The sequence below is a fragment of the Pseudomonas sp. C6002 genome (assembly GCF_013385805.1).
GTDB lineage: Bacteria > Pseudomonadota > Gammaproteobacteria > Pseudomonadales > Pseudomonadaceae > Aquipseudomonas.
The window spans coordinates 563,284-678,626 of record NZ_JACAPH010000030.1 but is presented as its reverse complement, the minus strand read 5'-3'; the positions used below and the strand labels follow the sequence as shown (position 1 = coordinate 678,626).

Annotated in this window: 101 protein-coding genes, 1 pseudogene and 1 riboswitch (1 of these 103 running past the window's edge); of the genes and pseudogenes, 57 read left to right on the top strand and 45 right to left on the bottom strand. The window is 61.5% G+C overall.

Going from position 1 to position 115,343, the window contains the following annotated elements; all coding sequences use genetic code 11:
• From HX817_RS22860 to rarD, 3 genes are all read left to right on the top strand, one after another.
• Window positions 1-1,135, top strand: partial view of a PhoX family phosphatase gene (locus HX817_RS22860; protein WP_177041266.1) — the 3' portion only. Its footprint begins 764 nt before the window's first position; the window shows 1,135 of its 1,899 coding nt (coding positions 765-1,899); the start codon falls outside the window, past its left edge; the stop codon is at window positions 1,133-1,135.
• Window positions 1,136-1,328: 193 nt separating this feature from the next.
• A complete protein-coding gene (locus tag HX817_RS22855; RefSeq protein WP_003211077.1) occupies window positions 1,329-2,303 on the top strand; it encodes a serine/threonine protein kinase in 975 nt (324 codons plus the stop codon).
• Window positions 2,304-2,481: 178 nt separating this feature from the next.
• Window positions 2,482-3,366, top strand: a complete 885-nt coding sequence (gene rarD / locus HX817_RS22850; protein ID WP_177041264.1) for an EamA family transporter RarD — start codon at window positions 2,482-2,484, stop codon at window positions 3,364-3,366.
• A gap of 222 nt (window positions 3,367-3,588) precedes the next feature.
• Here the strand turns inward: rarD and HX817_RS22845 are convergent, their stop codons facing one another.
• Window positions 3,589-4,107 (bottom strand): glycine cleavage system protein R, encoded by a 519-nt coding sequence (locus tag HX817_RS22845; protein WP_003211081.1) that lies wholly within the window; start codon window positions 4,105-4,107, stop codon window positions 3,589-3,591.
• A gap of 420 nt (window positions 4,108-4,527) precedes the next feature.
• Between HX817_RS22845 and HX817_RS22840 the strand changes: the two genes are divergently transcribed.
• Window positions 4,528-6,705, top strand: coding sequence for a malate synthase G (locus HX817_RS22840; RefSeq protein WP_087694745.1), 2,178 nt, complete (start codon window positions 4,528-4,530; stop codon window positions 6,703-6,705).
• A 59-nt stretch (window positions 6,706-6,764) separates the two neighbouring features.
• Here the strand turns inward: HX817_RS22840 and HX817_RS22835 are convergent, their stop codons facing one another.
• Together HX817_RS22835 and HX817_RS22830 are read right to left on the bottom strand one after the other, a co-directional pair.
• Window positions 6,765-7,190 (bottom strand): hypothetical protein, encoded by a 426-nt coding sequence (locus HX817_RS22835; RefSeq protein ID WP_177041262.1) that lies wholly within the window; start codon window positions 7,188-7,190, stop codon window positions 6,765-6,767.
• Between the two features lie 135 nt (window positions 7,191-7,325).
• Window positions 7,326-7,772: a response regulator gene (locus HX817_RS22830; RefSeq protein WP_003211086.1), complete on the bottom strand. Its 447-nt coding sequence runs from the start codon at window positions 7,770-7,772 to the stop codon at window positions 7,326-7,328.
• A 246-nt stretch (window positions 7,773-8,018) separates the two neighbouring features.
• Between HX817_RS22830 and HX817_RS22825 the strand changes: the two genes are divergently transcribed.
• From HX817_RS22825 to HX817_RS22790, 8 genes are all read left to right on the top strand, one after another.
• Entirely contained in the window at window positions 8,019-9,941 is a 1,923-nt protein-coding gene (locus HX817_RS22825; RefSeq protein WP_003211088.1) for a putative nucleotidyltransferase substrate binding domain-containing protein, read from the top strand.
• Complete coding sequence (locus tag HX817_RS22820; protein ID WP_177022302.1) at window positions 9,938-10,645, top strand: 3'-5' exonuclease; 708 nt, start codon at window positions 9,938-9,940, stop codon at window positions 10,643-10,645. The genes HX817_RS22825 and HX817_RS22820 overlap by 4 nt, the downstream gene beginning before the upstream one ends.
• 260 nt (window positions 10,646-10,905) lie before the next feature.
• Window positions 10,906-11,424, top strand: a complete 519-nt coding sequence (locus tag HX817_RS22815) for an RNA polymerase sigma factor (RefSeq protein WP_010167452.1) — start codon at window positions 10,906-10,908, stop codon at window positions 11,422-11,424.
• Window positions 11,421-12,389 carry a FecR family protein gene (locus tag HX817_RS22810; RefSeq protein WP_177041261.1) on the top strand — a complete coding sequence of 323 codons (969 nt, stop codon included), beginning with the start codon at window positions 11,421-11,423 and terminating at the stop codon, window positions 12,387-12,389. The genes HX817_RS22815 and HX817_RS22810 overlap by 4 nt, the downstream gene beginning before the upstream one ends.
• Before the next feature lie 210 nt (window positions 12,390-12,599).
• Window positions 12,600-15,029: a TonB-dependent siderophore receptor gene (locus HX817_RS22805; RefSeq protein WP_177041259.1), complete on the top strand. Its 2,430-nt coding sequence runs from the start codon at window positions 12,600-12,602 to the stop codon at window positions 15,027-15,029.
• 62 nt (window positions 15,030-15,091) lie between these two features.
• Window positions 15,092-16,195, top strand: a complete 1,104-nt coding sequence (locus HX817_RS22800; RefSeq protein ID WP_003209218.1) for a PepSY domain-containing protein — start codon at window positions 15,092-15,094, stop codon at window positions 16,193-16,195.
• Complete coding sequence (locus HX817_RS22795) at window positions 16,192-16,368, top strand: hypothetical protein (protein WP_003209216.1); 177 nt, start codon at window positions 16,192-16,194, stop codon at window positions 16,366-16,368. Before HX817_RS22800 ends, HX817_RS22795 begins: the two co-directional genes overlap by 4 nt.
• A gap of 35 nt (window positions 16,369-16,403) precedes the next feature.
• Window positions 16,404-17,033, top strand: coding sequence for a glutathione S-transferase (locus HX817_RS22790; RefSeq protein WP_008434349.1), 630 nt, complete (start codon window positions 16,404-16,406; stop codon window positions 17,031-17,033).
• Window positions 17,034-17,234: 201 nt separating this feature from the next.
• Here the strand turns inward: HX817_RS22790 and creD are convergent, their stop codons facing one another.
• The 4 genes from creD to HX817_RS22770 are packed head-to-tail and all read right to left on the bottom strand — an operon-like array spanning window position 17,235 to window position 21,254.
• Complete coding sequence (gene creD / locus HX817_RS22785) at window positions 17,235-18,584, bottom strand: cell envelope integrity protein CreD (protein WP_177041257.1); 1,350 nt, start codon at window positions 18,582-18,584, stop codon at window positions 17,235-17,237.
• A 52-nt stretch (window positions 18,585-18,636) separates the two neighbouring features.
• Window positions 18,637-20,076, bottom strand: a complete 1,440-nt coding sequence (creC, locus tag HX817_RS22780; RefSeq protein WP_177041255.1) for a two-component system sensor histidine kinase CreC — start codon at window positions 20,074-20,076, stop codon at window positions 18,637-18,639.
• The gene (gene creB, locus HX817_RS22775; protein ID WP_003209207.1) at window positions 20,076-20,744 is read right to left on the bottom strand and encodes a two-component system response regulator CreB; all 669 of its coding nucleotides are present in this window, start codon (window positions 20,742-20,744) and stop codon (window positions 20,076-20,078) included. Before creB ends, creC begins: the two co-directional genes overlap by 1 nt.
• A 9-nt stretch (window positions 20,745-20,753) precedes the next feature.
• On the bottom strand, window positions 20,754-21,254 hold the full coding sequence (locus HX817_RS22770) for an ATP-dependent zinc protease (RefSeq protein WP_003209205.1): 501 nt from the start codon (window positions 21,252-21,254) through the stop codon (window positions 20,754-20,756).
• Between the two features lie 173 nt (window positions 21,255-21,427).
• Between HX817_RS22770 and HX817_RS22765 the strand changes: the two genes are divergently transcribed.
• On the top strand, window positions 21,428-22,315 hold the full coding sequence (locus HX817_RS22765; RefSeq protein ID WP_003209204.1) for an acyltransferase: 888 nt from the start codon (window positions 21,428-21,430) through the stop codon (window positions 22,313-22,315).
• Here HX817_RS22765 and HX817_RS22760 read toward each other — a convergent pair.
• A complete protein-coding gene (locus HX817_RS22760) occupies window positions 22,312-22,881 on the bottom strand; it encodes a DUF2780 domain-containing protein (RefSeq protein WP_003209203.1) in 570 nt (189 codons plus the stop codon). The two genes, HX817_RS22765 and HX817_RS22760, sit on opposite strands and share 4 nt — an antisense overlap.
• A 153-nt stretch (window positions 22,882-23,034) precedes the next feature.
• Here HX817_RS22760 and HX817_RS22755 point away from each other — a divergent pair, with 153 nt between their 5' ends.
• The 3 genes from HX817_RS22755 (at window position 23,035) to HX817_RS22745 (ending at window position 24,887) form a co-directional block, all read left to right on the top strand.
• Entirely contained in the window at window positions 23,035-23,670 is a 636-nt protein-coding gene (locus HX817_RS22755) for a sigma-70 family RNA polymerase sigma factor (protein WP_173882993.1), read from the top strand.
• Window positions 23,667-24,344: an anti-sigma factor domain-containing protein gene (locus HX817_RS22750; RefSeq protein WP_087694755.1), complete on the top strand. Its 678-nt coding sequence runs from the start codon at window positions 23,667-23,669 to the stop codon at window positions 24,342-24,344. Before HX817_RS22755 ends, HX817_RS22750 begins: the two co-directional genes overlap by 4 nt.
• Before the next feature lie 84 nt (window positions 24,345-24,428).
• Window positions 24,429-24,887 carry an anti-sigma factor domain-containing protein gene (locus HX817_RS22745; protein WP_177041253.1) on the top strand — a complete coding sequence of 153 codons (459 nt, stop codon included), beginning with the start codon at window positions 24,429-24,431 and terminating at the stop codon, window positions 24,885-24,887.
• Between the two features lie 65 nt (window positions 24,888-24,952).
• On the opposite strand, the gene fdhA is transcribed toward HX817_RS22745, so the two are convergent.
• From fdhA to HX817_RS22705, 9 genes and pseudogenes are all read right to left on the bottom strand, one after another.
• Window positions 24,953-26,152, bottom strand: coding sequence for a formaldehyde dehydrogenase, glutathione-independent (gene fdhA / locus HX817_RS22740; protein ID WP_003209194.1), 1,200 nt, complete (start codon window positions 26,150-26,152; stop codon window positions 24,953-24,955).
• A 194-nt stretch (window positions 26,153-26,346) separates the two neighbouring features.
• Entirely contained in the window at window positions 26,347-27,204 is an 858-nt protein-coding gene (gene purU / locus HX817_RS22735; protein WP_003209192.1) for a formyltetrahydrofolate deformylase, read from the bottom strand.
• 120 nt (window positions 27,205-27,324) lie between these two features.
• On the bottom strand, window positions 27,325-27,957 hold the full coding sequence (locus HX817_RS22730; protein ID WP_008434339.1) for a sarcosine oxidase subunit gamma: 633 nt from the start codon (window positions 27,955-27,957) through the stop codon (window positions 27,325-27,327).
• Window positions 27,958-28,089: 132 nt separating this feature from the next.
• Window positions 28,090-31,107, bottom strand: a complete 3,018-nt coding sequence (locus tag HX817_RS22725) for a sarcosine oxidase subunit alpha (RefSeq protein WP_177041251.1) — start codon at window positions 31,105-31,107, stop codon at window positions 28,090-28,092.
• Window positions 31,104-31,406, bottom strand: coding sequence for a sarcosine oxidase subunit delta (locus HX817_RS22720; RefSeq protein ID WP_003209187.1), 303 nt, complete (start codon window positions 31,404-31,406; stop codon window positions 31,104-31,106). The genes HX817_RS22725 and HX817_RS22720 overlap by 4 nt, the downstream gene beginning before the upstream one ends.
• A gap of 15 nt (window positions 31,407-31,421) precedes the next feature.
• Window positions 31,422-32,672: a sarcosine oxidase subunit beta gene (locus HX817_RS22715; protein WP_003209185.1), complete on the bottom strand. Its 1,251-nt coding sequence runs from the start codon at window positions 32,670-32,672 to the stop codon at window positions 31,422-31,424.
• Window positions 32,673-32,694: 22 nt separating this feature from the next.
• Window positions 32,695-33,948 carry a serine hydroxymethyltransferase gene (gene glyA, locus HX817_RS22710; RefSeq protein ID WP_177041250.1) on the bottom strand — a complete coding sequence of 418 codons (1,254 nt, stop codon included), beginning with the start codon at window positions 33,946-33,948 and terminating at the stop codon, window positions 32,695-32,697.
• Window positions 33,949-34,102: 154 nt separating this feature from the next.
• A pseudogene (locus HX817_RS31425) lies at window positions 34,103-34,189 on the bottom strand (outer membrane lipoprotein carrier protein LolA); the annotation flags it as partial.
• A gap of 18 nt (window positions 34,190-34,207) precedes the next feature.
• A complete protein-coding gene (locus tag HX817_RS22705) occupies window positions 34,208-34,936 on the bottom strand; it encodes a TraX family protein (protein WP_177041248.1) in 729 nt (242 codons plus the stop codon).
• Between the two features lie 90 nt (window positions 34,937-35,026).
• Between HX817_RS22705 and HX817_RS22700 the strand changes: the two genes are divergently transcribed.
• Both HX817_RS22700 and HX817_RS22695 read left to right on the top strand, forming a co-directional pair.
• Window positions 35,027-36,067: a low specificity L-threonine aldolase gene (locus HX817_RS22700; protein ID WP_010167499.1), complete on the top strand. Its 1,041-nt coding sequence runs from the start codon at window positions 35,027-35,029 to the stop codon at window positions 36,065-36,067.
• Between the two features lie 182 nt (window positions 36,068-36,249).
• On the top strand, window positions 36,250-36,450 hold the full coding sequence (locus HX817_RS22695) for a hypothetical protein (RefSeq protein ID WP_003209176.1): 201 nt from the start codon (window positions 36,250-36,252) through the stop codon (window positions 36,448-36,450).
• A 122-nt stretch (window positions 36,451-36,572) separates the two neighbouring features.
• Here the strand turns inward: HX817_RS22695 and gbcB are convergent, their stop codons facing one another.
• Window positions 36,573-37,673, bottom strand: a complete 1,101-nt coding sequence (gene gbcB, locus HX817_RS22690; RefSeq protein WP_003216947.1) for a glycine-betaine demethylase subunit GbcB — start codon at window positions 37,671-37,673, stop codon at window positions 36,573-36,575.
• A gap of 280 nt (window positions 37,674-37,953) precedes the next feature.
• Between gbcB and gbcA the strand changes: the two genes are divergently transcribed.
• Window positions 37,954-39,249 (top strand): glycine-betaine demethylase subunit GbcA, encoded by a 1,296-nt coding sequence (gene gbcA, locus HX817_RS22685; protein ID WP_003216945.1) that lies wholly within the window; start codon window positions 37,954-37,956, stop codon window positions 39,247-39,249.
• Window positions 39,250-40,050: 801 nt separating this feature from the next.
• Here gbcA and HX817_RS22680 read toward each other — a convergent pair.
• The 6 genes from HX817_RS22680 to HX817_RS22655 form a co-directional block, all read right to left on the bottom strand.
• On the bottom strand, window positions 40,051-40,821 hold the full coding sequence (locus HX817_RS22680; protein WP_102370063.1) for an electron transfer flavoprotein subunit beta: 771 nt from the start codon (window positions 40,819-40,821) through the stop codon (window positions 40,051-40,053).
• Between the two features lie 10 nt (window positions 40,822-40,831).
• On the bottom strand, window positions 40,832-42,052 hold the full coding sequence (locus HX817_RS22675; RefSeq protein ID WP_177041245.1) for an electron transfer flavoprotein subunit alpha/FixB family protein: 1,221 nt from the start codon (window positions 42,050-42,052) through the stop codon (window positions 40,832-40,834).
• Window positions 42,052-43,992, bottom strand: a complete 1,941-nt coding sequence (gene dgcB, locus HX817_RS22670) for a dimethylglycine demethylation protein DgcB (RefSeq protein ID WP_177020215.1) — start codon at window positions 43,990-43,992, stop codon at window positions 42,052-42,054. The genes HX817_RS22675 and dgcB overlap by 1 nt, the downstream gene beginning before the upstream one ends.
• Window positions 43,993-44,150: 158 nt before the next feature.
• The gene (gene dgcA / locus HX817_RS22665; protein ID WP_087694764.1) at window positions 44,151-46,211 is read right to left on the bottom strand and encodes a dimethylglycine demethylation protein DgcA; all 2,061 of its coding nucleotides are present in this window, start codon (window positions 46,209-46,211) and stop codon (window positions 44,151-44,153) included.
• A gap of 15 nt (window positions 46,212-46,226) precedes the next feature.
• Complete coding sequence (locus HX817_RS22660; protein WP_177041243.1) at window positions 46,227-46,757, bottom strand: DUF5943 domain-containing protein; 531 nt, start codon at window positions 46,755-46,757, stop codon at window positions 46,227-46,229.
• A 76-nt stretch (window positions 46,758-46,833) separates the two neighbouring features.
• Window positions 46,834-47,811: a dipeptidase gene (locus HX817_RS22655; RefSeq protein WP_003216932.1), complete on the bottom strand. Its 978-nt coding sequence runs from the start codon at window positions 47,809-47,811 to the stop codon at window positions 46,834-46,836.
• A 219-nt stretch (window positions 47,812-48,030) separates the two neighbouring features.
• On the opposite strand from HX817_RS22655, the gene HX817_RS22650 reads away from it, so the two are divergent.
• Window positions 48,031-48,432 carry a lysozyme inhibitor LprI family protein gene (locus tag HX817_RS22650; RefSeq protein WP_087694766.1) on the top strand — a complete coding sequence of 134 codons (402 nt, stop codon included), beginning with the start codon at window positions 48,031-48,033 and terminating at the stop codon, window positions 48,430-48,432.
• A gap of 42 nt (window positions 48,433-48,474) precedes the next feature.
• Window positions 48,475-48,891 carry a DUF3010 family protein gene (locus HX817_RS22645; protein ID WP_102370066.1) on the top strand — a complete coding sequence of 139 codons (417 nt, stop codon included), beginning with the start codon at window positions 48,475-48,477 and terminating at the stop codon, window positions 48,889-48,891.
• 138 nt (window positions 48,892-49,029) lie between these two features.
• Here the strand turns inward: HX817_RS22645 and HX817_RS22640 are convergent, their stop codons facing one another.
• Window positions 49,030-49,974 (bottom strand): GlxA family transcriptional regulator, encoded by a 945-nt coding sequence (locus HX817_RS22640; protein WP_003216927.1) that lies wholly within the window; start codon window positions 49,972-49,974, stop codon window positions 49,030-49,032.
• 193 nt (window positions 49,975-50,167) lie between these two features.
• Here HX817_RS22640 and HX817_RS22635 point away from each other — a divergent pair, with 193 nt between their 5' ends.
• From HX817_RS22635 to HX817_RS22610, 6 genes are all read left to right on the top strand, one after another.
• Window positions 50,168-51,112, top strand: a complete 945-nt coding sequence (locus HX817_RS22635; RefSeq protein WP_017476439.1) for a choline ABC transporter substrate-binding protein — start codon at window positions 50,168-50,170, stop codon at window positions 51,110-51,112.
• An 87-nt stretch (window positions 51,113-51,199) separates the two neighbouring features.
• Window positions 51,200-52,087, top strand: a complete 888-nt coding sequence (locus HX817_RS22630) for a 3-keto-5-aminohexanoate cleavage protein (RefSeq protein ID WP_003216924.1) — start codon at window positions 51,200-51,202, stop codon at window positions 52,085-52,087.
• A gap of 157 nt (window positions 52,088-52,244) precedes the next feature.
• Window positions 52,245-53,210 (top strand): L-carnitine dehydrogenase, encoded by a 966-nt coding sequence (locus tag HX817_RS22625; RefSeq protein ID WP_017476440.1) that lies wholly within the window; start codon window positions 52,245-52,247, stop codon window positions 53,208-53,210.
• Window positions 53,211-53,350: 140 nt separating this feature from the next.
• A complete protein-coding gene (locus tag HX817_RS22620; RefSeq protein WP_177035272.1) occupies window positions 53,351-53,827 on the top strand; it encodes a thioesterase family protein in 477 nt (158 codons plus the stop codon).
• A gap of 9 nt (window positions 53,828-53,836) precedes the next feature.
• On the top strand, window positions 53,837-54,997 hold the full coding sequence (locus HX817_RS22615) for a gamma-butyrobetaine dioxygenase (protein WP_008430627.1): 1,161 nt from the start codon (window positions 53,837-53,839) through the stop codon (window positions 54,995-54,997).
• Between the two features lie 378 nt (window positions 54,998-55,375).
• A complete protein-coding gene (locus tag HX817_RS22610; RefSeq protein WP_003216918.1) occupies window positions 55,376-55,639 on the top strand; it encodes a hypothetical protein in 264 nt (87 codons plus the stop codon).
• A gap of 107 nt (window positions 55,640-55,746) precedes the next feature.
• Here the strand turns inward: HX817_RS22610 and HX817_RS22605 are convergent, their stop codons facing one another.
• Both HX817_RS22605 and HX817_RS22600 read right to left on the bottom strand, forming a co-directional pair.
• Window positions 55,747-56,850: a GlxA family transcriptional regulator gene (locus HX817_RS22605; protein ID WP_003216915.1), complete on the bottom strand. Its 1,104-nt coding sequence runs from the start codon at window positions 56,848-56,850 to the stop codon at window positions 55,747-55,749.
• 540 nt (window positions 56,851-57,390) lie between these two features.
• Window positions 57,391-58,767: an L-serine ammonia-lyase gene (locus tag HX817_RS22600; protein ID WP_008434038.1), complete on the bottom strand. Its 1,377-nt coding sequence runs from the start codon at window positions 58,765-58,767 to the stop codon at window positions 57,391-57,393.
• 436 nt (window positions 58,768-59,203) lie between these two features.
• Here HX817_RS22600 and HX817_RS22595 point away from each other — a divergent pair, with 436 nt between their 5' ends.
• From HX817_RS22595 to choV, 3 genes are all read left to right on the top strand, one after another.
• A complete protein-coding gene (locus HX817_RS22595; protein ID WP_003216912.1) occupies window positions 59,204-60,151 on the top strand; it encodes a choline ABC transporter substrate-binding protein in 948 nt (315 codons plus the stop codon).
• A gap of 68 nt (window positions 60,152-60,219) precedes the next feature.
• On the top strand, window positions 60,220-61,065 hold the full coding sequence (choW, locus tag HX817_RS22590; protein ID WP_003216909.1) for a choline ABC transporter permease subunit: 846 nt from the start codon (window positions 60,220-60,222) through the stop codon (window positions 61,063-61,065).
• Complete coding sequence (gene choV, locus HX817_RS22585) at window positions 61,062-62,240, top strand: choline ABC transporter ATP-binding protein (RefSeq protein ID WP_177027999.1); 1,179 nt, start codon at window positions 61,062-61,064, stop codon at window positions 62,238-62,240. The genes choW and choV overlap by 4 nt, the downstream gene beginning before the upstream one ends.
• A 154-nt stretch (window positions 62,241-62,394) precedes the next feature.
• On the opposite strand, the gene HX817_RS22580 is transcribed toward choV, so the two are convergent.
• A complete protein-coding gene (locus HX817_RS22580) occupies window positions 62,395-64,329 on the bottom strand; it encodes a BCCT family transporter (RefSeq protein WP_371135988.1) in 1,935 nt (644 codons plus the stop codon).
• Between the two features lie 376 nt (window positions 64,330-64,705).
• On the opposite strand from HX817_RS22580, the gene betI reads away from it, so the two are divergent.
• From betI to yccS, 10 genes are all read left to right on the top strand, one after another.
• Window positions 64,706-65,299, top strand: coding sequence for a transcriptional regulator BetI (betI, locus tag HX817_RS22575; protein ID WP_003216902.1), 594 nt, complete (start codon window positions 64,706-64,708; stop codon window positions 65,297-65,299).
• Between the two features lie 61 nt (window positions 65,300-65,360).
• On the top strand, window positions 65,361-66,833 hold the full coding sequence (gene betB, locus HX817_RS22570) for a betaine-aldehyde dehydrogenase (protein ID WP_177041241.1): 1,473 nt from the start codon (window positions 65,361-65,363) through the stop codon (window positions 66,831-66,833).
• Between the two features lie 196 nt (window positions 66,834-67,029).
• Window positions 67,030-68,733 carry a choline dehydrogenase gene (gene betA, locus HX817_RS22565; protein ID WP_003216899.1) on the top strand — a complete coding sequence of 568 codons (1,704 nt, stop codon included), beginning with the start codon at window positions 67,030-67,032 and terminating at the stop codon, window positions 68,731-68,733.
• 211 nt (window positions 68,734-68,944) lie between these two features.
• The gene (locus HX817_RS22560) at window positions 68,945-70,387 is read left to right on the top strand and encodes a TldD/PmbA family protein (RefSeq protein WP_177041239.1); all 1,443 of its coding nucleotides are present in this window, start codon (window positions 68,945-68,947) and stop codon (window positions 70,385-70,387) included.
• Entirely contained in the window at window positions 70,387-71,703 is a 1,317-nt protein-coding gene (locus HX817_RS22555; protein WP_177041237.1) for a TldD/PmbA family protein, read from the top strand. Before HX817_RS22560 ends, HX817_RS22555 begins: the two co-directional genes overlap by 1 nt.
• A gap of 329 nt (window positions 71,704-72,032) precedes the next feature.
• Window positions 72,033-72,923 carry an alpha/beta fold hydrolase gene (locus tag HX817_RS22550; RefSeq protein WP_177041235.1) on the top strand — a complete coding sequence of 297 codons (891 nt, stop codon included), beginning with the start codon at window positions 72,033-72,035 and terminating at the stop codon, window positions 72,921-72,923.
• Window positions 72,924-72,959: 36 nt separating this feature from the next.
• Window positions 72,960-74,387, top strand: a complete 1,428-nt coding sequence (mdtD, locus tag HX817_RS22545) for a multidrug transporter subunit MdtD (RefSeq protein ID WP_003216894.1) — start codon at window positions 72,960-72,962, stop codon at window positions 74,385-74,387.
• 130 nt (window positions 74,388-74,517) lie between these two features.
• Window positions 74,518-75,855 (top strand): ATP-dependent RNA helicase DbpA, encoded by a 1,338-nt coding sequence (gene dbpA, locus HX817_RS22540; RefSeq protein ID WP_236260841.1) that lies wholly within the window; start codon window positions 74,518-74,520, stop codon window positions 75,853-75,855.
• 160 nt (window positions 75,856-76,015) lie between these two features.
• Window positions 76,016-77,194 carry an NAD(P)/FAD-dependent oxidoreductase gene (locus tag HX817_RS22535; protein ID WP_003216890.1) on the top strand — a complete coding sequence of 393 codons (1,179 nt, stop codon included), beginning with the start codon at window positions 76,016-76,018 and terminating at the stop codon, window positions 77,192-77,194.
• Between the two features lie 233 nt (window positions 77,195-77,427).
• On the top strand, window positions 77,428-79,611 hold the full coding sequence (gene yccS / locus HX817_RS22530) for a YccS family putative transporter (protein ID WP_177041233.1): 2,184 nt from the start codon (window positions 77,428-77,430) through the stop codon (window positions 79,609-79,611).
• 104 nt (window positions 79,612-79,715) lie between these two features.
• On the opposite strand, the gene HX817_RS22525 is transcribed toward yccS, so the two are convergent.
• On the bottom strand, window positions 79,716-80,453 hold the full coding sequence (locus HX817_RS22525; RefSeq protein WP_177041231.1) for an ABC transporter substrate-binding protein: 738 nt from the start codon (window positions 80,451-80,453) through the stop codon (window positions 79,716-79,718).
• Between the two features lie 220 nt (window positions 80,454-80,673).
• Here HX817_RS22525 and HX817_RS22520 point away from each other — a divergent pair, with 220 nt between their 5' ends.
• Entirely contained in the window at window positions 80,674-81,126 is a 453-nt protein-coding gene (locus HX817_RS22520) for a GNAT family N-acetyltransferase (RefSeq protein ID WP_008434061.1), read from the top strand.
• 115 nt (window positions 81,127-81,241) lie between these two features.
• Here the strand turns inward: HX817_RS22520 and HX817_RS22515 are convergent, their stop codons facing one another.
• Genes HX817_RS22515 through HX817_RS22505 form a run of 3 tightly spaced genes read right to left on the bottom strand, consistent with a single transcriptional unit; the run spans window position 81,242 to window position 84,213 of the window.
• Entirely contained in the window at window positions 81,242-81,538 is a 297-nt protein-coding gene (locus HX817_RS22515; RefSeq protein WP_003216883.1) for a helix-turn-helix domain-containing protein, read from the bottom strand.
• A gap of 19 nt (window positions 81,539-81,557) precedes the next feature.
• Window positions 81,558-82,058: a M48 family metallopeptidase gene (locus tag HX817_RS22510; protein WP_003216881.1), complete on the bottom strand. Its 501-nt coding sequence runs from the start codon at window positions 82,056-82,058 to the stop codon at window positions 81,558-81,560.
• A gap of 43 nt (window positions 82,059-82,101) precedes the next feature.
• On the bottom strand, window positions 82,102-84,213 hold the full coding sequence (locus tag HX817_RS22505; RefSeq protein WP_087693222.1) for a bifunctional diguanylate cyclase/phosphodiesterase: 2,112 nt from the start codon (window positions 84,211-84,213) through the stop codon (window positions 82,102-82,104).
• A gap of 308 nt (window positions 84,214-84,521) precedes the next feature.
• Here HX817_RS22505 and HX817_RS22500 point away from each other — a divergent pair, with 308 nt between their 5' ends.
• The 3 genes from HX817_RS22500 to HX817_RS22490 all read left to right on the top strand — a co-directional run bounded on the left by HX817_RS22500 (window position 84,522) and on the right by HX817_RS22490 (window position 87,337).
• Window positions 84,522-85,187 (top strand): polysaccharide lyase family 7 protein, encoded by a 666-nt coding sequence (locus tag HX817_RS22500; RefSeq protein ID WP_177041230.1) that lies wholly within the window; start codon window positions 84,522-84,524, stop codon window positions 85,185-85,187.
• Between the two features lie 141 nt (window positions 85,188-85,328).
• Entirely contained in the window at window positions 85,329-86,558 is a 1,230-nt protein-coding gene (gene alr, locus HX817_RS22495) for an alanine racemase (protein WP_134327449.1), read from the top strand.
• 485 nt (window positions 86,559-87,043) lie between these two features.
• Window positions 87,044-87,337 carry a hypothetical protein gene (locus HX817_RS22490; RefSeq protein ID WP_008434070.1) on the top strand — a complete coding sequence of 98 codons (294 nt, stop codon included), beginning with the start codon at window positions 87,044-87,046 and terminating at the stop codon, window positions 87,335-87,337.
• A 59-nt stretch (window positions 87,338-87,396) separates the two neighbouring features.
• Here the strand turns inward: HX817_RS22490 and fba are convergent, their stop codons facing one another.
• The 6 genes from fba to tkt form a co-directional block, all read right to left on the bottom strand.
• Window positions 87,397-88,461, bottom strand: coding sequence for a class II fructose-bisphosphate aldolase (fba, locus tag HX817_RS22485; protein ID WP_003177554.1), 1,065 nt, complete (start codon window positions 88,459-88,461; stop codon window positions 87,397-87,399).
• A 125-nt stretch (window positions 88,462-88,586) separates the two neighbouring features.
• Window positions 88,587-88,922, bottom strand: coding sequence for an MliC family protein (locus HX817_RS22480; RefSeq protein ID WP_003216869.1), 336 nt, complete (start codon window positions 88,920-88,922; stop codon window positions 88,587-88,589).
• 60 nt (window positions 88,923-88,982) lie between these two features.
• Window positions 88,983-89,210: a hypothetical protein gene (locus tag HX817_RS22475; protein WP_008434073.1), complete on the bottom strand. Its 228-nt coding sequence runs from the start codon at window positions 89,208-89,210 to the stop codon at window positions 88,983-88,985.
• A gap of 29 nt (window positions 89,211-89,239) precedes the next feature.
• A complete protein-coding gene (locus HX817_RS22470; protein ID WP_003216867.1) occupies window positions 89,240-90,403 on the bottom strand; it encodes a phosphoglycerate kinase in 1,164 nt (387 codons plus the stop codon).
• 19 nt (window positions 90,404-90,422) lie between these two features.
• Complete coding sequence (gene epd / locus HX817_RS22465; RefSeq protein ID WP_008434077.1) at window positions 90,423-91,472, bottom strand: erythrose-4-phosphate dehydrogenase; 1,050 nt, start codon at window positions 91,470-91,472, stop codon at window positions 90,423-90,425.
• A gap of 209 nt (window positions 91,473-91,681) precedes the next feature.
• Entirely contained in the window at window positions 91,682-93,679 is a 1,998-nt protein-coding gene (gene tkt, locus HX817_RS22460) for a transketolase (RefSeq protein WP_177041228.1), read from the bottom strand.
• Window positions 93,680-93,928: 249 nt separating this feature from the next.
• Between tkt and HX817_RS22455 the strand changes: the two genes are divergently transcribed.
• The 4 genes from HX817_RS22455 (at window position 93,929) to HX817_RS22440 (ending at window position 98,439) form a co-directional block, all read left to right on the top strand.
• Window positions 93,929-94,924: a metalloregulator ArsR/SmtB family transcription factor gene (locus tag HX817_RS22455; protein ID WP_003216864.1), complete on the top strand. Its 996-nt coding sequence runs from the start codon at window positions 93,929-93,931 to the stop codon at window positions 94,922-94,924.
• A gap of 19 nt (window positions 94,925-94,943) precedes the next feature.
• Window positions 94,944-96,134 carry a methionine adenosyltransferase gene (gene metK, locus HX817_RS22450; protein ID WP_003216863.1) on the top strand — a complete coding sequence of 397 codons (1,191 nt, stop codon included), beginning with the start codon at window positions 94,944-94,946 and terminating at the stop codon, window positions 96,132-96,134.
• Window positions 96,135-96,276: 142 nt separating this feature from the next.
• Window positions 96,277-97,962, top strand: coding sequence for an NAD-dependent DNA ligase LigB (ligB, locus tag HX817_RS22445; RefSeq protein ID WP_256348810.1), 1,686 nt, complete (start codon window positions 96,277-96,279; stop codon window positions 97,960-97,962).
• Between the two features lie 81 nt (window positions 97,963-98,043).
• Window positions 98,044-98,439 (top strand): DUF1090 domain-containing protein, encoded by a 396-nt coding sequence (locus HX817_RS22440; RefSeq protein WP_177020228.1) that lies wholly within the window; start codon window positions 98,044-98,046, stop codon window positions 98,437-98,439.
• Window positions 98,440-98,446: 7 nt separating this feature from the next.
• Here HX817_RS22440 and HX817_RS22435 read toward each other — a convergent pair whose 3' ends face one another.
• Window positions 98,447-98,896 (bottom strand): cytochrome c, encoded by a 450-nt coding sequence (locus HX817_RS22435; protein ID WP_177041226.1) that lies wholly within the window; start codon window positions 98,894-98,896, stop codon window positions 98,447-98,449.
• Window positions 98,897-99,024: 128 nt separating this feature from the next.
• Here HX817_RS22435 and HX817_RS22430 point away from each other — a divergent pair, with 128 nt between their 5' ends.
• The gene (locus tag HX817_RS22430; RefSeq protein WP_177041224.1) at window positions 99,025-100,194 is read left to right on the top strand and encodes a murein transglycosylase A; all 1,170 of its coding nucleotides are present in this window, start codon (window positions 99,025-99,027) and stop codon (window positions 100,192-100,194) included.
• Window positions 100,195-100,335: 141 nt separating this feature from the next.
• Here the strand turns inward: HX817_RS22430 and HX817_RS22425 are convergent, their stop codons facing one another.
• Window positions 100,336-100,722, bottom strand: a complete 387-nt coding sequence (locus HX817_RS22425; protein WP_003216858.1) for an MAPEG family protein — start codon at window positions 100,720-100,722, stop codon at window positions 100,336-100,338.
• Between the two features lie 31 nt (window positions 100,723-100,753).
• Complete coding sequence (locus HX817_RS22420) at window positions 100,754-101,587, bottom strand: EamA family transporter (protein WP_063026578.1); 834 nt, start codon at window positions 101,585-101,587, stop codon at window positions 100,754-100,756.
• Between the two features lie 454 nt (window positions 101,588-102,041).
• Between HX817_RS22420 and HX817_RS22415 the strand changes: the two genes are divergently transcribed.
• Window positions 102,042-103,307, top strand: coding sequence for a sodium:proton antiporter (locus tag HX817_RS22415; protein ID WP_008434094.1), 1,266 nt, complete (start codon window positions 102,042-102,044; stop codon window positions 103,305-103,307).
• Here the strand turns inward: HX817_RS22415 and HX817_RS22410 are convergent.
• Window positions 103,301-104,188, bottom strand: coding sequence for a formate/nitrite transporter family protein (locus tag HX817_RS22410; protein WP_008434095.1), 888 nt, complete (start codon window positions 104,186-104,188; stop codon window positions 103,301-103,303). The genes HX817_RS22415 and HX817_RS22410 overlap by 7 nt on opposite strands.
• A 77-nt stretch (window positions 104,189-104,265) precedes the next feature.
• Window positions 104,266-104,670 carry an acyl-CoA thioesterase gene (locus HX817_RS22405; RefSeq protein ID WP_003216852.1) on the bottom strand — a complete coding sequence of 135 codons (405 nt, stop codon included), beginning with the start codon at window positions 104,668-104,670 and terminating at the stop codon, window positions 104,266-104,268.
• A 198-nt stretch (window positions 104,671-104,868) separates the two neighbouring features.
• Window positions 104,869-104,974, top strand: a riboswitch (S-adenosyl-L-homocysteine riboswitch).
• A 21-nt stretch (window positions 104,975-104,995) separates the two neighbouring features.
• Between HX817_RS22405 and ahcY the strand changes: the two genes are divergently transcribed.
• From ahcY to HX817_RS22380, 5 genes are all read left to right on the top strand, one after another.
• Window positions 104,996-106,405 carry an adenosylhomocysteinase gene (gene ahcY, locus HX817_RS22400; protein ID WP_003216850.1) on the top strand — a complete coding sequence of 470 codons (1,410 nt, stop codon included), beginning with the start codon at window positions 104,996-104,998 and terminating at the stop codon, window positions 106,403-106,405.
• 175 nt (window positions 106,406-106,580) lie between these two features.
• The gene (metF, locus tag HX817_RS22395; protein ID WP_008434100.1) at window positions 106,581-107,426 is read left to right on the top strand and encodes a methylenetetrahydrofolate reductase [NAD(P)H]; all 846 of its coding nucleotides are present in this window, start codon (window positions 106,581-106,583) and stop codon (window positions 107,424-107,426) included.
• Between the two features lie 75 nt (window positions 107,427-107,501).
• Entirely contained in the window at window positions 107,502-108,584 is a 1,083-nt protein-coding gene (locus HX817_RS22390) for a hypothetical protein (protein ID WP_102604135.1), read from the top strand.
• 70 nt (window positions 108,585-108,654) lie between these two features.
• A complete protein-coding gene (locus tag HX817_RS22385) occupies window positions 108,655-109,458 on the top strand; it encodes an ABC transporter substrate-binding protein (protein WP_177041222.1) in 804 nt (267 codons plus the stop codon).
• A gap of 222 nt (window positions 109,459-109,680) precedes the next feature.
• Window positions 109,681-111,564, top strand: a complete 1,884-nt coding sequence (locus tag HX817_RS22380) for a DEAD/DEAH box helicase (protein ID WP_003216846.1) — start codon at window positions 109,681-109,683, stop codon at window positions 111,562-111,564.
• A 69-nt stretch (window positions 111,565-111,633) separates the two neighbouring features.
• Here the strand turns inward: HX817_RS22380 and HX817_RS22375 are convergent, their stop codons facing one another.
• Both HX817_RS22375 and HX817_RS22370 read right to left on the bottom strand, forming a co-directional pair.
• Window positions 111,634-112,230, bottom strand: a complete 597-nt coding sequence (locus HX817_RS22375; RefSeq protein WP_003216844.1) for a YceI family protein — start codon at window positions 112,228-112,230, stop codon at window positions 111,634-111,636.
• A gap of 32 nt (window positions 112,231-112,262) precedes the next feature.
• Window positions 112,263-112,814 (bottom strand): cytochrome b, encoded by a 552-nt coding sequence (locus tag HX817_RS22370; RefSeq protein ID WP_003216842.1) that lies wholly within the window; start codon window positions 112,812-112,814, stop codon window positions 112,263-112,265.
• A 280-nt stretch (window positions 112,815-113,094) separates the two neighbouring features.
• Between HX817_RS22370 and HX817_RS22365 the strand changes: the two genes are divergently transcribed.
• The gene (locus HX817_RS22365; protein WP_177041220.1) at window positions 113,095-114,501 is read left to right on the top strand and encodes an adenosylmethionine--8-amino-7-oxononanoate transaminase; all 1,407 of its coding nucleotides are present in this window, start codon (window positions 113,095-113,097) and stop codon (window positions 114,499-114,501) included.
• Between the two features lie 86 nt (window positions 114,502-114,587).
• Window positions 114,588-115,307: a 16S rRNA (uracil(1498)-N(3))-methyltransferase gene (locus tag HX817_RS22360; RefSeq protein ID WP_087693231.1), complete on the top strand. Its 720-nt coding sequence runs from the start codon at window positions 114,588-114,590 to the stop codon at window positions 115,305-115,307.
• The last annotated feature ends 36 nt before the right edge of the window (window positions 115,308-115,343 follow it).

The window sequence follows — 115,343 nt, the reverse complement described above, 5'->3', positions numbered from 1 at the left end:
CGACGCCGGGCAGAAACGCTATGGCGTGGTCGCCGCCAGCAAAGACATCAACTGGCACCCCCACGACCCGCGCTTCGACATGGCCAAGAATCCCAACGAACTCAACCGCCATGGCTGGGTAGTGGAAATCGACCCGTTCGACCCGCAATCCACACCGGTCAAACGCACCGCCCTCGGCCGCTTCAAGCATGAAAATGCTGCGCTGGCGGAAACCCGCGACGGCCGCGCCGTGGTGTACATGGGCGACGACGAGCGCGGCGAGTTCATCTACAAGTTCATCAGCCGCGACAAGATCAATCACAAGAACCCCAAGGCCAACAAGGACCTGCTGGACCACGGCACCTTGTATGTGGCGATTTTCGACGCGGGCGACGGCAATGCCGACCATCCCAAGGGCCAGGGCCAATGGGTCGAACTGACCTACGGCAAGAACGGCATCGACGCCAACAGCGGTTTTGCCAGCCAGGCCGAAGTGCTGATCCACGCGCGCCTGGCCGCCAGCGTGGTGAAAGCCACCCGCATGGACCGCCCGGAATGGATCGTGGTCAGCCCCACCGACGGCCAGGTGTATTGCACCCTGACCAACAACGCCAAGCGCGGCGAAGACGGCCAGCCGGTGGGCGGCCCGAACCCGCGGGAGAAAAACGTCTACGGGCAGATCCTGCGCTGGAAGGCCAACGCCAACGACCATGGCGCGCCGGACTTCAGCTGGGATTTGTTCGTGGTGGCCGGCAACCCGACCGTGCATGCCGGCACGCCAAAAGGCGGCTCGTCCAACATCAACCCGCAGAACATGTTCAACAGTCCCGACGGCCTGGGCTTCGACAAGGCCGGGCGGTTGTGGATCCTCACCGATGGCGACTACAGCAACGGCGGCGACTTTGCCGGGATGGGTAATAACCAGATGCTGTGTGCCGACCCGTCGACCGGTGAAATTCGGCGGTTCATGGTGGGGCCGGTGGCCTGTGAAGTGACCGGGATCAGCTTCTCGCCGGACCAGAAAACCCTGTTTGTGGGGATTCAGCATCCGGGGGAAACCGGTGGCTCCACCTGGCCGGAGCATCTGCCGAATGGCAAGCCACGGTCCTCGGTGATGGCGATTCGTCGGGATGATGGCGGGATCGTCGGCGCCTGATAAGGCCTCTTCGCGAGCAAGCCCGCTCCCACACTTGACCGCATTCCTAAGGTGGAACTCGGTCAAATGTGGGAGCGGCGGTGCGACGATTCGACTTGCTCGCGAAGGCGTCAGAACAGTCACCACCTATCTCGACCCCGGTGCGTTACCATACCCGGCCGGACGCGGCGCCCTGCTGCGCGCAGGAGTTCGCATGGCACACCCGTTTGAAACACTGACCCCTGACCTGGTGCTCGACGCAGTCGAAAGCATCGGTTTCCTCAGCGACGCCCGCATCCTCGCGCTCAACAGCTACGAAAACCGTGTCTACCAGGTCGGCATCGAAGACTCCGAGCCCTTGATCGCCAAGTTCTATCGGCCGCAACGCTGGACCAACGAAGCGATCCTCGAAGAACACAGCTTCACCTTCGAACTGGCCGAGTGCGAAGTGCCGGTGGTGGCGCCGATGATTCACAACGGTGAAAGCCTGTTCGAGCACGCGGGTTTCCGCTTCACCCTGTTCCCGCGCCGTGGCGGACGCGCACCGGAGCCGGGCAACCTCGACCAGTTGTATCGCCTCGGCCAATTGCTCGGCCGCCTGCATGCGGTCGGTTCCACCCGCCCCTTCGAACACCGCGAAGCCCTGGGCGTGAAGAATTTCGGTCACGATTCCCTGAACACCCTGCTGGAAGGCAACTTCATTCCTCGCAGCCTGCTGCCAGCCTACGAGTCCGTGGCCCGCGACCTGCTCAAGCGTGTGGAGGAGGTCTACAAGGCCACGCCCCACAAGAACATCCGCATGCACGGCGATTGCCACCCCGGCAACATGATGTGCCGCGACGAGATGTTCCATATCGTCGACCTCGATGACTGCCGCATGGGCCCCGCCGTTCAGGACCTGTGGATGATGCTCGCCGGTGATCGTCAGGAATGCCTGGGGCAACTGTCGGAATTGATGGACGGCTACCAGGAATTCCACGACTTCGACCCGCGCGAACTGGCCCTGATCGAACCCCTGCGTGCCCTGCGCCTGATGCACTACAGCGCCTGGCTTGCACGGCGCTGGGACGACCCGGCGTTCCCCCACAGCTTTCCCTGGTTTGGCAGCGAACGTTACTGGGGCGACCAGGTTCTGGCGTTGCGCGAGCAGTTGTCGGCGCTCAATGAAGAACCCTTGAAACTGTTCTAACGCACACCACAATCCCCTGTAGGAGCTGGCTTGCCGGCGATGCAAGCGCCTCGGTGTATCAGTGGAACCGAGGTGAAGCCATCGCCGGCAAGCCAGCGCCGACAGAAAAGCACATCCCACTGACTGACAAATATCCTTACAATCGCGGCTTTGTTAGCTGCCTAAGCAAGGATTCTGCATGCAAGCCGCCAACCCCCGTCGCGGGTACATATTGGGCCTGAGCGCCTACGTCATCTGGGGCCTGTTCCCGATCTACTTCAAGGCCATCGCCAGCGTTCCCGCCGCAGAAATCATCGTCAACCGCGTGCTGTGGTCGGCGCTGTTCGGCAGTCTGCTGTTGATGGTCTGGAAACACCCCGGCTGGCTCCGAGAACTGCGGGACAACCCCAGGCGCCTGGCGATCCTGGCCCTGAGCGGCACCTTGATCGCAGCCAACTGGCTGACCTATGTGTGGTCGGTGAACAGTGGCCGCATGCTGGAGGCCAGCCTGGGTTACTACATCAACCCGCTGGTGAACGTGCTGCTGGGCATGGTGATCCTCGGCGAGCGCCTGCGCCGCCTGCAATGGGTGGCCGTGGGCCTGGCAGCGGTAGGTGTGGCGCAACAGGTATGGCAAGTCGGCAGCCTGCCGTGGGTATCCCTGGTCCTGGCGGCGACCTTTGGTTTCTACGGGTTGATCCGCAAGCAGGCGCCGGTCAAGGCATTGCCCGGGCTGGTGGTGGAAACCTGGATGCTGGTGCCGATTGCCATCGCATGGTTGCTGTTCAACCCCTCGGCCCACAGCGCACAGATGGAATTCTGGAGCACCTCCGAAGCGTGGTGGCTGGTGGCCGCAGGTCCGGTGACGCTGATCCCGCTGGTGTGTTTCAACGCCGCCGCACGGCATTTGCCCTACACCGCCCTGGGCTTCCTGCAATACGTGGCGCCCACCCTGGTGCTGCTGGAAGCCGTGCTGTTGTTCAACGAACACCTGGCACCCGCCACGCTGATCGCCTTCTGCTTTATCTGGGCCGGCCTGGTGGTTTACAGCATCGACGCCTGGATGACTGTGCGGAAAAACTGATCAAATAACGTACAAACCTCTGCAAGCCACAGCCGGTGTGGCTTGCAGGCATTCACCCCAAGGTTATCCACAGCCTGGTCACCGGCGTTTGTGCACAAGCCCTTGAAACTGTTCGTTTTTTAGCCAGCCGGCGAAGAGCCACGGCCCGCCTGGGCCGGACGCGGGTCTCTACAGGTTATCCACAGGCCCATGCAAGATTTCCATGCATAACCTTGTGGGCAACTATTCCTCGCTGCGTAGTTCCAGTTCCACCATCAAGTCGTCGGCCAGGGTTTCCAGCGCCGCCTGCAAGGTTTCCAGCGGCAGCGTCAACGGCACCGCCAGCAGGGCTTCGGCGTGGAACAGCAGGTCGCTGCTCATGGGCGCCGGGCGCACGTCGGTGATCAAGCGCTCCAGGTTGACGCCCTGCTTGCTGAGCAGCGCGGTGATGTCGCGAACAATCCCCGGCCGGTCGTTACCGACCAGTTCCATCGCGATGGGTTGCGACTCGCTGGGGGCGAGCGAACTGCTTTCGCCCAGCAGCACGCGAATGCCGTGGGTGGACAAGTCTTCCAGCGCGCCAATCAAGTCCAGCCGATTTTCCGCCGGCACGCTCACCCGCAAAATCCCGGCAAACTGCCCGGCCATGTGCGCCATGCGGCTTTCCAGCCAGTTGCCGCCATGGGCGGCGATGCATTGGGCGATGCGTTCGACCACACCGGGTTTGTCCGGGGCGATGACAGTCAGTACGAGATGGTCCATGGTGTCGTCCTCTTCTTATGAAAATCAGGTAGGAACCAGGCGTTCCCCTCGTACCTACCAAGGTGGACTCAGGTAGCCACGAAAACAAATCGTGTACCATTTTTATATTTATATGGAACAATCCAATAGTTTTTTGAGAACATCCCGTACCCCACTGTGACCGTACGACCAAAGTGGGTCGCTAAACGACGTATTTAGTCTAATTTTCACAACCGCAACTCATCATGTAGTATGCCCAATCGCGCACTACATAACGTTAGGTCGATGTCTGCCAAGGCAACCACGCACCGCGACGCAGCCCGCCCAGCCGCCTTCTACGGCATGTACTGGTGCAGCGTGTTCACGGTTTACATGGCCAGAGGCTTCATTGGTAAATTGAAAAGCTGAAAAGCGCATAAGCTCCGCAGAGTGAGGCAAGCAATGACTGAACACGTTCAAGTCGGTGGCCTGCAGGTCGCCAAAGTCCTGTTCGACTTCGTGAACAACGAAGCCATTCCTGGTACCGGCATTACCGCCGACCAGTTCTGGGCCGGTGCCGACAAGGTCATCCACGACCTGGCGCCGAAGAACAAAGCCCTACTCGCCAAACGCGACGATTTTCAAGTGCGGATCGACACCTGGCACCAGGCACACGCCGGCCAGGCACACGACGCCGTGGCCTACAAAGCCTTCCTTCAAGATATCGGATACCTGCTGCCAGAAGCCGCGGATTTCCAGGCCTCGACCCAAAACGTCGATGAAGAAATTGCCCACATGGCCGGCCCGCAGCTGGTAGTGCCGGTGATGAACGCCCGTTTCGCCCTCAACGCTTCGAATGCGCGCTGGGGCTCACTGTATGACGCGCTGTATGGCACCGACGCCATCAGCGAAGCCGACGGCGCCGAAAAGGGCAAAGGCTACAACAAGGTGCGTGGCGACAAAGTCATCGCCTTCGCCCGCGCCTTCCTTGACGAAGCCGCGCCATTGGCTGCCGGCAGCCACGTGGACTCCACTGGCTACAAGATCGTCGACGGCAAGCTCGTGGTCAGCCTCAAGGGCGGCAGCAACAGCGGCCTGCGCAGCGATGCCCAGTTGATCGGCTACCAGGGCGACGCAGCCAAGCCGACTGCCATACTGCTGAAGCACAACGGCCTGCACTTCGAAATCCAGGTCGACGCCAGCACCCCGGTCGGCCAGACCGACGCCGCCGGCGTGAAAGACGTGCTGATGGAAGCCGCCCTGACCACCATCATGGACTGCGAAGACTCCGTCGCCGCCGTCGATGCCGATGACAAGGTGGTGATCTACCGCAACTGGCTCGGCCTGATGAAGGGCGACCTGTCGGAAGAAGTCGCCAAGGGTGGCAAGACCTTTACCCGCACCATGAACGCCGACCGCGTCTACACCGGTGCCGACGGCAAGGAAGTGACCCTGCACGGTCGTTCGCTGCTGTTCGTGCGTAACGTTGGCCACTTGATGACCATCGACGCGATCCTCGACAAGGATGGCAACGAAGTGCCGGAAGGCATTCTCGACGGCCTGCTCACCAGCCTGTCGGCGATCCACAGCCTTAACGGCAACACCCGCCGCAAGAACAGCCGCACCGGTTCGGTGTACATCGTTAAACCGAAAATGCACGGCCCGGAAGAAGCCGCGTTCACCAACGAGCTGTTCGGTCGCATCGAAGATGTGCTGAAGCTGCCGCGCAATACGCTCAAAGTCGGGATCATGGACGAGGAGCGCCGTACCACGGTCAACCTCAAGGCCTGCATCAAGGCCGCCAGCGAGCGCGTGGTGTTTATCAACACCGGCTTCCTCGACCGTACCGGCGACGAGATCCACACCTCCATGGAAGCCGGCGCGATGGTGCGCAAGGCCGCCATGAAGGCTGAGAAGTGGATCGGCGCCTACGAAAACTGGAACGTGGACATCGGCTTGAGCACCGGCCTGCAAGGCCGCGCACAAATCGGTAAAGGCATGTGGGCGATGCCCGACCTGATGGCCGCCATGCTGGAGCAGAAGATTGCTCACCCGCTGGCCGGCGCCAACACGGCGTGGGTTCCTTCGCCGACGGCGGCTGCGCTGCATGCGCTGCACTACCACAAGGTTGACGTGTTCGCCCGCCAGGCCGAACTGGCCAAGCGCGAACGTGCTTCGGTAGACGATATCCTGACCATTCCCCTGGCCCAGAATACCGATTGGTCCGACGAAGAAATCCGCAACGAGCTGGACAACAACGCCCAGGGCATCCTCGGTTACGTGGTGCGCTGGATCGACCAGGGCGTGGGTTGCTCGAAAGTCCCGGACATCAACGACGTCGGGCTGATGGAAGACCGCGCCACCCTGCGTATCTCCAGCCAGCACATTGCCAATTGGTTACGCCACGGCATCGTCAATGAAGCCCAGGTGATGGAAAGCCTCAAGCGCATGGCGCCGGTGGTGGACCGTCAGAACGCCGGGGATGCGCTGTACCGCCCGCTGGCTCCGGATTTCGACAGCAACATCGCGTTCCAGGCAGCGGTGGAGTTGGTGATTGAAGGGACCAAGCAACCGAACGGCTATACCGAGCCGGTGTTGCACCGTCGGCGTCGGGAGTTCAAGGCCAAGAATGGTCTGTGAGTAAGCGCTAGAAACGAAAAAGCCCTGACCTATCGATCAGGGCTTTTTTGTTTGGGATGTCAATCGGACTCAACGGTGTAGTTCCCATTAAGCGTGACCGTTCCTCCGTCCGATTCAAACGTTACGTTTGTAAGTTTCCCGATGTGCTTGAAGGTAGTACCGGACTCCGGACGATCGACCAGCACATTGAGGTCACCCAGCACAGGCTGATGGTATGAATGGCCGTCGGCATCGCGGTAGGTGACATTAAGAAGTGGAGCTTGCCGATGATGCGGCCCGGCTTTCAAGTCGCTTCCGTAGTAGATACGAACACTCTCAACTGCACCGTCCAAAGCGCTCCAGGAGAGATAGCCAAAGACGTCTGTAGGCACAAATACATGACTCAAGGTGCCATCTCGCGAAACTTCAATACGAGCATCACCACTGCTTAAAGTCTTGGCCTTGTGCAGTTCTTTCTCATCGATATTGAATTTTTCAGTACTCATGATGAACTCCTGTCCACAAATTGATTAGGTGCAGGCCTGCGACCCACCCCCTCCTAATCAGTAAACATGCGAAGTTCGATACTTTCCTACTGTCAGAATTGACAGTTCTTCGCGAAATCAGACCAATGGCACCGTCTAGGACGCCATCCCCAACTCCCGCTTCACCATTTTCGCCAGCTTCACGCTATCAATCGGCTTGAGCAAAAAGTCCACCACGCTCAAATGCATCGCATCAATCACATCCGGCGCTTCGGCGTCACCCGACATGATGATGATCGGCAGCGCCGCCCGGGTGGATTCGCGCACCTGGCGAATCAATTGCAGCCCGTTGCTCGGCGTCATGCGCAGGTCGGTGATCAGCAAGCCGATGGAGCTGCTGGAACTCAACAAGTCCCATGCAGCCTCGCCGCTGTCGGCGGTCATGCAACGAATGCCGTCCAGGCCAAGAATTTCTGCCAACAGTTCGCGCGCGTCCTTGTCGTCATCCACGATCAAAACCCGTTGTGGCGGCAAATCCGGCTCCTGCATAACAGCACTCAGGGCCTCGCGCTCGGCATCACTCAAAATATCGTGGTCGGACATACGTTTCTCGGCAGTTCTATTCAATCTCCCAGCACAGAAGTCAGACATCGCCGGAAGGGCGAACAATGTGCACTTCGTCGGAAAGTTTGCCTAGTGGGCGTTCTACGGGGTTTGGACGATATTCATGTAAGGTTTTTCCCTAGTCGTGGAAGGCATAACGCTACCTAGACTTACGTCCAATGGGCACCCGCAGCGCAGGAGTCGACCATGGGGCACGATAACGACAAAAAAACTGCGGTCATAGGTATGAGTAAAGCTGATGCTTTCACACAAGCGGGGAAAACCGCTGTGTTGCAGAACATCCACGGCACCCTGCAATTCCTGCAACGCTTCCCGCCGTTCAACCAAATGGAAAACGCCCACCTGGGATTTCTGGTAGAGCAGTGTCAATTGCGCTTCTACGGCCCCGGCGAGAGCATCCTCAAGCCCTCGGGCGGGCCGGTGGAACACTTCTATATCGTCAAGCAGGGGCGCGTAGTCGGCGAGCGGCCGGACTCGACAGAAACCACCTTTGAAATCACCACCGGTGAATGTTTTCCGCTGGCGGCGCTGCTGGGGGAGCGGGCCACCCGTACCGAGCACAAAGCCGCCGAAGACACCTTCTGCCTGCAACTGAACAAGCCGGCCTTTATCAAGCTGTTCGCCCTTTCCAGCGCGTTTCGCGACTTTGCCTTGCGCGGCGTGAGCAGCTTGCTGGACCAGGTCAACCAGCAAGTCCAGCAAAAGGCCGTGGAAACCCTCGGCACCCAATATTCGCTGAACACCCGCCTGGGCGAATTGGCCATGCGTCACCCGGTCACCTGCAGCCCGCTGACGCCGCTGCGTGAAGCGGTCACGCAAATGCACGAGCAACAAGTGGGCAGCATTGTGATCGTGGATGAGCACAAGGCGCCCCTGGGGATTTTCACCCTGCGGGACCTGCGCCAGGTGGTGGCCGACGGCACCAGTGATTTCAACCAGGGCATCGAGCGCCATATGACCCAGGCGCCGTTTTTCCTCACGCCGGACCACAGCGCCTTCGACGCGGCGATTGCGATGACCGAACGGCATATCGCCCACGTGTGCCTGGTCAAGGATCAGCGCCTGTGTGGCGTGGTGTCCGAGCGTGACCTGTTTTCCCTGCAGCGGGTTGACCTGGTGCACCTGGCGCGCACCATCCGCAATGCACCCAGGGTCGAAAACCTGGTGGCGATTCGCGGCGAAATCGGCCAGTTGGTGGAGCGCATGCTCGCCCACGGCGCGTCGTCTACGCAGATCACCCACATCATCACCTTGCTCAACGATCACACGGTGTGCCGTGTCATCGAGTTGACCCTGGCCGACAAGGGCGACCCGGGCGTGCCATTCAGCTGGCTGTGTTTCGGCAGCGAGGGCCGCCGCGAGCAGACGCTGTATACCGACCAGGACAACGGCATCCTGTTCGAAGCCCGGGACGCCGCCGAAGCCGCCGAGATTCGCGGGCGCCTGCTGCCGCTGGCACAACAGATCAACCAGAGCCTGGCGCTGTGCGGCTTCAGCCTGTGCAAGGGCAATATCATGGCCGGTAACCCGGAGCTGTGCCTGTCCCGGGCGGAATGGGCGCGGCGCTTTGCCGGGTTTATCCGTGAGGCGACGCCGGAGAATCTGCTGGGTTCGAGCATCTATTTTGATTTGCGGGTGGTGTGGGGCGATGAGCAAGGGTGCGAGCAATTGCGCCAGGGCATTCTCGACCAGGTGGCAGACAACCGTTTGTTCCAGCGCATGCTGGCCGAGAACGCGTTGCGCCAGCGCCCGCCGGTAGGGCGCTTCCGGGATTTTGTGTTGACGCGCAAAGGCGCCGACAAGGCAACCCTCGACCTCAAGGTGCAAGGCCTCACGCCATTTGTCGACGGTGCCCGTCTGCTGGCATTGGCCAACGGCATCAGCGCCATCAACACCCTGGAGCGCTTGCGCCAACTGGTGGCCAGGGAAGTCATCGAACGCCTTGATGGCGCCGCCTATGAAGAGGCCTATCACTTCATCCAGCAAACCCGCATGCAACAACACCAACTGCAAACCCGCGAGAACCTGCCCTACTCCAACCGCGTCGATCCCGACAGCCTCAACCACCTCGACCGGCGCATCCTGCGCGAATCCCTGCGCCAGGCCCAACGCCTGCAAGGCAGCCTGACGTTGCGGTATCAGCTGTGAACTGGTTTGGCTGGTTGCGCAAACCCAAACCTGGCCTGGATGCGGCACAACAACGGCGCGTCGAACAATTGCCCACACCTGGGGAGCTGGGGGACGGATCGCTGCGGGCCCAGCGCTGGGTGGTGGTGGACCTGGAAACCAGCGGCCTGAACCTCAATCGTGACCAGGTGCTTTCGATTGGCGCCGTGGTGATCGAGGACGGCGCAGTGGACTTCTCGCAATTGTTCGAACGCACCCTGCACCGGGCCGAGACCAAGCTCAACCCCAGCGTGCTGATCCATGGCCTGGGGCCCAGCGCCATTGCGGCGGGCAGTGACCCGGCAGAAGCGCTGATGGACTTCATGGAGTTCGTCGGCGACAGCCCGCTGCTGGCGTTTCATGCGCCCTTCGATCAACACATGCTGTGCCGGGCACTCAAGGACAGCCTGGGCTATCGCTTGAACCACCCGTTCCTGGACGTGGCCGACATCGCCCCGCTGCTGTGCCCCGACGCCAACATCCGCGAAGCCGGGCTGGATGACTGGATCACGCATTTCAAGCTGCAAGTGGGCGAGCGTCACCATGCCAGTGCGGATGCGCTGGCAACGGCGGAACTGATGCTGATTTTGTTCAGCCGCGCACGGCAGCAGCAGATCGATAGCCCGCACGCGTTACAACAGCGCCTGGGCCAATGGAAACGCCGCAAGCAAGCGCCCTCATTCTAATGGTGGCGAGGGAGCTTGCTCCCGCTGGGGTGCGAAGCGCCCCCAAATCAGCCAACCCCTTTCCAACTGAATAAATGCATTGCCTGGATTACGACTGCTGCGCAGCCGAGCGGGAGCAAGGTCCCTCGCCACAGTAAGCGGCATCACCATGATAGATAGCATTACGCCGCCGCCCGACCAACGCCAATTGCACCCGCCTTACACCTCTGCCACAATCGCGAATAATTCTCGTTAGTTTAAACTTTCCGATCGGTGTCGCCTTGTCGTCAATCCAAAGTCCCCACAGTGAGCTTGTTGGCGCGTTGTACCGCGACCATCGCAGCTGGCTGTTGGCGTGGCTGCGACGCAACGTGGCCTGCCCCAGCCGCGCCGAAGACCTCAGCCAGGACACCTTCATGCGCCTGCTGGGCCGTGAAGAACTGCGTGAACCCCGCGAGCCGCGGGCGTTTCTGGTGGCCATCGCCAAGGGCCTGCTGTTCGATTATTTCCGCCGCGCCGCGCTGGAACAGGCTTACCTCACCGAACTGATGCTGATCCCGGAAAGCGAGCACCCGTCCCCGGAAGAACAGCAACTGATCCTCGAAGACCTCAAGGCCATCGACCGCCTGCTGGGCAAACTCTCGAGCAAGGCCCGCGCGGCCTTCCTCTACAACCGCCTCGACGGCATGGGCCACGCCGAAATCGCCCAGCGCCTGGGGGTTTCCGTGCCGCGGGTGCGGCAATACCTGGCACAGGGTATCCGCCAGTGCTACATCGCCCTGTATGGCGAGCCGCTGTGAGCCCGGTCAGTTCCAAGCCGGTGTCGGCGCGGGTGCTCGACGCGGCCATTGCCTGGCAACTGTCCCTCGACTCGGGCGACGGCAGTGCCGTGGAGCAGGAAGAATTCGCCAAATGGCTGGCCAGCAACGAAGAACACGCCCGCGCCTGGCGCCAGTTGGGCATGCTCGATCAGCGTTTCAGTGTGGCCTCGGGCCCGGCCCGTGCGGCATTGCTGCAGTCACGCGAAGGCATTCGCCGCCGCGTGCGCAAGCTCGGCAGCGGCTTGGCCAGTGTGGTGCTGGTGTGCGGCCTGGCATTGTTCGTCGGCCAGCGCTACGTGCCGCTCAACTATTGGCTGGCCGACCAGCGCACCGCCACCGGTGAACAGCGCACCCTGAAGCTGGCGGATGGCACCGTGATCAACCTCAACACCCACAGCGCCATTGACGTGCGCTTTGACGAGAAACGTCGGCTGATCGTATTGCAGGAAGGCGAGATCCTTGTCGAAACCGGCCACAACGACGCCCGCCCGTTTTTTGTCGAAACCCGCGAAGGCAGCCTGCGCGCCCTGGGCACACGGTTTATCGTCAAGCGCGAGGAAGATGGCACCCGCCTCAGCGTGTTGAAGTCTGCCGTCGGCGCACAGCCTGAAGCGCTGCATCAAGAGCAGATCTTCAAGGAAGGCCAGCAAGTGCTGATGCGCCGCGACAGCCTCGGCCCGATGCTTGCCGTCAGCCCCGGCACCGACGCCTGGACGCGCGGCATGCTGGTGGTGGACAACGCGCGGCTCGGCGATGTGGTTGCCGAACTGAGCCGCTACCGCACCGGTTACCTGGGTGTGGATAAACAGGTGGCCGACCTGCGGATCACCGGCAGCCTCCCGCTGCACGACACCAACCTGGCGCTGAATGCACTGCTGCCGACCTTGCCGGTGCAGATTCAACAACACACGCCGTGGTGGGTGACGGTGGCGCCCAAGCCGTAGGCTCCTGTGGTGCATAGGCCATTGTCATCGCAGGCAAGCCAGCTCCCACAGGTGGAATGCGTTCCCCTGTGGAGCTGGCTTGCCTGCGATGAGGCCCTCAAAAACAGCACTCACCCACTAATAGAAATTATTTTCATCGAGCCCTATCACTTTTTGCATCTCGCTCGGCACATAGGCAATTGAGAAATATTTCCATTCAGGAGCCGCCCTATGTCCCGCACGCTAGACACCTTGTTGCGCCCCAGCCTGTTGGCCGTGGCCATTGCCCTCAGCGCCCCGCTGGCCAGCACCCAGTTGCTCGCCGCCGAACAAGCGTCCAGTGTGCGCGCCTACAATCTGCCGGCAGCGTCGCTGGCCACCACCCTGAACCAGATCGCCAGCCAGGCCGGTTTGGCGCTGACGCTGAACCCGGGGTTGGCAGCGGGCAAGACTTCCGCGCCGGTAAAAGGGCAATTCGATGCACAAGGCGCATTGCGTGAAGCGTTGCGCGGGACCGGGCTGCAACTGGAGCAAAGCAGTGCAGGCACGTTCAGCCTGGTAGCGATCCCGGATGGGGTCGTGGCATTGCCGGAGACCAGCATTACCGGCCAGGCCGACGCGGAAAGCGCATGGGGGCCGGTTGACGGTTACCTGGCGACCCGCACCGCTGCCGGCACCAAGACCGATACCGCACTGGTCGAAGCCCCGCGTTCGATTTCCGTCGCCACTCGCCAGCAAATGCAGGACCGCAACGTCCAGAACCTGGATGACGCCGTCAAATACATGCCCGGTATCGTGTCCGCCAGCTACGGCAGTGACACCCGCTACGACTGGATGCGTGTACGCGGCTTCGAACCCACCCAGTTCCTCGACGGCCTGCCGCTGCCACGCGGCGTGTATGCCAACCCGAAAGCCGAAACCTGGAACCTCGACCGCCTTGCGCTGCTGCGTGGGCCGGCCTCGTCGGTCTACGGCCAGACGCCACCGGGTGGCCTGCTGGATATGGTCAGCCGACGTCCAAGTGCCGAGTCGAGCAATGCCATCCAGGTGCAGTACGGCAGCGACAACTACCGCCAGATCAACTTCGCCAGCACCGGCAAGATCGATGATGAAGGCCAGTTTCTCTACGGACTCAGCGGTGTGGTGCGCGACGCCGGCACCCAGGTCGATCACATCGACAACAAGCGCTACAACATCGCCCCCAGCCTGACCTGGAATATTGATACCGACACCAAGCTGACGTTCCTGTCGCAGTTCACCCGCGACGATACCGGTGCTACCAGTCAGTTCCTGCCCATTGTCGGCACCAAGATCAAATCGCCGCTGGGGGACATCTCTCATCACAAGAACCTCGGCGACCCGGACTACGAGTACTACGACCGCACCTACTACGCGCTGGGCTACGCCTTCGAGCATCGCTTCAACGATACCTGGCAGTTCAAGCAGAACCTGCGTTACACCAAGTCGGAGCTGGCTTTCCAGCAGCTGACCGTGGGTTCCTATGGTTACTCGACCATTGATGCCGAGGGTAATACCAGCCGCGGGTCGACCAACGTCGACGAAAGCATCGGCCAGTTCGCCGTCGACAACAATTTCCAGGCTGACTTCGCCACCGGTGATATCACCCACACGCTGTTGCTCGGCCTGGATCACCAGCGCACCGACACCTCGTACCTGTCGATCTTCGGTGACGGCGGCACAGTCAACCTCTACAACCCCGTCAACACCAAGCCGGTGGTGCGTCCGGCGCGCTCCACCGCTTATTACGACTACAACCAGAAAACCATCCAGACTGGCCTTTACGCCCAGGACCAGATGGCCCTGGACAAGTGGCGCCTGACCCTCGGCGGGCGTGAAGACTGGGTGCACCAAGGCACCACCTACTTCAACAAAAACGATGCAACCAATACCGACCGCAGCAAGAACTTCAGTGGCAACGCCGCGCTGAGCTATGTGTTCGATTCGGGCTTCGTTCCGTACCTCTCCTACGCCGAATCGTTCCAGCCAGCGAGTAACGCCAGCGTCTCGCCAACCGAGTCGTACAAACCCACCGAAGGCAAGCAATGGGAATTGGGGGTCAAGTACCAACCACCCGGCTCAAATACCCTGCTGAGCGCCGCGGTGTACGACCTGACCCAAAAGAACGTGCTGGTTACCAGCTTCGGTGCCGGTGGCCAGTCGATCACCGACCAGACCGGCGAAGTGAAGGTCAAGGGCCTGGAATTGGAAGCTGTCTCTGACGTGACCGAGAACCTTAAGGTCATCGCGGCATACACCCTGGCCAAATCCGAAGTGCAAAAAGGCCAATACAAAGGCAACCGCCTGCAACTGATGCCAAACCAGCAAGCCTCACTGTGGACCGACTACACCTGGCACGCCGGTGTGCTCGACGGTTTCGGCATTGGCGCGGGTGCCCGTTACACCGGCAATACCTATGGCGACCAGGGCAACACCTGGCTGGGCAAGGCCAATGCCTACACCGTGTTCGATGCCTCCGTGCATTACGACCTCGGCCGCCTGGACAACAGCCTCAAGGGGGCTTCGGTGAAACTGAATGCCACCAACCTGTTCGACAAGGACTACATTTCCACCTGCGATGCTTCCTACTGCTACTACGGCGACCAACGCAGCGTCGTCGCCAGTGCCACCTACCAGTGGTAATCGGCTGAGTTAACAACCGGGCCGCCCCCGTGGGCGGCTTCGGTGTGTCTGAAGGCTAGAAAATGAAAAGCAAAACCATCCGCCGCTGGTCCTTCATCCACACCTGGACCAGCCTCGTCTGCACCGTATTCCTGCTGCTGCTCGCCCTCACCGGCCTGCCGTTGATCTTCCACCACGAGATCGACCACCTGCTGGGCAACGAACCCGAGCTGGCACAGATGCCCGCCGATACCCCACAGCTGAACCTCGAACAGCTTGTTGCCAAAGCCCAGGCCCATCGCCCCGGCGAAGCCATGCAATACCTGGCCTGGGACGAAGACGACAAGAACGGCGTGATCGCGATCATGGCCGCCACCGCCGGCACCGAACCCAATTCCTCCCACACCTTCATGCTCGACGCCCGCACCGGCGAGGCCGTGGAAACGCCTTCGGCCAACGGCGGGCTGACGATGTTCCTGCTGCGCCTGCACGTCGATATGTTCGCCGGGCTGCCGGGCAAGTTGCTGCTGGCGTTCATGGGCATTCTGTTTGTGCTGGCGATCATCTCCGGCACGGTGTTGTACCTGCCGTTCATGCGCCGGCTGAAATTCGCCACCGTGCGCCAGGACAAATCCACGCGCCTGCGCTGGCTCGACCTGCACAACTTGATCGGCGTGGTCACCCTGACCTGGGCGCTGGTAGTGGGCGTGACCGGCGTGATCAGCGCCTGCGCCGACCTGATCATCGCCGCGTGGCGCACCGACAGCCTCAGCGCAATGATCGAGCCTTACAAAAACGCCCCGCCGCTGACCCTGCGCGCCCCCGCCACCGACCTGCTGACGATTGCCGCCAAGGCCGCGCCCGGGATGGAGCCGGACTTTATCGCGTTCCCCGGCACGCGTTTCTCCAGCGAGCATCACTACGCGGTGTTCATGAAAGGCAGCACCCACCTGACTTCACACCTGCTGACGCCGGTATTGATCGACGCCAGCAACCTGCACGTCACCGCCATCGCCGAACGGCCGTGGTACATGGACGCCATGGGCATGTCCCAGCCGCTGCACTTCGGTGACTACGGCGGCATGCCGATGAAGATCCTGTGGGCGGTGCTGGATGTGCTGACCATCATCGTCCTGGGCAGTGGCGTGTACCTGTGGCTGGTGCGGCGCAAGGCGGCCAAGTCATGAAGCCGAGGCAATCGAGTTTCTGGAAGGTATTCGGCATTCCGCTGGCCATCGGGTTGTTGAGTGCTGCCGGATTGTTTGCGGCATTGCTGGGGGACGGCTTGTGGGATTCGCTGAGCTGGGTGGGGCTGGGCATTCCGGCCGCCATAGGTAGCTGGGCGTTGCTCAAGCGTTGAGATAGATTAGCGCTGCCCTTTTCCGAGGAATGCCCATGTCCACCCCCAGCATGACGTTGTTCCACAACCCTGCCTCGCCGTTTGTGCGCAAAGTACGGGTGTTGTTGCACGAGACCGGTCAACTGGACCGCGTGACCTTGCACGCCTGCGTGCCGACGCCTGTCAAGCCTGACGCCGACGTGATCCAGGACAACGCGCTGGGCAAGATCCCCGCCCTGCGCCTGGCCGACGGCAATGCGCTGCACGACAGCCGGGTGATCCTCGATTACCTCGACTACCAACACACCGGGACTCCACTGATCCCCCGTAACGGCCCGGCCCGCTGGCGGCGCCTGACCCTGGCCTCGACCGCCGACGGCATCATGGATGCCGCCGTACTGGTGCGTTATGAAACCGCCATGCGCCCCGAGGAAAAACATTGGGACCTGTGGCTGGAAGGCCAGCGCGACAAGATCCGCCGCGCCCTCGACATGCTCGAACAGGACGCCATCGCCGAACTGGCCGGGCCGTTTGACGTGGCCGCGATCAGCGTGGCGTGTGCACTGGCTTATCTGGACTTCCGCCACCCGGACATGCAGTGGCGGTCGAGCCATCCGAAGCTGGCGGCGTGGTATGCCGAGGTGAGTCAGCGGCCGTCGATGCTCCAGACCCAGCCACCGGCCTAACCTGCTGCAAGGGTTCTTTTGTGGTGAGGGAGCTTGCTCCCGCTGGAGTGCGAAGCGCTCCCAGGATTTTTGGGGCCGCTGCGCAGCCCAGCGGGAGCAAGCTCCCTCGCCACAAAAAGCTCCCGGGCCAAAGGGAACAGCGCGTTGATCCTCACCACTAACTGCGCGCCCTCTTGCTGATCTTCCCGCAACCCCAACGACCTACTCATTACCCACCTCTTTGCGTTTGCCCACGCCATACCAATCCAGCTTGCGGGTCAGCACCATCACCGTGCCCAGCAACCCGAACAGCAGCAGCGAGCCCATCAACAACGCGTAATCCTCGGCACTCAGCAACCCGTACAGCAAGCCATACAACGCCGCCAACCCTGCTGAAAACCCCAGGCCATGGGCGACACTGCGCAGCACATGGCAGACGTAAAACCCGATCAGCAACACACAGGCCGCCGCCGATATCAGGTAAGCCGGGCCAAACCCGATGTGCTCGGACAACGACAACAGCAGCAGGTAGAAAAACGCCAGGGCAAACCCCACCAGCGCGTACTGGATCGGGTGCACCGCCAGGCTCTTGAGCACCTCGAACAGGAAGAAACCGGCAAACGTCAGGGCAATGAACAGCAGCGCATATTTGATCGCCCGATCGCTCTTGAGGTACTGGTCCACCGGGTCGATAAAGCTTACGCCGAAGCTGCGGCTGTTGAAGTCGTCACAGCCGCGCTCGGCCAGGCAACCGCGCAGTGCTTCTTCCAGGTTGGTGGAAAAGAATGTGGTCTGCCAATTGGCGCTGAAGCCTTGGGCGGTAACCTCGCGCTGGGTCGGCAGGAAGTTGCCGATAAAGCTGGGGTGCGGCCAGTTGGACGCGAGCTTGACCTGGCTGGTCTTGCCCACCGGCACCACTTGCAACTGCTCGGTGCCTTGCAGGCGCAGGTCAAAGGCGAAGTCAAAAGGTGACGGATTCTGGCTGTCCTGCTCGGGCAGCATCACGTGCACACCCTCCCCCAGCCAAGCCACTTGAGTACCCGGGGAAAACGCCAGTTGCTGGCTGCCCAGCTCCAGCTTCAACGCATTTTCGATGCCGCGAATGTCGCTGATACCCACTGCCAGATACGCCGGGTCAAAGCGGTAATCGGCAAAGTTTTCCGTGATGCCCCACTGCTCCGGCAACACAAACCGCCCACTGATACGGCTGTCGGCGTGGAACAACCGCGCCTGGTAGATGCCCCGTGCGCGCACTTCGGTTTGCACCTGCCCGTCGAGGGCAAATTGCTCCGGCAGGAAATACAGATGACCACGCACCTCGCGGGTTTCTTCGTAGCGTTCGTTGAGCTTTTCATTGAGCTTCCACTCCCGGACGGTCTTGCGATAAGGCACCACCAGCACCGGGCCATTGAGGCGCTGGCTGTAGCTGGAACTGCGGGCGATATCCTGCAAGACGTCGTCACGCAGTTGCTGACGGTCGGTAATCACCCCGTGGATCATCAGCAACGGAATCAACAACAGCACGATCAGCAGCGCGATGGCGCCCAATTTGAAAAGCAGATTGCGGTTCATGAAGCTCTCCCTGTTTTGATGGGGGAGAGTCTGGCGGGCGCTTAAGGGGGATTTATGAAGGGAATGTGGAGACTGTGTGGAGATGCAGTTTTACCTGCACGCCGCCGGGCACGTTGCCGATCTGCAATGAGCCGCCGTGCAGCTTCATCACCTCTTCGACAAAATTCAGCCCAAGGCCGGTGCTCTTGCGCCCGCTGGCCGGGCGCGGCAGGGAATAGAAGCGCTCGCTCAGGCGCGGCAACGCATACTCGGGAATGGCGTCGGCCTGGTTGAACAGGGTGAATTCGATCCCGTCATCCAAGGCCTTGGCGCTGAACCGCAATGTGCCACCGGGCGGTGTGAAATCCAGTGCGTTTTCCAGCAGGTTACCCAGTGCCTGGCGCAGCAGGAACGGCTCGCCGTACACCTGCAGATCCGCGGCAATCGCCTGCTCGACCTGCAACCCGGCGCCTTCAATGCGCGCACATTGAGCCCTGAACACTTCGTCCACCAGCGCCGCCAACGACAGGCTGGCCTGGTCCTCAAGGCCCTGGCGCTGCTCCACCTGCGCCAGGTTCAGCAGGCGTTCGATCAACTGCTGCAAGCGCGCACTTTCACTGTCGATATTGCTCACGAAACGCTGCTGCTGGTCACGGGACATGTCGCCCTGCAACAGCTCCGCCGCACCACGAATCGCCGCCAGCGGGCTTTTCAATTCGTGGGTCAGGGTGTGCACATAACGTTCGACGTACGCCTTGCCTTCCAGCTGGGTGCGCATGTGTTCCACGGCGGTGGACAACTGCTCCAGTTCACCGCCGCGATAGTGCGGCAACTCGGCACGCCGGCCTTCACTCACCGCCTGGGCATACGCCGTCAGCCGGCGCAGTGCGACACTCAACCACCACGACAACAGCGCACCAAACAGCAAGCCCAGGGCGACCAGCCCGGCGCCGTACCACAGCAGCCGGTCTTCGGTGCGGTCCACATAGGGTTGCAGTGAACTGTTGGGCTTGGCCACAGTGACCACGCCGATGATCTGCCCGCTATCGCGGATCGGCGCGCCGACGTGCATCACCGATGAGGCAGGGTCGTCCAGTTCGCTGCGGGTCGAGCGCGCACCGTATTCGCCGCGCAGGGTCAGGTACACGTCGTTCCACTTCGAATAGTCCTCGCCCACCGCCTCGCCGCTGGAGTCCAGCAACACGATGCCCTTGGCGTCGGTGACGTAGATGCGGTGGTTGACCTGGTTTTTCGGCAGGCCCCAGATATTCGCGCCGGGCTGACGCTCACCGTAGGCCTTGAGCAGTTCGGGCCAGTGGCTCTGGCCGAGGGTGCCGTTCTTCACATCGTCGCGCAGGATTTCCGCCAGCAGGTTGGCGGTGTCCACCAGGGTTTCCTCGGTGGACTGGCGCACGCCGGGGCGGATTTCCTTCATCACGGTGCTGAGTACGAAGTAGCCTGTCAGGCCGATAAACAATGCGTACACCAGGAAGAACCGAATCCCCAGGCGCATCAGCTGTTGCCCGGGCTGTAGCTGTAGCCAAGGCCACGGTGGGTCTGGATGGGCTCCGCCTCGGGCGCAACCGCGCGCAATTTGCTGCGCACGCTTTTGATGTGGCTGTCGATATTGCGCTCGTAGCCTGCGTCCGCCGCCACGCCCACCGCATCCAGCAGTTGCTCGCGGCTGAACACGCGCTCGGGTTGCTCCAAAAGGCTGTGCAGCAGACGGAATTCATGGCGAGTGAGGCTCAGGGGCTGGCCGCGATAACTGATCTGCATGCGCTCCAGGTCCACCTGGAACACCGCCGGAGCAGCACCGGGGCCCACGCGCTTGAGAATGGCCCGTACCCGCGCTGCCACTTCCCGCGGGCTGAACGGCTTGACTACATAGTCGTCAGCGCCGATCTCAAGACCCACCACGCGGTCGATCTCACCGTCCCGGGCGCTGAGGAACATCACCGGTACTTCGCTGAAACGCCGCAGTTGCTTGCAGGTTTCGAAGCCGGTGATGTCCGGCAGGCCGATGTCGAGGATGACCAGGTCCGCCGGGGTTTGCCGCTGATGGGCCAGCGCCGCCTGGCCGAGGCTCAACCAGGTGGTGGTGAAGCCCTCGCCTTGCAGGGCGAAAATCAGCGTGTCGGCGATAGCCGCTTCGTCTTCGACAATCAGGATATGCGCCATGGTGTTCCGTCAGCAGTCCGGTTTGTCCGCAGTGTAACGGCGGGCCGGGTTTACCGCAGCGCCGAATTCACGCAGGGCCTTGGCGCCGATCAGCAGCGGGTAGTTGAAGCTGCTGCGGTCGGTGAGGTTGACCTCGACGGTGCGCTTGACGTTGCCCAGGCACATTTCCAGGTCGATCACCGGGCGCTTGGCCACGGTGGCTTCGTCCTTGTCGTCATCTTCGTCGGCGCGGCTCTTGATTTTGCTGATGCGCGACACCTTGTGCTCGTACACCTTGTTGGTGGCGTCCTTGCCGCCGAGGCGGAAGCGTACCCAGTCATCGCCATCACGGGTGAAGGTCTCGATGTCCCGGGCCGACAGCGAGGCGGTCAGCGCGCCGGTGTCCATCTTGGCCTTGAAGGTCTCACCGATTTCCGGCAGTTGGATGTATTCGTAGCGACCGTAAAGGGTCGGCTCAGCGGCCATGACAGGCAAGGCCACCAGCGTTAGCAGGGCAAGGATGGATTTCACGTAGGAGGTTTCCTTGGAATAAGTGGGCCAATTCTAGACTGCAAATTCACTGCTTAGTTAGATCACAGAGCATACCCAGCCCGCTGTGAAACATTCGTAAGCTTATTTGCGATTTGGTCTCCAGACCCAAGCTGCTTATCATGGCGGGCCAAAAATGATTCCAAGAGTTACTTATGCGCCGCCTGCTCACCGGCTGTTTCGTCACATTGCTGCTGTTGCTCAACACCCTGGTGCTGTTCGGGCCGCTGATGGTGTTTGCCCTGCTCAAGCTGGTGGCCCCCGGTCGCTTTCGTGACTATGCCTCCTGGGCCGTCATGTGGATCGCCGAAACCTGGGCCGAGATCGACAAGCTGATCTTCGCCCTGTGCATCCCTACCCAATGGGACATTCGCGGCGGCGGCGACCTGCGGGGTGACACTTCTTACCTGGTGATCAGCAACCATCAATCCTGGGTCGACATCCCCGCACTGATCCAGGCCCTCAACCGGCGCACGCCGTTCTTCAAGTTCTTCCTGAAAAAGGAACTGATCTGGGTACCCTTCCTGGGCCTGGCCTGGTGGGCACTCGATTACCCGTTCATGAAGCGCTACAGCAAGGCATTCCTGGCCAAACACCCGGAACTGGCAGGCCAGGACCTGAAAATCACCAAAGAGGCCTGCGAGTTGTTCAAGCGCCAGCCGGTCACCGTGGTGAATTACCTGGAAGGCACGCGGTTCACCCCGGCCAAGCGCAAACAGCAGGCTTCACCCTTCGAGCGCCTGCTCAAGCCCAAGGCGGGTGGCGTGGCGTTCGTGCTCGCGGCGTTGGGTGAACAGCTGGATGCGGTGCTCGACGTCACCGTGGTTTATCCACAGGAAAACATTCCGGGCTTCTGGGACTTGATCAGTGGTGCGGTGCCGAAGGTGATCGTGGATATCCGTACCCGAGAGCTGGATCCGGCGTTGTGGCAGGGGGATTACGAGAACGATCCGGCGTTTCGCCAGACCGTCCAGAACTGGGTCAACCAGCTCTGGATGGAGAAGGATGCGCGCATCGCCCAACTGCGCGCGGAGCGGCCTTAGCCGCCAGTGCCCCAGGCCGAAGCCAGTTTGCCCAGCACCGATTCGCTGGCGCCCTGGCCGCCCAGGTATTTCAGGATAACCGGCGCAAACTGGCCAACCATCCCACTGTCCATGCCCAGCGCGCTGAACGCGGTGTTCAGGTCGTTGGTGTTCTTCACGTTACCCAACACGCCGTCCAGGCCCGAGGTCTTGCTGCCGCCGCTCTGGCCGAGCATGCCGCTCAGGGCGCCGAGGCTGCCCAGGGAGTTGCTGCCGGAGAGCTTGTCCAGGCCCGGTACGCTTTTGGTCAGTTGCGAGTAATCACCGCCGCCCAATTTATTCTTGGCCAGGCCCAGCATTGCGCCGGTACCACCAACGGCCTGCTCAGGGGTCACGTTCAATTGCGAGGTCAGTGCCTGCAGCAGACCAGCGGTCTGTGAAGTGGGTGCAGCCGCTGCTGCCTTGTCGCCACCTTGTGCACCGGACACGGCATTGGCCACGTCGCCGAGGCTGAAACCTGCCGCAAATACCGGGCTGGCAGCCACGGTCAACAGGCAGGACAGGGCAAAACCGCGTGAAATCTTCATCAAGACAACCTCTGAAAGTAAGCGCAAAAAGCAGGAGTTTGACTGGGTACGCCGAAGGATTGTTCCCTCCCTGCAGATTAGTTCAGAAAACCACTGCATCCGATGCGCCTTGCGCTGCGTATATCCACCACGAGCCGCACGGAGGTAGATGGAATGAATGCCCAAGCTGGACTAACCTCAGCCTGCCCTCTTTACCGTGCGCCGTCCCATCGCCCTGTTGCAAGCGCCTGGAGAAGCCCTATTTCGACCCACGATGCAGATCAGCTACGGCAATTGCTGGCCCAGTGTTCACTGGGTAATCGCCAGGCGTTCGAAACGCTCTATCGCAGCGTTTCCCCGCGTTTGCATGGTGTTGCCTTGCGTTTCATGGGTCGCAAGGATCTGGCCGAGGAGGTGTTGCAGGAAAGCTTCGTGCGCATCTGGTACAACGCCTCACGCTATGAGGCCCATCTGTCGGCGCCCATGACCTGGATGGTCAATATCACCCGCAACCTGGCGATCGACCAGTTGCGCAAACACCGCGAACAACCCTTGAACGAAGGCCAGGAGGACGCCACGGCCGACGAAAGCCCCAGCGCCCATGAACAGCTCGACAGCGAGCGTGAAGCCCTCGCCCTGAACCGCTGCCTCGACAGCCTCGAAGGCATGCAGCGCCAGTCGATCACCGTGGCCTACTTCCAGGGCCTGTCGTGCTCGGAATTGGCCGAACATCTGGCCGCGCCGCTGGGCTCGGTCAAATCCTGGATTCGCCGCGGCATGGAACGCTTGCGCAGGTGCCTTGAATCATGAACTACCAGACCACCGCCCTGCGCCGCGCCCTGGCGGCTGACTACGCCATCGGGCTGATGCCTGCCACCGCCCGCCGGCGCTTTGAAGCGCTGCTGCGGGATGACGCGGCGCTGCGCGTCGAACTCGGGCACTGGCAGGATGCCCTCGCCAGCCTCACCGGGCCGCTGCCTGAACGGCCGGTGCCGGACCACGTATGGGAAGGGATCAAGGCGCGCATTGAGCCGCAAGTGCTGCATATGCCGGCGAAGAAACCGTTCTGGATGAACCTGCGCTTGCTGGTAGCGGCGTGCGGGGTGGTGATCGCGGTATTGGTGGGTGTGTTGTACCAGCGCGATCTTGGGGTGGAGTACAACGCCACGCTGGTGGCGGCTGATCAGCAGCCGGCGCTGAAGATCCAGGCCTACGCGGATCACCTGCAAGTGGAACCGCTGACCCTGGCGGCCGTGGAGCCGGCCCGCGCGTTGGAACTGTGGGCAATCCCGGCGGGCGGCAAACCCATCTCCCTGGGGTTGTTGCCGGTGTCGGGTAACGGCCGAATCCAGTTGAGCAAAGAACACCAGGCGCTGCTGACGGCGCCGCTGACCCTGGCAGTGAGCCTTGAGCCTCAGGGGGGCTCGCCGACCGGACAACCCACCGGGCCGGTGCTGTATCAGGGCCAATTGGCATCACTCTGATCCGAGGCTCAATACGACGGATGAGGAACCGATCGCCGTTAACTGGGTCCATGAAAGACTACAAAACATGTCAGGAAGAGCCTAATGACTGCGATCAACCCCCAAGTGATTGAGCACAAGCCTTCATTCTGGAACCGCCCACGCCTGTTCATCGGCGCGTGTTTGGTGGTAGTCGCCGGCGTCGGCGGCGCCCTCTACACCCAGGACAGCGTCAAGGCTGCCGCATTGCTGGTGAACACCACCCAGCAACCGGCCACGCAAATCGTGGCCCACAAGGATTACCTCGAAGTGCAGCCGATTGCCGCCACCGCACCGGCTCCGGATCAAAGCCTGGAACTGTGGGCCGTCCCGGTTGACGGCACGCCAGTGTCGCTGGGCCTGCTGCCGGAAGACGGCAAAGGCATTATCGGCATCAACCCTCGCCAGCAGGAGTCAATCAGTAAACCGGTGACACTGATGGTCAGTTCGGAAACCAAGGGCGGCTCGGTGAGCAAGCAGCCGACGGGGCCAACGGTGTATCAGGGGGCTTTGGCGATTCGCTGATTCTCCCACCCAACCGCAGATGCAAAAAAGGCGACCCTGAGGTCGCCTTTTTATTTGCCCGCGATTTAAGCCGCGCTGAACAACTTGTGCGGATCAATCACAAACTTCTTCGGCACGCCCGCATCGAACTCACCGTACCCGCGTGGCGCGTCATCCAGGCTGATGACTTCCACACCGACGATGTCGGCAATGTTGATACGGTCCCACATGATCGCCTGCATCAGTTGGCGGTTGTACTTCATCACAGGGGTTTGCCCGGTGTGGAAGCTGTGGGACTTGGCCCAGCCCAGGCCGAAACGAATGCTCAGGCTGCCCATTTTTGCAGCGGCATCCACGGCACCCGGGTCTTCTGTCACGTACAGGCCCGGAATACCGATTTTGCCAGCCACCCGCACCACGCCCATCAACGAGTTGAGCACGGTGGCCGGAGCCTCTGCCTTGGCCCCTTCATGACCATGGCCACGCGCTTCGAAACCCACGGCATCGACGGCGCAATCCACTTCCGGCTCGCCCAGCAACGCAGCGATCTGTTCGTGCAGCGGGGTGTCTTTCGACAGGTCGGCAATTTCAAAACCCTGGGCCTTGGCGTGGGCCAGGCGGATCGGGTTGACGTCACCGATGATCACCACCGCAGCGCCCAGCAGGCGAGCGGAAGCGGCAGCCGCCAGGCCTACCGGACCGGCACCGGCGATGTAGACCGTGCTGCCCGGGCCAACGCCCGCAGTGACTGCGCCGTGGTAGCCGGTGGGCAGGATGTCGGAGAGGCAAGTCAGGTCGCGGATCTTCTCCATGGCCTTGTCGCGATCCGGCAGTTTCAGCAGGTTGAAGTCGGCGTAAGGCACCAGCACGTATTCGGCCTGGCCGCCGGTCCAGTCGCCCATGTCGACATAGCCGTAGGCGCCACCGGCACGGGCCGGGTTGACGGTCAGGCACACGCCAGTGTGCTGCTCCTTGCAGGAACGGCAACGGCCACATGCGACGTTGAACGGCACCGACACCAGGTCGCCGATCTTCAGGTTCTCGACGTCGCTGCCCTTCTCGATCACTTCGCCGGTGATTTCGTGGCCCAGGACCAGGCCGGTCTGGGCAGTGGTGCGGCCGCGCACCATGTGTTGGTCGGAGCCGCAGATGTTGGTGGAGACCACGCGCAGGATGACGCCGTGCTCAATCTTCCTGCCACGGGGGTCCTGCATTTTGGGATAGTCGATTTTCTGTACTTCGACCTTGCCGTTGCCGAGATACACGACACCACGATTACCAGACATGCTTTCACCTCGCTGTTGTTTTTATGGAACCGCGTTGCCCAGGCAGGCAGCGCGTTTAAGTGCTCGGGTACAGATGCTGTTTTTGCGTTGTTAGTAAGGGCCTCTTCGCGAGCAAGCCCGCTCCCACAGTTGACCGAGTCCTACCTTTGAAATGCGGTCGAGTGTGGGAGCGGGCTTGCTCGCGAAGGCGTCCATCAGAGCACCACTGTCCGATTGGCGTTCAAAAACACCCGCCGCTCAATGTGATACCCCACGGCCCGGGCCAGGGTCAGGCCTTCGATATCCCGTCCCTTGGCAATCAAATCTTCCGGATAGTGACTGTGGTCCACCACCTCCACGCCCTGGGCGATGATCGGGCCTTCGTCCAAATCGTTATTGATGTAATGCGCAGTAGCGCCCACCAGTTTCACCCCCTTGTTGTAGGCCTGGTGATACGGCTTGGCGCCCTTGAAACCGGGCAGCAGGGAGTGGTGGATGTTGATGGCCTTACCATCGAGCTTGCGGCACAGCTCCGGCGACAGCACTTGCATGTAGCGCGCAAGGATCACCAGCTCGGCGCCGGATTCCTCGATCACCTGCCACACCTGGCGCTCTTGCGACGGCTTGTCGTTGGGGTCCAGGGGAAAGTGGTAATAGGGAATCTGGTGCCAGTCGGCCAGGGGCTTGAGGTCCGGGTGGTTGGAGACTACGGCGACCACGTCCATCGACAGTTGGCCGATGCGCTGGCGGTAGAGCAAATCGTTGAGGCAGTGATCGGCCTTGGAGACCATGATCACCACTTTCGGCCGGTAGTTCGGCGCGGTCAGTTCGAAGATCATGCCGAAGGCTTCGCCACGGGTGGCCAGGCCATCGCGGAAGGCTTGTTCGTCGAAACCATCGGGCTGGCGGAACTCCACGCGGATGAAGAACCGGCCCGAGAGCCGGTCATCGAAGGAGTGGTGCTCAGTGACGTAGCAGCCCTGCTCGAACAGGTAGCGAGTGACCGCGTCCACCGTGCCGAGCACGCTGGGGCAGTCGGCGGTCAAAATCCATGTATCGGGTACGCGGCTCATTATTCGTGACTCCTTGATCGTTCCCACGCTCTGCGTGGGAACGCCGCAATGGACGCTCTGCGTCCGCTCTTGGGACGCGGAGCGTCCCGGGATGCATTCCCACGCGGAGCGTGGGAACGATCAGGCCTGGACGCTTAAACCATACTCAGCCGCCGCATCCTGCAACCACAGCCACCAGTAATCCGAGAAGCTGCGACGAATCACCAGCTCCCAGGTGTCTTCAGCAGTATGGCGAATCACCAATTGCGACTTGGCAAACACCGTGCCCACCGCCTTGCCCACCGGGAAGCTGTTGGGGTGCACGTCGTAGCTGGTGGACTTCATCAGTACATCGCGCACGTTCGGGCCGCTGAGTTCGAGAATCTGCTGGCCGCCGCTGACGTTGACGACCTGGATATGCAAATCACCCAGCGCCTCACGCAAACTTTGCTCGGCGGCGAATTCCTCACCGCCTGGCACTACCAGCAACCACTCATCCGGACCGAGCCATTGCAGGCTGGTCTCGCCCTTGACGATGACTTGCAGGGCACCGGGCAATTCGATACCCAAGGCTTTGTGCACACCGGCGGCGAAGGCTGCGTCATGGCCATCGCCACGAATGGTCAGGTGGCCCAGCAGTTTCTTTTCACGCACGGTCACGCCGGCATTCTTGCGGCCCTTGCCTACCAGGCTGGCGAGGTCGGCATGGTGCAGCGACGACTCGGCCTTGGCTCCGGAGGTGGGGCGTTGTTGGTAAACATTGGCTGCTGTCATAAAGCACCTGTGTTGAATTTGATCGTTCCCACGCTCTGCGTGGGAATGCCGCCATGGACGCTCTGCGTCCGCTCTTTGGGCGCAGAGCGCCCCGGGATGCATTCCCACGCGGAGCGTGGGAACGATCAGGTGTCAGATGTTCTGACGATCGCCTTTAGGATCAAAGAACACCGAAGAAACAATCTCCGCCTCGATCACGCTGCCATCCGCCAGCGGTGCAAACACCCGCTCGCCGATGCGCTTCAAGCCGCCCTTCACCACGCCCATGGCAAACGAATAACCGAGGGAGTTGTGGGCATAACTGGAGGTGACGTGGCCGACCATCTTCATCGGGATCGTCTGCTTGGCGTCGAACACCAACTGCGCGCCTTCCGGCAGCCACACGTTCGGGTCGATCGGCTTGAGTCCGACAAGCTGCTTGCGGTCTTCACGCACGCAATCCTCGCGATTCATCCCGCGCCAGCCGAGCCACGAGAACGGTTTGGTACGGCCTACACACCAGCCCATGTTCAGGTCGTCCGGGGTCATCGAGCCGTCGGTATCCTGGCCGACGATGATGAAACCCTTCTCGGCCCGCAGCACGTGCATGGTTTCGGTGCCATAAGGCGTCAGGTTGTACTTCTTGCCGGCCTCGACGATTTTCTCGAGCACGCCCATGGCGTAGTCGGCCTGCACGTTGACTTCGTACGACAGCTCACCGGTAAACGAAATCCGGAACACCCGCGCCGGCACGCCGCCAACCAGGCCTTCTTTCCAGGTCATGAACGGGAAGCCGTCCTTGTCCAGGTCGATGTCGGTGACTTCGCTCAGCAGTTTGCGGCTGTTGGGGCCGGACAAGGTCATGGTTGCCCAGTGGTCGGTGACCGAGGTGAAGTACACCTTGAGGTCCGGCCATTCGGTCTGCTGGTAGATTTCCAGCCACTGGAGTACGCGTGCTGCGCCGCCGGTGGTGGTGGTCATCAGGAAGTGGTTGTCGGCGAGGCAGGCAGTCACGCCGTCGTCGAAGACCATGCCGTCTTCCTTGCACATCAGGCCGTAGCGGGCCTTGCCCACGTCGAGCTTGGTCCAGGCGTTGCTGTAGATGCGGTTGAGGAACTCGCGGGCATCCGGGCCCTGGATGTCGATCTTGCCGAGGGTGGACGCGTCCAGCAGGCCGACGCTGTCACGCACGGCCAGGCATTCGCGCTTCACTGCGGCGTGCAGGTCTTCACCGTTGCGCGGGAAATACCATGGGCGTTTCCACTGGCCGACGTCCTCAAACTCGGCGCCGTTTTTCACGTGCCAGGCTTGCAGCGCGGTGTAGCGCACCGGCTCGAAGATGTGCCCACAGTGGCGGCCTGCTACCGCGCCGAAGGTTACCGGCGTGTAGTTGGGACGGAACATGGTAGTGCCCATCTGCGGGATGGTCACATTCAGCGAACGGGCCGCGATGGCCAGGCCGTTGACGTTGCCGAGCTTGCCCTGGTCAGTGCCGAAGCCCAGTGCGGTGTAGCGCTTGACGTGCTCCACCGACTCGAAACCCTCGCGGGTGGCGAGTTCGATGGCGGCTGCGGTGACGTCGTTCTGCAGGTCGACAAATTGCTTCGGCGCCCGTGCGGTAGCTTTCTCGTGAGGCACCTGGAACAGCGCCAGGGTCGGTTCTTCCAGACGGCTCAAGGCTTTTGGCAGCGTACCTTCCACCGGCGCAAACCCGGCTTCGCTGGCAGCGCGCACGCCACCTTCAAAACCGTCGGCCAGGGAATCGCCGAGGCCGTAGACGCCATTGATGCCACCGACGCACACGCGTTTCTGCGGTGCTTCGCCCGGTACAAAACCGAGGATGTCTTCACGCCAGGTCGGCTTGCCGCCCAGGTGCGAGGCCAGGTGGACCACCGGGCTGTAGCCGCCGGAACTGGCGACCAGGTCGCAGTCCAGCCATTCGCCGGGGCTGGTGACTTTGTGGGCTTTCACATCAATGGCCGCAACGCGGGCGCCAGTGACGTGCTTGCTGCCACGGGCCTCGATCACGGCGCTGCCGGTGAGGATGCGAATGCCTTTGGCACGCGCCTCTTCAACCAGCGCGCCACGTGGGTTGTGGCGGGCATCGGCTACGGCGACAACGCTGAGGCCGGCGTCGAACCAGTCCAGCGCCACGCGGTAGGCGTGATCGTTGTTGGTGGACAGCACCAGCTTCTTGCCCGGTGCCACGCCGTAGCGACGCACGTAAGTGGAGACCGCTCCCGCCAGCATGTTGCCCGGTACGTCGTTGTTGCCGTACACCAGCGGACGCTCGCACGCACCAGTGGCCAACACCACGCGCTTGGCGCGAACCCGGTGGATACGCTGACGCACCTGGCCGATCGGCGCACGGTCACCGAGGTGGTCGGTGAGGCGTTCGTGAATGGTCAGGAAGTTATGGTCGTGGTAACCGTTGACGGTGGCGCGAGGCAGCAGCACCACGTCCGGCAGGGCCTTGAGTTCAGCAATCACACTGGCAACCCACTCGGCCGCAGGCTTGCCATCGAGGCTTTCGCGGGAGTCCAGCAAGGAGCCGCCGAACTCTTCCTGCTCGTCCGCGATGATCACCCGGGCGCCACTGCGGGCGGCGGCCAACGCAGCCGCCAGGCCGGCAGGGCCCGCGCCCACAATCAGCACGTCGCAATGACGGTTCATGTAGTCGTAGGTGTCCGGATCGTTCTCGGTCGGCGAGCGGCCAAGACCGGCTGCCTTACGAATGTACTTCTCGTAAGTCATCCAGAACGATTGCGGGTACATGAAGGTTTTGTAGTAGAAACCCGGCGGCATCAGCTTGCCGCCGACCTTGCCGAGAATGCCCATCATGTCGTTGTTCACGCTCGGCCAGCCGTTGGTGCTGGTGGCGACCAAACCCTGGTACAGCGCCTGTTGCGTGGCGCGCACGTTGGGGATTTGCGTGGCTTCGGTGGCGCCAATCTGCAGCACCGCGTTCGGCTCTTCGGCACCGGCGGCGAAGATGCCGCGCGGGCGGGAATACTTGAAGCTGCGACCGATGATGTCGACGCCGTTGGCCAGCAATGCAGCGGCCAATGTGTCGCCCTCAAAGCCTTTGTAGCTCTGGCCGTTGAAGGTGAAGCTCAGGGCTTTGTTGCGGTCGATCCGGCCACCGTTGGACAGGCGATTGATCTGGCTCATACCTTCTCTCCAGAAGCCTTGGCGGTGAATTGCGGCTTGGTGCCTATCTTGTAGGTTTCAAGAATTTCGTAGGTCACGGTGTCGCGGGTCGCGTTGAAATACTGGCGGCAACCGGCAGCGTGAATCCACAGTTCGTGGTGCAGGCCGCGCGGGTTGTCGCGGAAGAACATGTAGTCGCCCCACTCCTCGTCGGTGCAGGTGTTCGGGTCCAGTGGGCGCGGGATGTGCGCTTGGCCGGAGGCGTGGAATTCCTCTTCGGAGCGCAGTTCGCCACAGTGAGGACAGAAGATATGCAACATCGGGAATTTCTCCTGTTAGTGGGCGACGGCCGCGGCGCCGTGTTCGTCGATCAGCGCACCGTTGTGGAAACGGTCGATGGAGAAAGGAGCGGCCAACGGGTGCATTTCACCCTTGGCGAGGCTGGCGGCAAATACGTTGCCTGAGCCTGGAGTCGCTTTAAAACCACCGGTGCCCCAACCGCAGTTGAAGAACATGTTCGGGACCGGGGTCTTGGAGATGATCGGGCAGGCATCCGGCGTGGTGTCGACGATGCCGCCCCACTGGCGGTTCATGCGCACGCGGGACAGCACCGGGAACATCTCGACGATGGCCTGGATGGTGTGCTCGATCACCGGGTACGAGCCGCGCTGGCCATAGCCGTTGTAGCCGTCGATACCGGCGCCGATCACCAGGTCGCCCTTGTCGGACTGGCTGATGTAACCGTGCACGGCGTTGGACATGATCACGCTGTCGATAATCGGTTTGATCGGCTCCGACACCAGTGCTTGCAGCGGGTGGGATTCGATCGGCAGGCGGAAGCCCGCGAGCGAAGCCATGTGGCCGGAGTTACCCGCCGTCACCACGCCGACGCGCTTGGCACCGATGAAGCCTTTGTTGGTTTCCACGCCGATGCACACACCGTTTTCCTTGCGGAAACCGATCACTTCGGTCTGCTGGATCAGGTCCACGCCCAGTGCGTCAGCGGCGCGGGCAAAGCCCCAGGCCACGGCATCGTGACGGGCCACGCCGCCGCGCCGTTGCACAGTGGCGCCCATGACCGGGTAGCGAGTGTTCTTGGAGCAGTCGAGGTACGGGATCTCGTCGGCCACTTGTTTGGCGTTAAGCAGCTCGCCGTCCACGCCGTTGAGGCGGTTGGCGCTGACGCGACGCTCGGAGTCACGGATGTCCTGCAGGGTGTGGCACAGGTTGTAGACGCCACGCTGGGAGAACATCACGTTGTAGTTCAAATCCTGGGACAAACCTTCCCAGAGTTTCATCGCGTGTTCGTACAGGTGCGCCGACTCGTCCCACAGGTAGTTGGACCGCACGATGGTGGTGTTGCGCGCGGTGTTACCGCCGCCCAGCCAGCCTTTCTCGACCACCGCCACGTTGGTGATGCCGTGCTCCTTGGCCAGGTAGTAAGCCGTCGCCAGACCATGCCCGCCGCCGCCGACGATGACCACGTCGTAGACCTTTTTCGGGGTGGGCGTGCGCCACATCTTCTGCCAGTTTTCGTGGTGGCTGAGTGAGTGCTTGAAGAGGCCGAAGCCCGAGTAGCGTTGCATAGTCATTACTCCAAAACCGCGCTCAGCGATAAACCGGGAAATCAGCGCACAGGGCGGCCACATGCTTGGCGACGTTGGCCTCCACATCGGCGTCGCCGAGGTTGTCGAGGATGTCGCAGATCCAGCCGGCCAACTCCAGGCATTGGGTCACTTTGAAGCCGCGTGTGGTCACCGCCGGCGTGCCGATACGCAGGCCCGAGGTCACGAAGGGCGACTGCGGGTCGTTGGGCACGGCGTTCTTGTTGACGGTGATGTGAGCGCGACCGAGGGCGGCGTCCGCGTCTTTGCCGGTGAGGCCCTGACGGATCAGGCTGACCAGGAACAGGTGGTTATCGGTGCCGCCGGACACTACATCGTAGCCGCGTTTGATAAACACGCCGGCCATGGCCTGGGCGTTGTCGATCACTTGCTGTTGATAGGCCTTGAAACCTGGTTCCTGGGCTTCCTTGAAGCACACCGCCTTGCCGGCGATCACGTGCATCAGCGGGCCGCCCTGGGCGCCCGGGAATACCGCAGAGTTGAGTTTCTTTTCAATTTCTTCGTTGGACTTGGCCAGGATCAACCCGCCACGTGGACCGCGCAGGGTCTTGTGGGTGGTGGTGGTGACCACATCGGCGTAGGGCAGCGGGTTCGGGTACAGACCGGCGGCCACCAGGCCGGCGACGTGGGCCATGTCGACGAACAGCAGCGCACCGACCTTGTCGGCGATCTGGCGAAAGCGCGGGAAATCCAGGGTCTTGGAGTAGGCGGAGAAACCGGCCACGACCATCTTCGGCTTGTGCTCCACCGCCAGGCGCTCGACCTCGTCGTAGTCGATCAGCCCGGTGTTGGTGTCGATGCCGTATTGCACCGCGTTGTACAGCTTGCCCGAGGACGACACTTTGGCGCCGTGGGTCAGGTGGCCGCCGTGGGCCAGGCTCATGCCGAGGATGGTGTCGCCGGCGTTCAACAGCGCCAGGTACACCGCACTGTTGGCGGACGAACCGGAGTGCGGCTGCACGTTGGCATAGTCGGCGCCGAACAGCTGCTTGGCACGCTCGATGGCGAGCACTTCGACCTTGTCCACGTGTTCGCAGCCGCCGTAGTAACGCTTGCCCGGGTATCCTTCGGCGTACTTGTTGGTGAGGCCGCTGCCCTGGGCTTCCATGACACGCTTGCTGGTGTAGTTCTCTGACGCGATCAGCTCGATATGATCTTCCTGGCGCTGCTCCTCGGCATTCATGGCCGCCAGCAGTGCATCGTCATAACCCTGGATCTGGTCTTGCTTGCTGAACATCGCGTCTCTCCCAGCGGCGGCGGTGCGCCAATCGTATTGTTGGGGCCGCCGCACGACGGAGGGGCCCTTTGATGCGATGGTAGGGCTGGCGCAGAGAGGTCAAATGCCTATGGACGCCACGCAAAGGTGCGTTTACGACATGGCCCCCGGCATTTGTAGGAGCGAGCTTGCTCGCGAAAAACCTGAGGGCGCCGCGCGCATCCAGACAGCCCTCGTAATCGTTGACGTTTTTCGCGAGCAAGCTCGCTCCTACAAGGGGTTAGGCGATGATCTTTCGAAGGAGTAGCAGCAGCAGGAAATGCGCAGGATAAAGCGCATACGCCCAGCGCCGCATGGCCGGTGGCGATACCTGCCCGGCATGTCGCAACAAGACCAATCCGGCCAGCGGCGCAATCAGGCATGTCGCCAATCCCAGCATCGCCACCAGCGTGCCGCTATTGAGCAGGATCTGCCATTGATTGGCAGCCAGGCACACCACACCCGGCAGCACGCTGAAGTACCACGGCCGGCGAAACACCAGCAGCATCGCCAACGGCAGTAGTACGCCAAAGAAACCGAACATCAGCTGCGCCGAGAAAAACCCCGCCAAAACCAGCGCGATCAACGCCAATCCTCGATCAATAACCGTCTTCTGCTGCCATCCCCGGGCAACCAGCAAACCCAGCGCCAGGGTCGGCAGTACGTTCAGCGTATCGGCGTCGTCGATGAACATCCGGTACGACACCTCACTGATCACACTGAACAGCATCAACCAGCCCAGATAGCGCCACTGCCCCGTCACCGGCGCGTCCTTGACCCGATGCAGATTCGCTGCGATCGCCAGGCAAAACCACGGGAACGCCAGGCGCCCCGGCACATACAGCCCGTCCAGGCTCAAACCGACATACCGCAGGTGGTCCAGCACCATACTCAGCAGCGCCAGCCACTTGAGCAGGTCCAGGGCGCCATCGCGGACGCGGCTTACAGGAACGCTTTCAGAACCGTGCATAATTCCCCAATGACTTTGCATTAACAGTGCGTGCGCCCGCCCGACAATCTTGGGTAAAGTGCGCACCAACATCGACCACAGGACTGGGCCATGACCGACAAGAGCCAACAATTCGCCAGCGACAACTATTCCGGCATCTGCCCGGAAGCCTGGGCCGCCATGGAACTCGCCAACCAGGGCCATCAACGCGCCTATGGCGATGATGAATGGACCCACCGCGCCGCCGACGGTTTCCGCAAACTGTTCGAAACCGACTGCGAAGTGTTCTTCGCCTTCAACGGTACCGCAGCCAACTCCCTGGCGCTGTCCTCCTTGTGCCAGAGCTACCATAGCGTGATCTGTTCGGAAACCGCCCACGTCGAAACCGACGAATGCGGCGCGCCGGAGTTTTTCTCCAACGGTTCCAAGCTGCTCACCGCCCGCACCGAGAACGGCAAGCTGACCCCGGAGTCGATCCGCGAGATCGCCCTCAAGCGCCAGGACATTCACTACCCGAAACCCCGCGTCGTGACCCTGACCCAGGCCACCGAAGTCGGCAGCGTCTACACCCCGGAAGAAATCCGCGCCATCAGCGTCACCTGCAAGGAACTTGGGTTGAACCTGCACATGGACGGCGCACGCTTCTCCAACGCCTGCGCATTCCTCGGCTGCTCGCCGGCCGACCTGACCTGGAAAGCCGGGGTCGACGTGCTGTGCTTTGGTGGCACCAAGAACGGCATGGCCGTGGGTGAAGCGATCCTGTTCTTCAACCACAAGCTGGCCGAAGACTTCGACTACCGCTGCAAACAAGCCGGGCAGCTTGCCTCAAAGATGCGCTTCCTCTCCGCCCCGTGGGTGGGCCTGCTGGAAAACGACGCCTGGCTCAAACACGCCCGCCACGCCAACCACTGCGCACAATTGCTCAGCAGCCTGGTGGCGGATATTCCGGGTGTGGAGTTGATGTTCCCGGTACAGGCCAACGGCGTGTTCCTGCAACTCTCGGAACCGGCAATTGCCGCGCTGACGGCCAAGGGCTGGCGCTTCTACACCTTCATCGGTAAAGGCGGCGCGCGGTTCATGTGCGCGTGGGATACCGAGGAAGAGCGTGTAAGAGAATTAGCCGCAGATATTCGGGAAGTGATGAGCGCCTGAAGTAGGCATCAGCCCCTCAGATAATGGCGAAAGGCCGAGACTGTTTTTTGATATTTCTGACAGCAACCAACTTCGTTTTCATTGACTAGCCTCTTGGAACCCGGAAGGAAAAGGCCGCCTTTCGGGACTAACCGCCAGCCGAATAATCGGCCGGAAACGGAAATCCAGCAGAGGGCAATACCATGGAAGCGCAACGCTACGGAAACAACTTGCTAGGCGAAGGCACTATCAGCACCACCGTCATCGACTGGGACGAATTCAGAAAATCCGCGAAAATCGGTGACACCATCAGCGAACCGACGAGGACATTGCGGATCACTGACAAGGTCTATGAACTGACAGCATCCGGCCAGCACTTCGTCGTGCATATCTATGCCCAATAACCTCTAACTGATCGTTCCCACGCTCTGCGTGGGAATGCAGCCCGTGACGCTCCGCGTCACACAGCGGGACGGGACGCGGAGCGTCCAAGGAGGTATTCCCACGCGGAGCGTGGGAACGATCATTAGAACTCGATGCGCACATCACCCTTCGGCACGCTGCAGCACGACAGGATGTAACCCTCGGCTTCGTCTTCCTCGGTGATCCCGCCGTTGTGGTCCATCTCGACCTCCCCGCCCAGCTTCAGCACCTTGCACGTCCCACAGATCCCCATGCCGCAAGCTTTCGGAATCAGCAGGCCAAGCTTGGCCGCCGCTGCGTGCACGGTCTCGCCCGGTGCCACGCGGATGCTCTTGCCAGAGGCAATGAATTCCACCTGATGCAGGTCCGCCAGGTCGATTTCCGGCGCATCCGCCGCTTGTTCGGCTTGCTCCACCGCGTCGGCCCGGGCTTCCGGTGGCGTCGCGCCGAAGGATTCTTCGTGATAACGCGCCATGTCGAAGCCGGCGGCTTCCAGCAGGCGCTTTACCGCGTTCATGTAAGGCGTCGGGCCGCAACAGAAGACTTCCCGCTCCAGGAAGTCCGGCACCATCAGTTCGAGCATCTTGTGGTTGAGGTAACCGCGATAACCGGCCCAGGGTTCACCCAGGCCGTGTTTCTCGCAAATCAGGTGCAGGCTGAAGTTATCAATCCGCGACGCCATATGCTCCAGCTCGCGGTGGTAAATGATGTCCTTTGGCGAGCGGGCGCTGTGGATAAACGTCATGTCGACGTTGGCGTTGGTGTCGTAGAACCAGCGCGCCATGGACATCACCGGGGTAATACCGACACCACCACTGAGGTACAGCACTTTCGGGCTCGGGAAGTCGATGGCATTGAACAGCCCCACCGGCCCGTGCACCGCCAGCTCCTGGCCTTCGTGCAGCGTGTCATGCAACCAGTTGGACACCTTGCCGCCCGGCACGCGCTTGATGGTCACCGAAAAGCTGTAAGGCACCGACGGCGAACTTGAAATAGTGTACGAACGCATGATCGGCTGGCCGTCGATTTCCAGCTCCAGGGTGACGAACTGCCCGGGCTTGAAAAAGAACAGGATCGGCTGGTCGGCCATAAAGCAGAAGGTGCGCACGTCCCAGGTTTCCTGGATGACTTTGACGCAACGGACGATGTGCCGACCATTGGCCCAGGTCTGGGTTGTTACCGGGTTCAGGAAGCTGTTGGACATGCTGTTCTCCATAGCCGTGTGATCGGCCTTATGGTGGCGATTCTGCGTAACGCGCGAATCACCCATTTACCTATCTGCGACATTCACATACTTATCGCGACCAGCCCCCATACCACGGGGGTTGCGCGTCGGGAACAGAGTGGGCCATGTCGTTCATGGATAAGGTTCTGGCCGTTGTGGGGCCCACACTCGCTCCCAACAAAGACGCTTTCTTTACGCCTTGCTGCAAAACCTAGCCACTATTCGCCGGCCACACAGAATGGCCATGAGGACACACACGATGGACGTCACCGCAACCTTAAGCTTGGGCGATCCGCTGGAACCCGCACGCAAGGCCACTGCGCAAATGCTGCAAGAACGCGAGCGGACCTTTTCGCTGCCGCAGCCGTTTTACTCTGATGAACGGCTGTTCGATATCGACATGCAGGAAATTTTCCAGAAAGAGTGGTTGATCGCCGGCATGACCTGCGAGATCCCCGCCAAGGGCAACTACATCACCCTGCAAGTGGGCAAGAACCCGATCATCGTGATCCGTGGCGCCGATGGTGTGGTGCACGCATTCCATAACGTGTGCCGCCACCGCGGTTCGCGCTTGTGCACCAGCGACAAGGGCAAGGTCGCCAAGCTGGTGTGCCATTACCACCAGTGGACGTATGAACTGGACGGCCGCCTGCTGTTCGCCGGTACCGAAATGGGCGCCGACTTCGACATGAAGCAATACGGCCTCAAGCCGGTGAATGTGAAGACCGCCGGTGGCTACATCTTTATCAGCCTGTCGGAGAACCCGCCGGCCATCGACGACTTCCTGTCGACCTTGAGCCACTACATGGAACCCTACGACATGGAGAACACCAAGGTGGCGATCCAGACCACCTTGTTTGAAAAAGCCAACTGGAAGCTGGTGCTGGAAAACAACCGCGAGTGCTACCACTGCAACGCGTCGCACCCGGAACTGTTGAAAACCCTGCTGGAATGGGACGACGTCACCGACCCGCGGGCCGACCAGGCCTTCAAGGACCACGTAGCCGCCTCCGCCGCCGCCTGGGATGCCGAAAAGATCCCTTACGCCCACGCCAGCTTCGGCCTGCGTAACCGCATCGTGCGCATGCCGCTGCTCAAGGGCACCGTGTCGATGACCCTCGACGGCAAGCAAGGCTGCAACAAGCTGATGGGCCGCATCAAGAACCCGGACCTGGGCTCGATGCGCATCCTGCACTTGCCGCACTCGTGGAACCACTGCATGGGCGACCACATCATCGTGTTCACCGTGTGGCCGATCAGTGCCCAGGAAACCATGGTCACCACCAAGTGGATCGTGCACAAGGACGCCGTGGAGGGTGTGGACTACGACGTCGAGCGCATGCGCAAAGTGTGGGACGCCACCAACGACCAGGACCGTCGCCTGGCCGAAGAGAACCAGCGCGGCATCAACTCCACCGCGTACCAGCCAGGGCCGTACTCCAAGACTTATGAGTTTGGTGTGGTGAACTTTGTGGACTGGTACAGCGAGCGGATGCTGAGCAACCTGGGGGCGGCGCCAGCGCCGTATCTGAAAGGCGTCGCCGTACACGAGTAACCGGCTGACACGCCGCCGATCAAAATGTGGGAGCCGGGCTTGCCCGGCCCCCACACTGGTTTGTGACTGTACAAAATTCATCCAACACCGTGACAGACCGCTGCCCGCCTTACTTCCAGCCATTGCCCAACAACTTATCCACAAAGCCACCCACAGCAATTGTGGGCAACTGCGCTTTCCCGTCGAAATAAAACCAAGAAAATCCGTGACTTATTCAAAGGCACCGGTTTTATCCCAAATTGATCATTTTTTGACCTAAAGCCTGAAAGCCACGTCCTGCATGGGCTACAGAGGAACGCAAACACCTTATCCACAGAAGCGCCAACAGACTTTGGGGGCAACTTTGGGCCATCTGTGGAAAACCGGCTTAAACCGAGGAAAATCGCGGCTTTGAAAGCAAAAACCAGCCGGAATAGCGATATTGGTTACATTTTAATCAACGCACTGTAAGCCACGCGTTATATGGCCTACAGCGGATAGCGAACATCTTATCCACAGAAGCACCAACAGACTTTGGGGGCAAGTCTGTCCCGGGCATTTTCCTTATCCACAGAAAAACCCAAGGAAAAACCGCCAGTTAGGTTGGTTATTTTTCGTACAGAGAGCTGGAGGGCTTGATTTGCATGGGGTGTGGACAGCCGCGAACAGGTTATCCACAGGTGGGTTAACAGGGATTGTGGGTAAAGCCACAATCGCCGCAAAACAGTGTGGGAGCGGGCTTGCTCGCGAAAGCGGCGGATCAGTCGGTACATGAGTTACCTGACACACCGCCTTCGCGAGCAAGCCCGCTCCCACAGTGGATCAGCGCACTACACCTTCTTCTATAAGCAATTTAAGAATGGCTTCAGCGCCCGCTTCCGGGCTCACGCCTTTGAGCACCTGCCCACCGCCGCCGCTGGCCTTGGCCGTTGCAGCCTTCATCCGGTCGGCACCGCTTTTGGCCTTGATCACCTTGAGGCGCTTGGGCCGAGGCTTGGCCGGCTGCAATACAGCGCCTGTGAATAACTCATCCTCCAACACCTCGACGTCATGGGCCGTCAGCTCACCGCGTTGCGCCGGGCCGTAGGCGCTTTGCCGTGGCTTGGGCGCCGCGTTATCCACCGTGGCCATAAACGGCAGGCGCACCTTCAGCCGCCGCCGTTGGCCGCGAGGCAAGGCCTGCAGCACATGGGCCACGCCGCCTTCGATGGATTCCACCTGGGCCAGGCCGACAATCAACGGCCAACCCAGTTGCTCGGCCAGCAGGAACGGCAACATGCCCGAGCCTTCGCCGGTTTCCGCCTGGCTGCCGGTGAGCACCACTTGGGCGCCCGCGTCCCGCAGATAGTCGCCGAGCACCGGCAAGGCGTCTGCCCCGGCCGGTTGTTCAAGCACGTGCAACTGCGGCAAGCCCATGCCCAGGTAAGCGCGCAGGGTGGGTTCGCCGATGTCGCCGGCGTGCAGCACTTGCAGGTTATCCCCAGCCAGTTGCAGGCCCAGTTCCACAGCGCGCGCATCTTGCTCGGCGCGGCGTGGGCGGCCTGAAGTCGGGTGGGCGCCGATGGACACCAGGCTGATTACATTCGTCGTCATGGCCATTTCCTTAAGCCGCATCGCGCTTGGCGCCGTTGCGGTAGGCCTCGACCGCAACGATCAAGGCTTGCAGAATCGCGGCGCTTTCGCCGATCACCGACAGGTCGGCACGCTTGATCATGTCGCAGCCCGGGTCGAGGTTGATCGCCACCACCTTGTCGCAGGCACCAATGCCTTGAAGGTGCTGGATCGCCCCGGAAATCCCCACCGCCACGTAAACCCGTGCAGTGACCCATGTGCCGCTGGCGCCCACCTGGCGATCGCGCGCCATGAAGCCGTCGTCCACCGCCACCCGCGAAGCACCTTCGGTGGCGCCCAACGCGGCAGCAGTCTGGTGGAACAGTGCCCAGTCCTTGACCCCGTTGCCGCCCGAGAAGATGAACTCGGCTTCGGCCATGGGAATTGCCCCCGGGTCCACGGCCACCGCGCCCAAATCCTCAATGCGCGGCAAGCTGCGGGCCAGGCTTGTGGATAACTCCACCGGCAACACTTCGTGACGGGTATCGCTGACAGGCTCGGCGCATTCCGCCGCCGCCAGGATTATGCGTGGCAGTGGCCGGGCCAGGTCTTGCTGGCCGGCACCCGCACGGCCAATACATTCCTGGCCCTTGATCTGCCAGACCCGCGTGGCCGGGCGCTCCTTGAGGCTGGCGGCAAAGCGCCGCCCCAATTCACCACCGCCGCTGCGGCTGTCCGGCAGCAACCAGTGGCGCGGGTTGAACTGGTTATCCACAGCCCGCAGCCCGTGAACCCGTTGCTCCGGTGAATAACCGTCGAATTCATGCCCGTCCAACACCAGCAGCCGATCCACACCGGCAGTGGCGAAGGCGTTTTCCTTGTGTTCGCCGAACACCACGGCCAATACCGCACCGTCGTCGCCGGCCAGTTGCCGGGCCAGGCCCAGCAAGTCGCGGTCGTGGCTGCTCAGGCGGCCGCCGACCATGTCCGGCACCACGTTGATGTAGAAAGCGGGCGCCGGTACCTGATGCAGCGGCAACTGCACTTCCACCGCTGCCGTACGCTTGGCCGCGCCGCCCTGCTGGGCGCCGCTGCGGTCAATACGCTTGATGCCGTTGGGGCCGATAAAACCGACACCGTGCACGTTCTTGCGGATGACCCCATTGGGCCCCATCCAGCTGTGTTGCACCGGCTGCATCGCCGCGTGCAGCGGGTGCAGGCGGTTACGGGCGATCCATTCGGCCCGTGGGTCGCGGCGGATAATGTCGCTCATCAATGCACCTCCGCAGGTTCGCGTTTCGGCGCCTTGGCCGGTGCCGCGTCTTCAAGCAACGCGTCAGCTACCAGTTCGGCAATGTCCTTGATCAAGGGACGCGGTTCGACCACGCCTTCCAGCATCGCCGTGCACTGTGGACAACCCACGGCCACCAGTTCGGCGCCGGTCTCGCGGATGTCTTCCATGCGCATGTCGGGAATCCGCTGCTTGCCGGGAATATCGGTGATCGGCGCCCCGCCACCGCCACCGCAGCAGCGCGAGCGGAAACCGGAGCGCTGCATTTCCTTGACCTCGATCCCCAGCGCCCGCAGCACTTGGCGCGGTGCCTCGTACTCGCCGTTGTAGCGGCCCAGGTAGCACGGGTCGTGATAGGTCACGCTGTTGCCTTTGTGCTGGCCCAGGTTCAGGGCGCCGGCGTCGATCAGTTCGGCCATGTAGGTGCTGTGGTGCTGCACCAGGTAGTTGCCATCGAAGGCGCCGTATTCGTTTTTCAGCACGTGGAAACTGTGGGGGTCGCAGGTGACGATGCGCTTGAAGCTGTACTTGGCCAGGGTCTGGATATTGCGTGCGGCCAGCAGCTGGAAAGTGGCTTCATCGCCCAGGCGCCGGGCCACGTCGCCGCTGTCGCGCTCTTCAAGGCCCAGTACGGCGAAGTCGACCTTGGCGGCTTTCAGCACTTTGACGAACGAGCGCAGGGTGCGCTGGTTGCGCATGTCGAAGGCACCGTCGCCGACCCAGAACAGCACGTCGACGGTTTTCCTGTCGCTGAGCAAGGGCAGGTTCAAATCCGCCGCCCAGTTCATCCGCCCGCCCGGTGCGAAGCCGCCCGGGTTGTCGGTGGCGATCAGGTTTTCCAGGACTTCGGCCCCCTTGTTCGGGGTCGCGCCCTTTTCCAGGGTGAGGTGGCGGCGCATGTCGACGATGGCGTCCACGTGCTCGATCATCATCGGGCACTCTTCCACGCAGGCGCGGCAAGTGGTGCAGGACCACAGGGTCTCGGCGTCCACCAGGCCATTGACGATTGGCTGGTGCGGGTTGCCGGCGTGTTCGCCGATGGCTTTGCCCGGATACGGGCTGCCGGCGAACTTGGCGTCGGTGCCACCGGCCAGGCCGACGACCATGTCCTGGATAAGTTTTTTCGGGTTCAGTGGCTGGCCGGCAGCGAACGCCGGGCACGCGGCTTCGCACTTGCCGCACTGCACGCAGGCGTCGAAGCCGAGCAGTTGGTTCCAGGTGAAATCCACCGGTTTTTCCACGCCCAGGGGCGCGCTTTTATCGGCGAGGTCCAGGGGTTTCAAACCGGTGGAACGGCCGCCGCCGAAGCGTTCGGCGCGGCGGTGCCAGGCCAGGTGCAAGGCACCGGCGAAGGCGTGTTTCATCGGCCCGCCCCAGGTCATGCCGAAGAACATTTCCGACACGCCCCACAACACGCCCAGGCTCAGCAGCGCGGCGAGCAGCCAGCCGCCGAAGTCCGCCGGCAGAATCCCGGCCACCGGCAAGGTCACCAGGAAGAAGCTCACCGAGAACGCCATCAGGCTTTTCGGCAGGCGCATCCACGGGCCTTTCGACAGGCGTGCAGGCGGGTTGCGACGGCGCAGGTAGACGAAGGTGGCGCCGACAAACATCAGCACCGAAGCCAACAGCAAGGCGTAGCCGAGGATGCGGTTATGCAGGCCGAAACCGTGCACCAGGATCGCCAGCAGCGCCGAGAGCACAAAGCCCAGGGCGGTGGCGACGTGGGTGTTGGCGATGTATTTGTCGCGGGCGACCACATGGTGCAGGTCGACCATGTAGCGCTTGGGCATGGCCAACAGGCCGCCGAGCAAGTCGACCTTGGAGGACCGCCCGCGGCGCCACATGTTCACCCGGCGCAGCGCGCCGAGGACGGCAAGGCCCAGGGCGGCGAAGAGCAGGATGGGAAGAAGGGTGTTCAACATGGTGAAGCTCCCGAAGACCACACAGGTCTACTGTGAAACTGGCCCGAAATGTGGGAGCGGGCTTGCTCGCGAAGGCAGCGTGTCAGTCGATGCATCCAGTGGCTGACACACCGCTTTCGCGAGCAAGCCCGCTCCCACATTTGACCGAGTACACCTCGTCAGAAATCCTTGCACAGGCGCAGGGCGTCATAGATGGCCGCGTGGGTATTACGCTGGGCCACGCAGTCACCAATGCGGAACAGCAAGTACCCCTCGCCCGGCTCGCTCAGGCACGGCTGCGGCTTGATCGCGAACAGGGCTTCGATGTCCATCTGGCCCTTGTTGCGCGAGCCTGCCTTGAGCCCGTAGTAGAGCTCTTCGTCCGGACGCACGCCGTTCTCGACCACCACCTGGTCCACCACCCGCTCTTCCCTGGCCCCGGTGTATTCGTTCTCCAGCACCGCCACCAGCTTGTCGCCTTCGCGGTAGACCTTTTCCAGCATCATGTCGCCGGTCATGATCACTTCCTTGGGGTACATGCTGCGGTAGTACGTCGGGAACGACGTACCGCCCACGGCCACGCCCGGCTTGATGTCGTCGGTGACGATCTCGACCTGGCTGCCCTTGTCCGCGAGGAAGTCGGCCACCGACATGCCGGTGAACTCGCAGATGGTGTCGTACACCAGCACGTTCTTGCCAGGTAGAACCTTGCCGTCGAGCACGTCCCAGCTGCTGACCACCAGGCCTTCAGCCGCGCCCCAGTGTTCGTTTTGCTCCAGGAACGGATGACCGCCCACCGCCAGCACCACCACGTCCGGGCGCAGGTCGAGGATGGTCGCCGCGTCCGCCGCCACGCCCAGGCGCAGGTCGACGTTCAGGCGCGCCAGTTCCAACTGGAACCAGCGGGTGATCCCGGCAATCTGGTCACGCTGCGGGGCTTTCGATGCAGTGGTGATTTGCCCGCCGATAAATTCTTTCTTCTCGAACAACGTCACGTCGTGGCCACGTTCGGCAGCCACCCGCGCCGCTTCCATCCCGGCCGGGCCGGCACCCACCACCACGACTTTGCGTTTTGGCCCGGTGGATTTCTCGATGATGTGCGGCACGCCCATGTATTCACGGGAAGTGGCGGCGTTCTGGATGCACAGCACATCCAGGCCCTGGTACTGGCGGTCGATGCAGTAGTTGGCGCCGACGCACTGTTTGATCTGGTCGATCTGGCCCATCTTGATCTTGGCGATCAGGTGCGGGTCGGCGATGTGGGCGCGGGTCATGCCGACCATGTCCACGTAGCCGCCTTCCAGGATGCGCGTGGCCTGGTTCGGGTCCTTGATGTTCTGCGCGTGCAGCACCGGGGCCTTGACCACTTCCTTGATGCCGGCCGCCAGGTGCAGGAACGGCTCCGGTGGATAACTCATGTTCGGGATAACGTTGGCCAGGGTGTTGTGGGTGTCGCACCCCGAGCCGACCACGCCGATGAAGTCGAGCATGCCGGTGTCGTCGTAGTACTTGGCGATCTGTTTCATGTCCTCGTGGGACAGGCCGTCCGGATGGAATTCGTCGCCGCACAAACGGATGCCGACGCAGAAATCCGGGCCGACTTCCTTGCGTACCGCCTTCAACACCTCAAGGCCGAAACGCATGCGGTTTTCGAAGCTGCCGCCCCATTCGTCAGTACGTTTGTTGACCCGAGGGCTCCAGAACTGGTCGATCATGTGCTGGTGCACCGCCGACAGTTCCACACCGTCCAGGCCACCGGCCTTGGCCCGTGCCGCAGCGGTAGCGTAGTTGCCGATCACCCGCCAGATTTCTTCAGGCTCGATGGTCTTGCAGGTGGCGCGGTGCACCGGCTCGCGGATGCCCGAAGGCGACAGCAGCGTGGGCCAATGCTCGCCGTCCCAGCGCGAGCGACGGCCCATGTGGGTAATCTGGATCATGATCTTGGCGCCATGCTTGTGCATGGCGTCGGCCAGGTTCTGGAAGTGCGGGATGATCCGGTCATCCGCCAGGTTCACCGACTTCCACCAGCCTTGCGGGCTGTCGATGGCGACACTGGAAGAACCGCCGCAGATCGCCAGGCCGATCCCGCCCTTGGCTTTCTCTTCGTAGTACTTCACATAGCGGTCGGTGGTCATGCCGCCGTCGGTGGCATACACCTCAGCGTGGGCGGTACTGAGCACGCGGTTGCGGATGGTCAGTTTGCCGATCTGGATCGGCGCAAACATTGCTTCGAAAGCCATGGCAGGGTCCTCGACTTACAACGGCTTGACGGTGAACAGGCCGTCGTCGTGGCCCTCTTCGGAGCCGCCGTATACCTGTTCCGCAACGGTGCGGATCTTGCTGCCGCGGGCTTCGAGAATCTGGTCCATCGCGCCGGCAAACCAGCCGGTGAACATGTAGTCGACCTTGCGCCCGACCTTGCCGTACACGTAGACGAATGCCGAGTGCTCGAGCTTGACGCTGGCGGTGCCTTTATCGAGGTCGATGTCCTGGATATTGAACAGGCCCCAGCCGCGCTGCGACAGGCGCTTCATGTAGTGCTCGAACACTGCGACGCCTTCCAGGCCGTGGCATTCAGCTTCTTTTTCACACCAGTGCCAGGCGGACTTGTAGCCGGCCTTGTAGAGGATTTCGGCGTAGGCCTCGCTGCCCAGGACTTCTTCGATCCCCATGTGGTTGTTGACGAAGAAATGGCGCGGCACGTACAGCATCGGCAGGGCGTCGGAGGTCCAGACACCGGTTTCGCTGTCGACTTCGATAGGCAATTGAGGGGCGATCTTGGCCATGGAAACTTAACTCCGGAAAATGCTTTGGTAAGCCCCCGACGCATAAGGTTGGGGGAAAAGAGGCGTGAGTGGTGGCTTATTCGCCCCAGACGTCCTTCAGGACGTTGACCCAGTTTTCGCCCATGATCTTGCGCACCACGCGCTCGGGATGGCCGCGCTTGAGCAGGGTCTCGGTGAGGTTCGGGAACTCGCCCACGGTGCGGATGCCCAGCGGGTTGATGATCTTGCCGAAGCTGGTCAGGCGGCGGGCGTAGCCCTTGTCGTGGGTCAGCATTTCGAAGAAATCCTGGCCATGGCCCTGGGTGAAGTCGGTGCCGATGCCGATGGCGTCTTCGCCCACGATGTTCATGGTGTATTCGATGGCTTCGGCGTAGTCGTCGATGGTCGAGTCGATGCCCTTGGCCAGGAACGGCGCGAACATGGTCACGCCGACAAAGCCACCGTGGTCGGCGATGAACTTCAGCTCTTCATCGGACTTGTTGCGCGGGTGCTCTTTGAGGCCTGAAGGCAGGCAGTGGGAGTAGCACACCGGCTTTTTCGATTCGAGGATGACTTCTTCGGAGGTCTTGGAGCCCACATGGGACAGGTCGCACATGATGCCGACGCGGTTCATCTCGGCGACGACCTCGCGACCGAAGCCCGACAGGCCGCCATCGCGCTCATAGCAGCCGGTGCCCACCAGGTTCTGGGTGTTGTAGCACATCTGCACCACGCCAACCCCGAGCTGCTTGAAGATCTCGACGTAGCCGAGCTGGTCTTCAAACGCGTGGGCGTTCTGGAAGCCGAAGATGATGCCGGTCTTGCCCTGTTCCTTGGCGCGACGGATATCGGCGGTGGTTTTCACCGGGATCACCAGGTCGCTGTTTTCGCGAATCAGGGTCTGGCTGGCCACGATGTTGTTAATGGTGGCCTGGAACCCTTCCCATACCGACACGGTGCAGTTGGCAGCGGTGAGGCCACCCTTGCGCATGTCTTCGAACAGGTCGCGGTTCCACTTGGCAATGATCAGCCCGTCGATAACGATGCTGTCGGCGTGCAATTCGGCTGGGCTCATCAGGCGTCCCCTTATTGGCGATTCATGCGCCGAATCGTCTGCCGGCGCTTTGGGGCCAGCATATGCCCCGGGGCAGAAGGAGCCGGGTGCAAAAACGACAAGGGAATTGCCGAAAGCGTCAATCCGCGACAAAGGCCAACATGACATCTCTGACGGGTGTCTGTTCTTTGTCTTACGCTTGAGCCAGAATTTGCTCATCAACTGATATGAGACGGCGCAATGAAATCGATTTTCCTGGCTTTGGCACTCATCGCAACCGGCGCACACGCCGCTGAAGACACCGATAACACGCCCTGCGATGGCATCGAGAACGACAAGCAAACCCTGGAATGCGCCACCTACAACAAAACCACCGCCGAACAACTGCTCAAGGATAACTACCAGGGCTTGCTGGAACGCATGGGTTCGACCTATGGCAGCAACAAGACGCAGCTGGCGGACATTACCGCTCGTCTGAAGGATGCCCAGCAGAAGTGGGAAAAGTTACGGGATGCGGATTGCGCCGTAGATACCTTTCCGGCAGTGGCGGGAAGCAAGGCATATGCGATCCAGCAGAATGATTGTCTGGCGCGGATGAGTGATGAACGGTCGGAGTTTTTGGAGTCGATTGGGCAGGAATAAGCGACAATCCCCTCCACTCTTTACTCAGAACCAAGGCTATTCATGACAATCTGCGGCATCGAAATCAAAGGCAGCGAAGCCATTATTGCTGTCGCCTCGCTCGACGGTCAGGCATTGGGCCACGTCGCTCTGGCCACCAAGAAAATCGCCCTTGAAGACGATGATGAGGCGGCCAACGTCAAGGCCTTCGCCGCTCAGGTCAGCGCGTTCGTGCGGGAAAACGGCATCAGCCGCATCGCCATCAAGAAGCGCAGCAAGAAAGGCGAATTCGCCGGTGGCCCGACTACGTTCAAGATTGAAGGTGTGTTTCAGTTGCTGGACGGCGTTGAAGTGACGCTGCTGTCGCCGCAGACCATCAATGCGCAGAACAAGAAACACGACTTTGCCCTGCCGGCGACGCTGAACAAGTATCAGCATGAGGCTTACAAGGCCGCGTGTTCAGCCCTGCTGAAGAAGTAAGCCACACCACAAATCTCCTGTGGGAGCGGGCTTGCTCGCGAATGCGGTGTGTCAGTCAATACATGTACCGACTGATCCACCGCTTTCGCGAGCAAGCCCGCTCCCACATTTGATCTGTATTGTTCTCAAGAGCGGTGTTCATACCGCTTCCCGGCGCCGATCTTCCCTTGGGCACTTGGCAAACCTTGCCCGGTAGCTGCGGGTGAAATACGACGGCGATTCAAACCCGCAGGCGATGCTCACCTCCAGCACGCTCAGGTCGCTCTGGCGCAATAGCTGCCGGGCCTTCTCCAGGCGCAAGCCCAGGTAGAAGTTGCTCGGTGTGTCGTTCAGGTGCAGCCGAAACAAGCGCTCCAACTGCCGCCGCGTGACCTTGATCGCCTCCGCCAGCGCCAGTGTGCTCAACGGCGGTTCCGTGTGCTGTTCCATCTCCCCAATCACCTGCACCAACTTCTTGTTGTTGATGCCGTAGCGCGTGGCGATCTGCATGCGTTGGTGGTCTTTGCGCGGGCGGATGCGGCCGAGCACGAATTGCTCGGACACCTGGATCGCCAACTCGGGCCCGTGGGCCTGGCTGATCAGGTCGAGCATCAGGTCGATGGACGCGGTGCCGCCCGCCGAGGTGATGCGCCGGCGGTCGATCTCGAACAGCTCCTGGGTTACCGTCAGCTGTGGATAAGATTCCTTGAAGGCGTCGATGGCTTCCCAGTGCAGGGTCAGGCGGTGGCCGTCGAGCAGGCCGGCTTCGGCGAGTACGCAGGCGCCAGTGTCGATGGCGCCGAGGGTCACGCCGTCGTGATCAAGGCGACGCAGCCAGTGTTCCAGTGCGGGCGTGGCGAACTTCAGCGGTTCGAAGCCGGCCACCACCAGTAAGGTCGAGCCTTTCTTCAGCGGCTCCAGCGCGGCGTCGGCGTTGACCGACATGCCATTGCTCGCCAGCACCGCGCCGCCGTCGGCGCTCAAGACGTGCCAGCGGTACAGCTCGCCGCGAAAACGATTGGCGACACGTAAAGGTTCGATCGCGGAGATAAAGCCGATGGCGGAGAAGCCCGGCATCAGCAGAAAGTAGAAATCCTGGGACATGGAGCGCTCTCGTAGGACGGACAGCGTGGTCACTGTGATACGCCAGTTCAATCGGTCATTCAAGGGGGCAGGTCGCTGCAGTGCAAGAGCTGGTCGCCGCCGTGCGTTTTGTCGGGGACCAAGCTGCGTAACTTGGCTGCACGGTGCACAAAGACGCCGGAACCCACAATAACAACCTGCCGAGGGAACCACCATGAACCGACTGATCAGCCGCTGCGTGCTCGCACTCAGCGCCAGCGCCATTTTGAGCACCAACGTCATGGCAGCCGATGCGGCTTCTTGCCAGAACGTGCGCATGGGCGTGGTGAACTGGACCGACGTAATCGCCACCAGTGCCATGACTCAAGTGTTGCTCGACGGCCTCGGCTACAAGACCAAACAGACCAGCGCGTCCCAGCAAATCATCTTTGCCGGGATTCGCGACCAGCGCCTGGACATGTTCCTGGGCTACTGGAACCCGCTGATGACCCAGACCATCACCCCGTTTGTCGAGGCCAAGCAGGTGAAGGTGCTCGACAAGCCGTCCCTGGAAGACGCCCGCGCTACGTTGGCGGTGCCGACTTACCTGGCCGACAAGGGCCTGAAGACCTTCGCCGACATCGCCAAGTTTGAAAAAGAACTGGGCGGCAAGATCTACGGTATTGAACCAGGCTCGGGCGCCAACACCCAGATCAAGGCGATGATCGCCAAGAATCAGTTTGGCCTGGGCAAGTTCCAACTGGTGGAATCCAGCGAGGCCGGCATGCTCGCCGCCGTCGACCGCGCCGTGCGCCGCAAGGAGGCCGTGGTGTTCTTCGGCTGGGCGCCGCACCCGATGAACGTCAACGTGGCGATGACTTACCTCACCGGCAGTGATGACGCGCTGGGCCCGAACGAAGGCATGGCCACCGTGTGGTCCGTCACCTCGCCGACCTACGCCGAGCAATGCCCCAACGTGCACAAGTTGCTCAGCAACCTGACCTTCACCGCCGCCGACGAGAGCCGAATGATGCAGCCGCTGCTGGATCACAAGGACGCTTTCGAGTCGGCCAGGCAATGGCTCAAGGATCACCCGCAAGACCAGCAGCGCTGGCTGGAAGGCGTGACCACCTTCGACGGCAAACCCGCCGCAGCCAACCTGCAATTGACCAGCAAATAAACTGTCTTGAATCACCGTTTCGCAGCCGCTCCCGGCTGCGAACGGTATGACTACGCCTGAAAATCACGCCTGTAAGGAACCTGCCTCATGAACCACGACGTCATCATCACCTGCGCACTCACCGGTGCTGGCGACACGACCGCCAGAAGCCCTCACGTGCCGGTCACTCCCAAACAAATCGCTGCCGCGGCGGTGGAAGCAGCCAAGGCCGGTGCCACCGTGGTGCATTGCCACGTACGTGACCCCGAGACCGGCAAGTTCAGCCGCGACGTGGCGCTGTACCGCGAAGTGATGGAGCGCATCCGCGAGGCGGACGTCGACATCATCGTCAACCTCACCGCCGGCATGGGTGGCGACCTGGAAATCGGTGGCGGCGAGAACCCCATGGAGTTCGGGCCCAACACCGACCTGGTGGGCCCGCTGACCCGCCTGGCCCACGTGGAAGAGCTGCTGCCGGAAATCTGCACCCTGGACTGCGGCACCCTGAACTTTGGCGACGGCGACACCATTTACGTCTCCACCCCGGCCCAGCTGCGGGCTGGCGCCAAACGTATTCAAGAGCTGGGCGTTAAAGCCGAGCTGGAGATTTTCGATACCGGTCACCTGTGGTTCGCCAAGCAGATGATCAAGGAAGGCTTGCTCGACAACCCGTTGTTCCAGCTGTGCCTGGGCATCCCGTGGGGCGCGCCGGCCGACACCACCACCATGAAAGCCATGGTTGACAACCTGCCGGCTGACGCGGTGTGGGCCGGCTTCGGGATTGGTCGCATGCAGATGCCGATGGCGGCGCAAGCAGTGCTGCTGGGCGGCAACGTACGGGTCGGCCTGGAAGACAACCTTTGGCTGGACAAGGGCGTGCTGGCGACCAACGGCCAGTTGGTGGAACGCGCCAGCGAGATCCTCAGCCGCCTGGGTGCGCGGGTCATGACCCCGGCCGAAGGCCGCGTGAAGATGGGCCTGACCAAGCGCGGCTAAAACACACTGCACGACGCCCTGCAGGAACCGAATCAAATGTGGGAGCGGGCTTGCTCGCGAATGCGGTGGATCAGCCACCGAATGCATCAACTGACAGACCGCTTTCGCGAGCAAGCCCGCTCCCACAGGAGATCACCGAACTCTTTAGGAATTTGCCATGAGCTTTATCACTGAAATCAAAACCTTCGCAGCGCTGGGCAGCGGCGTTATCGGCAGTGGCTGGGTATCCCGCGCCCTGGCTCACGGCCTGGATGTGGTGGCCTGGGACCCGGCGCCTGGCGCCGAAGCGGCCCTGCGCAAACGTGTCGCGAATGCCTGGGGCGCACTCGAGAAACAAGGCCTTGCACCCGGCGCCTCGCAAGACCGCCTGCGCTTTGTGGCCACGATTGAAGAGTGCGTGAAAGACGCCGACTTCATCCAGGAAAGCGCCCCGGAACGCCTGGAATTGAAGCTGGAGTTACACAGCAAAATCAGCGCGGCGGCCAAGCCGAATGCGTTGATTGGTTCGAGTACTTCGGGGTTGTTGCCGAGCGAGTTTTATGAAGGCTCCACGCACCCGGAACGTTGCGTGGTGGGGCATCCGTTCAACCCGGTTTACCTGTTGCCGCTGGTGGAAGTGGTAGGCGGCAAAAACACTGCGCCGGAAGCTATTCAGGCAGCAATCAAGGTGTACGAATCCCTCGGCATGCGCCCTTTGCATGTGCGTAAGGAAGTGCCTGGGTTTATCGCTGACCGACTGCTGGAAGCCTTGTGGCGTGAGGCCTTGCACCTGGTGAATGATGGCGTGGCAACCACCGGCGAAATTGACGACGCGATTCGCTTTGGCGCCGGTTTGCGCTGGTCGTTCATGGGCACGTTCCTGACCTATACGCTGGCGGGCGGTGATGCCGGGATGCGGCACTTCATGGCGCAGTTCGGCCCGGCCTTGCAGCTGCCGTGGACCTATCTGCCGGCGCCGGAATTGACCGACAAATTGATTGACGACGTGGTGGACGGCACCAGCGATCAGTTGGGCAAGCACAGCATTTCGGCGCTGGAGCGCTATCGTGATGATTGCCTGCTGGCGGTGCTGGAGGCGGTGAAGACCACCAAGGAAAAACACGGTATGACCTTCGCCGAATAAGCCCTGTAAAGATCGTTCCCACGCTCTGCGTGGGAATGCAGCCCAGGACGCTCTGCGTCCCAACGCGTGACGCAGAGCGTCACAGGAGGCGTTCCCACGCAGAGCGTGGGAACGATCACGTACCTACCGGGAACCGAACCATGGCCGCATTGACCACCTACACCACCAAAATCCTCCCCGAGTGGGTCGACTACAACGGCCACCTGCGCGATGCGTTCTACCTGCTGATTTTCAGCTACGCCACCGATGCGCTGATGGACACCCTGGGCCTGGACAGCGAAAACCGCGAAGCCAGCGGCCACTCGCTGTTCACCCTGGAGTTGCACCTCAACTACCTGCACGAAGTGAAACTGGGCGCCGCCGTCGAGGTGCACACCCAACTCATCGCCCACGACCGCAAGCGCCTGCACCTCTATCACAGCCTGCACCTGGTGGGCGACGAAAAGGAGCTGGCGGGCAACGAACAGATGCTGCTCCACGTCGACCTCGCCGGGCCGCACTCGGCGCCATTCAGTGAAGCGGTGCTGGGCAAGCTTGCCAGCATCAGCGCCGAACAAACCGACCTGCCGAAGCCCGCCCTGCTCGGCCGCGTGATTGGACTGCCACCCCAAAAATAAGGAATCGCCATGCAAACCGCCGCCGCTGTTGCCGACTTCCGTACTTACCCACTGATCAGTGACCTGGCCGATGTGCAGGTGCACGGCGATCACCTCAGTGTGCGATGGGCCGATGGGCGGGTCAGCCCGTTTCATCACCAGTGGCTGCGGGACAACTGCCCGTGCCCTGTTTGCGTCTACAGCGTGACCCGTGAACAGGTGCTGGAAATCGTCGATGTGGACGAACACCTCACGGCCCTCAGTGCACGTATCGACCAGGGTCTGCTGACAGTGGAATGGAGCGGCGGGCATCGCAGCCAATACGATCCCGGATGGTTGCGGGCGCACGCCTACGACGATGAGTCCCGCGCCGAACGCCGGGCTGCCAAACCGAAATCCCTGCTGTGGGACCGTACGTTCGAGCTGCCCGTATTCGACTACGCAGCGCTGATGGAAGACCCGAAAGCCCTGCTGCAATGGCTGCTGGCTTTGCGTGACAGCGGCCTTACGCAAGTGCGTGGCGTGCCCACCGAACCTGGCTCGCTGGCGCTGATCGCCAAGCGCATTTCGTTCATCCGCGAGAGCAACTTCGGCGTGCTGTTCAACGTGCAGTCCAAGGCCGATGCCGACAGCAACGCCTACACGGCATTCAACCTGCCGCTGCACAGTGATTTGCCGACGCGGGAGCTGCAACCCGGGCTGCAGTTCTTGCATTGCCTGGTGAACGACGCCGACGGGGGCGAGAGTATTTTTGTCGATGGTTTTGCGATTGCGCGGGCGCTGCGGGACGAAGATCCGGAAGCCTTTCGCGCGTTGTGCGAGATCCCGGTGGAGTTTCGCAACAAGGACCGTCACAGCGACTATCGCCGGCTGGCGCCGATCATCGCTCTGGATGCCTTGGGTGAAGTCGCCGAGATTCGCATGGCCAACTTTCTGCGCGGGCCGTTTGAGGCGCCTGCAGAGCAGATGCCGTTGCTCTATCGCGCCTATCGCCGGTTTATTGCGATGACCCGGGAGGAGCGTTTTCGACTGGTCAAACGTCTGAATCCGGGCGAGCTGTGGTGCTTTGATAATCGCCGGACCCTGCATGCGCGCAATGCGTTTGATCCGGCGTCCGGCGCGCGGCATTTCCAGGGCTGCTATATCGACCGCGATGAGTTGTTGTCGCGGATATTGGTGTTGCAGCGGTAGACCGAGACGCGCCCTTCGCGAGCAAGCCCGCTCCCACAGTTGACCGAGTTCTCCTGAAAAAACGCGGTCAACTGTGGGAGCGGGCTTGCTCGCGAAGGGGCCAGCAGCTTCACCTCAAATTTCAGCTCAAAAAAAGCCCCGATTCAGCCGTGACAGGATCGGGGCAGAGTGCTTTGTGTGAGCTGCGCATCCCGAGGGTGACCAAACCTTCAAGCTGCTTGCTTGGTGTCAGTGTGCACACTCCCCTGCCTTGCGAGTTAGCCGAAAACGACCTGTTCATAGGTGTGCCGGACATTCATGCATTCAGGCCTTGCCGACTCGGTGATGGCCTACCAGAATCGACTTCAATCCCCCGCTCCCCTAACAAGGATTAACGTCATGATGCACGCGGATTTGATTGACCAGGATGACCTGCTGGGCCAGCTGCGGTCGTTGGGTTTCGAGGTGTCCAGCGGCGCAACGGCCGAGCAGGCTTGCGAGTGTGCGGTGCGCGGATTGAGCGCGGCGCGGGCCAAGGCGCTCAAGGGTATGGTTGAGCAGATGTACACCGGCAGCGCGACGATCTTGCCGGCGGTGAGGCAGGCGATCGACAAGCAGTTGTTGCCGGCGCTGGTGCAATTTCGGCAGAACTCTGGCGCCTGATATACCGCATTCGCGAGCAAGCCCGCTCCCACATTCGACCGCGTTCCTACTGAAAAAACGCGGTCAAGTGTGGGAGCGGGCTTGCTCGCGAATGCAGGCGACTCGGTCTAAAGCCTTACACTCGCGAAAGTCGACTCATTCCTGGCCTGGCTCAACGCCGACAACGGCCCGGACAACGGTGACAACACCAGCGCCTGCGGAATCGGCATCATCGCCACCTGCTGCGTGGTGTTGGAACCCACACGCTCATCCCGCGGCGGAATGCCGAAGTATTCGCGGTAGCACTTGGAGAAGTGCGGCGTGGAGACAAACCCGCACACCGACGCCACTTCGATGATCGACATCGGCGTTTGCTTGAGCAACTGCCGCGCACGGATCAGGCGCAACTTGAGGTAGTAGCGCGACGGCGAACAGTGCAGGTATTTCTGGAACAAGCGCTCCAGCTGACGCCGGGAAACCGCGACGTACACCGCCAGTTCATCGAGGTCGATCGGCTCTTCCAGGTTGGCCTCCATCAGCGCGACGATTTCCTGCAACTTCGGCTGGTTGGTGCCAAGCATGTGCTTGAGCGGCACGCGCTGGTGATCCTGTTCGTTGCGGATGCGCTCGTACACAAACATCTCGGAGATTGCCGCCGACAATTCACGGCCGTGGTCGCGGCTGATCAGGTGCAGCATCATGTCCAGCGGCGCGGTGCCGCCGGAGCTGGTGAAGCGGTTGCGGTCGAGGGTGAACAGGCGTGTGCTCATGGCCACGCGGGGAAAGGCTTCCTGCATCGACGCCAGGCATTCCCAGTGCACGCTGCAATCAAACCCGTCCAGCAGGCCGGCGCAGGCCAGGGCCCAGCTGCCGGTGCACACCGCGCCAAGGCGACGGGATTGGCGCGCCTGGCTTTGCAGCCACGACACATGTTCACGGGTCACGGTGCGCTGGATACCCACGCCGCCACAGACGATCACGGTGTCCAGGGCCGGGGCTTTGTGCATGGAAGCATCGGGGGTGATTTGCAGACCGTCGCTGGCCCACACCTGGTTTCCGTCCACACTCAACGTCGTCCAGCGATACAGCTCGCGGCCGGAGAGTTGGTTGGCCATGCGCAGGGGTTCGACTGCGGAGGCCAGGGAAATCAGCGTGAAATTGTCCAGCAGCAAAAAGCCGATGGATTGAGGCGCACGGTTCTGGGGTTGAGCCCCGGAGTTGAACGACGTCATCGCGGTATCTCCTCACACAAAGCGGGTGATGGCCTCAGGCGAGGCTCTTGTTATTGCGCTCATCGCCTTAAGGAAACGCCTATGGCGAGAGGCTTTGGATTGATAGAGCAAATGCCATGCCTAAAGTTGAATGCGTATTCAATAACTCCTGAAAACGACCTCATGACGTGTCTATATAAGCCCGCGCATGGAGTGGGGGATATGACCCAGAAAAGACGTGAGAGAACGCAGGCTCAAGGTGTGTGAGCAGATCGGTAGCACTTGTGGGAAGGGAGAGAAACGACGTGGGAAAAGTCTGTCACCACAGGCACGGGTGACCGATGGTCATGAGGGGAAATCGTTCGGGAGCTACTTATCTAATTGCGACGCGCTAAAAGGTGGCGCTTTTGGTTCTGGTGTTCACTTTATGAGCAGTGTTGCCCGGTCTACCGCATTCGCGAGCAAGCCCGCTCCCACACTTGACCGCGTTTTTTCAGTAGGAACTCGGTCGAATGTGGGAGCGGGCTTGCTCGCGAATGCAGGCGACGCGGTCTTTCCGGATCAACACTCCACCGCACTCACCGCCAACCCACCCCGCGATGTTTCCTTGTACTTGTCATGCATATCCGCCCCGGTATCGCGCATGGTGCGGATCACCCGGTCCAGCGAGATGAAGTGCTGGCCATCCCCCCGCAGCGCCATCTGCGCCGCGTTGATCGCCTTCACCGCGGCAATCGCATTACGCTCGATGCACGGCACCTGCACCAGCCCGCCTACCGGGTCGCAGGTCAGGCCGAGGTTGTGTTCCAGGCCAATCTCCGCCGCGTTGCACAATTGCTCCGGCGTAGCCCCGAGGATCTCCGCCAAACCCGCCGCCGCCATGGCGCACGCCGAGCCGACTTCACCCTGGCAGCCGACTTCGGCACCCGAGATCGACGCGTTCTTCTTACACAGGATGCCCACCGCCGCCGCGCCGAGGAAATAGTCGACCACGTTGGCTTCGGTCACTTCTTCGCTGAACTTCATGAAGTAGTGCAGCACCGCCGGGATGATCCCCGCCGCGCCGTTGGTCGGTGCCGTGACCATGCGCCCGCCGGCGGCGTTTTCTTCATTCACCGCCAGGGCGAACAGGTTGACCCATTCCATCGCGCTCAAGGTCGAGCCGATCACATTCGGCTTGCCCAGCTCCTGCAAGCTGCGGTGCAACTTGGCTGCACGGCGCCTTACATTGAGGCCGCCGGGAAGGATGCCTTCGTGCTTTAGGCCTTGCTCCACGCAATCCTGCATGGCGCGCCAAAGCTTCATCAGGCCGCTGCGGATTTCTTCTTCCGAGCGCCAGGTTTTTTCGTTCGCCAACATCAGCTCAGCGACGCGCAGGTTGTGGGTCTTGCACAGCTGCAGCAGTTCCACCGCACTGGAAAAATCATAGGGCAGCTCGGTGCGGTCCATGTCCGCCACGCCGCTGTTGGCCTGGGCTTCATCCACCACGAATCCGCCGCCCACCGAGTAGTAGGTGTCGCGGTGCAGCTCGCCGTTATCACCGAACACCACCAGGGTCATGGCATTGGGGTGGAACGGCAGGTTTTCGTCGATCAGGCGCATGTCCCGCGCCCATAAGAAAGGCACCGGCAAACGTGCGTCCAGCAGCAGGGTGTTGGTCTCGCGCAGGGTTTCGATGCGGATGCCGATCTGTGACGGATCGATCGCGTCCGGCCACTCGCCCATCAGGCCCATGATCACCGCGTTGTCGCTGCCGTGACCGATGCCCGTGGCCGATAAGGAGCCATACAGCTGAACTTCGACGCGCCTGACTTGTTCCAACACATCACGTTCACGTAATCCTTGAACGAACAACGCCGCGGCGCGCATGGGGCCGACGGTGTGAGAACTCGAAGGCCCAATGCCGATCTTGAACAGGTCGAAAACGCTGATAGCCATTGCCGTGAAACTCCTCGATGAGCACAGGCCAGGCGCACATAACGCCTGGTGACGGAGCTGCTACGCTCATGTCGCAATCCGCCCAGATGCGGCCATCATCAAGCTTTTGTTGGCGCTCACGGCGTCTCACACCGACGTACCCATGCTCATCAGCGCCGCTGTTGTGGAAGGCGACGTTTTGGCCGTTTTTTGCGGTGCAGATCGGTAAAAAGTGCAGTTTTGCCGTGGAAAAAATCTGTAAGCGACGTCACCGACACTGGATACGACCATCCCTGTACTGGATACGACGCCCCCTGTAGGCGTCAGATTTTCACTGGTACATGATCAGTCTCGACTCGTTTGCACAGTTGCGTGGCAGAGCTGTGCCGCACGCCCAACCGCAACACCTATAAGCGCGGTGTTATTGCCGCCAGAAAAACACCAGGAGTCCACCCCCATGAAAGGTTCCCCGTCGTTGTTGTTGGCCGCCATGCTGAGTCTGCCAGTCGTGGCTCACGCTGCAGAACCGGCGCAATGCCAGACCGTCAACTTCTCCGATGTCGGCTGGACCGACATCACCGTCACCACGGCCACCACCAGCGAAGTCCTCAAGGGCCTCGGCTACAAACCCCGCACCACGATGATTTCAGTACCAGTGACCTACAAGTCCCTGGCCGACGGCAAGAACATGGACATCTTCCTCGGCAACTGGATGCCGACCATGGAAAACGACATCAAGCAGTACCGTGATGCCGGCACCGTGGAAACCGTGCGCGCCAACCTGGAAAACGCCAAGTACACCCTGGCCGTACCGGAAGCGCTGTACAACAAGGGCCTGAAAGACTTCGCCGACATCGTCAAATTCAAGGATGAGCTGGGCGGCAAGATCTACGGGATCGAGCCGGGCAACGACGGCAACCGGACCATCCAGACCCTCATCGACAAGGACGCTTTCGGCCTGAAAACCGCCGGTTTCAAAGTGGTCGAATCCAGCGAAGCCGGGATGCTTTCGCAGGTGGAACGCGCCACCAAGCGCGACCAGGCCATCGTGTTCCTCGGCTGGGAACCGCACCCGATGAACACCCGCTTCAAGATGAAGTACCTGACCGGGGGTGATGATTCATTCGGCCCCAACTACGGCCAGGCCACCATCTACACCAACGTCCGCAAGGGCTACACCCAGGAATGCAGCAACGTGGGCCAGTTGCTGAAAAACCTGTCGTTCACCCTGAACATGGAAAGCACCCTGATGGGTAACGTCCTGGACGACAAAATGAAGCCTGACGCCGCCGCCAAGGCGTGGCTGAAGAAGAACCCGCAAGTGCTCGACACCTGGCTCGCCGGTGTCACCACGGTCGATGGCAAACCAGGACTGGAGGCCGTCAAAGCTTACCTCGCCAAGTAAACCGCTGACCCCGGGCCGGTACGCTGGCCCGGGATGTTTTTCCTCTTCGCATGTGGACATTCACTACCATGCTGACTGAACATAAAATCCCGCTAGGCCAGTACATCGCTGCCTTCGTTGAGTGGTTGACCCAACACGGGGCCGCCTACTTCGACGCAATCGCATCGACCCTGGAAACGATGATCCACGGCGTGACGTTCGCGCTGACCTGGTTCAATCCACTGGCATTGATCGGTCTGATTGCGCTGCTCGCTCACTTCATTCAACGCAAATGGGGCCTGACCGTTTTTGTCATCGCCTCCTTCCTGCTGATCCTCAACCTGGGGTACTGGCAGGAAACCATGGAGACCCTGGCGCAAGTGCTGTTCGCCACCCTGGTCTGCGTGGTGATCGGCGTGCCGCTGGGCATTGTTGCCGCGCACAAACCGATGTTCTACACCCTGATGCGGCCGGTGCTCGATCTGATGCAGACCGTACCGACCTTCGTCTACCTCATCCCTACCTTGACCCTCTTCGGGCTGGGTGTGGTGCCCGGGCTGATTTCCACGGTGGTGTTTGCGATTGCCGCGCCTATCCGTCTGACTTACCTGGGTATCCGTGATGTGCCGCAAGAGTTGATGGACGCCGGCAAGGCCTTTGGCTGCTCGCGCCGTCAGTTGCTCTCGCGGATCGAACTGCCCCACGCCATGCCGAGCATCGCCGCCGGCATTACCCAATGCATCATGCTGTCGTTGTCGATGGTGGTGATCGCGGCCCTGGTGGGCGCCGACGGCCTCGGCAAACCGGTGGTCAACGCGCTGAACACCGCCGACATCGCCCTGGGCTTTGAAGCCGGCCTGGCGATCGTATTGCTGGCCATCATGCTCGACCGCATCTGCAAACAACCCGACGCCAAAGTAGGGGGTGATGCATGAGCATTATCCGATTCGAAAATGTCGACGTGATCTTCTCCAAAGACCCACGCGAGGCGCTCAAGCTGCTGGACCAGGGCATGACGCGCAACGAGATCCTGAAAAAGACCGGGCAGATTGTCGGCGTTGAAAACGCCAGCCTGGATGTCGAGAAAGGCGAGATCTGCGTGCTGATGGGCCTGTCCGGCTCGGGCAAGTCGAGCTTGTTGCGCTGCATCAATGGCTTGAACACCGTCAGCCGCGGCAAGCTGTTTGTGGAGCATGAAGGTCGCCAGATCGACATCGCATCCTGCACCCCCGCCGAGCTGAAAATGATGCGCACCCAGCGCATCGCCATGGTGTTCCAGAAGTTCGCCCTGATGCCCTGGCTGACGGTGCGCGAGAACATCAGCTTCGGCCTGGAGATGCAGGGCCGCCCGGAGAAAGAACGACGCAAGCTGGTGGACGACAAGCTGGAACTGGTGGGCCTGTCGCAGTGGCGCAACAAGAAGCCCGACGAGCTTTCCGGTGGCATGCAGCAGCGTGTCGGCCTGGCCCGCGCATTGGCGATGGACGCCGATATCCTGTTGATGGACGAACCCTTCTCGGCACTCGACCCGCTGATCCGCCAGGGCTTGCAGGATGAGTTGCTGGAGCTGCAACGCAAGCTGAGCAAGACCATCGTATTCGTGAGCCACGACCTGGATGAGGCGCTGAAACTCGGCAGCCGCATCGCGATCATGAAAGACGGCCGGATCATCCAGTACAGCGTGCCGGAAGAGATCGTGCTGAACCCGGCGGATGACTATGTGCGGACCTTCGTGGCCCACACCAACCCGCTGAATGTGCTGTGTGGCCGCAGCCTGATGCGCACGGTGGATAACTGCACCCACGTCAACGGCTCCATCAGCCTGGACCCGGGCGGTGACTCGTGGCTGGACCTGGCCGAAGGCAACACCATCAAGGGCGCGCGGCAGAACGGTTCGGTGCTGAACTTGCAGAACTGGGCACCGGGGCAATCGGTGGAGGGCCTGGGCCGGATGCCGACGCTGGTGGATTCGAATATCGGAATGCGCGATGCGTTGCAGATTCGGTACCAGACAGGCAACAAGCTGGTGCTGCAGGACGACAACAAGGTGGTGGGGATTCTGGGTGACAGCGAGCTCTATCACGCCCTTTTGGGCAAGAACCTGGGCTAACAGACACCGCAAAATAAATGTGGGAGCGGGCTTGCTCGCGAATGCGGTGTATCAGTGTCAGATGTACTGACTGACACTGCGCATTCGCGAGCAAGCCCGCTCCCACATTTTGCTCAGGTGGTGTCAGTAACGACACCACCTGTCCTTTCAACACTCAGCTATAGACACGGCCAAGGAGCTGCCGATGGCTTTCAAACTGATCGAGCACGTCCCGGGTGATCTGCTCCTGGGTGAAGCCCATCAGGTCGTATTCCTGAGGCCCGTTGTGCAGGTAAACCTCGGCGCGGTAGTAGCGCGTGCGTTCTTCCTCGGGCAAGTCGTTCGGTGCCGACGAATAAGCATCCAGGCTCACCTCGTAGACAAACGGATTGCCCTCTTGCATCTCGATGCGCACACCAATGCAGCGCTTGGATTTGCCCAGCAGGGTCTGCACTTCCAGCCCCTGGTCACGCAACGCAGTCGCCGCTTCTTCCAGCGCCGGCGTGACGTGCTTGTCCATAAAGCGTTGCACGGTACCCTGGCTAGGTTGCAGGTCCAGGGCAGTCAAACGCTCGCTGAAACCACGCCGACCACGCTCGGCCAACTGCGCCTGCTCCAACTCGATCGCCACGTCCTGGCGCATCGCCTTGTGCAGGCCGAACATGAAGAACACCAGCACCACCGAGAACGGCAAGCCCGCCAGCACCACCATGGTTTGCATGGCTTCGAAGTTACCGGCGAACAACAGGCCGATGGTCACCAGGGTGATCACCGCCGACCAGAAAATCCGCAGCCAATGCGGCGCATCTTCGTCAACGTTGCCGCCCTTGCAGGACAGGTTCGCCATCATCACCGCGCCGGAATCCGCCGGGGTCAGGAACAGTACGAAGCCCACGAAGATCGACACACCGATGACGATTTTCGACGCCGGGTAATGCTCGAGCAGTTGGTAGATCGCCATGGACGGCTGTTCCAGCGCCGTCTTGCCCAACTCCACCGCGCCATGGTTCACCACCAGGTCCAGGGCCGAGTTGCCGAAGATCGACAGCCACGCCAGGGTGAAGCCCAGCGGGATCAGCAGCACGCCGGCCACCAGTTCACGCACCGTGCGACCGCGGGAAATACGCGCGATGAACATGCCCACGAATGGCGCCCAGGAAATCCACCAGGCCCAGTAGAACAGGGTCCACAGGCCCATCCAGCGTTCGGTCTTGTCGGCGTCGCCTTCGTACACGTACAGGTCGAAGGTCTTCAGCACGATGCCGTTCATGTAGTCGCCGATGTTCTGCACGAAGCCGTTGAGCAGGTGCAGGGTCGGGCCGAACAGCAGCACGAAAATCAGCAGGCCGCTGAACAGCACGATGTTCAGGTTGGACAGGCGGCGAATGCCGTTCTCCACACCCGACACGGCGGCAATGGTCGCCACGGTGCTCATCACGATGATCACGATCAGCAGGTTGGTGTTGCTGTGTTCCATGCCGAACAGGTTTTCCAACCCGGAGGACACTTGCATCGAACCAATCCCCAGGTTCGTCACCAGGCCCAGCAGCGTTACGAACATGCCGAAGCCGTCTACCGCGTGACCGGCCGCACCTTTGACCCAACGCTCGCCCACCAGCGGGTACAGCGCCGAACGCAAGGCCAGCGGCTGGTTATGACGGTAGGCAAAATACGCCACGGCCAGGCCGACCAGTGCGTAGATCGCCCAGCCGTGCAGGCCCCAGTGCAGGAACGTCAACTGCAACGCCTGGCGTGCAGCTTCGCCGGTGGCCGACGCGCCTTCAGGCGGGTTGAAGTAGTGGTCCAGCGGCTCGGAGGCGCCGAAGTACAGCAGCGAGATGCCGATGCCCGACGAGAAGAGCATGCCGGCCCAGGCGCCGTAGCTGAAGTCCGGGGTGTCGTCCTTGCTGCCCAGTTTCAATTTGCCATAGGACGAAAACGCCAGGCCCACCACAAACACCAGGTAGGCGGCGATCACGACCATGTAGTACCAGCCAAAGCTTTTCGACAACCAGGCTTGGGCCACACCGAGCATCCTGCCGGCTTCCTGCGGGGCGATGATCAGAATCGCGGTCAACAACAGAATCAGCGCGGTGGAGGTGTAGAACACCCAACCGTTGACCCGCACCTTTTCTGGCGGGGTCTTTATAAGAGAGGCAGAACTCATGGCACAGATGCTCCGGGCAGTGCAGAGAAACACAAGGCAACGCTTGACCCGAGCCATCGATTTTTCGGCAGTCGACGGACGGGTGTATAAAGACACCCCGAAAAACCATAAACCCCCGGCGAACCGCTGTGCCGGGCTGTTTCATGGGTTTTCCCGATGTCAGGTGGCGCCACATGCACGTAGGAAATACCTGTAGGCAGCGACCATTTGTCGCAGATCTTATTCTTTGTTGATTGAACGTTCAATCAAAACAAAATAGACTGGCCCTCAAGCCGACGGACGTTTATCGCCCGTTGGCAGGCCTAAGGAGAGGTGCACGATGCCCAAGGTCGGTATGCAACCCATACGCCGCCAGCAGTTGATCGAAGCCACATTGACGGCGGTCGATCAGGTCGGAATGGGGGATGCCAGCATTGCGCTGATCGCCCGTCTGGCCGGTGTCTCGAATGGCATCATCAGTCACTATTTTCAGGACAAGAATGGCCTGATCGCCGCCACGATGCGGTACCTGATGAACGTGCTGATCGAGAACGTCACCGAGCGCCGGTTGGCGCTGAAAGATGACAGCCCGCGGGCCCATCTTCAGGTGATCATCGAAGGCAACTTCGACGCCAGCCAAGTCAACGGCCCGGCTATGAAAACCTGGCTGGCCTTCTGGGCCACCAGCATGCACCACCCGTCATTGCACAGGCTGCAGCGGATCAACGATCACCGTCTGTATTCCAACCTGTGTTGCCAGTTCCGCCGAGCGTTGCCGTTGCCCGAGGCACGCAGCGCAGCCCGAGGCCTGGCGGCCCTGATCGACGGTTTGTGGTTGCGCGGCGCCCTGTCGGGAGACGCTTTCGACACGGAGCAGGCGCAACGGATCGCTTACGAATACATGGATTTCCAATTGGCCAAGCAGGTGAGTTAGAGCACACATAAACGCTCAACTCCCGAACCGCGCCAACCACTAATGCACTTGCGAGGACTTTATGGCCCGTTTCGAACTGCAAAAACTCTACATTGACGGCGGCTACTCCGACGCTGGCAGCGATGCCACTTTCGAAGCCATCAACCCGGCTAACGGTGAAGTTCTCGCCAACGTGCAACGCTCCACCAAAGAAGACGTCGAGCGCGCTGTGGTCAGCGCCGAAAAGGGCCAGAAAATCTGGGCCGCCATGACTGCCATGGAGCGTTCGCGCATCCTGCGTCGTGCCGTCGACATCCTGCGTGAGCGCAACGACGAACTGGCCGCCCTGGAAACCCTGGACACCGGCAAGCCGTATTCCGAAACCCAATACGTCGACATCGTCACCGGCGCTGACGTGCTGGAATACTACGCAGGCCTGGTGCCCGCCATCGAAGGCGAGCAGATCCCGCTGCGTGACACGTCGTTCGTCTACACCCGTCGCGAGCCACTGGGCGTCGTGGCCGGTATCGGCGCGTGGAACTACCCGATCCAGATCGCCCTGTGGAAATCCGCACCTGCCCTGGCGGCCGGTAACGCGATGATCTTCAAGCCAAGCGAAGTCACCTCACTGACCACCCTGAAACTGGCTGAAATCTACACCGCCGCCGGCGTTCCGGATGGCGTGTTCAACGTCCTGACCGGCAGCGGCCGTGAAGTCGGCACCTGGCTGACCGAGCACCCGCGCATCGAGAAAGTCTCCTTCACCGGCGGCACCGACACCGGCAAGAAAGTCATGGCCAGCGCTTCGAGCTCTTCGCTCAAGGAAGTCACCATGGAACTGGGCGGCAAATCCCCGCTGATCATTTTCGACGACGCCGACCTCGACCGCGCCGCCGACATCGCGATGATGGCCAACTTCTACAGCTCGGGCCAGGTCTGCACCAACGGCACCCGCGTGTTCGTTCCGACCGCCCTCAAAGGCGCGTTCGAAGCCAAGATCGCCGAGCGCGTTGCCCGCATCCGCATCGGCAACCCGGAAGATGAAAACACCAACTTCGGCCCGCTGGTCAGCTTCGCCCACATGGAAAGCGTGCTCGGCTACATCGCCAAAGGTAAAGAAGAAGGCGCCCGCGTGCTGTGCGGCGGCGACCGTCTGACCGACGGTGAATTCGCCAAGGGTGCCTACGTGGCCCCGACCGTGTTCACTGACTGCACCGACGAAATGACCATCGTCCGTGAAGAAATCTTCGGCCCAGTGATGAGCATCCTCACCTACGACACCGAAGAAGAAGTGATCCGCCGCGCCAACGACACCGACTTCGGCCTGGCCGCTGGCCTGGTGACCAAGGACCTGAACCGCGCCCACCGCGTGATTCATCAGCTGGAAGCCGGTATCTGCTGGATCAACGCCTGGGGCGAGTCCGACGCGAAGATGCCGGTGGGCGGCTACAAGCAGTCGGGCGTGGGCCGTGAAAACGGGATCAGCTCGCTGAACAACTTCACTCGCATCAAATCGGTACAGGTTGAGCTGGGCGACTACGCCTCGGTGTTCTAAAACCTGATTGAGCCTGGCATGGCCCATGTGGCGAGGGGGCTTGCTCCCGTCGGGCCGCGAAGCAGCCCCATGCCAGGTACCGCAGTTCTTTCAGACAGAACTCGAGCGCTGACTTTGCGACTGCTGCGCAGTCGAACGGGACCAAGCTCCCTCGCCACAAAAGCAGCCTGAACCAACTTTCACGAGGGTGCATTTAATGTCCCAAGAATACGACTACATCATTGTGGGTGCCGGCTCTGCCGGTAACACCCTGGCGACCCGTCTGACCGAAGACGAAGGCGTCACCGTCCTGCTGCTGGAAGCCGGCGGCCCGGACTATCGTTTCGATTTCCGTACCCAGATGCCAGCCGCCCTGGCGTTCCCGCTGCAAGGCCGCCGCTATAACTGGGCCTACGAAACCGATCCAGAGCCACACATGGACGGCCGCCGGATGGAGTGCGGTCGCGGCAAGGGCCTCGGCGGCTCCTCGCTGATCAACGGCATGTGCTACATCCGCGGCAACGCGATGGACTACGACAACTGGTCGAAACTGCCGGGCCTGGAAGACTGGACCTACCTGGACTGCCTGCCGTATTTCCGTAAAGCCGAAACCCGCGACATCGGCCCGAACGACTACCACGGTGGCGACGGCCCGGTCAGCGTGACCACGCCAAAAGCCGGCAACAACCCGCTGTTCCACGCGATGGTTGAAGCCGGCGTACAGGCCGGTTACCCACGTACCGAAGACTTGAACGGCTACCAGCAGGAAGGCTTCGGCCCGATGGACCGTACCGTGACGCCAAACGGTCGTCGCGCCAGTACCGCTCGCGGTTACCTGGACACGGCCAAGAAGCGCTCGACGCTGACCATCGTCACCCACGCCCTGACCGACAAAGTCCTGTTCGAAGGCAAGCGTGCCGTCGGCGTGCGTTACCTGATCGGTGCTGCCGAAGAGCGCGTTGAAGCCCGTGCCCGCAAGGAAGTCCTGGTGTGCAGCGGCGCAATCGCTTCGCCGCAACTGCTGCAACGCTCCGGTGTTGGCCCGGCGAAACTGCTGGAAAGCCTCGACATTCCGGTGGTCCACGACCTGCCAGGCGTCGGCGAAAACCTGCAGGATCACCTCGAGCTGTACCTGCAATACGCCTGCACCCAACCGGTCTCGCTGTACCCGTCGCTGCTCTGGTACAACCAGCCGGCCATTGGTGCCGAGTGGCTGTTCAACGGCACCGGCATCGGCGCCAGCAACCAGTTCGAAGCGGGCGGTTTCATCCGTACCCGTGAAGAATTCGATTGGCCGAACATCCAGTATCACTTCCTGCCGGTAGCGATTAACTACAACGGCAGCAACGGTGTGAAAGAGCACGGTTTCCAGGCGCACATGGGCTCCATGCGTTCGCCGAGCCGTGGCCGCGTGCAGTTGAAGTCGAAGAACCCACGGGAATACCCGAGCATCCTCTTCAACTACATGTCTACCGAACAGGACTGGCAGGAATTCCGCGACGGCATCCGCCTGACCCGTGAAATCATGCAGCAGCCGGCACTGGACCAATACCGTGGCCGCGAAATCAGCCCGGGCATCGACGTACAGACCGACGAGCAACTGGATAAATTTATCCGTGAGCACGCCGAGACCGCGTTCCACCCGTCCTGCTCGTGCAAGATGGGCACCGACGAGATGGCCGTGGTTGACGCCGAAGGCCGCGTGCATGGCATGCAGGGTCTGCGCGTGGTTGACGCGTCGATCATGCCGATCATCACCACCGGCAACCTGAACGCGCCGACGATCATGATCGCCGAGAAAATCGCCGACAAGATCCGTGGCCGCAAGCCACTGCCGCGCAGCACTGCGGATTACTACGTGGCAGGCGATGCGCCGGTGCGTGGCAAGCCGATGCGTGAAGTGGGTCCTACTGCGCAGTAACTGATGGACCGAGGTGCTCCCTTCGCGAGCAAGCCCGCTCCCACATTTTTGACCGTGTGAACCCGATCAAATGTGGGAGGGGGCTTGCTCCCGAAGAGGCCCGATCTGACACCGCAAGACCTCCCGCCCGCCTACACTTTCCTTGATCAGCTCCCAGCCCGGGCCTACTCTGTTTGCCTGCCCGCGCCGAGCCGCCCACAAGGAAGGCCCCATGTTCGAACACCACGCCACACTCAAAAAGCAGTTCAGTGCCCTGCGCACTACCGCCGAATTCTTTTCCCTGCGCTACGTCCGCGAGTCCGGCCAGTACCTGTCGGTACGCAAGAACGTCGCCGAGCCGCCACATCTCAGCCAGGACGAAGGCGCGATGCTCACCGTGCGCCTCAATGGCGTCGAAGCCTACGCCGCCACCCACGACATTTCCCTGCCCGGCCTGCAAGCCGCCCTTGAGCGCGCCGAACAGCAAGCCCGGCTCATCAAGCCCCACGCCCTGCTCGACCTGCGCGACCAGCCAGTGTCCAGCGACATTGCCGACTACCTGTCGCCGAGCCTCGACCAGCCCTTCCCGTCCCTGAGCGACTGCTACCAACTGCTCGGCGCCGAATCGGCCGCCGTGCCCAAGGACGAGCGCCTGGTGAACTGGGAAGTCAGCCTGGGCACCACCCACGTCGAACAGATCTACCTCAACAGCGCCGGCGCCGAACTGCGCCAGGCCCAGCGGTTTGTGTTCCCGGGTGTCAACGTCACGGCCTACGACGGCAATGACAGCCAGACCCGCACCCTGGGCGGCACCAACTTCGGCCAGCAAGGCGGCTTTGACGTGATCAGACGCTTCGGCCTGGTGGGCGCCGCGCCGCAGATTGCCGACCAGGCGCTGCAACTGCTGCTGGCCCCGAACACGCCCCAGGGCCCACGCGACCTGCTGCTGATGCCCGACCAGATGATCCTGCAGATCCACGAATCCATCGGCCACCCGCTGGAACTCGACCGCATCCTGGGCGACGAGCGCAATTACGCCGGCACCAGCTTCGTCAAGGCCAGCGATTTCGGTCACCTGCAATACGGCTCCAACCTGCTGAACGTGACCTTCGACCCGGACATTCCCGAGCAGCTCGCCAGCTATGGGCATGACGACGACGGCACGAAGGCCAGCAAACAATTCCTGATCCGCGAAGGCTTGCTGCTCAAGCCGTTGGGCGGTGCGTTGTCGCAATACCGCGCCGGCATGCAAGGCGTGGCCAACAGCCGCGCCTGCAGCTGGAACCGCGCGCCGATCGACCGCATGGCCAACCTGAATATCGAGGCCGGCGACCAGAACATGGCGCAGCTGATTGGCGGCATCGAGAACGGCATCCTGATGTCCACCAACCGTTCGTGGTCGATTGACGATGCACGCAACAAATTCCAGTTTGGCTGCGAGTGGGGCCAGTTGATTGAAAACGGCGAACTCAAAGGCGTGGTGAAGAACCCCAACTACCGGGCGATTTCCGCGCAGTTCTGGCGCAACCTCAGCGCCGTCGGCGACGCCAGCACCTTCAAGGTGCTGGGCACGCCGAACTGCGGCAAGGGCGAACCCAACCAGGTGATCCGCGTCGGCCATGCGTCGCCGGCCTGTGTGTTCAGCAACGTGGACGTGTTCGGGGGAGACGCCTGATGAATAATTTCAAAGCCCTGGTGGATTGGCTCAAGCAGGCCATCACCGACCACGAACAATTCCACCTCGGCTACGCCGACGAGTCCTCCGAGTTTGTGCGTTTCAACCACGGCAAAGTGCGCCAGGCCGGCCAGGTGCAACAGGCCAGCCTGAACCTGAAGCTGATCAACGACGGGCGCCACGCCGACCTCGGTATCACCCTGGCGGGCGAGCCTGAACTGGATCGCCAGCGCCTGGCCGACGGCCTGCAACAACTGCGCGAGACCTTGCCGTTGTTGCCCCAGGATCCGTACCTGCTGCTCAACCACAACGCCTGGCAAAACAAGGACCAGCAGGACCGACCACTGCCGGACCTGGCCCAGGTGCTGGAAGCAGTCAGCCTGGCCGCTGAAGGTGTGGACATGGTCGGCTTCTACGCCGCCGGCCCTATCAGCCGTGGTTTCGCCAGTTCATCAGGCGCCTTCGGCTGGCACCAGGCCAACAGTTTCAACTTCGACTTCAGCCTGTTCCACGCCAACGGTGAAGCGGTGAAAGCCAGCTACGCCGGCAACGATTGGGACAGCGTGGCCTTCGCCCAGCGTTTCAAGCAGGCCCGTGAGCAACTGGAATACCTTGGTCGCCCGCTGCACCCGCTGGCACCGGGGCAATACCGCGCCTACCTGGCACCGGCGGCCATGGAAGAGATCATCAGCATGCTGACCTGGGGCGGGTTTTCCGCCCAGTCCATCGCCAGCAAGGGCAGCCCGTTGCAACGCTTGTACAACGGTGATCAAACCTTGAGCACGCTGGTGACCCTGGACGAACAGGTCAGCGGCTCCCTGAGCTCGGCGTTTTCCCGTGACGGCTATCCGCGCAGTGATGTGAAGCTGATCAATGCCGGCAAGGCTGAAGGCCAATTGGTGAACTCCCGCAGTGCTGCCGAATACGGCTTGAGCACCAATGGCGCCAGCGGCGATGAATCTCCCAGCGCCCTGCAGATGGCGGCCGGCGACCTGGCCCAGGCCGATATCCTCAAGCAACTGGGTACCGGTTTGTACATCAGCAACCTGTGGTACCTGAACTACTCCGACCAGCCCGCCGCACGCCTGACCGGCATGACCCGCTTCGCCACGTTCTGGGTCGAGGACGGTGAGATCAAGGCGCCGGTCAGCACCATGCGTTTTGATGACAGCGTGTACAGCCTGCTGGGCTCGCAACTGGAAGCGCTGACCGCTGATCGGGAATTGCTGCTGTCGGCGAGTACGTATAGCCAGCGCAATACGTCATCCAATCTGCTGCCGGGGGCGCTGGTAAAACGCCTGACCCTGACCTTATAAGCAACGCAAAAACCTTGTGGGAGCGGGCTTGCTCGCGAATGCGGCGTGTCAGCCACTACATCTGTGACTGAGGCACCGCATTCGCGAGCAAGCCCGCTCCCACAGTTGATCGCATTCCACATTTTGATTCGGTTCATCCTCAAAACCCCACTCCAGACACCTGGCCGTCCGGCCAGTTGTCGCTCGCGAAAAACCTCGTTATAAAGGTTGGTGGCACCTAGCCACGTCCGCGCGGTAAAAAAACTCAAACAACACCCCGCCGTCCTCAACCCACTTGCACGCAAGTGATGCACGACCTTGCCCGGGATAGGGCAAGCTGGAGCGTTGACATGAACCATGGAAGTTTTGTCATTGAAAAGCTGTTCAAGCACTACAACGTTCACGTAGAGCAACTTGGTAACAACCCAGAGAAGAAAACCGTGCTGTTGGTCAACGGCGCGCTGTCCACCACCCGCTCGTTTGCACGCACCAGCAAGTGCCTGTCCGAGCACTTCAATGTGCTGATGTTCGACCTGCCGTTCTCCGGCTATTCACGCCCGCACAACACCGACCTCGACCTTGTGACCAAGGACGATGAAGTGCAGATCCTGCGCGCTCTGGTGGAACGCTTTCAGGTCAACCACCTGGTGTCTGCCTCATGGGGGGGGATTTCCACGCTGCTGACCCTCGCCCACAACCCGCCGTCGATTGAAAGCTCGGTGGTGATGGCACTGGCGCCCAACCTCAACCAGGCCATGCTCGAATACGTAGAGCGGGTGCGCGTGCTGATCGAGGCCGATGACAAATCCGCCGTCGGCCATCTACTGAATGAAACCGTGGGCAAATACCTGTCGCCCCGGCTCAAGCGCAACAATCACCGGCACCTGTCGACCATGGCCACCACCGAGTATCGCCAGGCACGCTTCCATATCCATCAGGTGCTGGCGCTGGGTGACGGCAACTACCTGCCGCAACTGACCCGGATCGAAACCCCGGTGCACTTCCTCAACGGCGTGCTGGACGAGTACACCCCGGCAGACGAAGCCCAACTGTTCAAAAAATACGTAGGCCGCAGCAGCTTCGCCACCGCCGAACACACCGGCCATTTGCTCGACCTGGAATCCCGCGAAGCGGCCCTGGCCGTGCACCGCGCGCTGATTGATTTCCTGGTGGGCAAACACGTGGCGTTGTCAGATATAGACGAAGGGCCTGTGGGAAAAGGAGCCGCCGATGGCGCATAATCGCCGACACATAGGCTGCTAACAAAAAGGTAACTCATGCCGAATCGCGCCCCTCTCGATGCCAAGACCGCCCGCTGGCTACCCTGGGTGGTAGCGATTGCCTTCTTCATGCAGTCGCTGGATGGGACGATTCTCAACACCGCCTTGCCGGCCATGGCCCGAGACCTGGCGGAGAACCCCTTGCGCATGCAAGGCGTAGTGATTGCCTACATGCTCACCGTGGCCCTGCTGATTCCCGCCTCGGGCTGGGTGGCCGACCGCTTCGGCACCAAGAAGATCTTCTTCGGCGCGATCATGCTGTTCAGCATTGGCTCGTTGCTCTGCGCGCTCTCCAGCACGCTGACCATGCTGGTGGGCGCCCGGGTGATCCAGGGCCTGGGCGGTGCGTTGATGTTGCCGGTGGGCAGGCTGGTGGTGCTGCGCGCCTACCCGCGCTCGGAGCTGGTGCGGATCATGGGTTTCATCACCATTCCCGGGCTGCTCGGCCCACTGCTCGGCCCGACCATGGGCGGCTGGATGGTGCAATACCTGACCTGGCACTGGATCTTCCTGATCAACCTGCCGGTGGGCATCATCGGCTGCTACGCCGTCTGGAAATTCATCCCCGACCTGCGCGGCAGCGAACGTACGCGGTTCGACGGCGTGGGTTTCCTGCTGTTCGGCGCGGCGATGGTGCTGATCACTATCGCCATGGAAGGCCTCGGCGAATTGCACCTGCCGCACCTGCGGGTGATGTTGCTGCTGTTCGGCGGCCTCGCGTGCCTGGCGGCGTATTGGCTGCGCGCCGGGCATATCGACAACCCGCTGTTCTCGCCGGTGCTGTTCAAGACCCGGACCTTTGCGGTGGGCATCCTCGGCAACCTGTTCGCTCGCCTGGGCAGCGGCGCGTTGCCGTTCCTGGTGCCGCTGTTGCTGCAGGTGGCGCTCGGTTACTCACCGTCCGAAGCCGGGATGAGCATGCTGCCCCTGGCGGCGGCGGCGATGTTTGCCAAGTCCATCGCCCGGCCGCTGATCGAGCGCCTGGGCTACCGCGTGGTGCTGACCGGCAACACCCTGGCGCTGGGCATCATGCTGGCAAGCATGGGCCTGGTCAGCGAACACACGCCCTACCCGCTGCTGCTGAGCATGCTGGCGATCCTCGGGGCGATCAACTCGCTGCAATTCACCGCGATGAACACCGTGACCCTGATCGACCTCGACGACGCCCAGGCCAGCAGCGGCAACAGTTTGCTGTCGGTGGTGGCGCAGTTGTCCCTGAGCCTTGGGGTGGCCTGCGCCGGTGCGCTGCTGGGTGGTTTTACCGCCGAAGTGGGCAACGACGGGGTCGACACCGTGCTCGGCGCGTTCCAGTTGACCTTCGTCACCGTGGGCATCATGGCGATGCTGGCGGCGGCGATCTTCCTGCAATTGTCGCCAAAAGACGGCAAACGCGTGGTCAGCCGTGAGCACGACATTGAGCATTAACAGGCTTCTCGTCTAGAACTTGCAGGGAAAATCCCACGAGGCTGGTACACTGCGCGACATTTTGTTTTGCAGAGCCAGTCCCGTGACTACCATCGCCACCGCTTTTAATACTTTGCCCCTGTCCGCCGCCATGCTGGCTAACCTCGACTCGCTGGGTTATGTCGAGATGACGCAGATCCAGGCGCAAAGCTTGCCGGTGATCCTCAAAGGGCTGGACCTGATTGCCCAGGCCAAGACCGGCAGCGGCAAGACCGCAGCCTTTGGCATCGGCCTGTTGAACCCGATCAACCCGCGCTACTTCGGCTGCCAGGCACTGGTCATGTGCCCGACCCGCGAGCTGGCTGACCAGGTGGCCAAGGAAATCCGTCGCCTGGCCCGCGCCGAAGACAACATCAAGGTGCTGACCCTGTGCGGCGGCGTGTCCCTCGGCCCGCAGATCGCCTCCCTGGAGCACGGCGCCCACGTCATCGTCGGCACCCCGGGCCGCATCCAGCAGCACCTGCGCAAGGGTTCGCTGGTTTTGGACGGCTTGAACACGCTGATCCTCGATGAAGCCGACCGCATGCTCGACATGGGCTTCTACGACGCCATCGAAGACATCATCAGCAAGACCCCGGCCCGCCGCCAGACCCTGCTGTTCTCGGCCACCTACCCGGTGAGCATCAAGCAGCTGGCCTCGAAATTCATGCGCGCGCCGCAACAGGTCAAGGCCGAAGCGTTCCACTCGGACGACCAGATCGAGCAACGCTTCTACGAGATCTCCCCGGAAGAGCGCATGGACGCGGTGACCAAGGTCCTGGCGCATTTCCGCCCGGCGTCTTGCGTAGCCTTCTGCTTTACCAAGCAGCAAGTGCAGGAAACCGTGGATCACCTGACCGCCAAGGGCATCTCCGCCGTTGGCCTGCATGGCGACCTGGAACAGCGCGACCGTGACCAGGTACTGGCGATGTTCGCCAACCGCAGTACTTCGGTACTGGTCGCCACTGACGTTGCCGCCCGTGGCCTGGACATTGATGCACTGGACATGGTGATCAACGTCGAACTGGCCCGCGACTCGGAAATCCACATTCACCGCGTGGGCCGTACCGGTCGCGCGGGTGAGACTGGCATCGCTATCAGCCTGGTTGCCCCGTCTGAAGCCCACCGCGCCCAGGCCATCGAGCAGTTGCAGAAGTCGCCGCTGAACTGGGACCAGTTGGACAACCTCAAGCCTCAGAGCGGCGGCCCGTTGCTGCCGGTGATGAGCACCCTGTGCATTGCCGCCGGCCGTAAAGACAAGGTTCGCCCGGGCGACATCCTCGGCGCACTGACCGGTGAAGCCGGGATCCCGGGGGCCCAGGTCGGCAAGATCGCGATCTTTGATTTCCAGGCGTTCGTGGCCGTTGAACGCGGGATCGCCAAGCAGGCATTGCAGCGTTTGAATGACGGCAAGATCAAAGGCCGTTCGTTGCGCGTGCGTATCCTGTAAAGATCTCAAGCTATACCGAGATCAAAAATGTGGGAGCGGGCTTGCTCGCGAATGCGGTATATCAGTCGACAGATTCGGTGACTGACACTGCGCATTCGCGAGCAAGCCCGCTCCCACATTTGACTGTATTCCAATTCAGAATTTGTATGAGGACATGGCTGTGCGCTCGACCGAAGTTGTGATCATTGGCGCCGGCGCCGCAGGCTTGATGTGTGCGCTGACCGCCGCCGGGCGTGGGCGCAAGGTGATGTTGATCGACCACGCGAACAAGGCCGGCAAAAAGATCCTGATGTCCGGCGGTGGCCGCTGCAACTTCACCAATATGTACACGGAGCCTGCCAACTTCCTCTCCCACAACGCGCACTTCTGCAAGTCCGCCCTGGCCCGCTACACCCAGTGGGATTTCATCGGGCTGGTGGCCAAGCACGGCGTGCCGTACCACGAGAAAAAACTCGGCCAGCTGTTCTGCGACAACAAGTCCAGCGACATCCTCGGGATGCTGCTGGATGAGTGCATCCAGGTCGGCGTGAGCATGCACCTGGACACCTCGGTGCAGGAGATTGCCAAGGTCGATGGCGGCTATCAGTTGCAAACCACCCTGGGTGAGTTGCGCTGCGAATCACTGGTGATCGCCACCGGCGGGCTGTCGATCCCGACCCTGGGTGCCACCGGCTTTGGTTACCAGGTCGCCAAGCAGTTCGGCCATGAACTGCTGCCAACCCGCGCCGGGCTGGTGCCGTTCACCATCACTGACCAGCTCAAGGAATTGTGCGGCGAGCTGTCCGGTACGTCCGTGGATTGCCTGGTGAGCTGCAACGACCAAAGCTTTCGCGAGAACATCCTGTTTACCCACCGCGGCCTGAGCGGGCCGGCGATCCTGCAGATTTCCTCCTACTGGGAACCCGGCGACACCGTGGAAATCAACCTGCTGCCCGACCACGACGCCCACACCTGGCTGCAAGCGCAACAGGTGGAGCGCCCGAACAGCGAGCTGAAAACCCTGCTGGGTGAGATCTTCACCAAGAAGATGGCCAACCTGCTGGCCGAAACCTGGTTCGTTTCCAAGCCGATGAAGCAGTACACCCACGCCGAGATTGCCGACATCGCCGGCAAACTGGGGAGCTGGCAACTGGTGCCGGCGGGTACTGAAGGCTATCGCACCGCCGAGGTCACCCTGGGTGGCGTGGACACCCGGGAGGTTTCGTCCAAGACCATGGAATCCCTGAAAAGCCCCGGTTTGTACTTCATCGGCGAAGTGTTGGATGTGACCGGTCACCTGGGCGGGTTCAATTTCCAGTGGGCGTGGGCCTCCGGTTATGCCGCTGCCCAATTTGCCTGACGGAACCCGGTAAAAAATGTGGGGGCGGGCTTGCTCGCGAAGGCGGAGTGTCAGCTAATACATCAGTGACTGATACACCGCCTTCGCGAGCAAGCCCGCTCCCACATTTGGTTCGTGGTGTGCTTGGAAGTAATGACTGGAATAAATTTTGCTCTCAGATGTGATCGCCACGCTTGCCGTGGCGTCATTACTGGCTCAATTTAGCGGCATCGTCCCGGAAGACCCCAGACTTCATGTCATCGACCTCCTTCAAGCAGTCCATGCGGCGCCTTTGGGCACTGGATAAGTTCAGTTACAGCGTACGGGTATTCATCGCCCTGACCGGCAGCATGGCGCTGTGCTGGTACCAGAATGAAATGGCGCTGCTGATCCCGCTGTTCCTGGGCATTATCGCCAGCGCCCTGGCCGAGACCGATGACAACTGGCAAGGCCGGCTCAACGCCCTGGCCGTGACACTGGTGTGCTTCAGCACTGCGGCACTGTCCGTCGAACTGCTTTTCCCTTATCCCTGGATCTTCGCGATCTTCCTGGCTCTATCCAGCTTCGGCCTGACCATGCTCGGTGCCCTCGGCGAGCGTTATGGGGCGATCGCTTCGGCCACCCTGATTCTCTCGGTCTACACCATGATCGGCGTGGACCAGCGCGGTGGCGCCGTCACCGACTTCTGGCATGAACCCTTGCTGCTGGTGGCCGGCGCCGCGTGGTATGGCGCGCTGTCGGTGTTGTGGCAGGTGCTGTTTTCCAACCAGCCGGTGCAGCAGAGCCTGGCGCGACTGTTTCGCGAGCTGGGACGCTACCTCAAGCTCAAGTCGTCGCTGTTCGAACCGATCCGCCAACTGGATGTGGAAGCGCGGCGCCTGGAACTGGCGCAGCAGAACGGCCGGGTGGTGGCAGCACTGAACGCCGCCAAAGAGATCATCCTGCACCGGGTCGGCAATGGTCGCCCGGGCTCCAAGGTCAGCCGCTACCTCAAGCTGTACTTCCTGGCCCAGGACATCCACGAGCGCGCCAGCTCCTCGCACTACCCTTACAACGCCCTCGCCGAAGCCTTCTTCCACAGCGACGTGCTGTTCCGCTGCCAGCGCCTGTTGCGCCAGCAAGGCAAGGCCTGCCAGACCCTGGCCGAATCGATCCAGATGCGCCAGCCGTTCGTTTATGACGCCAGCTTCGCCGAAGCCCTGGGCGACCTCAACGCCTCCCTGGAACACCTGCGCATCCAGAGCAACCCGGCCTGGCGCGGCCTGCTGCGCTCCCTGCGCGCCCTGGCCGCCAACCTGTCGACCCTGGACCGCCTGCTCGGCGACGCCGCCAACCCAGACAGCCTGGCCGATGCCACCGACAGCAGCCTGCTGGACCGTGCGCCGCGCAACCTCAAGGAAATGTGGACGCGCCTGCGCACGCAGTTGACGCCGACTTCGTTGCTGTTCCGCCATGCCCTGCGCCTGCCCCTGGCGCTGAGTATCGGCTACTGGATGGTGCACTTGATTCACCCGTCCCAAGGCTATTGGATCATCCTCACCACGCTGTTCGTGTGCCAGCCAAACTACGGCGCCACCCGGCGCAAGCTGGGCCAGCGGATCATCGGCACAGCCATCGGCCTGACCATCGCCTGGGCGCTGTTCGACCTGTTCCCCAACCCGCTGATCCAGTCGATGTTCGCCATCGCCGCGGGCCTGGTGTTCTTTATCAACCGCACCACGCGCTACACCCTGGCGACCGCCGCGATCACGCTGATGGTGCTGTTCTGCTTCAACCAGGTGGGCGACGGCTACGGGCTGTTCCTGCCACGGCTGTTCGATACCTTGCTCGGCAGCCTGATCGCCGGGCTGGCGGTGTTCCTGTTCCTGCCGGACTGGCAGGGCCGACGCCTGAACAAGGTGCTGGCCAATACCCTGACCTGCAACAGCATCTACCTGCGCCAGATCATGCAGCAGTACGCCGCGGGCAAAAGCGACGACCTGGCTTACCGTCTTGCCCGGCGCAATGCCCACAACGCCGACGCCGCGCTGTCCACCACCCTGGCGAACATGCTGATGGAGCCGGGGCATTTCCGTAAGGAAGCGGACGTGGGATTCAGGTTCCTGGTGCTGTCCCACACGCTGCTCAGCTACCTGTCGGGGCTGGGCGCCCACCGGGAAACCCAACTGCCGGCGGAAGTGCGCGAACACTTGATCGAAGGTGCCGGGAAGACGCTGGCGGCGAGCATTGACGAGATCGCCACCGGGCTGGCCAACAAGCAGCCAATCGCGATTCAGAGTGATGCGGAAGAAGCCTTGGCGGTGGATCTGGAGCAGATGCCGGATGAGATTGATGAAGGGCAGCGGCTGGTGCAGACGCAATTGGCGTTGATCTGCCGGCAACTGGGGCCGCTGCGCACGCTGGCGGCTCACCTGATCAAAGATACCAGCGAAGCCTGAACCCTCTTCGCGAGCAAGCCCGCTCCCACATTCGGCCGAGTTCCACCTTTGGAATGCGGTCGAATGTGGGAGCGGGCTTGCTCGCGAAGGGGCCATTAGCCTCACTACATCCCGTGCTGCTTCATCAACCGCGCATAACTGCCATCCACTTTCATCCTGGCAATCTCCCGATCAAACCCGGCAACAATCTGCTCATGCCGGGGATTTTTCAGGCTGACCAGAATGTGCAGGCTGTTCTCACTCAACGGTACCGGCAAAAACTCCACCGCGTTGCGCACGGTGGCGGACTCCCGAGCCAGGTAGTAGCGGGCGACGAATTCGTCCTCCAGCGTCAGCCGCACCCGCCGTGCCGCCAACATGCGCACGGCCATGGCGAAGTTATGCACCGGGACTTTCTGCAATTGCGGATCGGCATCGAACGCCGCTGAATAGGCATAGCCACGCACCACCGCGACGGGGTAGTCGTGCAACTGCTCCAGGTTCTGGTAGTCGATGGGATCGTCGCGGCGCTTGAGAAACAGCACCCGGTTGAGCAGGTATTCGCCGGAAAACTGCCCCAACTGAGTACGCGCATCGTCGTACCAGGCGTTCACCAATACGTCGTAACGCCCATCGCCCACACCCATCAGGGCGCGGGCCCAGGGCACCTGTTCAAACTCACTGGCATAGCCGGCACGGGCCAGGGCGGTGGTCACGATGTCGGTGGCCAAACCACCATTGACCAGGGTGGCGTCAGTGAACGGCGGCCAGGCATCCGCCACCAGTCGCAAGCGTTCTGCCGCCGCCGCCTGGGCCAGCAACAACAAACCGATCAAAGCAACGGCACGAGAAAATCGCGGCATGCTCAAGTCCTTGGCGGGCATTCTATGGCCTGACCTCTGGGGCAACCCGAGGATTTAACAGTAGCTCATCAATGAGCCTGTACTGCAGATTACACAAAGACGGCAGCGTCGCACGCAGAGAATGATGGCAAATTGATCTCACTCACAAAAAAACCGCAATTTAGACACTCGCCTCCCGCGCGCTTACTATCCTGACCAGACAATCAGCCGAGAGAACACCATGACAGTCGAATGGGTCTGCAAACACCACAGTGACCTGGGCAAGGAGCAGCTGTACGCCATTTTGCGCCTGCGCTCGGAGGTCTTCGTGGTCGAGCAGAAATGCGTGTACCAGGACATCGACGGCCAGGACCTGGACGGTGACACCCATCACCTGATGGCCTGGGATGATGGTCAACTGCGGGCCTACCTGCGCCTGCTGGATCCTGAATCACAGGGTGGTGATGTGGTGATCGGCCGGGTGATCGTTGCGCCGAGCGCGCGGGGTACCGGGCTGGGCCACCAGATGATGGACGAAGCCCTCAGGCAGGCAGAGAAACAGTGGCCCGACGTGCCGATCTATCTGTCGGCCCAGGCGCATTTGCAGGGGTATTACGGGCGTTACGGGTTTGTGGCGGCGGGTGAGGAATACCTTGAGGATGACATTCCACATATAGGCATGCGCCGGGCATGAGGGCCTCTTCGCGAGCAAGCCCGCTCCCACATTTGACCGAGTTCCACCTTTGGAATGCGGTCGAATGTGGGAGCGGGCTTGCTCGCGAAGGCGTCGGCCCGGTCACTACAAGCCTTCAGGGGTAATCCAACACCTGTTTAATGCTCGCCAGGTTCGCCTCGATCCAGCGCCGATCAATCGCGCCCCAATCACGAATCCGATAGCGCCCGGCATGATTGCGGGCGCCGTCTTCCTGTTCAAACTCACACACAATATCCAGGTCCGCCAACGCCGCAATCGTGTCCTGTGCAGTACGCCGGGGCATGCCCGTCACCTCGGTCAGTGCCGGCACGCTGCTGGCCAGCTGGCTATCAATCAGGTACGCCACATACAGGCGCCGGTAGAAGCTGCTTTTGGTCTTGCTCACATCCATGCTTGATCGCCTTTGAAGGTCAGGGCTTGCCCTGCAGGTCCCGCCAGGTCAGGTACACCCGCAGGTCGAATTCCACCTGATGGTAGCCCGGCAACATGTATTCACAGAGTTTGTAGAACGCCTTGTTGTGGTCCGATTCCTTGAAGTGCGCCAGTTCGTGTACCACGATCATGCGCAGAAATTCCGGCGCGGCTTCCTTGAACAGCGAGGCGATACGGATTTCTTTCTTCGACTTGAGGTTGCCACCCTGCACCCGAGAGATGGTGGTGTGCAGGCCGAGGGCGCGGTGGGTCAGGTCCAGACGGTTATCGAACAACACCTTGTCGATGGCCGGGGCGTTGCGCAGGTGTTCCTGCTTCAGGGCCTGGGCGTAGCTGTACAGCGCTTTGTCGCTCTGCACGCCATGCCGCTCGGGGTAGCGCTGGGTCAGGTAGTCGCCGAGTTGGTCCTTGGCAATCAACTGGCGCACTTGCTCCTGCAATGCTGGGGGGTAGGCCTGGAGGTATTTCAGCGCGGTCATGGGGTCAACAACGGGTATTTGAATGGGCGCCAGTGTAGCGAATTCAGCGGGCCGCTGCGCGCAGGCGCCAGTCGGCAATTTCATCCGCGATCAACGGCGGCGCCACCTGCGGGCCCTGGATGAACTGGCAGCCGTTGGCCTTGAGCCACTCAACTTGCTCCTGGGTCTCGACGCCTTCGGCAATCACCAGCAGATCAAAATGCCGGCACAATTCGATAATGCTGCGCGCCATCGCCGCGTCCCGGGATGAACCCGGCAGGCGGGCGATCAGCTTCGGGTCGAGCTTGAGGGTGTCGAATTCCAGGTCCCGCAGGTGGGCCAGGGAGCAGTTGCCCGCGCCGAAATCATCCAGGGCAATCCGCACGCCGGCCCGGCGCAACAGCTTGAGCTGCTTGGTGGACTCATCCAGATTGTGCATCAGGCTTTCTTCACTGATCTCCACCTCAAGCTGCCGGCCTTGCAACCCATGTCGCTCCAGCACCTGCTGCAGCTGGCTGGCCAGGTTCGGCATATTGAACTGGCTGCTGCTCAAGCTCACGCTCAGGACCAACTCATCGCTGAACACCCCTGCCCATGCCTGCCGTTGGGCGGCCACCTGCTGGTAGATCCAGGTGCTCAACTGGCTGATCAGCCGCGCCTCTTCGAGCAACGGCAGAAACAGCCCCGGCGGCACATCGCCGACACTCGGGTGCTGCCAGCGCAGCAGCGCTTCGACGCCCCGCAGATGGCCGTCGTGCAACGACACCTGCGGCTGGTACACCAGGGTGAAATCCTTGCTGTCGATGGCGCTGCGTACGCTGTCTTCGAGCATCAGGCGCGAGCGGGCCCGGCCGTTCATTTCCTGATCGTAGTAGCGATATTGCTGACGCCCGGCGCGCTTGGCCTCGTACATCGCGACGTCGGCCGCGCGCAGCAGGCCGTTGAGGTCCGAGCCGCAGTCCGGGAAAGTGGCGATGCCGATACTGACGCCCAGCATCACATCCAGACCGTCGACCTGCTGACAGATCGACACCCGTTCGATCAGTTTTTCCGCAATCTTGGCCGCCTGCTCCGGAAATTCCAGCTCCAGCAGCGCGGTGAATTCATCCCCGCCCATGCGGCCAAGAATGTCGTAGGAGCGCAGGCACGCCTTCAACTGTTCCGAGACCCAGCGCAGCACGCGGTCTCCGGCGTCGTGGCCGAGGGAATCGTTGACCCGCTTGAACCCGTCCAGGTCCAGGTACAGCAGCACCAGCGACTGCTCGTTACGCTCGCTGCGCAACAGCACATTCTCCACCGACTGGTGAAACCCACGCCGATTGAGCAGGCCCGTCAGCGGGTCGGTGACGGCCTGGAACTCCAGTTGCTGATGCAGATGGCGCACCTCGGACATGTCCAGCACCGTGACCACCATGGCTTTCTGCTCGGCCGGCAGCGGGGCGCACGACATCGCCACGGGCAACTGCTGGCCGGGTGCGGTGCGCAAGATGGCGTCGTGCAGGCGCCAGGTTTCGCCACGTTTGTAGCCTTCATACAAGGCAGAATCGGACCACCCAGGCACATGGGGCTTCTGTAGGAAGCCCAGGAACTCGGCACCCTGGATCTCGGCGACCGGCGCATTGATCAGCCGCGAAATCGCCGGGTTGGCGTAGCTGATCACGCCGTCTTCGCCCACCACCAGGATGCCTTCGGCGGCATTGTCGAGCACCGAGGCATTGAAGGCCCGGGCCGATTCCAGATCGTGACTCAGGCGCTGCAAGGCACGGCGGTTGCGCTGGTGCTCCAGCAGGGCCTGGACCTTGGGCTTGAGGATATTCGGGTCGAAGGGTTTCAGCAGGTAGTCGATCGCGCCGCTGGCATAGCCTTCCAGCATCGCCGCTGGCGATTGGGCGTGAGCGCTGAGAAAGATGATCGGGGTCAGTTGCGTGCGTTGGCTGCCGCGCATCAGCCGGGCCACCTCGAACCCGTCCATGCCGGGCATCATCACATCCAGCAACACCAGGTCGACGTCGTGTTCGAGCAGCAATCCCAAGGCTTCAACCCCGGAGGCCGCCGTCACCACATGCCAATCTTCACGCTGCAATAGCGCACGCATGCTGATCAGGTTTTCTGGATAGTCATCGACCACCAAAAGCACTGAACAACCATCGCGAGGCTTGATTGGAGCGCATTCCATTGCTGCTTCTCTTTCGTCGGAGTCATTCCGGTCATTTTTGCGACAAAACCGGATAAACAATAAGGGCTCACTCTAGCCCTGGATCCCATAAAGCAGAAGCCACGACGGTGCCATCATTGCGCCAAAGCCCAGACAACCGACTAACGGTCAGTGTCTACAGCCCGCGGTTTACGGGAAACATGGCTTTTTGCCATTTCATTGGCGCCAACAATCCGCCACAAAGCCATTAACAATCCATTTCGAGCCACCTATAAAGAAAGTGCCGGCTCCCGAGCCAAGGCCTTCTCTCCCCGTTAAAGGCGTATTCAATGATTGATCTGTCCACCTGGAACCTGAGCATCCCCGTCGGCTCCCCGCCCTCGACCATCGACACGCCGAAACTGCTCAGCGGGTTCAAGGACCAATACTTCCAGGCCGAAGGCAGCAGCGTGCAATTCTGGACCCCGGTAACCGGCACGCGTACCGAGAACGCCGTTTACCCTCGCAGCGAACTGCGGGAAACCTACGCCGACGGCCGCCTGCGCAACTGGCTGTACAGCGACGCCGACAATTTCCTGCGTGCCACGTTGGCGATCAACAAGGTGCCGTCGTCCGGCAAGGTGGTGATCGGTCAAATCCACGCCTACGAAAGCCAGAAGCCACTGATCAAGGTCGAATACCAATACAAGGAAAAAACCCAGACCGGCAACATCGTCGCCAAGGTGCGCATGCGCCCTGACGAGTCGGAAGGCCGGGTGATCATCGTCGCCGAGAACGTACCGCTGGACCGCAACTTCACCTACGTCATCCACCTGAACAAGGCCGGCCTGCTGAGCGTCGACGCCGCCAACGGGCAATGGAACGAACGCATCGGCGCTGCGTGGGGCAAACAGCCGCTGTACTTCAAGGCCGGCGCCTACGTGCAGGACAACAGCGGCAACAGCAAGGAAGGCGCCCGCGTGACGTTTGCCAAGCTGGACATTGACCACGACTGAAGCTGATTCGCTTCAGCGACCGGTCCCACGACGCTTTAGGACAGAACCGCGACCCAGGGTCTCGACTTTCTTGTAGGACAATCCGAGTATGGCGCCGCGCACGCGCACTACCCCCTACAAGAAAGTCATGGAGACTGCCCAATGCCCTTTTCCCGCACCCTGCTCGCCCTCTCTATGGGCATGGCACTGCTGCAAAACCCGGCCTTCGCCGCCCCGCCCCTCTCGATGGCCGACGGGGTGGCCCAGGTCAATATCCAGGACAGCAACGCCTGGGTCGAAATCAACAAGGTCGCCTTCGAAAACAATATCCGCACCCTGCAAGCCAGCCTCGCTGACAAGTCGAAAATCTGCGCCGTGCTCAAGGCGGATGCCTACGGTCACGGCATCGGTTTACTGATGCCCTCGGTGATCAAACTGGGCGTGCCCTGCGTCGGCATCGCCAGCAACGAAGAAGCCCGCGTGGTCCGTGAAAGCGGCTTCAAGGGCCAACTGATCCGCGTACGCACCGCCGCCCTGAGCGAGCTGGAAGCTGCGTTGCCGTATAACGTCGAAGAGCTGGTGGGCAATCTGGACTTCGCCGTGCGCGCCAGCCTGATCGCCGAAAACCACGGCCGCCCGCTGGTCGTGCACCTGGGCCTGAACTCCAGCGGCATGAGCCGCAACGGTGTGGAAATGACCACCGCCCAGGGCCGCCGCGACGCCGTAGCCATTACCAAGGTGCCAAACCTGCAGGTGACGGCGATCATGACCCACTTCGCCGTTGAAGATGCCGCCGACGTGCGCACCGGGCTCAAGGCGTTCAACGAACAAGCCAACTGGCTGATCAGCGTCGCCCAGCTCGACCGCAGCAAAATCACCCTGCACGCCGCCAACTCCTTCGCCACCCTGGAAGTACCCGAGTCGCGGCTGGACATGGTTCGTCCGGGCGGCCTGCTGTTTGGCGATACCGTGCCGTCGTTCACCGAATACAAGCGCGTGATGCAGTTCAAATCCCACGTGGCGTCGGTCAACAGCTACCCGAAAGGCAACACCGTAGGCTACGACCGCACCTACACCCTGGCGCGGGATTCGAAACTGGCGAACATCACCGTGGGTTATTCCGACGGCTATCGCCGGGCGTTTACCAACAAAGGCATCGTGCTGATCAACGGGCACCGGGTGCCGGTGGTGGGCAAGGTGTCGATGAACACCCTGATGGTCGATGTCACCGACGTGCCGACCGTGAAGAGCGGCGATGAAGTGGTGTTGTTCGGCAAGCAGGGCGCGGTGGAGACCAGCCAGGCGGAAGTTGAAGACATCAACGGTGCGTTGCTGGCGGATCTGTATACGGTGTGGGGTAACTCGAATCCGAAGGTGCTGGTGGAGAACTAAGTCTCCTCACATCTCGTAGGCACTGTCCTAGGGACCCAAGGATCATTCGGTGATTAACACAATCGCTTAAACAACACTTATCCCTGTGGGAGCCGGGCTTGCCCGCGATGGCGGTGTATCAGCCACATAATAAGTTGGCTGACCCACCGCCATCGCGGGCAAGTCGAATCGTCGCACCGCCAGCTCCCACAGGGGCGTTGTGTCCTACAGGGCCGTTGCGGTGAATCGGAGCGCCGCTTATAGTTCGCCCCGTCGCCGGCATTGAACGGCGACAGGGTTTCGCAGCCCTACAGAGTTAATACCGTACCCGTCAAAATACGACATAGGCAGTCCTGCCAATGGTCGGCTTTTTATGGCGGTTGTACGTGGGAGACCTTCGGGTCTGCCGGGTCTTAACTCCTCGGTCTGCGAACCCGCGTACAGCTGCCACCCTATTTGTTTCGCAGCAAACGGTGGCCAATTTTCTTTTGAGTTAAGGATTTGCCATGAAGCCACAACTCCCACCCCGCCGTTTCACCCCTTGCACCGAAACAGCCACGGAATACCCCGTGCTATTGATCGACAGCGATGCACCACTCACGGACCTGCACGCCTGCCTGCGTGAACGCCTCAACGCCGCCCTCGAACACCTCAACCTGATGGCCTGCTCCAGCCTGCCCGATTTTGCGGAGCGTGACCTGAACCACGTAGCCAACACCGCCCGCATCCTGGTGCAGGACGTAAGCGACGTATTCCGCGTCATCGAATACCGCGGCTTCGACACCCCCGCAGCCGCCTGATCAAATTTCAGCCACAAAAAAGCCCGCATCGCTGCGGGCTTTTCATTAACGCGTAAGGCTTAGTTAACCTTGGCGTTCAACTCACCTTTCAGGTAACGCTGGTACATCGCTTCCAACGAGATCGGCTTGATCTTCGAAGCGTTGCCCGCAGTACCGAAGGCTTCGTAACGTGCGATACATACATCACGCATGGCAGTCACGGTAGCGCCGAAGAATTTACGTGGGTCAAATTCGCTCGGGTTGGTGGCCATCAGGCGACGCATTGCACCGGTGGAGGCCAGGCGCAGGTCGGTGTCGATGTTGACCTTGCGCACGCCGTACTTGATGCCTTCGACGATTTCTTCAACCGGCACGCCGTAGGTTTCTTTGATGTCGCCGCCGTACTGGTTGATGATCGCCAGCCACTCTTGCGGTACCGAGGAAGAACCGTGCATCACCAGGTGGGTGTTCGGGATGCGCTTGTGGATTTCCTTGATGCGGTCGATGGCCAACACATCGCCGGTAGGTGGCTTGGTGAATTTGTAGGCGCCGTGGCTGGTGCCGATGGCGATGGCCAGGGCGTCAACTTGGGTCTTTTTCACGAAGTCGGCGGCTTCTTCCGGATCGGTCAGCATTTGGCTGTGATCCAGTACGCCTTCGGCTCCGATACCGTCTTCTTCACCGGCCATGCCGGTTTCCAGGGAACCCAGGCAGCCCAGTTCGCCTTCAACCGAAACGCCACAGGCGTGAGCCATGGCCACGGTTTGTTGGGTGACGCGTACGTTGTATTCGTAGTCGGTCGGGGTCTTGCCGTCTTCGCCCAGGGAACCGTCCATCATTACCGAGCTGAAGCCCAGCTGGATGGAGCGCTGGCACACGTCAGGGCTGGTGCCGTGGTCCTGGTGCATGCACACCGGGATGTGCGGGAATTCTTCAATCGCGGCGAGGATCAGGTGACGCAGGAACGGGGCACCGGCGTATTTGCGCGCGCCGGCCGAAGCCTGGACGATCACTGGAGAGTCAGTCTTGTCAGCGGCTTCCATAATGGCGCGCATCTGCTCAAGGTTGTTGACGTTGAAGGCTGGAACGCCATAGCCGAATTCGGCTGCGTGGTCCAACATCTGGCGCATGCTGATAAGTGCCATTGTGAGTCTCTCTCCCGGTCGAGGGTCGTTAATCGTGCAAGCCTGCCGTAGCGGCGGCTGCTATTCAAGTTATTGAAGGTCAGGCTTTCAAAGCCTGCCCTGCTGAATCGTTATTGCTGTCGGGGTTACTGTGCTTTACAGCCACGCCCGATCAAATCATCGGTGGCAACCCAGTAAACCAGGCCTTCCTCACCTTTTGTGTGAAACGCCAACTGGCCGTCGCTGTACAGCACGCCCGAGGCCGCCACATCCTGCTTGAGGCGATACACCTGGTCCGAGCCGCCGAGGCGCACATCCACCTGGGTGCGGGCCTGGTCGGCAAACCGCCAGTTGACTTGCGCCTGGCTGTCACACGTCCAGGTGGTCCACTTGTCTGCCGGCTCTGCCTTCTTGTCGAACATGTTCAGGTTGGTGCATCCGGCCAATAACGCCAGTGCCGCCAGGGCGAAAACGCCTTTCATTGCCAATCCTCAAGCGGCGACCTGCGGCCACCGCTGCTGTCGGTTAGTGAATCAGACCCGTCAAGGGCAACCCTGTTCCTGACCGTTGGGCGCAGAGTCGTATTTCTCCAACCCGTCCGGCCCGATGCGCTTGTTGATCACCGGCATGGTTTCGGCTTGCCAGTCAGCCTGGTAGCAACTCTTTTGCCGAGCCGCCCCGGCCTTTTCAGACTCGGGCGCCGCTTTCGGCGTGCTGCCGCAGCCGGCCAGCAGGCCCGCTGCAATCACCAGTGCCAACGACCTGATCATCGGAATGCTCCTTTTCCTCAGCAAGTGCCTTATCCCTTGGCCCGGCTTTCCAGCACTTCGACAGCCGGCAGTACCTTGCCTTCAACGAATTCGAGGAACGCACCACCCCCCGTAGAAATGTAGGAGATCTGGTCAGCAACGCCATATTTATCGATGGCCGCCAGGGTGTCGCCACCGCCGGCGATGGAAAATGCCGAGCTTTCAGCGATGGCGTGGGCCAGCACTTTGGTGCCGTTGCCGAACTGGTCGAACTCGAACACGCCGACCGGGCCGTTCCACAGGATGGTCTTGGACGACTTCAGCAGTTCAGCGAAGTTGGCTGCCGTTTGCGGGCCGATGTCCAGGATCATGTCGTCAGCGGCAACGTCAGCGATCAGCTTGACGGTGGCTTCGGCGCTTTCAGCGAATTCCTTGGCCACCACCACGTCTACCGGCAGCGGCACGCTGACCTTGGCGGCGATGGCGCGGGCGGTGTCCAGCAGGTCCGGTTCGTACAGCGATTTGCCCACCGGGTGACCGGCAGCCGCCAGGAAGGTGTTGGCAATGCCGCCGCCGACGATCAGCTGGTTGCAGATCTGGCTCAGGCTGTTCAGCACGTCGAGCTTGGTGGACACCTTGGAGCCGGCAACGATGGCGGCCATCGGTTGGGCCGGAGCGCCGAGGGCCTTGCCCAGTGCGTCCAGTTCAGCCGCCAGCAACGGGCCAGCTGCGGCAACTTTGGCAAACTTGGCCACGCCGTGGGTCGAACCCTCGGCACGGTGCGCGGTGCCGAAGGCGTCCATCACGAACACGTCGCACAGGGCAGCGTATTGCTGGGCCAGTTCGTCGCTGTTCTTTTTCTCGCCCTTGTTGAAGCGCACGTTTTCGAACAGCACGATGTCGCCAGCCTTCACGTCCACACCGTTCAGGTAGTCGGCAACCAGCGGCACGTCGCGGCCCAGGGCCTTGCTCAAATATTCAGCTACAGGCTTGAGGCTGTTTTCTGCCGAGAATTCACCTTCGGTGGGACGACCCAAGTGGGAGCAGACCATCACGGCCGCACCTTTTTCCAGGGCCAGCTTGATGGTCGGCAGCGAGGCCAGGATTCGCGCATCGCTGGTGACAACACCGTCCTTGACTGGGACGTTGAGGTCTTCGCGGATCAGTACGCGCTTACCTTGCAGATCGAGGTCGGTCATCTTCAACACGGTCATGGGGGGCAATTCCTGAGAGCTAAAGTTGTGGAGAGGCTGTTTGCAGATAGTGTTCTGCAACGTCCAGCATTCGGTTGGCAAAACCCCATTCGTTGTCGAACCAAGCCAGGATGTTCACCAGCCGTGGGCCGGAAACGCGGGTCTGGCTGGCATCGACGATGGCCGAATGCGGGTCGTGGTTGAAATCACAGCTGGCGTGCGGCAACTCGGTGTAGGCCAACAGGCCTTTGAGCGGGCCGCTGGTGGCGGCGTCGCGCAGGATCCGGTTGACTTCGCCGGCGTCGGTGTCGCTGACGGTTTGCATGGTGATGTCCAGGCAAGACACATTCACCGTCGGTACCCGTACGGCTTTGGCCTGGATTCGCCCGGCAAGTTCCGGCAACAGTCGCTCGATACCGCGCGCCAGGCCGGTGGACACCGGAATCACCGACTGAAACGCCGAACGCGTACGGCGCAGGTCTTCATGGTGGTAAGCGTCAATCACCGGCTGATCGTTCATTGCCGAGTGAATGGTGGTGATCGACACGTATTCCAGGCCAATCGCCTGGTCCAGCAGGCGCAACAGCGGCACGCCGCAGTTGGTGGTGCAGGAGGCGTTGGACACCAGCAATTCGGCACCGGTCAGGCAATCCTGGTTCACGCCGTAGACGATGGTGGCGTCGACATCCGCCTCGCTGGCCATCGGCTGGGAAAACAGGACCCGTGGTGCGCCGGCGTCGAGAAACCGCTGGCCGTCGGCACGGGTGTGATAGGCACCGGAGCATTCCAGCACCAGGTCGACGTCCAGCGCCGCCCAGTCGATGCCCTCAGGGGTGGCACTGCGCAGGACCTTCACGCAGTTGCCATTAATATGCAGACAATCGTCCTCGACCCGCACTTCGCCGGGGAACCGGCCGTGGGTGGAGTCAAAGCGTGTCAGGTATTCGATGCTGGCCATGTCCGCCAGATCGTTGATCGCGACAATTTCAAACCCGGCCGCCGGCCCTCGCTCGAACAGAGCACGCAAGACGCAACGACCAATCCGGCCGTAGCCGTTGAGTGCAACTTTGTAGGGACGCGGTTGAGGCATGGGGTTCTCGCATTGTGGGCGACACAAACCTTTGCAGGAACTCGCTTGTGTGGCGAGGGAGCTTGCTCCCGCTGGAGTGCGAAGCACTCCCAGACCGGCTGACGAGGTGTATCTGACACATCTCGATCGCACGGCTTGGGGCCGCTTCGCAGCCCAGCGGGAGCAAGCTCCCTCGCCACAACAAGCTCGCTCCTACAAGGGGACGCGCTTTAGTCTTCCAGCAGCTCTTCAGCCTGACCCAGGATGTTTTCCAGGGTGAAACCGAACTCTTCGAACAACGCTGGCGCCGGCGCCGACTCACCGTAGGTGGTCATGCCGATCACGCGACCTTCCAGGCCCACGTACTTGTACCAGTAGTCGGCGTGAGCCGCTTCGATGGCGATACGTGCGCTGACCTGCAACGGCAACACCGATTGCTTGTAGTCGGCGTCCTGGGCTTCGAAGACGCTGGTGCACGGCATCGAAACCACACGCACGTTACGACCGGCGGCAGTCAGCTTGTCGTACGCCTGAACCGCCAGGCCCACTTCCGAACCGGTGGAGATCAGGATCAGCTCCGGCTCGCCGATGCAGTCTTTCAGCACGTAGCCACCACGGCTGATGCCTTCGATCTGCGCCGCGTCGCGGGTTTGGTGCTGCAGGTTCTGACGGGAGAAGATCAGCGCCGAAGGGCCGTCCTTGCGCTCGATTGCGTGCTTCCAGGCCACAGCCGATTCGACCGCGTCCGATGGGCGCCAGGTGTCCAGGTTCGGCGTGGTGCGCAAGCTGGTCAATTGCTCGACCGGCTGGTGCGTCGGGCCGTCTTCGCCCAGGCCGATGGAGTCGTGGGTGTAGACGAAGATCACACGCTTCTTCATCAACGACGCCATGCGTACGGCGTTGCGGGCGTATTCCATGAACATCAGGAAGGTCGCGCCGTAAGGCACCAGGCCGCCGTGCAGGGCAACGCCGTTCATGATGGCGCTCATGCCGAACTCGCGTACGCCGTAGTACATGTAGTTGCCGCTGGCGTCTTCCGCCGAGACACCTTTGCAACCTTTCCACAGGGTCAGGTTGGAACCGGCCAGGTCAGCCGAACCGCCGAGGAACTCAGGCAGCAGCGGGCCGAACGCGTTCAGGGTGTTCTGGCTGGCTTTACGGCTGGCGATGGTTTCGCCCTTGGCCGCCACTTCGGCGATGTAGGCCGAGGCCTTTTCAGCGAAGTCGGCAGGCAGGTCACCGGCCAGGCGGCGAACCAGTTCGTTGGCCAACTCAGGGAATTCGGCGGAGTAGGCCGCGAAACGCTGGTCCCACTCGGCTTCGACCGCCAGGCCGGCTTCCTTGGCGTTCCACTCGGCGTAGATGTCAGCCGGGATTTCGAACGGGCCGTGGTTCCACTTCAGCGCAGCGCGGGTCAGGGCGATTTCCGCGTCACCCAGTGGGGCGCCGTGGCAGTCTTCCTTGCCTTGCTTGTTCGGCGAACCGAAGCCGATGGTGGTCTTGCAGCAGATCAGGGTCGGCTGCTCGCTTTTGCGGGCCGTCTCGATCGCAATCTTGATTTCTTCCGGGTCATGACCGTCGACATTGCGGATCACCTGCCAGTTGTAGGCTTCGAAACGCTTTGGCGTGTCGTCGGTGAACCAGCCTTCGACTTCGCCGTCGATGGAGATGCCGTTGTCATCGTAGAAGGCGATCAGCTTGCCCAGGCCCAGGGTACCGGCCAGGGAGGCGACTTCGTGGGAAATGCCTTCCATCATGCAGCCATCACCGAGGAACACGTAGGTATGGTGGTCGACAATGTTGTGGTTCGGGCGGTTGAACTGCGCGCTCAGGACTTTTTCAGCGAGGGCAAAACCCACGGCGTTGGCCAGGCCCTGGCCCAGTGGACCGGTGGTGGTCTCAACGCCAGGGGTGTAGCCGTATTCCGGGTGGCCCGGGGTGCGGCTGTGGATCTGGCGGAAGTTTTTCAGGTCGTCGATGGTGACGTCGTAGCCGGTCAGGTGCAGCAACGAGTAGATCAGCATCGAGCCGTGGCCGTTGGACAGGATGAACCGGTCACGGTCGGCGAACGACGGGTTGCTCGGGTTGTGTTTCAGGTAGTCACGCCAAAGTACCTCGGCGATATCCGCCATGCCCATCGGGGCACCGGGATGGCCGCTGTTGGCTTTTTGCACGGCATCCATGCTGAGGGCACGAATGGCGTTGGCACGCTCACGACGGCTGGGCATCGCTGATCTCCTGGAGGTTGAATAAAAGAAACGGAAAAAAGGATCGGCATTTTCCCTCAGCCACGGCCCTCGGAGCAATGACAGATAGTCACTTGGGGGTGTTTTTCCTGCGGATTGACTGGAGAAACCGCCCCCCGCCTCGTCCATGGGTTATAGCGGCTGCTTATAACCACCGATTATCGACCAATATCAAAACTTTTTGATATTGCCCTTGCGGGGTTTTCCCACCGTCACTAGACTGCTGGCCTTATGAACCTGAGCGCACCTTCCATTCGACCCGACGACAGCGACGAGCTGGCAGCCCTGTGCAAGGCCGGTGGCGATCCGTTGCGCCTGAATGTGTTGCGCGCGCTGACCAACGATTCGTTCGGGGTGCTGGAGCTGGCGCAGATCTTCGCCATCGGCCAATCCGGCATGAGCCACCACTTGAAGGTACTGGCCCAGGCCGACCTGGTGGCGACCCGCCGCGAGGGCAATGCGATTTTTTACCGTCGCGCCCTGCCCCACACCGAGCAACTGGGCGGCAAGCTGCACGCCGCTCTGCTCGAAGAAATAGACAGCCTGGCGCTGCCGGCTGACGTGCAGTCGCGCATCAGCCAGGTGCACGGGCAACGTGCTGCCGCCAGCCAGGACTTTTTCTCACGGGTAGCCGAGAAGTTTCGCGCCCAGCAGGATCTGATCGCCGGCTTGGCGCAATACCGCGAAAGCGTGCTGGCACTTTTGGACAAGCTGAGCTTCAGTGATGAGGCTACGGCGGTTGAAGTGGGCCCGGGTGATGGCGGCTTCCTGCCGGAGCTGGCGCGGCGCTTTCATCAGGTCACGGCGCTGGACAACAGCCCGGCGATGCTGGAGCTGGCCCGCCAATTGTGTGAGCGCGAAGCGCTGGGCAATGTCCACCTGCAGTTGGCGGACGCCCTGAATGACACCAGCCTGCGGGCCGATTGCGTGGTGCTGAACATGGTCCTGCACCATTTCGCCGCCCCGGCAGACGCCCTCAGGCAGATGGCGAATTTGCTGCAACCAGGCGGCAGCCTGTTGGTCACGGATTTATGCAGCCACAACCAGAGTTGGGCCAGGGAAGCCTGCGGTGATCTCTGGCTGGGTTTTGAACAGGACGATCTGGCCCGTTGGGCCACCGCTGCGGGACTCGTTCCCGGGGAAAGCCTCTATGTAGGTTTACGTAATGGTTTCCAGATTCAGGTCCGCCATTTTCAGCGGCCGGCTGGCGACACTCACCATCGGTAAATATCAGGAAAACATCGAGATGAGCGAATACTCCCTTTTCACCTCCGAGTCCGTGTCTGAAGGGCATCCGGACAAAATCGCCGACCAGATCTCTGACGCGGTGCTGGACGCCATCATCGCTGAAGACAAGTTCGCCCGAGTGGCGTGCGAGACTCTGGTGAAAACGGGCGTGGCGATCATCGCCGGCGAAGTCACCACCTCTGCCTGGGTAGACCTGGAGCAGATCGTGCGTGATGTGATCATCGACATCGGCTACAACAGCTCCGACGTCGGCTTCGACGGTGCGACCTGCGGCGTGATGAACATCATCGGCAAGCAGTCCCCTGACATCAACCAGGGTGTCGACCGTGCCAAGCCTGAAGATCAGGGCGCCGGCGACCAGGGCCTGATGTTCGGCTATGCCAGCAACGAAACCGACGTGCTGATGCCGGCACCGATCACCTTCTCCCACCAGTTGGTGAAGCGCCAGGCCGAAGCCCGTAAATCCGGTGCATTGCCATGGCTGCGCCCGGACGCCAAGTCCCAGGTGACCTGCCGTTATGAAGGCGGCAAAGTCGTCGCCATCGACGCGGTGGTACTGTCGACCCAGCACAACCCGGACGTTTCCTACGCCGACCTGCGAGAAGGCGTAATGGAGCTGATCGTCAAGCACGTGCTGCCTGCCGAACTGCTGACCAAGGACACCCAGTTCCACATCAACCCGACCGGCCAGTTCATCATCGGTGGCCCTGTGGGCGACTGCGGCTTGACCGGTCGCAAGATCATCGTCGACAGCTACGGCGGCATGGCCCGTCACGGCGGTGGCGCGTTCTCCGGCAAGGATCCATCCAAGGTTGACCGTTCGGCGGCCTACGCCGGTCGTTACGTGGCCAAGAACATCGTGGCCGCCGGCCTGGCCGAGCGTTGCGAGATTCAGGTGTCCTACGCAATCGGTGTGGCCCAGCCTACGTCGATCTCGCTGAACACCTTCGGTACCGGCAAGATCAGCGACGACAAGATCGTCAAGCTGGTGCGTGAGATCTTCGACCTGCGTCCTTACGCAATCACCACCATGCTCGACCTGCTGCACCCGATGTACCAGGAAACTGCGGCCTACGGCCACTTCGGTCGTACCCCTGAGCAGAAGACTGTCGGCAACGACACGTTCACTACGTTCACCTGGGAAAAGACCGACCGTGCCAACGACCTGCGTACTGCCGCCGGCCTGTAATCGTCCTACGGTGTACACAAAGCCCCGCGTTCTGTTCAAACGAGCAGAAACATCGGGTAAAAAGCCTCGCGGTTGCGGGGCTTTTTTATGCCCGCAGGGATGGCTTAGGCTGGGCGTCCTTTTCAGAGCAAGGATGCTCATGATGACGTCACTTATGCGCTGGCTGTTTTTCCTTTTACTCAGCTTCTCGCCGCTCACTGCGTGGTCGCAGGAGTGCCCCGACTGGGAGGCCGATCACGCCCGGACCCAGATCAGCACCCTGGCGCAACAAATCCGCTTGTGGGATGACAGCTACCACCGGCTCGGCCAGTCATTGATCAGCGATGAGCTGTATGACCAGGCCAGCCAGCGCCTTGCCCAATGGCGCAGGTGTTTCACTCCCTCCGCCCCAGTCACGGACGACCCGCTGGGCAGCGCGCGAGGCACGACCGCCCACCCGACGCCCCACACCGGCCTGGAAAAACTGCTGGACGATAACGCCGTGCAAACCTGGCTGGGGACTCGCCAGGACGTGTGGATCCAGCCCAAGGTCGATGGCGTCGCCGTCACGCTGGTTTACCGCAAGGGCCGCTTGAGCCGGGTCATCAGTCGCGGCGATGGCCGGCTGGGCCAGGATTGGTCAGCCTCCGCCCGCCGGATTCCGGGGATCGTGCAGCAACTGCCCGAGCCCGTTGACCTGCTGTTGCAGGGCGAACTCTATTGGCGACTGAATGACCATGTGCAAGCTGCCAAAGGTGGCCTCGGCGCCCGCGGCAAAGTGGCCGGGCTGATGAATCGCCGGCAGTTGAGCGAAGCCGAGGCCGCCAATATCGGTCTGTTTGTCTGGGCCTGGCCCCAGGGCCCCGATGACTTTTCCGAGCGGCTGAGCCAGCTGGCGCAGTGGGGCTTCACCGACAGCGGGCGCTACAGCCACCCGATCAAGGACATTACCGAAGCGGCGCACTGGCGCAGCTATTGGTACAGCCACCCGCTGCCCTTCGCCAGCGACGGCGTGGTATTGCATCAAGGCCAGCGGGCCCCGGCCGAGCGCTGGCGGGTCAGCGCGCCCTACTGGGCGGTTGCCTGGAAGTACCCGGTGGCCAAGGCATTGGCCCATGTGCGCAAGGTGCACTTCAAGATTGGCCGCACCGGGCGCATCACCTCCATCCTGGAGTTGGAACCGGTACTGCTCGATGACCGGAAGATCAGCCGGGTCAGTGTCGGTTCCCTGAAACGCTGGCGGGAACTGGATATCCGTACTGGCGACCAGGTCTCCATCAGCCTCGCCGGGCACGTCATCCCACGCCTTGACCGCGTCATCCTGCGCAGCCAGCCACGGGCCGAGTTGCAGGTCCCGCAGGCCAGGGACTTCCACCCCTTGAGTTGCTGGCAACTGGCCCCGGGTTGCGAAGAACAGCTGCTCGCGCGCCTGACCTGGCTGAGCGGCGCCCAGGGCCTGGCCCTGCCACACATCGGCCGCGAAACCTGGAACACCTTGATCCAGGCCGGCCTGATCGACGGCCTGCTCGATTGGTTAACCCTGGATGAGGCAGAGCTTGCTAACATTGATGGCTTCGGCGAACGCAGCAGTGCGCGTTTACTCGACAGCTTGCGCAGCGCCCGGCAGCGACCGTTCGCGCAATGGCTGATGGCCCTGGGAGTACCGCCCACGGCCCGCAACAATCTACAAGGCGGCTGGCAAACCCTGGCCGCCAGAGACACTCAAGCCTGGCTGGCCGAAGACGGCATAGGCCCGGGTCGCGCGGCGCAACTGAGCGCCTTTTTTCGCGACCCGCAGGTGCTGGCCTTGAGTGAAACATTACGGGCTGCCGGGATAGATGGTTTTTGACCTCTGCCCGACGGCATTAACCGGTGCCGGCAGAATTCATCCTGCCCACCTGATTGCGACCTTGTTTGCCTTGGAGCCTTTATGAAATTTCTTGCACCTTTTGCCCTGTTGACCGTCGCTACCCTTATGTCCGCGCCATTGCTGGCAGCCGAGGAAGCTGCGCCACTCACAGGCTGCGCCGCCAAGCGCGAGTCCATCAGCACCCAGATCGAACAAGCCAAGGCCCACGGCAACAGTGAGCAACAAGCCGGCCTGGAAAAAGCCTTGAGTGAAGTCACCGCCAACTGCACCGATGCCTCCTTGAAAAAGGAGCGGGAAAACAAGGTGCTCGACGCCAAGCACGAAGTCAGCCGCCGTCAGGCTGACCTCGACAAGGCCATGAAGAAGGGTGATTCCGAGAAGATCAACAAGCGCAAGGACAAGCTGGCCCAGTCACGCAAGGACTTGCAGGAAGCCCTGGACGAACTGGACAAGTAAGACGGCCTCAGTGATCGCGGAACTGTTTATGGCACGCGGTGCAGGCATCTTCGACTTTCTGCACCGCCGGCCCGAGGTTGCGGGCCTTGTAGGGCTGGACCTGGCTGGCGATCACCAATTCACCGGTGGCCGTTTCAAGGTTTCGAGCCATTTCCTGGAAGCGTGCCTGCTGCTGCCACACGTCGTCCTTGGCGCTGGTGTGGTCTTCTTCACGCACGCTCGGGAAATGTTTCCACGGTTCGTGGGACAACGCATCAAGCTTGACCGCGCCTTCGGCAAATTTGCCGCCGTCGAATGGAATGCGCCCACGCAACATGCCGCCCAGGTCTTCGCCGGTCTTGAGCATCTGCTTGAAAATGGCCTTGCGCTGGCCAAGGGGCGAATTCGGATCAACCCCGCCGCAGGCGGACAGTGTCAGGCAGGCCAGCAATACAACGGTCAGTCTTTTAAAAGTCATGATGGCTCAAGGTCACGGGAAACGGCGGCCAGTATCCTCGCCCCGCCCGCAAAGACCAATACCCCTATTAATAATAAGGGTTGCTCGAACGCCAGCCGATACGAGCAATCACTTCAGGAATTTTGTGTATGAATACCCGTTTTAAGCCTTGGCGCCGCCTCGTGTGGGCCCTGCCAATGATCGCGCTGCTGGCCGGTTGCGACACCGGCAAGGACGAAAAAGCCAAGCCCCACGCCATCGCCACCTACGTTGGCGCTACCTGGGAAAACCTGCCGGCCGTGTCGGACAGCGACCTGCAAGCCGGCTTTGAATCCTGGCGCAGTGCCTGTCAACGCCTCAAGGCTGACCCGGTGTGGGGCACGACGTGCGCGGCATCGGCCACTGTGCCGTCGACGGCAGTGGCGATTCGCGACTTCCTCAAGGCCAACCTCGATGTCTACGGCTTGCGCTCGGCCGACAACAGCCCCAATGGCCTGATCACCGGCTACTACGAACCGGTTTACCCCGGCAGCCTCACCGAAACCGCCACCGCCCATGTACCGGTGTTCGGCGTACCGGATGACCTGATCATCGTCAACCTGGAAAGCATCTACCCGGAGCTCAAGGGCAAGCGCCTGCGCGGTCGCCTGGAAGGCCGGGTACTCAAACCCTATGACGACGCCAGCACCATCAACCACCAAGGCTCCACCGCCAAGCCCATCGCCTGGCTGACCAACCCGATGGACCTGCAATTCCTGCAGATCCAGGGTTCGGGTCGTATCCAACTGGCCGACGGCCGCCAATTGCGGGTGGGTTACGGCGACCAGAACGGATACCCGTACCGCCCCATCGGCCGCTGGCTGGTGGAGCAGGGCGAGCTGAAAAAAGAAGACGTGACCATGGGCGCCATCGCGGCCTGGGCCAAGGCGCATCCGCAGCGTATTCCTGAATTGCTGGCAAGCAACCCCAGCTACGTGTTCTTCAGTGCCCGCCCCGACAGCAACGAAGGCCCGCGTGGCTCGCTGAACGTGCCGCTGACTGCGGGGTATAGCGTTGCGGTGGATCGCAAGGTGATTCCACTGGGCAGCCTGTTATGGCTGTCGACTACCCGACCGGACGGCACACCGATTGCCCGCCCGGTGGCCGCGCAGGACACCGGCGGTGCAATTACCGGCGAAGTGCGGGCCGACCTGTTCTGGGGAACCGGTGATGCCGCCGGCGAGTTGGCGGGCAACATGAAGCAGCAGGGCCAGATCTGGATGCTGTGGCCCAAAGGCGCAGCGTTGCCAAAAGTGCCGGACGCGCCGACAGGCACCTGAAGAACACCACTGACCTATGTGGAAGCGGGCTTGTGTGGGAGCGGGCTTGCTCGCGAATGCGTTGGATCAGTCGATACATCCGGTGACTGACTCACCGCATTCGCGAGCAAGCCCGCTCCCACATTTGAACAGTGTCAGGCTTTAGATCGAGACGAAGAAGAAGCTCGCAATCAACGCCATCCCCACCGCCCACACCACCGACCGCAGCATCGCCCAGTCCGCCAGGTAGCAGATGATGTAGAGCAACCGGCTGGTGATGAACAGCACCGCCAGGACGTTGATCGTCACCAGCGACGCAACGCCAGCCAGATGGGCAATGATCACCGCGGCCGCAAAGGCCGGGGTCACTTCGAAGCTGTTGAGTTGCGCACTGTGGGCGCGCTTGGCAAACCCCTCGAGGGTGTCGAGGAACGCCCGCGGGTCATGGTTCTGCCGGGGCCCGAACTTGCCGCCGCTGAACTTGGCCACGCCCGTGCACAGGTACGGCAGAAAAATTGCGATCAACACACACCAGAAAGCGACTGTCATAACCCATTCCTTTTTTAGTTTTATCCGACGGTTAGAGTTTCATCACGAACATGCCGATCAGCACCAACCCACAGGCTATGAGCCGTGGGCGGCCGAAAGGTTCTTTCAGGTAACGCATGCCGAACAGCACCACCAGGATCACGCTGACTTCGCGCAGCGCGGCGGCTTCGGCAATCGAGCCCAACTGCATGGCCCAAAGCACCAGAGCGTAGCTCAACAACACGCACAACCCGACACTCAGCCCCAGTCGCCACTGCGTGCGCCAGAACAGCCCGAACGCCGCCCGTTTGCGCACCATCGCCAGCAACGGAAACGGCCACGCACTGATCAGCGTCAGCCACACCAGGTAGTCCAGCGGGTGTGACCAGCGCCGCAGCGCCTGCCCATCCAGAAAGGTGTAGCAGCCAATACACAGGCCGATCAACGCCACCACCGGCAGCATCGACCAGGGCAACCGGTCGCCACCGCCGCCCTGCCACAACAGGCATAGCATGCCGAACGGGATCAGCAGAATGCCGAGAATCTGCTGGGTACTGAGCACCTCACCGGCAAACACCAGCGTCAGCGCCAGCACCACCAAAGGCGACAAGCCGCGCATCAATGGGTACACCAGGCCCAGGTCACCCACGCGATAGGCCTGGATCAGCAGGTAGCGGTAGAGCAACTCAAACAACGCCGAGGCGATGATCCACGGCCAGATTTCCAGTGGCGGAAACGATACAAACCCCACCGCCAGCACCACAAACAGCAATGCCACCGTGTCCATGCACGCGATGACCAACAGGCGCTCGCCGCTGAATTTGATCAAGGTGTTCCACGTCGCATGCAACAACGCCGCTACCAGTACCAGAGCTGTTGCAATCACGGTGACTCCCCAGTCATAAAAAGCGGAATTGATTCGTCATATTTCAGCACCTGTTTATACTAAAGCCGACCACGCCGCACTCAGTTGCGCAAAGACCTGGACCAATAAATTTTTGCCGCTGCCCGATCTTCGCCGATCCGGGCGTCGGCCTGCGTATGCCTGATCAGAGCGCCGCGATTACCGAAGGAGATCCTCGCATGCCGCCCGGTGCCCTGGATCGGCGGGATGGTGGTGGCGGCACTTTTGTTCATCGACCTGCAACGTCGTCGCCCTGCTGCGGTCAACGTAGCCAACTGATAAATGTGTTCTGTGTGGGAGCTGTCGAGCTTTAGCGAGGCTGCGATACAGGCGCTGCGGTCTTGCAGCCTCACCCAGGTGATGCCATCGCAGCCTCGCTGGGGCTCGACAGCTCCCACATATGATCTCTACTCACTCCTCCATCCAAGGACCCCGGATGCTTGAACTTGTCGCTGCGTTTATTTGCCTCACCACCCTGCTCACGTATGTGAACTACCGCTTCATCGGCCTGCCGCCCACCATTGGTGTGATGGTGACGGCGCTGATGTTTTCCCTGCTGCTGCAAGGCTTGAGCTTTATCGGCTACCCCGGCCTTGAAGAGCGCATCCAGCAGTTGATCGGCCAGATCGACTTCGGCGACTTGCTGATGAACTGGATGCTCTCGTTCCTGCTGTTCGCCGGCGCCTTGCACGTCAACCTGAGCGACCTGCGCAGTTACCGCTGGCCCATCGGCCTGCTCGCCACCTTCGGCGTATTGATTGCCACGGTGGTGATCGGCAGCCTGGCCTTCTACATCTTTGCCCTGTTCGGCTGGCACGTGAGTTTCCTGTACTGCCTGCTGTTCGGCGCGCTGATTTCCCCCACCGACCCGATCGCCGTGCTCGGTGTGCTGCGGACCGCCAATGCGTCGAAACCACTGAAAACCACCATCGTCGGCGAATCGCTGTTCAACGACGGCACGGCGGTGGTGGTGTTCACCGTGTTGCTGGGCATCGCGCAACTGGGCGAGACGCCTACGGTCGGCGCCACGGCCATGCTGTTTGCCCATGAAGCGATTGGCGGCGTGGTGTTTGGCGGGCTGATCGGCTACATCGTGTACCTGATGATCAAGAGCATCGAGCAGTATCAGATCGAAGTGATGCTGACCCTGGCCCTGGTGATCGGCGGCTCGGCGATGGCCACTGAACTGCACGTCTCGGCACCGATTGCGATGGTGGTGGCGGGCCTGATCATCGGCAACCTCGGCCGCAAGCTGGCGATGAACGACATGACCCGGCGCTACCTGGACGGTTTCTGGGAACTGCTCGATGACATGCTAAACGCCCTGCTGTTTGCGCTGATCGGCATGGAACTGCTGCTGTTGCCGTTCAACTGGCTGCACGTGTTGGCCGCCAGTTTGCTGGCCGTGGCAATCCTGTTGTCACGCCTGCTGACGGTGGCCCCGGCGATCCTGCTGCTGCGCCGCTGGCGCACGGTGCCCCGCGGCACCATCCGCATCCTCACCTGGGGTGGCTTGCGCGGCGGGGTTTCCGTGGCACTGGCTCTGGCCCTGCCACTGGGCCCGGAGCGTGACTTGCTGCTGAGTATCACCTACATCGTGGTGCTGTCGTCCATCCTGTTGCAGGGCTTGAGCATCGGCAAGCTGGTCAAGCATGTGACCAAGGATGAGCCGGCGCCTGCTGCGGCGCCGGAGACTCACTGACCCTTGTTGATCTGCTGCGGATGCCTCGGGTCCGCAGCGGCTTTGCCCGGCAGGCTGCTTTCGCTGCGAATCTGCGCATGGCTGATCAGCGCAAAGATAAAGCTGCCGCCGATGATATTGCCCGCCAGCGTCGGCCCGGCGAACACCAGCCAGAAGTCTTTCCACGGCAGCTCGCCGGCGAATACCAGGTACGACACTTCCGCCGAGCCCACCACGATGTGGGTGAAGTCTCCCAGTGCCATCAGGTAGGTGATCAGGATGATGATCCAGATTTTGGCGCTTTCCATGGAGGGGATCATCCACACCATGGTGGCGATCATCCAGCCCGACACGATGCCCTTGGCGAACATCTGGTAGGCGTCGTTTTCCATGACCTTGCGCCCGATTTCCAGGAAGGCCAGGTCGGTCTTGGTGTCAAAGATCGGCAAGTGCAGCATCACGTACGCCACCAGCAAGGTGCCGCACAGGTTGCCCACCAGCACCACGGCCCATAAACGCAGCAGGCGTGCGAAATTCTTCAGCGTGGGTTTGCTCATCACCGGCAACACCGCGGTCAGGGTGTTTTCGGTGAATAACTGCTGACGGGCGAGGATCACGGCAAGAAAGCCGGCGCAGTAACCAAAACTGGCGATCACCTTGAACTCTTCGCCATCCGGCAGGCGCGAGTTGAGCAAGCCCATGCCCATCAGTGACAGGCCCATGGTCAGGCCGGCGGCCAGCGCCGACCACCACAACGCGGCGACGTTGCGCTCCAGTTCCTGGTCGCCTTGAGTGCGGATGATTTCATGCAGAACCGCCGCGCGAGGCGGCTGGTTCTTGTCGACGTCGTGCTGTTCTTCCTGCGACAGATTGGGGGTCTTGCCGTCTTCTTGCGTGGCCATGGTGATACCTGAACGGGGGGGCGATGTTCAGGTACGACCTATGGTTGATCAAGAGCGTTCACTGGCCCTGCGCAGGATTACTCGCCGAGGCCTTCCGACTGGAACTGATCCTTCACGTACTTGATCTCGGTACGGCCGTGGGGCGCTGGCAACCCGTCTTCACCCAGGTTCACGAAGACCATTTTTTCCACCGTCAGAATGCTCTTGCGGGTGATCTTGTTGCGCACTTCACAGGTCAGGGTGATGGAGGTGCGACCGAACTCGGTGGCGGTGATGCCCAGTTCGATGATGTCGCCCTGGCGCGAGGCGCTGACGAAGTTGATTTCGGAGATGTACTTGGTCACCACCCGCTGGTTGCCCAACTGGACAATCGCGTAGATGGCCGCTTCTTCGTCGATCCAGCGCAGCAGGCTGCCACCGAACAGGGTGCCGTTGGGGTTGAGGTCTTCGGGTTTTACCCATTTGCGGGTGTGGAAGTTCATGTTCACTCCAAAGCGTGTTGCGAAATGATGGGCAACATCATGGCAGAGGCCGGGCCCAAGCTCTATGAGCCATTGCCTATCAACCCCATGAGCGATCTTCATGCCGCCGACAGAAAGGCTTTAGAAGTCAGGCGCAGGCGGCTATAATCGCCTCCGCTTCAAAACGGTCATCTTCGATTGATACCGTTCTCCCGCCACCTGTCCGAGGGGCGCTGCAGCAGGCTCGACCTGTCAGGCTCGGATGGGGCGTTGTCCGGCCTGGTTAGCCAGCTGGATACTAAACGCACAACGGCGCCCATTCGCACACTACGAATGGAGGCTCTTCATGAGCGCTGTAATCACGCCTGCAGGTTTTACCGACTACAAAGTCGCCGACATGTCCCTCGCTGCCTGGGGCCGTCGCGAAACCTTTATCGCCGAATCCGAAATGCCAGCCCTGATGGGCCTGCGTCGCAAGTACGCCGCTGAGCAGCCGCTCAAGGGCGCGAAGATTCTCGGCTGCATCCACATGACCATTCAGACTGCCGTGCTGATCGAAACCCTGGTTGCCCTGGGTGCCGAAGTACGCTGGTCGTCCTGCAACATTTTCTCGACTCAAGACCAGGCCGCTGCCGCTATCGCTGCTGCCGGTATCGCCGTGTTCGCCTGGAAAGGCGAGACCGAAGAAGAGTACGAGTGGTGCCTGGAGCAAACCATCCTCAAGGATGGCAAGCCATGGGACGCCAACATGATCCTCGACGACGGCGGCGACCTGACCGAGCTGCTGCACAAGAAATACCCGCAGATCCTCGACCGCGTCCACGGCGTGACCGAAGAAACCACCACCGGCGTACACCGCCTGCTGGACATGCTGGCCAAGGGCGAGCTGAAAATCCCGGCCATCAACGTCAACGACTCGGTGACCAAGAGCAAGAACGACAACAAGTACGGCTGCCGTCACAGCCTGAACGATGCGATCAAGCGCGGCACCGACCACCTGTTGTCCGGCAAGCAAGCGCTGGTGATCGGCTACGGTGACGTGGGCAAGGGTTCGTCCCAGTCCCTGCGTCAGGAAGGCATGATCGTTAAAGTCTCCGAAGTCGACCCGATCTGCGCCATGCAAGCCTGCATGGACGGTTTCGAAGTGGTTTCGCCGTTCATCAACGGCCAGAACGACGGCACCGAAGCCAGCATCGACAAGGCCCTGCTGGGCAAGATCGACCTGATCGTGACCACCACCGGCAACGTGAACGTGTGCGACTCGAACATGCTCAAGGCCCTGAAAAAGCGCGCCGTGGTGTGCAACATCGGTCACTTCGACAACGAAATCGACACCGCTTTCATGCGCAAGAACTGGGCATGGGAAGAAGTGAAGCCACAGGTACACAAGGTTCACCGTACCGGTGCTGGCGATTTCGACCCGCAGAACGATGACTACCTGATCCTGCTGGCCGAAGGCCGTCTGGTCAACCTGGGCAACGCCACTGGCCACCCAAGCCGCATCATGGATGGCTCGTTCGCCAACCAGGTACTGGCCCAGATCTTCCTGTTCGGCCAGAAATACGCCGACCTGTCGCCCGCCCAGAAAGCCGAGCGCCTGACCGTGGAAGTACTGCCGAAGAAACTCGACGAAGAAGTGGCCCTGGAAATGGTCCGCGGCTTCGGCGGCGTAGTGACTCAACTGACCAAGACCCAGGCCGACTACATCGGCGTGACGGTCGAAGGCCCGTTCAAGCCGCACGCTTACCGCTACTGATTTGCCTGCTGCCTGCTCCCCATGTGGGGGGCAGGCTTTTGTGGGAGCGGGCTTGCTCGCGAAGGCGGTGTGTCAGTCGACTTATCTACTACTGACATACCGCCTTCGCGAGCAAGCCCGCTCCCACATTGACGGTGTGCACCTTCTGGCTTTATGAGTTTCCATAGGTATGACCATGTCCCAAGACCGTCGCTACAGCTTCGAGTTCTTCCCGACCAAGACCGATGCTGGGCATGAAAAACTGATGGCAACTGCCAAGCAGTTGGCCAGCTACCACCCCGATTTCTTCTCCTGCACCTACGGTGCCGGTGGCTCCACCCGCGATCGCACGATCAACACCGTGCTGCAGCTGGAAAGCCAAGTCAAAGTACCTGCAGCTCCGCATTTGTCCTGCGTGGGCGACAGCAAGGCCGACCTGCGCAGCCTGCTGACCCAATACAAGCAAGCCGGCATCAAGCGCATCGTCGCCCTGCGCGGTGACCTGCCGTCCGGGATGGGCATGGCCAGCGGCGAGCTGCGCTACGCCAATGACCTGGTGAGCTTCATTCGCGAAGAAACCGGCGATCACTTCCACATCGAAGTGGCCGCTTATCCGGAGATGCACCCCCAGGCGCGCAATTTCGAAGACGATCTGCAGAATTTCGTGCGCAAGGCCAACGCCGGCGCCAACAGCGCGATCACCCAGTACTTCTTCAACGCAGAGAGCTACTTCTACTTCGTTGAGCGTGTACAAGCGATGGGCGTGAACATCCCGATCGTGCCGGGCATCATGCCGATCACCAACTACAGCAAACTGGCGCGCTTCTCTGACGCCTGCGGCGCGGAAATCCCACGCTGGATTCGTAAACAACTGGAAGCCTACGGCGACGACGTCAAGAGCATCCAGGCGTTCGGCGAACAGGTCATCAGCGAAATGTGTGAACAATTGTTGCAAGGTGGCGCGCCAGGGTTGCACTTCTATACCCTGAACCAGGCTGAGCCAAGCCTCGCTGTCTGGAACAACCTGAAGCTGCCACGCTAAGGTCTGTTCCGAAATGCAAAGGCCCTCATAATGAGGGCCTTTGCCGTTCTAAACGCCCACGGAATTCTGCAGTCCATGAATACAACCGCCCCGACGTCCCGCCCGCAACTGGTCTACCTGGTGTTCGGCGCAGAGACTTACCATCAGGAAGCGGTATTCAGCATCGCCAGCGCCCTGTCGTTCCTGCGGGACGAGCCGGACACAGGCATCGACATCCAGGTCTTCACCGACAACCCCGAGCCCTACCGCCTGCTGCCGGTACGGGTACGCCCGCTGGACGAAGCCACGCGCAAACGCTGGAGCGAGCCTCACGGCTACCACTTTCGCACCAAGCACGTAGTGCTGCGGCAAGTGTTGCAAGAATCCGAAGTGGCGCTGCTGATCGACACCGATACGTTTTTCCATCATTCGCCCCTGGCGCTGTTTGAACGCGTGCAACCGGGCACTCTGCTGTGCAACGCCTTCTACACCAAGTACGGCGACAACCACGAAAGCATTCTGTACAGCGCCCTGTACCAGCGCCTGCTGGACATGGGCGTGGCCGACGATGACATGATGACCCTCAATTCAGGGGTCATGGGCCTGACGCAGCAGGACGCGCACATCCTCGACCGCTCGATCGAGTTGATGGACGAACTGTTTCCCCATGCCCAGGGCGCCTACACCCTGGAAGAGTTCTGCCTGTCCATTGCCGCCTATCGCACCCTCAACGTGCGCGAATGCCCGGACCTGATCCACCATTACTGGAGCCGCAAACAGCTGTTCCGGGCCAAGGTCAAGGCGTGGATCGCCAAGCATGGGGCAAACCCCACCAGCGCCACGGCCCTCGATGACACGCGCCAGGTTTCCGCCCACCTGCCCCGCCCGCCTCGTCTGCAACGCTTGATGTACAAGCTGATCACCCTGGCACTGCCCAAGCACCAACAGCAGTTCATCCGGGAAATCCTCTACGGCTGCTACGAACATGAAAACGAGTTCGACCAGGCGTGTGGCCCGGTTTGGTGGGACAAGGCCCGACAAAACCAGGAAGAGCGCCAGGGTCGACCGGTGGATGCCCATCTGCTGGAGCACTGGTTTGGCAATCCCGTGGTGCGGCTGATTCTCGGCGAGCGGCGCGAGGCGATCTACGAACACCTGATCAAATCTCCGGGCAAGTAAACCTGGCGGGTGCCCGCAGATCACGGTGCCAGAGCTTCTCTTTAGCCCGATACAGTCGTAATCTCAGGGTATGCCTGTCACTTTCCGGTTATTGACTGCTGTTCTTTTCGCTTGCCTGAGCCTCGGTGCCCATGGCGAGAAACTGCGCATTGTCACCGAGCCCTGGGCGCCTTACGTCTACGACGACAACGGCACCATGCGCGGGCTCGACTACGAGACCACGGTGATCGTGTTCCAGCGCCTGGGCATCGATGTGGATTGGCAATTCCTGCCCTGGAAGCGCTGCCTGGCGATGCTCGACCAAGGCCAGGCCGATGGCGCACTGGATATTTTCCACAGCCACGAACGCGACGCGGTGCTGCTGTACCCCACCGAGCCGCTGTCCGAGGTGGAGTTCGTGCTGTTCTACGCCAATCAGCGCCCACACCCGTTCCAGACCTTCGACGACCTGCGCGGCCTGACCATCGGCACCTCGCCAGGCTACCTCTATGGCGCCGAATTCAGCGAGTCCACCCTCTTCAAGCAGGAGCCGGCCGCCAGCCATGAGGCCAACTTCGGCAAACTGGCCCTTGGCCGGATCGACCTGGTGATCACGGACCGTCGGGTTGGCCAGCATGTACTCAAGGCCCTTGGACTTGAGGACCAGGTCACCCAGGCACCCCAGGTAGTCAGCAGCCAGCCACAGTTCCTGGCCGTGCGCCGCGGTGCCGGCATGGATTTGCTGGTGCAACGCTTCGCCGCCGAACTCAAACGCTTCAAGCAAGAGCCTGCCTACGCGGCCTTGAGTGCCAAATATGCGGGCAGCAGCCCGCAAACCAGCGCATCAGCCCTGCCCGTACGCACCGTTGAGCAGCAGGAAAGCGGCGCAGAGTGATTGCTCTGTTATACTCCGGCCTTTCCGCCAGGCTTACGCCCGGACGCTTCGGTCTTGCAAAAGGCACCCGACCCCGCTACAGCGCAGCTTTCAAGCCCGCGCGAGCCGTCTGAGTGCCCGCCAGCCCCAGCAGGACCGGACGGGATTGCGTTCATCTAAACGCCATTCACGCCAGGCAAGACTATCCCTCTGGGCCAAGCCCTAACTAAAACAGGATTACTCATGTCCTTTGCTTCCCTCGGTCTCTCCGAGGCTTTAGTCCGCGCCATCGAGGCAGCGGGCTATACCGAGCCTACTCCGGTGCAACAGCGGGCCATTCCCGCCGTGTTGCAAGGCCGCGACCTGATGGTTGCGGCTCAGACAGGTACTGGTAAAACCGGCGGCTTCGCCCTTCCGATCCTGGAGCGGTTGTTCCCCAACGGTCACCCGGACAAATCCCAGCGTCATGGCCCGCGCCAACCGCGCGTACTGGTCCTGACCCCTACCCGCGAACTCGCCGCCCAAGTGCATGACAGCTTCAAGCTGTATGCCCGCGACTTGAAGTTCGTCAGCGCCTGCATCTTCGGCGGCGTCGGCATGAACCCACAGGTTCAGGCCATGTCCCGTGGTGTCGACGTACTGGTTGCCTGCCCGGGTCGTTTGCTCGACCTGTGCGGCCAAGGCAGCGTCGATTTGTCCCACGTGGAAATCCTCGTGCTGGACGAAGCCGACCGCATGCTCGACATGGGCTTTGTCCATGACGTGAAAAAGGTCCTCGCGCGCCTGCCGGCCAAACGCCAGAACCTGCTGTTTTCGGCCACGTTCTCCAACGACATCACCGCGTTGGCGGGCAAGTTGTTGCACAACCCCGAGCGCATTGAAGTCACGCCGCCGAACACCACGGTCGAGCGTATCGAGCAGCGCGTATTCCGCCTGCCGGCCGCCCACAAGCGTTCGCTGCTGGCCCACCTGATCACCGCCGGCGCGTGGGAACAGGTGCTGGTGTTCACCCGCACCAAGCACGGCGCCAACCGCCTGGCCGAGTACCTGGACAAGCACGGCCTCACCGCCGTCGCGATCCACGGCAACAAGAGCCAGAATGCCCGCACCAAAGCCCTGGCCGACTTCAAGGCCGGTGAAGTGCGCATCCTGGTCGCCACCGACATCGCCGCTCGCGGCCTGGACATCGACCAACTGCCCCACGTGGTCAACTTCGAGCTGCCAAACGTCGATGAAGACTACGTGCACCGTATCGGCCGTACTGGCCGGGCCGGTCGTTCGGGCGAGGCCATTTCCCTGGTCGCACCGGACGAAGAAAAGCTGCTGAAAAGCATCGAGCGCATGACCAAGCAGAAAATCGCCGACGGCGACCTGATGGGCTTCGACTCCAGCGCCGTTGAGGCCGAGAAGCCTGAAGTGCGCGAGCGTCCGGACGTGCGCAACCCGCGCAACAACCCACGCGGTCCGAAGGGCGATGGCCCGAACGGTGGCGGTGGCGGTGGCGGTCGTAAAGACAAGGGCAAGGACAAGGGCGGCAAGGACAAGGCTGCGACCAATGGCCGTGGCGAACGCCCGGCCCGTGAGCAAAAGCCCCGTGAAGGCACCCCGGCCCGCGAACAGCGCCAGCCGAGCCAGCCGCCACGTGCTGCTGCCGACCGTGCTCCGGACGAGTTCCTGGACGACGATGTGGACAACTTCGGTAACCGCGTTGACTACGTGCCCCAGGCCAAGCCGGCCCAGGGCCGTGGTCGTCGTCCGGGCGCTCCGGCCCAGGGCGCAGGCGCAGGTACTCCGCGTACCGGCGGGCAGCCACAAGGTCGCCAGAACGGTCCGCGCAGCAGCAACGGCGCCACCACCGGCACCCCGCCTGCCAAGCGCAGCGGCCCGCGCAACGGTGCACCGCGTGACGGCCAGGCCCGTCGCGAAGAGTCGCGCAACCGTCGCCCGGCGCGTGATGATCAACCTCGTCTGTCGGAGCCAGCGGTGCAAAACCCGCGCGGCGGCCCGGCACCGAAGATCATCCACAAAGAGTCGAAAAGCGATCGCACGCTGACACCTGAGCAGTTGGATCAACTGCCGGGCCGTCCACGTGGTGAAAAACCGGCGTTGCTGACCCGCAACCGCTGAGTTTTCAAAGCGCCATAAAAAATGCCCCGGATCGCGAGATCCGGGGCATTTTTGTGTGGCCGGCGAAAATTACTTCGCTTTCACACCTTCAAACGTCACGTACAGCTCAACGTTGTTGGACGCTGGGCCCAGGTCCATCTGCTTGCCGAAGTCCTGGCGATTGAAGGAGGTAGTACCTTCAAAGCCGGCACGGTAGCCGCCCCATGGATCCTTGCCTTCACCCAGGAAGGTCGCCTTGACGACGATCGGCTTGGTCACGCCGTGAAAGGTCAGGTCGCCGGTCACGTCAGCAGTGACTTGGCCAGCGGCATTCTTGCCAGTGGTCTTGACGCTGGTGGAGACGAACTTGGCATCGGCAAACTTGCCAACGTCCAGGAAGTCTTTGCTGGCGATGTGCTTGTCACGTTCGGCGTGGTTGGTGAACACGCTGGCGGTGCGGACGTTGAACTCAATCTTGCTGTCTTCAGGCTTGGCAGCATCGAAGCTGAACTTGCCGTCCAGGTCCTTGAAGGTACCGGTGATGAAGCTGTAGCCCAAGTGGCTGATCTTGAAGTCAACGAAGGCGTGCTGGCCTTCCTTGTCGACAACGTAGTCAGCTGCCATCGCCTGACCGGCAGTCAGCAGGGCAGAACCGATGGCCAGAGCGGCGAGAGTCTTTTTCAACATGCTTTCTATTCCTTGTGAGTCGAGGTTGAACATCAGGCTTTGCGCCCCAGCATACGAACCAGGGTCACATCACGATCAATGAAATGGTGTTTCAGCGCGGCCACGCCATGCAGGCCGGCGAACACCACCAATACCCAGGCCAGGTACAAATGCACCACGCCTGCAGTGTCTGCCTGGTCCGGTAGCCCGGAAACCAGCGCAGGAATCTCAAACAAGCCAAACACCGGGATCCCGACACCGTCTGCGGTGGAAATCAGGTAACCGGCAATCATCACGGCAAACAGCCCGAGATACAGGAACGCGTGGCCAAACGCAGCCCCCAGACGCGTCATGCGGCTATAGCTGGCAAGCGGTGGCGGCGGCGGGCTGACCAGGCGCCAGACGATCCGCACGAGCATGATGGCGAACAGCGTAATGCCGATGCTCTTGTGCAGGTCCGGGGCGTCTTTGCGCCAGGCACTGTAGTAGTCGAGACCGACCATCCACAGGCCCAATGCGAACAGACCGAACACCACCAGGGCCACGCCCCAGTGCAAAACGATGCTGACCCAGCCATAGCGGGCCGGTGAATTACGTAGTTGCATGTCCCAAATCCCGTAAGAGCTGTGGCAAGACTATCGATTTACCTATCGAATTAAAGCGGAAAATTTCGCTTTGAAATATCGAGAAATACGATCAAGAGCGTATGCAGAGTAAGTTAACAAGAGATTAAGGACTATCCAGAAGAAACGTGACGGACTGTCCTGCGTTTACCACCAATTTACGCTTCAGACTCGCAATGGGTTGTGACACAGGCCTGCATTGCATAGGCTTGCGCGATTGTTTCGCCCGCGCACGTCGCGAGCCGCTTCGAGGAGAATGAACATGGGTTTGAATAACCAGTGGATGCAACGCGACCTTGCGGTGCTGTGGCATCCCTGCACCCAGATGAAAGACCACCAGCAACTGCCGCTGATCCCGATCAAGCGCGGTGAAGGCATCTGGCTGGAAGACTTCGAAGGCAAACGCTACCTCGACGCCGTCAGTTCCTGGTGGGTCAACGTGTTTGGCCACGCCAACCCGCGCATCAACCAGCGCATCAAGGACCAGGTCGACCAGCTGGAACACGTGATCCTCGCCGGTTTCAGTCACCAGCCGGTAATCGAGCTGTCCGAGCGCCTGATGAAGATGACCCCCGAAGGCCTGACCCGCTGCTTCTACGCCGACAACGGCTCGTCGTGCATCGAAGTCGCGCTGAAGATGAGCTTTCACTATTGGCTCAACCGCGGCCTGCCGAACAAAAAGCGCTTTGTCACCCTGACCAACAGCTACCACGGCGAAACCATCGCCGCGATGTCGGTTGGCGATGTGCCGCTGTTCACCGAGACCTATAAAGCCCTGCTGCTGGACACCATCAAGGTGCCGAGCCCCGACTGCTACCTGCGCCCCGACGGCATGAGCTGGGAAGAACATTCCCGGAACATGTTCCTGGCCATGGAGCAGACCCTGGCCGAAAACCACGACACCGTGGCCGCCGTGATCGTCGAGCCGCTGATCCAGGGCGCCGGCGGCATGCGCATGTACCACCCGGTGTACCTCAAGCTGCTGCGCGAAGCCTGCGACCGCTATGGCGTACACCTGATCCACGACGAAATCGCCGTGGGCTTTGGCCGCACCGGTACGATGTTCGCCTGCGAACAGGCCGGCATCCGCCCGGACTTCCTGTGCCTGTCCAAGGCCCTGACCGGCGGCTACCTGCCGCTCGCCGCGGTGGTCACCACCGACGATGTGTACGACGCCTTCTACGACGACTACCCGACCCTGCGGGCCTTCCTGCACTCCCACAGCTACACCGGCAACCCGCTGGCCTGTGCGGCGGCCCTGGCGACCCTGGATATCTTCGAAGAAGACAACGTCATCGAAAACAACAAGGCCCTGGCCCAGCGCATGGCCACCGCCACCGCGCACCTGGTGGACCACCCGCACGTCTCGGAAGTGCGCCAGACCGGCATGGTGCTGGCCATTGAGATGGTGCAGGACAAGGCCACCAAGACCGCCTACCCGTGGCAGGAACGCCGTGGCCTGAAGGTGTTCGAGCATGCGCTGGAGCGAGGCGCTCTGCTGCGGCCGTTGGGCAGCGTGGTGTACTTCCTGCCACCGTATGTGATCACCCCGGAGCAGATCGACTTCCTGGCTGAAGTGGCCAGCGAAGGGATCGACATTGCCACCAACAGCAAGGTCAGCGTGGCGGTGCCCAAGGATTTCCACCCGGGGTTTCGTGATCCGGGCTGATTGAGTTGATCGTTCCCACGCTCCGCGTGGGAATGCAGCCATGGACGCTCCGCGTCCGCCCTGCACACTATTTCCAGAGAACAGAAATGAGACTGTCCCGCTTTTTTGTCGACGCCCCCCTGAGCCTTGGCGACCACGAGTTGCCGGAAGCCCAGGCGCACTACATCAGCCGCGTATTGCGCATGAGCGAAGGCGACCCCGTGCAGTTGTTCGACGGTTCCGGACAGGAGTTTCGCGCCAGCTTGCTGGAAGTCGGCAAAAAACGCGTGGTGGTGCAAGTCACCGAAACATTCGCCGGGCAGGTCGAGTCGCCATTGCAGATTCACCTCGGCCAGGGCCTGTCCCGTGGCGAGCGGATGGACTGGGCGATCCAGAAAGCCACCGAGCTTGGGGTGAATGAAATCACCCCGATCTTCAGCGACCGCTGCGAAGTGCGCCTCAAGGACGAACGCGCCGACAAACGCCTGCAGCACTGGCGCCAGGTGGCGATCAGCGCGTGCGAGCAGTGCGGTCGCTCGCGAGTGCCGGTGATTCACCCACCGCTGTTGCTGGCGGATTGGTTGAAACAGGCCGAAGCGGATTTGAAGCTGGTGCTGCACCCGGTGGCCGAGCCCCTGGTGAGCCACGCCAAGCCTGGGAGCCTGGCCTTCCTGATCGGGCCGGAGGGTGGATTGACTGATGGCGAAGTCGAAACGGCACAAGGTGCGGGGTTTCATGCCGCACGGTTGGGCCCACGGGTGCTGCGTACCGAAACTGCGCCAGTCGTGGCGCTGGCGGTGGCTCAACAACTCTGGGGCGACTTCTAAACCCGTTTTGCAAACCCCATCAAATGTGGGAGCGGG

Coding starts and splice junctions, on each gene's coding strand:
- HX817_RS22855 (WP_003211077.1), top strand. CDS start 1,329: ATGGCACACCCGTTTGAAACACTGACCCCTGACCTGGTGCTCGACGCA.
- rarD (WP_177041264.1), top strand. CDS start 2,482: ATGCAAGCCGCCAACCCCCGTCGCGGGTACATATTGGGCCTGAGCGCC.
- HX817_RS22845 (WP_003211081.1), bottom strand. CDS start 4,107: ATGGACCATCTCGTACTGACTGTCATCGCCCCGGACAAACCCGGTGTG.
- HX817_RS22840 (WP_087694745.1), top strand. CDS start 4,528: ATGACTGAACACGTTCAAGTCGGTGGCCTGCAGGTCGCCAAAGTCCTG.
- HX817_RS22835 (WP_177041262.1), bottom strand. CDS start 7,190: ATGAGTACTGAAAAATTCAATATCGATGAGAAAGAACTGCACAAGGCC.
- HX817_RS22830 (WP_003211086.1), bottom strand. CDS start 7,772: ATGTCCGACCACGATATTTTGAGTGATGCCGAGCGCGAGGCCCTGAGT.
- HX817_RS22825 (WP_003211088.1), top strand. CDS start 8,019: ATGAGTAAAGCTGATGCTTTCACACAAGCGGGGAAAACCGCTGTGTTG.
- HX817_RS22805 (WP_177041259.1), top strand. CDS start 12,600: ATGTCCCGCACGCTAGACACCTTGTTGCGCCCCAGCCTGTTGGCCGTG.
- HX817_RS22800 (WP_003209218.1), top strand. CDS start 15,092: ATGAAAAGCAAAACCATCCGCCGCTGGTCCTTCATCCACACCTGGACC.
- HX817_RS22795 (WP_003209216.1), top strand. CDS start 16,192: ATGAAGCCGAGGCAATCGAGTTTCTGGAAGGTATTCGGCATTCCGCTG.
- HX817_RS22790 (WP_008434349.1), top strand. CDS start 16,404: ATGTCCACCCCCAGCATGACGTTGTTCCACAACCCTGCCTCGCCGTTT.
- creD (WP_177041257.1), bottom strand. CDS start 18,584: ATGAACCGCAATCTGCTTTTCAAATTGGGCGCCATCGCGCTGCTGATC.
- creC (WP_177041255.1), bottom strand. CDS start 20,076: ATGCGCCTGGGGATTCGGTTCTTCCTGGTGTACGCATTGTTTATCGGC.
- creB (WP_003209207.1), bottom strand. CDS start 20,744: ATGGCGCATATCCTGATTGTCGAAGACGAAGCGGCTATCGCCGACACG.
- HX817_RS22765 (WP_003209204.1), top strand. CDS start 21,428: ATGCGCCGCCTGCTCACCGGCTGTTTCGTCACATTGCTGCTGTTGCTC.
- HX817_RS22760 (WP_003209203.1), bottom strand. CDS start 22,881: ATGAAGATTTCACGCGGTTTTGCCCTGTCCTGCCTGTTGACCGTGGCT.
- HX817_RS22755 (WP_173882993.1), top strand. CDS start 23,035: ATGAATGCCCAAGCTGGACTAACCTCAGCCTGCCCTCTTTACCGTGCG.
- HX817_RS22750 (WP_087694755.1), top strand. CDS start 23,667: ATGAACTACCAGACCACCGCCCTGCGCCGCGCCCTGGCGGCTGACTAC.
- HX817_RS22745 (WP_177041253.1), top strand. CDS start 24,429: ATGACTGCGATCAACCCCCAAGTGATTGAGCACAAGCCTTCATTCTGG.
- fdhA (WP_003209194.1), bottom strand. CDS start 26,152: ATGTCTGGTAATCGTGGTGTCGTGTATCTCGGCAACGGCAAGGTCGAA.
- purU (WP_003209192.1), bottom strand. CDS start 27,204: ATGAGCCGCGTACCCGATACATGGATTTTGACCGCCGACTGCCCCAGC.
- HX817_RS22730 (WP_008434339.1), bottom strand. CDS start 27,957: ATGACAGCAGCCAATGTTTACCAACAACGCCCCACCTCCGGAGCCAAG.
- HX817_RS22725 (WP_177041251.1), bottom strand. CDS start 31,107: ATGAGCCAGATCAATCGCCTGTCCAACGGTGGCCGGATCGACCGCAAC.
- HX817_RS22720 (WP_003209187.1), bottom strand. CDS start 31,406: ATGTTGCATATCTTCTGTCCTCACTGTGGCGAACTGCGCTCCGAAGAG.
- HX817_RS22715 (WP_003209185.1), bottom strand. CDS start 32,672: ATGCAACGCTACTCGGGCTTCGGCCTCTTCAAGCACTCACTCAGCCAC.
- glyA (WP_177041250.1), bottom strand. CDS start 33,948: ATGTTCAGCAAGCAAGACCAGATCCAGGGTTATGACGATGCACTGCTG.
- HX817_RS22705 (WP_177041248.1), bottom strand. CDS start 34,936: ATGCACGGTTCTGAAAGCGTTCCTGTAAGCCGCGTCCGCGATGGCGCC.
- HX817_RS22700 (WP_010167499.1), top strand. CDS start 35,027: ATGACCGACAAGAGCCAACAATTCGCCAGCGACAACTATTCCGGCATC.
- HX817_RS22695 (WP_003209176.1), top strand. CDS start 36,250: ATGGAAGCGCAACGCTACGGAAACAACTTGCTAGGCGAAGGCACTATC.
- gbcB (WP_003216947.1), bottom strand. CDS start 37,673: ATGTCCAACAGCTTCCTGAACCCGGTAACAACCCAGACCTGGGCCAAT.
- gbcA (WP_003216945.1), top strand. CDS start 37,954: ATGGACGTCACCGCAACCTTAAGCTTGGGCGATCCGCTGGAACCCGCA.
- HX817_RS22680 (WP_102370063.1), bottom strand. CDS start 40,821: ATGACGACGAATGTAATCAGCCTGGTGTCCATCGGCGCCCACCCGACT.
- HX817_RS22675 (WP_177041245.1), bottom strand. CDS start 42,052: ATGAGCGACATTATCCGCCGCGACCCACGGGCCGAATGGATCGCCCGT.
- dgcB (WP_177020215.1), bottom strand. CDS start 43,992: ATGTTGAACACCCTTCTTCCCATCCTGCTCTTCGCCGCCCTGGGCCTT.
- dgcA (WP_087694764.1), bottom strand. CDS start 46,211: ATGGCTTTCGAAGCAATGTTTGCGCCGATCCAGATCGGCAAACTGACC.
- HX817_RS22660 (WP_177041243.1), bottom strand. CDS start 46,757: ATGGCCAAGATCGCCCCTCAATTGCCTATCGAAGTCGACAGCGAAACC.
- HX817_RS22655 (WP_003216932.1), bottom strand. CDS start 47,811: ATGAGCCCAGCCGAATTGCACGCCGACAGCATCGTTATCGACGGGCTG.
- HX817_RS22650 (WP_087694766.1), top strand. CDS start 48,031: ATGAAATCGATTTTCCTGGCTTTGGCACTCATCGCAACCGGCGCACAC.
- HX817_RS22645 (WP_102370066.1), top strand. CDS start 48,475: ATGACAATCTGCGGCATCGAAATCAAAGGCAGCGAAGCCATTATTGCT.
- HX817_RS22640 (WP_003216927.1), bottom strand. CDS start 49,974: ATGTCCCAGGATTTCTACTTTCTGCTGATGCCGGGCTTCTCCGCCATC.
- HX817_RS22635 (WP_017476439.1), top strand. CDS start 50,168: ATGAACCGACTGATCAGCCGCTGCGTGCTCGCACTCAGCGCCAGCGCC.
- HX817_RS22630 (WP_003216924.1), top strand. CDS start 51,200: ATGAACCACGACGTCATCATCACCTGCGCACTCACCGGTGCTGGCGAC.
- HX817_RS22625 (WP_017476440.1), top strand. CDS start 52,245: ATGAGCTTTATCACTGAAATCAAAACCTTCGCAGCGCTGGGCAGCGGC.
- HX817_RS22620 (WP_177035272.1), top strand. CDS start 53,351: ATGGCCGCATTGACCACCTACACCACCAAAATCCTCCCCGAGTGGGTC.
- HX817_RS22615 (WP_008430627.1), top strand. CDS start 53,837: ATGCAAACCGCCGCCGCTGTTGCCGACTTCCGTACTTACCCACTGATC.
- HX817_RS22610 (WP_003216918.1), top strand. CDS start 55,376: ATGATGCACGCGGATTTGATTGACCAGGATGACCTGCTGGGCCAGCTG.
- HX817_RS22605 (WP_003216915.1), bottom strand. CDS start 56,850: ATGACGTCGTTCAACTCCGGGGCTCAACCCCAGAACCGTGCGCCTCAA.
- HX817_RS22600 (WP_008434038.1), bottom strand. CDS start 58,767: ATGGCTATCAGCGTTTTCGACCTGTTCAAGATCGGCATTGGGCCTTCG.
- HX817_RS22595 (WP_003216912.1), top strand. CDS start 59,204: ATGAAAGGTTCCCCGTCGTTGTTGTTGGCCGCCATGCTGAGTCTGCCA.
- choW (WP_003216909.1), top strand. CDS start 60,220: ATGCTGACTGAACATAAAATCCCGCTAGGCCAGTACATCGCTGCCTTC.
- choV (WP_177027999.1), top strand. CDS start 61,062: ATGAGCATTATCCGATTCGAAAATGTCGACGTGATCTTCTCCAAAGAC.
- betI (WP_003216902.1), top strand. CDS start 64,706: ATGCCCAAGGTCGGTATGCAACCCATACGCCGCCAGCAGTTGATCGAA.
- betB (WP_177041241.1), top strand. CDS start 65,361: ATGGCCCGTTTCGAACTGCAAAAACTCTACATTGACGGCGGCTACTCC.
- betA (WP_003216899.1), top strand. CDS start 67,030: ATGTCCCAAGAATACGACTACATCATTGTGGGTGCCGGCTCTGCCGGT.
- HX817_RS22560 (WP_177041239.1), top strand. CDS start 68,945: ATGTTCGAACACCACGCCACACTCAAAAAGCAGTTCAGTGCCCTGCGC.
- HX817_RS22555 (WP_177041237.1), top strand. CDS start 70,387: ATGAATAATTTCAAAGCCCTGGTGGATTGGCTCAAGCAGGCCATCACC.
- HX817_RS22550 (WP_177041235.1), top strand. CDS start 72,033: ATGAACCATGGAAGTTTTGTCATTGAAAAGCTGTTCAAGCACTACAAC.
- mdtD (WP_003216894.1), top strand. CDS start 72,960: ATGCCGAATCGCGCCCCTCTCGATGCCAAGACCGCCCGCTGGCTACCC.
- dbpA (WP_236260841.1), top strand. CDS start 74,518: ATGCTGGCTAACCTCGACTCGCTGGGTTATGTCGAGATGACGCAGATC.
- yccS (WP_177041233.1), top strand. CDS start 77,428: ATGTCATCGACCTCCTTCAAGCAGTCCATGCGGCGCCTTTGGGCACTG.
- HX817_RS22525 (WP_177041231.1), bottom strand. CDS start 80,453: ATGCCGCGATTTTCTCGTGCCGTTGCTTTGATCGGTTTGTTGTTGCTG.
- HX817_RS22520 (WP_008434061.1), top strand. CDS start 80,674: ATGACAGTCGAATGGGTCTGCAAACACCACAGTGACCTGGGCAAGGAG.
- HX817_RS22515 (WP_003216883.1), bottom strand. CDS start 81,538: ATGGATGTGAGCAAGACCAAAAGCAGCTTCTACCGGCGCCTGTATGTG.
- HX817_RS22510 (WP_003216881.1), bottom strand. CDS start 82,058: ATGACCGCGCTGAAATACCTCCAGGCCTACCCCCCAGCATTGCAGGAG.
- HX817_RS22505 (WP_087693222.1), bottom strand. CDS start 84,213: ATGGAATGCGCTCCAATCAAGCCTCGCGATGGTTGTTCAGTGCTTTTG.
- HX817_RS22500 (WP_177041230.1), top strand. CDS start 84,522: ATGATTGATCTGTCCACCTGGAACCTGAGCATCCCCGTCGGCTCCCCG.
- alr (WP_134327449.1), top strand. CDS start 85,329: ATGCCCTTTTCCCGCACCCTGCTCGCCCTCTCTATGGGCATGGCACTG.
- HX817_RS22490 (WP_008434070.1), top strand. CDS start 87,044: ATGAAGCCACAACTCCCACCCCGCCGTTTCACCCCTTGCACCGAAACA.
- fba (WP_003177554.1), bottom strand. CDS start 88,461: ATGGCACTTATCAGCATGCGCCAGATGTTGGACCACGCAGCCGAATTC.
- HX817_RS22480 (WP_003216869.1), bottom strand. CDS start 88,922: ATGAAAGGCGTTTTCGCCCTGGCGGCACTGGCGTTATTGGCCGGATGC.
- HX817_RS22475 (WP_008434073.1), bottom strand. CDS start 89,210: ATGATCAGGTCGTTGGCACTGGTGATTGCAGCGGGCCTGCTGGCCGGC.
- HX817_RS22470 (WP_003216867.1), bottom strand. CDS start 90,403: ATGACCGTGTTGAAGATGACCGACCTCGATCTGCAAGGTAAGCGCGTA.
- epd (WP_008434077.1), bottom strand. CDS start 91,472: ATGCCTCAACCGCGTCCCTACAAAGTTGCACTCAACGGCTACGGCCGG.
- tkt (WP_177041228.1), bottom strand. CDS start 93,679: ATGCCCAGCCGTCGTGAGCGTGCCAACGCCATTCGTGCCCTCAGCATG.
- HX817_RS22455 (WP_003216864.1), top strand. CDS start 93,929: ATGAACCTGAGCGCACCTTCCATTCGACCCGACGACAGCGACGAGCTG.
- metK (WP_003216863.1), top strand. CDS start 94,944: ATGAGCGAATACTCCCTTTTCACCTCCGAGTCCGTGTCTGAAGGGCAT.
- ligB (WP_256348810.1), top strand. CDS start 96,277: ATGACGTCACTTATGCGCTGGCTGTTTTTCCTTTTACTCAGCTTCTCG.
- HX817_RS22440 (WP_177020228.1), top strand. CDS start 98,044: ATGAAATTTCTTGCACCTTTTGCCCTGTTGACCGTCGCTACCCTTATG.
- HX817_RS22435 (WP_177041226.1), bottom strand. CDS start 98,896: ATGACTTTTAAAAGACTGACCGTTGTATTGCTGGCCTGCCTGACACTG.
- HX817_RS22430 (WP_177041224.1), top strand. CDS start 99,025: ATGAATACCCGTTTTAAGCCTTGGCGCCGCCTCGTGTGGGCCCTGCCA.
- HX817_RS22425 (WP_003216858.1), bottom strand. CDS start 100,722: ATGACAGTCGCTTTCTGGTGTGTGTTGATCGCAATTTTTCTGCCGTAC.
- HX817_RS22415 (WP_008434094.1), top strand. CDS start 102,042: ATGCTTGAACTTGTCGCTGCGTTTATTTGCCTCACCACCCTGCTCACG.
- HX817_RS22410 (WP_008434095.1), bottom strand. CDS start 104,188: ATGGCCACGCAAGAAGACGGCAAGACCCCCAATCTGTCGCAGGAAGAA.
- HX817_RS22405 (WP_003216852.1), bottom strand. CDS start 104,670: ATGAACTTCCACACCCGCAAATGGGTAAAACCCGAAGACCTCAACCCC.
- ahcY (WP_003216850.1), top strand. CDS start 104,996: ATGAGCGCTGTAATCACGCCTGCAGGTTTTACCGACTACAAAGTCGCC.
- metF (WP_008434100.1), top strand. CDS start 106,581: ATGTCCCAAGACCGTCGCTACAGCTTCGAGTTCTTCCCGACCAAGACC.
- HX817_RS22390 (WP_102604135.1), top strand. CDS start 107,502: ATGAATACAACCGCCCCGACGTCCCGCCCGCAACTGGTCTACCTGGTG.
- HX817_RS22385 (WP_177041222.1), top strand. CDS start 108,655: ATGCCTGTCACTTTCCGGTTATTGACTGCTGTTCTTTTCGCTTGCCTG.
- HX817_RS22380 (WP_003216846.1), top strand. CDS start 109,681: ATGTCCTTTGCTTCCCTCGGTCTCTCCGAGGCTTTAGTCCGCGCCATC.
- HX817_RS22375 (WP_003216844.1), bottom strand. CDS start 112,230: ATGTTGAAAAAGACTCTCGCCGCTCTGGCCATCGGTTCTGCCCTGCTG.
- HX817_RS22370 (WP_003216842.1), bottom strand. CDS start 112,814: ATGCAACTACGTAATTCACCGGCCCGCTATGGCTGGGTCAGCATCGTT.
- HX817_RS22365 (WP_177041220.1), top strand. CDS start 113,095: ATGGGTTTGAATAACCAGTGGATGCAACGCGACCTTGCGGTGCTGTGG.
- HX817_RS22360 (WP_087693231.1), top strand. CDS start 114,588: ATGAGACTGTCCCGCTTTTTTGTCGACGCCCCCCTGAGCCTTGGCGAC.